Genomic DNA, 111,224 nt, shown 5'->3' on the forward strand with positions numbered 1-111,224 from the left:
TTCTCGGTGAGCAACGACGGCACCCTGCTCGCCTACTCCACCGACACCGTGGGCGACGAGCGCTACCTGCTGCGCTTCCTCGACCTGCGCACCGGCGAGCAGCTCGGCGACGAGATCCCCGGCACCGCGCCCGGCGCCACCTGGTCGCTGGACGGCACGCACATCTTCTACCAGACCGTGGACGACTCCTGGCGCCCCGACACCGTCTGGCGGCACCGGCTCGGCACCGCCGCCGCGGACGACGTCAAGGTGTTCCACGAGCCGGACGAGCGGTACTGGGTGAGCATCGGCACCACCCGCTCGGAGAAGTACCTGCTGATCTGGGTCGCCTCCAAGATCACCAGCGAGGGCTGGATGCTGGAGTCGGCCGACCCGGAGGGCGAGTTCCGGGTGATCCTGCCGCGCCGCGAGGGTGTCGAGTACGGCGTCGAGCACGCGGTGGTCGCGGGCGAGGACCGGTTCCTGGTCCTGCACAACGACGTGGTCGACGGGGTGAAGGCGGAGAACTTCGTGCTCGCCGAGGCGCCGGTCAGCGACCCCTCCGCGCTCACCCTGCTCATCGAGCACCGTGACGACGTCCGGCTGGAGGACGTCGACGCCTTCGCCGGCCACCTGGTGCTCGGCTACCGCCGCGAGGCGCTGAGCAGGCTCGCGGTCTGGCCGCTCACCCCCGACGGCTACGGCGAGCGCCGCGAACTCGAGTTCGACCTGCCGCTCTTCGCCGTCGGGCTCGGCGCCAACCCGGAGTGGGAGCAGCCGACGCTGCGCATCGGGCTCACCTCGTTCACCACCCCGACCCAGGTCTTCGACTACGCCCCCGACACCGGCGAGTTGCTGCTGCGCAAGGAGCAGCCGGTGCTCGGCGGGTACGACCCGGCGCGCTACGAGCAGCGCCGGGACTGGGCGGTCGCCGATGACGGAACCCGCATCCCGATCTCGCTGGTCTGGCGCAGGGACGCGGTGCAGCCGGGCACCGCGGCGCCGCTGCTGCTCTACGGCTACGGCTCCTACGAGGCCAGCATCGACCCCGGCTTCTCGGTCTCCCGGCTCTCGCTGCTCGACCGCGGCATGATCTTCGCGGTGGCGCACGTGCGCGGCGGCGGCGAGATGGGCCGGCTCTGGTACGAGAACGGCAAGACGTTGCGCAAGAAGAACACCTTCACCGACTTCGTCGCCGCGGCCCGCCACCTCATCGACACCGGCCGCACCAGCGCGGACCGGCTTGTCGCCGACGGCGGCAGCGCGGGCGGGCTGCTGGTCGGCGCGGTCGCCAACCTCGCGCCCGAACTCTTCGCGGGCATCCTCGCCAACGTGCCCTTCGTCGACCCGCTGACCTCGATCCTGGACCCCTCGCTCCCGCTCACGGTGATCGAGTGGGACGAGTGGGGCAACCCGCTCGCCGACCCCGAGGTCTACGCGTACATGAAGTCCTACTCGCCGTACGAGAACGTCGAGGCCAAGAACTACCCGGCGATCCTCGCCATCACCAGCCTGAACGACACCCGCGTGCTCTACGTGGAGCCGGCCAAGTGGGTCGCGCGGCTGCGCGCGGTCGCGACCGGCGACGCCCCGCTGCTGCTCAAGACCGAGATGAGCGCTGGGCACGGCGGGGTCAGCGGGCGCTACGAGAAGTGGAAGGAAGTCGCCTTCGAGTACGCCTGGGTGCTGGACACCGTCGGGCTGGGCAAGGTGGCGCCGTCATAGCGGAGCGCACCGGTATGTGACCGGTGTTGGTTTCGGCGTCATCCCGGCTGCACGCCGCGGACATGTCGTCCTGTCACCGTTGCGGGTATGACTGCCGAGCTGATCGTCTCCGTATCCGGCATCCGGGACACCACCCGGGACGCCGCGATCGAGTTCGCGGCCGAGATGGACGACCGCGGCGTCCCGCTGTCGCTGCTCGTCGCGCCGCGGCTCAAAGGCGGCTACAAGCTGACCGATGACCCGGCCACGCTGGCCTGGCTGCGCGGGCGGCGCGCCGGTGGCGATGCCATCGTGCTGCACGGCTACGACCAGGCGGCCACCAAGCGCAGGCGGGCCGAGTTCGGGGCGCTGCCCCGGCACGAGGCGCGGCTGCGGCTGATGGCGGCGGATCGGGTGATGGAGCGGGTGGGGCTGCGCACCCGGCTCTTCGCCGCGCCGCGCTGGGACGCCTCGGCGGGCGCCATGGAGGCGCTGCCCGATGTCGGGTTCCGGCTGGCGCTCGGGTTGACCTCGATCATCGACCTGGAGCGCAACAGCGCGCAGCGCACCCGCGTGTACGGCATCGGCGAGGGGTTCCGCACCGAGCCGTGGTGGTGCCGGGCGCTGGTCCTCGGCGCGGCGCGGACCGCCAAGCGCGGCGGGGTCGTGCGGCTCGCCGTCTCCGGCGCGCAGCTGGCCCGCTCCGGGCCGCGGCAGGCCGTGCTCGACGCCGTCGATCTCGCGCTCTACCACGGCGCCACCGGCCAGCCGTACCGCTGGGAGCCGTACTCCGCCGCGACACGCGCAGCCTGACCGACCGGGCGGTCCGTTTCGCGGCCTGTACGGAGACGCGGGGCATGCCGGGATCCCTCGGCGGCGGGGGAGTTGAACCTCGGGTCGGTGTTCGCAGCCGACATCCGGATACCGGACGCAGGTGTCCGGATCGTTCCGCGCTGACGTCCGGCAAATCGCTGGAACGACACCGGCAACCCGGGATCGCCGCGATTTCTATCGTTTCGGTCGGATCGGCCGCCTTCGCTCCGAATTCTATTCGTGGAATTCGGAGGACGCTGAAAAGAATTCCGCAGAATTTTCAGTCGAAAGCGTTTGCTTCCCGTCGATCGGTGTCATTCTGTCAGTGCGGTATCCAATCGCATCAAGACGACAGGAAGGAAAGCGCAATGCTGGAAGCTCTTCTCGAATTGATCACCACTCTGGTCTCGACCCTCAGCGCGAGCACCCCCGAGCTGCCGCTCTGATCCTCTAGCTGCGCCGACCAGCCGCCCCGCATCGGATATCACCGGTGCGGGGCGGCTCCGTCGTGCCGGGCAAGAATTGCGCCCCGCAATTGCGAATGCACGTGCATTTCGCATTTCGGATATTCTGTTGCGTTTTGCGAAGGTGTGCCCCGGAATCAGCCGGGGAACTCCCTGCTGTCCTCGTGCTCGATGAGCGAGAACTCCGTACCCTCCGGCCCCATTTCAGTCAACCTGCCGAAGTAGATCCCCCGCGCCTCCGGCGCGACCACCCCATAGTGGATCGGCACCGCGCTCCGCGGGCGAACCGCGCGCAGATAATCCACCGCCTCGCTGATCCGCATCCACGGCGCCGCCGCCGGGATCGCGAGCACGCCGACCGGGCTCGGCGGCACCCAGAGCGAATCGCCGGGGTGCACCAGCTGTGCGGGCTCCGCGGGGGTGCCGAGCTGGAAGACGGTGTTGTCGATCACCGGCAGCTCCGGGTGGATCACCGCGTGCCTGCCCCCGCCACCCGTCACGGTGACCCCGCCGACGGTGAGCACCTGCCCGGCGTGCACCGCCTCCCACGGCTCCGGCCGCAGCTCGGCGGTCTGTGGATCGGAGAGCAGCCGGGCGCCGGGATTGGCGTCGATCAGCGCGCCGATCCGGTCGCCGTCGATGTGGTCCGGGTGCTGGTGGGTGACGGCGATGGCGTCGAGCCCGGTGATGCCCTCGAACCCGTGCGCGAAGGTGCCCGGGTCGAACAGCACTGTCGTGCCGTGCAGCTCGACGAGGATGCAGGAGTGGCCGAAGTGAGCTATGCGCATGCGGCGATGCTAGCCGCCGGTGACCGGCGTGACCGGCTGTGATCTCGCACCCCCCGGCAGCAGCCCGCGCCCGCCGCCATTACGCTGTGCCGGTAACCCCCCGAACCTTCGCGAGGAGAAAACGCGTGGCACGAGTCGTGGTCGAGGTGATGCCGAAGGCCGAGATCCTGGATCCGCAGGGTCAGGCCATCGTCGGTGCGCTTCCCCGCCTGGGATTCGCCGGTGTGTCCGATGTGCGGCAGGGCAAGCGCTTCGAGCTCGATGTCGAGGACTCGGTGAGCGACGCCGAGCTCGAGCAGATCGCCGAATCGCTGCTCGCCAACACCGTCATCGAGGAGTGGAAGGTCGTCCGGCTGTCATGAGCGCGCGGATCGGGGTGATCACCTTTCCCGGCACGCTCGACGACGTCGACGCGGCCCGCGCGGTGCGGCTCTCCGGCGCCGAGGCGGTGCACCTGTGGCACGCCGACGCCGATCTCAAGCGGGTCGACGCGGTGATCGTGCCCGGCGGCTTCTCCTACGGCGACTACCTGCGGGCAGGTGCCATCGCCCGGTTCGCCCCGGTGATGGGTGAGGTGGTGCGCGCCGCGGGCCAGGGCCTGCCGGTACTCGGCATCTGCAACGGCTTCCAGGTGCTGTGCGAGGCCGGGCTGCTGCCCGGCGCGCTCACCCGCAACGACGGGCTGCACTTCGTCTGCCGCGACGAGTGGCTGACCGTGGAGTCCACCGCGACCGCCTGGACCACCCGGTTCGAGCAGGGCGCGCAGATCCTCGTCCCGCTCAAGTCCGGCGAGGGCCGCTTCCAGGCCTCGGCCGAGGTGCTCGACCAGCTGGAGGGCGAGGGCCGGGTGGTCTTCCGCTACTCCGGCGACAACCCGAACGGCTCGCAGCGCGGCATCGCCGGGATCTCCTCGGCGAACGGCCGGGTGGTCGGGCTGATGCCGCACCCGGAGCACGCCACCGAGGCGCTCACCGGCCCCAGCGACGACGGGCTCGGGCTCTTCCTCTCGGTCCTCGACTCGCTCGTGGCGGCCTGAGCCGCAACGACTTACCCGCACCCGGCCCGGATCGCGCTCCCGCGCGGTCCGGGCCGGTGTCGTTTCCGGTGCTCCGAGGTTCGTGCCGAATCCTCCCGCTGAAAATTGCATTTCGAGTATTGGAAGTCGAATTGAACTGGCACAGCCGACTTTTCGGACACCCGCGCGGTGTCCGGTGACCGGCCGACACCACTCGCTCACGCGAATTTTCCGCGTTCGGTAGTCTTCCCCTCGTTCCAATTCTCGAGGCAGTCAGGACAATTGTGGAAACCATGGTGGGCGGTAATTCCACGCTGCATGGCGCGTTGCGTTCCGCGGAGCGGAGTTGGGTGCGTCACCTGGACGACGCTTTGTACGCGCGACAGCTTTCCCCGGATCAGTGGTCGATGTTGTCGAATCTCTCCGTCGACGGCCGGACCACGATGAGCGAATTGGCGGCGAAGTCGCAGTTGCCGCCATCATCGGCGACTCGGCACGCCGATGCGCTGGCCGAACGCGGGTTGATCTTCCGCGTCGCGGCGGAGGACGACCGGCGGCGCATCCTGATCGGGCTCAGCAAGCTGGGCGCCGAGCTGGTCGCGGCGGTGCGCGCCGAGGAGTATCGGGCCGAGCAGCAACTCCGTTCCCGGATCGGGGCGCGGCGATATGCGGAACTGCTCCGATTGCTGGATCTGGTGGCGCAGACCGTCGGTTGATTCATCCGATGAAATTCGCGCGGCATTTCCGCCGGTAATTGTGGCGGGTGTGTGCGAATGGTGCGGATGTGATTCCACATCGTCAATAGGACTTGACGGTCCCGCACCTGGGCCGGAGTGGCGGCCGCGCGCTGCCTAGGATCGCGGGCATGCCCGTCGTCAGCACCACCGCCACCGCCACCGGCCTGTGCGCCTTCATCGACGCCTCGCCCTCCCCGTTCCACGTCTGCCACACCGTGCGCCGGGAACTTGAGGGATGCGGCTTCCGCGCGCTGCGCGAGGCCGAGCCGTGGCAGGCGGGCGAGCCGGGCCGGTACTACGTGATCCGGGGCGGCTCGCTGGTGGCCTGGAGCACCGAGGCGATCGCGCCCGGCGTCGGGTTCCGGGTGGTCGGCGCGCATACCGACAGCCCCAACCTGCGCGTCAAGCAGCACCCCGACCTGCTCTCGGCAGGCTGGCAGCTGGTCGGGCTCGAGCCGTACGGCGGGGCGTGGCTGAACTCCTGGCTCGACCGCGACCTCGGTATCTCCGGCAGGCTCACGCTGCGGGATCCCGACGGTGGCGGGGTGCGCGAGCAGCTGGTGCGGATCGACGAGCCCATCCTGCGGGTGCCGCAGCTCGCCATCCACCTCTCCGAGGAGCGGCGCGGGGTCACGCTCGACCCGCAGCGGCACGTCAACGGGGTCTGGGGCGTCGGCACCGAGCCCGCCTCGTTCCTCCGGTACGTGGCCGAGCAGGCCGGGGTGGTCGCAGGCGACGTGCTCGGCTGGGAGCTGATGACCCACGACCTCGCGCCGAGCACCCTGGTCGGCCGCGACCGCGACCTGGTGAGCGCGCCCCGGCTGGACAACCAGGCCACCTGCTACGCCGGGCTGGCCGCCTTCCTGGCCGCGCTGGCCGAGCCGGGCGCGGCGCTGCCGGTGCTCGCGCTCTTCGACCACGAGGAGGTCGGCAGCCAGTCCGAGCGCGGAGCGCAGTCGGACCTGCTCCCCGCGGTGCTGGAGCGGATCGTGCTCGCCGCGGGCGGCGGCCGCGCGGAGTACCTGGCGGCGCTGGCCGGCTCGCTGGTCGCCTCCGGCGACATGGCGCACGCCACGCACCCCAACTACCCGGACCGGCACGAGCCCGCGCACCGGATCGCGGTGAACGGCGGCCCGGTGCTCAAGGTCAACCAGAACCTGCGCTACGCCACCGACGCCGTCGGCACCGGCGCGTTCGCGCTGGCCTGTGCCGAGGCCGGGGTGGTACTGCAGCGCTACGTGCACCGCGCCGACCTGCCCTGCGGCTCCACCATCGGCCCGATCACCGCGGCCCGCACCGGCATCGGCACCGTCGACGTCGGCGCGCCGCAGCTCGCCATGCACTCGGCGCGCGAGTTCATGGGCGCGGCCGACGTGCCCGCCTACGCGGCCGCGCTCGCGGCCTTCCTCACCCCGGCCGCCCGACCCGCGACCACCCCGGCGACCAGCACCAGGAAGGTCACCCAGACGTAGCTGCTGCCGATGATCTGCTGCCACCAGGCCCACTCCAGCTCGCGATCCTCGGCGTGCGGAAGCAGCCACTGCGGGCCGATCAGGAAGAGCAGCGCGAGCGCGCCGGTGCCGACGAGCAGCGGCCGGGAGCGGTTGCCATCGGCGATGGCGACGCCGAGCAGCAGCAGTGCGGGGGCGGCCCAGACCCAGTGGTGCGACCAGGAGACCGGCGAGACCAGCAGCAGCGCGGCGGCGTTCACCAGCAGCGCGGAGACCGGGCGATCCGCGGCGAGCAGCCGGTGCATCCAGAGCGCGGCCAGCGCCACCGCGACCGCGCCGAGCCCGAGCCAGAGCGCGGTGGCGGCGCCGTCGGAGACGCCGAGCCGGAAGGCGAGCCCCTTCAGTGACTGGTTGCCCGCGAAGTAGGGCGGGCCGATCCGATCCGTGTTGGCCAGCGTCTCCGACCAGTACTGCACCGAGTCCGTCGGGAAGAACAGGAAGCCGACGCCGACCGCGGCGGCCGCCGAGACCACGAGCGTGCCCGCCGCCTTCCAGTCCCGGCGGAGCAGGAAGTAGAGCAGGTAGCCGGCCGGGATGAGCTTCACCGAGACCGCGATGCCGATCAGCATGCCGCGCGGCCAGAAGGTCTTCGGCGCCAGGCAGTCCAGCGCGACCGCGGCCATCAGCACCAGGTTGATCTGGCCGAAGCCGAAGGTCTGGCGCACCGGCTCCAGCATCTGGGCCAGCGCGACCGCGGCGATCACCGCGGTCAGCACGGTGACCCGGTCCAGCTCCGGCCGCAGCCGGATCAGCACCAGCCACAGGGTGATCGCGAGGCTGGCGATCGAGGTGACCAGCACCACGATCTCGGCGACCCCGAGCGGAACCAGCGCCAGCGGGGCGAAGAGCAGCGCGGCCAGCGGGGGATAGGTGAAGGGCAGCGCGATGTCGCCGATCGGCGGCATCGGGCCGTACAGCTCGCCGCCGTCCAGCCAGACCCGCGGGCCGTTGCGGTAGACCTGCAGGTCGATGTAGTGGTCCCACCAGTGCAGCAGCAGCGAGACGGTCGCCGATACCGCGAACAGGCCGATCGCGAGGAGCAGCAACCGTCGCTGCCGCCGTGCCGAATCGGCAACCCCCGATCGTTCGTTCACGCGGCACAGGGTAGCGGGTGCCGTCCCCCCGCCGGCCCACGGCTAAACTCGCAGGCGATTTCCCGCATCGCGAAAACCGGCCCGAAAGGACCCTGGTACTCCCGTGACTTCGCAGGTCGACACCGTCAGCGCAGCCGCAGCAACCCCGGACACCGCGCAGCCCTACACCGAACTCGGGCTCAAGGACGACGAGTACGCCCGCATCAGGGAGATCCTCGGCAGGCGCCCCACCGACGCCGAGCTGGCGATGTACTCGGTGATGTGGAGCGAGCACTGCTCGTACAAGTCCTCCAAGGTGCACCTGCGCTACTTCGGCCAGACCACCACCGACGAGATGCGCGCCTCCATGCTGGCAGGCATCGGCGAGAACGCGGGCGTTGTCGACATCGGCGACGGCTGGGCGGTCACCTTCAAGGTGGAGAGCCACAACCACCCCTCCTACGTGGAGCCCTACCAGGGCGCGGCCACCGGCGTCGGCGGCATCGTGCGCGACATCATGGCCATGGGCGCGCGCCCGATCGCGGTGATGGACCAGCTGCGCTTCGGCGCCGCCGACGCCGCCGACACCAGGCGCGTGGTGGACGGCGTCGTCCGCGGGGTCGGCGGCTACGGCAACTCGCTCGGGCTGCCGAATGTCGGCGGCGAGACCGTCTTCGACGCCTCGTACCAGGGCAATCCGCTGGTGAATGCGCTCTGCGCTGGCGTCATGCGGGTGGAGGACCTGCACCTCGCCTTCGCCTCCGGCGCCGGTAACAAGATCATTCTGTTCGGTGCGCGCACCGGGCTGGACGGCATCGGCGGCGTCTCGGTGCTCGCCTCGGACACCTTCTCCGGCGACGAGTCCGGCGGGGGTCGCAAGAAGCTGCCGAGCGTCCAGGTGGGCGATCCGTTCACCGAGAAGGTGCTCATCGAGTGCTGCCTGGAGCTGTACTCGGCGAAGCTGGTGGTCGGCATCCAGGATCTCGGCGGCGCCGGGCTGGCCTGCGCCACCTCCGAACTCGCAGCGGCAGGCGACGGCGGCATGCGGGTCGAGCTGGACCGGGTGCCGCTGCGCGCGGCCGACATGACCCCGGCCGAGGTGCTCTCCAGCGAGTCCCAGGAGCGCATGTGCGCGGTGGTGACCCCGGAGAACGTGGACGCCTTCCTCGACGTCTGCCGCAAGTGGGATGTGCTGGCCACGGTGATCGGTGAGGTGACCGAGGGCGAGCGGCTCATCGTCACGTGGCACGGGGAGACCGTGGTCGACGTCCCGCCGCGCACCGTCGCGCACGACGGCCCGGTCTACGAGCGCCCGGTGCGCCGCCCGGATTACCAGGACGCGCTGATCGCCGACAGCACCGACCGGCTGGCCCGGCCGGGAACCCCCGACGAGCTGCGCGCCACCCTGCTGGCCATGCTGGCCAGCCCGCAGCTGTGCAGCCGCAGGTGGATCACCGAGCAGTACGACCGTTACGTGCGCGGCAACACCGTGCTCGCCGAGCACGCGGACGCGGGCGTCATCCGGATCGACGAGAACAGCGGCCGCGGCATCGCGCTCGCCACCGACGCCTCCGGCCGCTACACCAAGCTGGACCCGTACACCGGCGCGCAGCTGGCGCTGGCCGAGGCGTTCCGCAATGTTGCCGTCACCGGCGCCACTCCCAAGGCCGTCACCAACTGCCTGAACTTCGGTTCGCCCGAGGATCCCGGCGTCATGTGGCAGTTCCAGCAGGCGGTGCGCGGGCTCGCGGACGGCTGTGTGGCGCTCGGCATTCCGGTGACCGGCGGCAATGTCAGCTTCTACAACCAGACCGGGCAGGACGCCATCCTGCCGACCCCGGTGGTCGGCGTGCTCGGCGTCATCGACGACGTGCGCCGCCGCATCCCCACCGGCCTCGGCACCGAGCCGGGCGAGACGCTGATCCTGCTCGGCGATACCCGCGACGAGTTCGGCGGCTCGATCTGGTCGCAGGTGGCGCACGACCACCTCGGCGGCGTTCCCCCGCAGGTCGACTTCGCCCGCGAGCAGCTGCTGGCCGAGGTGCTCACCGCGGGCTCGCGGGACGGCATGATCAGCGCCGCGCACGACCTCTCCGAGGGCGGGCTGATCCAGACCGTCGTGGAGGCCGCGCTGGCGGGCGAGACCGGCTGCCGGGTGCTGCTGCCGGAGGGCGCCGACCCGTTCGTCACGCTCTTCTCCGAGTCCGCCGGCCGGGTGCTTGTCGCCGTGCCGCGCTCCGAGGAGACCAGGTTCAGCAAGATGTGCGAGGCCCGCGGGCTGCCCGCGGTGCGCATCGGCGTGGTCGACCAGGGCTCCGACTCGGTGGAGGTGCAGGGTCAGTTCACGGTGCCGCTCACCGAGCTGCGGGCCGCCTTCGAGGGCACCCTGCCCAAGCTCTTCGGCGCCATCGGCTGATCAGGCGGCCTTGAACGGGTCGTGCTCGGCGATCAGCTTCTCCAGCCGCGCCTCGTCCACCCGGACCCGCAGCGAATCCGATTCCTGCCGGTCACGGACCACCTTGGCGAGGGTGAAGGAGCTGGTCACCAGGAACAGCACGGACATCGCGAGAAAGCCGCGCTGCCACACGTCCAGCGGTAGGTAGAGGATGCCGACGCCCGCCCCGATCAAGCTGACGCCGAACGCGATCGAGGCCTGCGCCACGTAGGCCGCGGTCGTCTTCGACTGTGCGTTGGGAGTGCTCATGGACATCGAGTCTCCGACGCGGGCGGGCGCGGCGCCTGCGTGTGATTACTCGAGCGCCCCCGAGTAGTTGCCTGGCCCGCCGGTCCGGGGTGTGCACGGGCAGGCGCCGGAGCGCCGTGCCGCGCCGGGTGTGCCGGGCTGCCGCGAGCCGCCGCCGGGGGATGTCCGGACTGCCAGCCATACTGTTCCGGTGACGTCCGCCCAGCCCCCCGCCGCGTCGGCCCGCTGAGGCGCGTCGTGCCCGCACCCTCCCCGACGCTCACCAGGCTGCGCAGGCGGCTGCTGATCGTGGTGCGGCACATCGAGATCATCATCGATCTCAACTACGCCGGGCTGGTGGTGGCGACACTGTTCTTCGCGCTCTCGGTGACGCCGTCGCTGGTGCCGCGCGACTGGCTGTTCCAGGGGCTCGTCTCCGGGATCAACGCCGCGCTCGGGTACGGCGTCGGGTGCGTGCTGGAGTGGCTGTTCCGGCTGTGGGTGTGGCCGCGGGTGCGCGGGCGGGTGCCGGAGCCGCCGACCTGGGTGCGGTACGCGGTGAAGTCGGCGGTGCTCGTCACGGCGGCGCTCGGCGCGGGTTTCATGCTGGTGCAGTCGGCGCGGTGGCAGCGCGAGATCAGCGCGCTGATGGGCATGGAGGGCACGCCGACCCCGGCCTATCTGCGCACCGGGCTGCTCAGCGTCGCCGTCGGGGTGGCAGTGGTCGCCGTCTACCGGACGGTGCGCGCCTTCGTGACCGTGCTGGCCAGGGAGCTGAACCGCTGGGTCCGGGTGCCGCGCGAGCTCGCTCCGGCGGTCGGGCTGCTCGTCCTGGTGATCGCGGTGGTCACCGTGTTCAACGGCGTCGCGAGCCGGGCCTTCTTCGCGGTGGCGAACCAGGCGTTCAAGGTGCGCAACGACGACACCTCGGCCCATGCCTTCCAGCCGGTGCTGCCGGAGCGCTCGGGCAGCCCCGATTCGCTCGCCGAGTGGGACACGCTCGGCTTCGAGGGGCGCTGGTTCGTCTCGCACGGGCCGAGCCGGAGCCGGATCGCCGCCGTCACCGGGCGGCAGGCGGCGGAGCCGATCCGCGCCTACGTCGGGCTGGAGTCGCGCGACGGCGACCGCACCCAGGCCGAGCTGGCCGTCGCCGAGCTGGAGCGCACCGGCGCCTTCGACCGCAGGGTGCTCGTACTCATGACGACGACCGGCACCGGCTGGGTGAACTCGATGGCGGCCGGTGCCATCGAGTACATGTACGGCGGTGACAGCGCCATCGTCGCCACCCAGTACTCCTACCTGCCCAGCGTGCTCTCCTTCCTGGCCGACCGGAGCAAGGCGGCCGATGCGGGGCGCGAGCTGTTCGACGCGGTGTACGAGCGCTGGTCGGCGCTGCCGCCGCAGGCGCGGCCCAAGCTGCTGGTCTACGGCGAGAGCCTGGGGTCGCAGGGGTCGGAGGAGGCGTTCGACGGGCTGGCCGATCTGCGCGCGCAGGTGGACGGGGCGCTCTGGGTCGGGCCGCCGAACTCGAACCGGCTGTGGAAGCAGTTCGTCACCCGGCGCGATCCCGGGTCGCGGGAGGTGCAGCCGGTGTACGCGGACGGGCTCGTCGTCCGGTTCGCCGCCGAGCGGGCCGACCTGGCCAGGCCGGATGCGGAGTGGCGGACGCCGCGGATCGCGTACCTGCAACATGCCTCCGACCCGATCGTCTGGTGGTCGACGGACCTGATCTTCTCGCAGCCGGACTGGCTCTCCGAGCCGCGCGGCTCGGACGTCTCGTCGCAGATGCGCTGGTACCCCTTCGTCACCTTCTGGCAGGTCGCCGCGGATCTCACCAATGCGCAGGGGGTCAGCGACGGGCACGGCCACCGCTACGGTGACCTGGTGATCGACGGCTGGGCCGCCGTCGCCGCCCCGCCGGAGTGGAGCGCGGAGCTGGCCGAGAACGTCCGGATCCAGCTGGAGGCGGCCGAGGATTTCGAGCGGGCCACCAAGTGACGGGTTCGCGCGGAAGCACCGCGGGCGGGAGCGGTCCGCGGTGAGCGCGGCGCGGACCCTGCTCGCGGCAGCGACGCCGTTGCTGTGGCACAACGCGGTGCTGCCGCGGCTCGCGCTCGGTATCCGCGGGCGGACGGCCGCGAATGTCGCCTTCGCGACGGGTTACGCGCGGGTGTTCGCGGGGCGGCCGCGCTGGGGTGCGCGGGCCGGATGGCGCCTCGGGCTCGGCGCGGGCGGCGCCGTGCTCGCGGGCTACGGCGCGGCACTGGCCCTTCCACCCGCCCGGCGGGCACTGGCCGCGGCGCCTGACCGGTCACCCGGCGTCTCCGTCGCCGAGTGGATCGGCGTGCACATCCCGCTCGGCACCGTCTACACCGAGGAGCTGATCTTCCGCGGCACCCTCGACGACATCGCGGGCACCCCGCTCACCGCCCTCACCTTCGGCCTCTGGCACATCCGCCCGGCCCGCGCCGCGGGCGATGAGATCCTGCCGACCGTCGCCGCCACCACCGCGGCCGGACTCGTCTTCGGCGCGCTGCGCGGGCGGAGCGGCAGCGCGACCGCCCCCGCCCTGCTGCACTACGCCCTGAACGCGGGCGGCGCCCTGACCCCCCGGCTGGCCCGCTCGCGCGCGTTCTCCGCGCGCGGCACCGGCGCCGGGACCGTCGGCGACAGCCCGAGCTCCATCCCGCAGGCGTTCTCCGCGCGCGGCACCGGCGCCGGGTAACCTCGCGACGTGCCAGGACGCTCCACCGTCGACCCGAACGAACTCCGCGCCGCCACCGCCGCGGTGCGCGAGTGGCTGCTCGACGAGAGCATCCCGACCCCGCCCCGCGCCCAGCTCGGCGCCGCCGTCCGCGCCACCGCCCGCACGCTGGCCCAGGCAGCCCCCGGCCATTCGGTCGAGGTGCGGGTGCCGCCCTACGCCGCGGTGCAGTGCGTCGACGGCCCGCGGCACACCCGCGGCACCCCGCCGAACGTGGTCGAGACCGACCCGCGCACCTGGCTCCTGCTCGCCACCGGCCTGCTGACCTTCACGGCGGCCACGGAGAACGGCGCCGTCACCGCTTCCGGCAGCCGGGCGGCCGAGGTGGCGCACTGGCTGCCGGTCACCCGGCTGTAGCGGATTCCCGGTTCAGCACGTTCTTCCGGTGCAGCCCCCTGTGGTCGTAGAACCGGGTCACCACCGCGCCGAAGACCAGCCCGATGGCGAGCCCGAGGATGGTCATCCAGACCCCCCGGGTGAGCCCGGCCGGCCCGCTCGCGTCGAAGTACAGGATCGAGCGGATGGCGAGGAACACCTGGTGCATCGGCTCGAAGGTGGCCAGCCAGGCGAAGTACGGCGGCGTCGCCTCGATCGGCACCGTCCCGCCGGAGGAGGGCAGCCCGAGCACGACGAAGAGGATCAGGTTGGCGAGCAGCCCGGCCGAGCCGATCGCCGCCAGCATGGAGATGCCGGTGATGCCGACCGCCGCGATGGCGAGCCAGCTGTAGAGGAAGAGCGCGAGCCCGTGGCTCAGCGGCAGGTCGAGCAGGTGCGAGGTGAGCAGGAAGACCCCGGAGACGATGGCCGCGGCGACCGCCATCACGCCCCACTTGAGCAGCACGGTCCGGAACCGGGTGATCGGGGTCGGCGGATAGTGCACATACCAGGGCCCGTACTCGGTGGGCACGAAGCCGAGCTGGGCATCGACCATGGTGTGGATGACCATCGCGCCGACCACACCGGCGAGCAGCAGCAGCAGCGCGTAGAAGAAGGCGGTCAGCCCCTGGCCGGTGCCGTTCGGCAGCGGGTGGTACTGCTGCACCAGCACGTCGATCGGCTCGCGCAGCACCACCCGCGCGGCGCCGCTCAGCTCGGTCGCGGGCGCCCCCGGCGGGCTCGCCGCCAGCTGCGTGTTCACCTGGTCGGTCAGCTGCCGCCCGACCTGCTCGTTCACCCTGGCCAGCATCTCGTCGGCGATCCGGAGCACCACCTGGGTGCTGTAGGCGCCCGCGCGCGGGTTGGTCTCGACGGTCACGATGGGCCGCTGGATGTCGCCGGGCACCACGCTGCCGATGCCGAGGATGCCGAGCGACTTGCTGAAGTCGCTGGGGATGACGACGGCGCCGTAGACCTGCCCGGTCTGCAGCAGCCGTTCGGCCTCGCTGATCCCGACGACGTGCAGCTCGACCTTGTCGGTGGGGATCGCGGCGACGATGCCGTCGGTCACCTGCCTGCCGAAGTTCACCTGCTGCTGCCCGCCGCCGGTGTCGAGCACGTCGCCGAGGTCCTGGTTCACCAGGGCGATCGGGAAGTCGTGCAGGTTCTCCTCCGGGTCGGCGACGTAACCGAGGTACATCACGCCGAGCAGGGCCGTGAGCAACGTGAGTACCACCACAGGCGCGCCGGTCATCCTGGCCCAGCCGAGCAGGCTCCGCGGCGTGCTGCCCTCGGCCGCCGGAACCTGGACCGAATCGGCCGAATCGCCTGATCCGGCGGGGTCTTCCGGCTCACCTGGCTGGTCGGGCGTGGTCACCGCAGCACGGTATCAGGTGGAACCGGCGGTTCCGCGGTCATCGTGACCCGGAACGCTCCGCGCCGCCCGCCGCCGCCGGACCCCGGAGCGGCTGGCCGTAGACTGGCGGTCGCCCCCAGCCCGCCCGAACAGGGAGCGAACGGTGACCAACGCCGACTTTCCGGTCGACAGCGATCTATCCACCCCTAACCCGGTCGCGCCGCCGGCCGCCGCCCATGATCAGGACGAGAACGAGCCGCGCGAGGAGTGCGGCGTTTTCGGAGTCTGGGCGCCGAGCGAAGATGTCGCGAAGCTGAGCTACTACGGCCTCTACGCCCTGCAGCACCGCGGGCAGGAGGCGGCGGGAATCGCCGTCTCGGACGGTCAGCAGATCCTGGTCTTCAAGGATCTCGGCCTGGTCAGCCAGGTTTTCGACGAGCAGACGCTGGCGGCCATGCCGGGCCACGTCGCCATCGGGCACTGCCGGTACTCCACCACCGGCTCCACCACCTGGGAGAACGCGCAGCCGATCTTCCGCACCACCGCCGTCGGCTCCGGGCTCGCGCTCGGGCACAACGGCAACCTGGTCAATACCGCCGAGCTGAACGAGCGCGCCAGGGAGCAGGGGCTGCTCGGCCGCCGCCCGGCAGGCGACAGCAAGCCCGCTCCGATCGCCGCCACCTCCGACTCGGACGTGATGACGGCGCTGCTCGCGCACGCCGCCGCCGACTCCAGCATCGAGCAGGCCGCCATGGAGCTGCTGCCGACGCTGCGCGGCGCCTTCTGCCTGACCTTCATGGACGAGCACACGCTCTACGCCGCCCGCGACCCGCACGGCGTGCGCCCGCTGGTGCTCGGCAGGCTGGAGCGCGGCTGGGTGGTCGCCAGCGAGACCGCCGCGCTGGACATCGTCGGCGCTGCCTTCGTCCGCGAGATCGAGCCGGGCGAGCTGCTCGCCATCGACGCCGACGGCGTGCGCTCCATGCGCTTCGCCGCGCCGGAGCCGAAGGGCTGCGTCTTCGAGTACGTCTACCTGGCCAGGCCGGACTCCACCATCGCCGGCCGCTCGGTGCACTCCACCCGGGTCGACATCGGCCGCAGGCTGGCCAAGGAGCACCCGGTCGAGGCCGACTTGGTGATCCCGGTGCCGGAGTCGGGCACCCCGGCCGCGGTCGGCTACGCGCAGGGCTCGGGGGTGCCGTACGGCCAGGGGCTGATGAAGAACGCCTACGTCGGCCGCACCTTCATCCAGCCGAGCCAGACCATCCGCCAGCTCGGCATCCGGCTCAAGCTGAACCCGCTGCGCGAGGTGATCAGGGGCAAGCGGCTGATCGTGGTGGACGACTCCATCGTCCGCGGCAACACCCAGCGCGCGCTGATCCGCATGCTGCGCGAGTCGGGCGCGCTGGAGATCCACGTGCGGATCGCCTCGCCGCCGGTCAAGTGGCCGTGCTTCTACGGCATCGACTTCGCCTCTCGGGCCGAGCTCATCGCCAACGGCGCGGGGCTGCCGGACGGCGCCGACGGCTCCACCGACCCGGGCTCCGAGGTCTTCCGCGACATGGTCGAGGGGGTGCGCCGCTCGATCGGCGCCGACACCCTCGGCTACATCTCGCTGGACGGCATGATCGCCGCCACCGAGCAGCCGCGCAGCCGGCTCTGCAGCGCCTGTTTCGACGGCGACTACCCGATCCCGCTGCCGCACGAGGCCGCCATCGGCAAGAACCTGCTCGAGGGCATGCTGAGCGGAAGGCCGGAGGCCGCGCTGCTCCGGGAGAACGCGAACGCGAGCGCGCTGAGCAGGCCCTGACCGACCGGCCGTGCGGTCGGGGGTGACGAACCGGGGTGCGATACCGCTGCGTGTCCGTTATTCCGCTCCGGTAGCGTGAGCTGGCATCTATCCGCCGATTCGGTTTGGAGCTCTTCCCGAAAATGACTGAACAGACCCCCAGTGGTAACGGTGCTTCCTACGCCGCGGCCGGTGTGGACATCGAAGCCGGTGACCGCGCCGTCGAATTGTTCGGGCCATTGGCGAAGAAGGCGAGCCGCCCCGAGGTGCAGGGCGGCCTCGGTGGCTTCGCCGGGTTGTTCGCGCTGAAGGGCGGTTACCGGGAGCCGCTGCTCGCCGCCTCCACCGACGGCGTCGGCACCAAGCTGGCGGTCGCGCAGGCGCTGGACAAGCACGACACGGTCGGGCTGGATCTGGTCGCCATGGTCGTCGACGACCTGGTGGTCTGCGGCGCCGAACCGCTGTTCCTGCAGGATTACATCGCGGTCGGCAAGGTCGTCCCGGAGCGGGTCGCCGAGCTGGTCTCCGGCATCGCCGAGGGCTGCGTGAAGGCGGGCTGTGCGCTGCTCGGCGGCGAGACCGCCGAGCACCCCGGGTTGATGGACCCGGACGACTACGATCTCTCCGCGACCGGCGTCGGCGTGGTCGAGGCGGACGCCGTGCTCGGCCCGGAGCGGGTGCGCTCCGGCGACGTGGTGATCGCCATGGGCGCCTCCGGGCTGCACTCCAACGGCTACAGCCTAGCTCGCAAGGTGCTGCTCGAGATCGACCGGATGAGCCTCACCGGGCACGTCGAGGAGTTCGGCCGGACGCTCGGCGAGGAGTTGCTGGAGCCGACCCGGATCTACGCCAAGGACTGCCTCGCGCTGGTCGCCGAGACCGATGTGCGCACCTTCGCGCACGTCACCGGCGGCGGGCTGGCCGCCAACCTGGGCCGTGTGCTGCCGCAGGGCATGGTCGCCGAGCTGGATCGCGGCACCTGGAGCCCGGCGCCGGTCTTCAAGATGATCGCGCAGCGCGGCCGGGTCGAGCGGATCGAGATGGAGAAGACGTTCAACATGGGCGTCGGCATGGTCGCGGTGGTCGCCCCCGAGGACGTCGACCGCGCGCTGGCCGTGCTCACCGCGCGGCACATCGATTGCTGGACACTGGGTTCGGTCAGCCACAGCAAGGATGCCGACGCGCCGCGGGCGGTGCTGGTCGGCGAGCACCCGCGCTTCTAGATCCTGGCCGAATCGGTCCGAGCCGCATCGGTCGCAGAAATGGCGAGGCCCGCATCGTGAGATGCGGGCCATCGGCGCGAGCCACCGCAAGCTCGCTGTGACTGTGTCCGAACGCGGTCGAGGGGGAGGACCGTCGGCCTCCCCCTTCGCATACGTACGGTCAGCGGCGCCAGTCGTCGTAGTCGTCGTCGTCGCTGTTCCAGCGGGACGGGGACTCGTCGGCGTCGTGCCCATCGGGCAGCACGCCACCACCGTTGGGTCGGTGGTAGTGCAGATCGGTGCCGTTCGAGAGCTCTCGCTGAAGGCTCGTGAAGTCGGTTGACGGCGAGCTGTACTTCAGCTCGCGCGCGACCTTGGTCTGCTTTGCCTTAGCCCGGCCACGGCCCATGGCTGAACCCCCTCGCGTCAATGCGGGGCGGCCTGGGGTGTGTTGGCGGCCCCGTTCGAATTAATACTCTTCCTGACAGACACTTTAGCGTGTGTCAGGCCGCCGCGCTCCCACGAGTGGGCGAAGATTCCGGCGCCGCCCGCCGTTTGCCCCGCCGTCGCCGCGGGCGCGGAAGGCTACAGCACGCCGGGGACGGCGCGGATGACGCCGACCCTCGCACCGCCGCCGAGGATCGGCGGGGCTGCCAGTTCCGCGAGCCGGTCGGTCCACGGCACGCCCAGACGACGCAGAATCGCCAGCGTCAGCGGTATCCGCGCGCGCTCGGCGCCGTCATCGACCTTGTAGGCGAAGGCCCGCCCGTCCGGGAGCGCGCCCGCGTGCACGCCGTCCGCGCCGATCTTGCAGACCAGGCCGGGGGTCTCCGACATCAGGAGCAGGTCGGGGGCATCGGTGCCGGAAATCACTCGCGGATGGGCGCGAATCGCCTGCGCGACACGCCGCTCGGGGGTATGCGGGGCGGCGGTGACCAGGGTGGCGAAGGCGCGGGCCAGGTTCACCAGCGACACCGGGACGATCGGCAGCCCGCAGCCGTCGATGCCGAGGTCGGTCTCCGGCTCGCCGGTGACGTCGGCGATGGTCTCGACGACGGCCTGCTGCAGCGGGTGCGCGGGGTCGAGGTAACCCCTGGTCGGCCAGGCGTTGGCGGCACAGGTGGCGAGCATGGCCGCGTGTTTGCCGGAGCAGTTCATCAGGATCCGGCTCGGCTTCCCGCCCGCGGCGAGCAGCAGGGCCCGCGGCAGCTCGCCGAGCGGGAGGTCGGGCGGGCACTCCAGGTCGTTCTCCGTGCGGCCGTTCCGTTCCAGGAGGCGCCGGACCGCCGCCACCTGATCGGGCTCGCCGTAGTGGGAGGCTATGGCTATGGCCAGCTCCGCGTCGTCGGCCGGGGTGAAGCCGTTGCGGAGCAGGGCGAGGGCCTGCAGTGGTTTGTTGGTCGAGCGCGGGAAGATCGGGCCGTGCACTTCGCCGAGCTCCAACCGGATCTCGCCGTCCGCGCCGAGCAGCACCACCGACCCCCGGTGTACGCACTCGCGGAACCCGGACCGCACGACTTCGACCAGTTCGACACTCACGCGGCGCCCTCCCGCCGGATGAGCGACGGCCCGCCGTGGCCGCGCTCCGCTGACCCGCTCATCCCGCTGCCTCCCGCGCGTGCCGCCTGGTGTGCCGGTCGACCTGCATGCGGATGTCGTCCGAGGCGGTGGGCTCCAGTTCCAGCAGCCGGGTCAGCCGGTCCGGATCCGCGCCGGTGAAGACGTCGCGGACGGTGATGCCGTGCTCGGGGACGTACTCCACCAGCACCTCGTCGCCCGCGCCGACGGTGCCCGCTTCCAGCAGCCGGAAGTAGCACCCGGTGTCGCTGCGCAGCGCGAACCGCTTGACCCACTGCCGCTCGCCGGACCAGTGCTGGAAGGTCGCGCACGGCACCCGCGGCGCGCTCACCTCCAGCAGCGTGGTTCCGATCCGGAGCCGGGCGCCCAGCACCGCGTCCGAGAGCGGGAGCCCGTCGACCCGCAGGTTCTCGCCGAACCAGCCGTGCGGCAGCACCCGGCCCAGCTCCTGCTCCCAGCGGCGCGCGTCATCGTCGGCGTAGGCGTAGACCGCCTGGTTCAGCCCGCCGTGGTGCTCGGTGTTGCAGACGTGATCGCCGGCGAGCCCGAGCGGGCCGACCTCCACCCGCCCCTCGACCGGCCGCTTGTCGATGGCGCTGCGCCCGACCCGGCCGGGCACCTCCAGCTCCGCGTGCACCACGCAGACCGCGAGCACGCGGCCGGTGTCACCGCTGCGCATCAGCGCCCGCGCAGCCGGTCGACGGCGAGCCTGCCCGCCTGCGGACGGTCGTCCGTCGGCACCGAGTCGGGGTCGATCGCGGCCGCCGAGGTGCCTGCCACCAGCGCGGTGCCGGCCGGGACGGCCCGCTTCACCAGGGCGAGCGCGATCGGGCCGAGCTCGAAGTGGTCGACGACGGTGCCGAGCCTGCCCACCGCGCGGCCGTCGGCGGTGATGTCGGTGCCGGGCTCCGGGCGCTCGTCGGCGGAGCCGTCCAGGTGCAGCAGCACCAGGTTGCGCGGCGGCTTGCCCAGGTTGTGCACCCGGGCGACGGTCTCCTGGCCGCGGTAGCAGCCCTTGTCCAGGTGCACCGCGCCCGCATCGCCGCGATCGCCGATCCAGCGCGCCTCGTGCGGGATCGTGCGGTCGTCGGTGTCCAGGCCGAGCCGGGGGCGCAGCGACTCGACGCGCAACGCCTCGAAGGCCCACATGCCCGCCGGGGTGGCGCCCGCCGCGGTCAGCGCGGACCACCACTCGGTGAGCTTCGCGCGCGGGATCACCAGGTCGTAGGAGTGCTCGCCCGGCCACGGCATGCGGCGCAGGAAGCCGCCGCCCGGCAGCGGGACCGCGCGGTACACGGCGGGCAGCTCGGCGATGCCGAGCGCGCCGGTGAGCGTCTCCACCTCGGGGCCGAGCAGGGTGAGCACGGCGTGGTCGGCGGCGTCCCTCGGCTTCGCGTCGGCCCAGAAGACCATCTTGGTCAGGAAGCCGATCAGGTCGGGGCCGCGCTCGGCCTCGGTATCGATCCAGACGGTCTCGGCCAGTTCGGTGAGCACGAAGTGGTGCTGCACCCGGCCGTTCAGATCCAGATCCAGGTTCTCCGCCGACTCGCCGTCGGCCAGCCCGGCCACGTGCTGACTGGTGATGGTGTGCAGCCAGGTCAGCCGCTCTGCACCGGTGATGGTGCCGACGGCGCGATGCGAGCGATCCACGATCGCCACCCGCCGCGCCGCGGCGCGCTGCTCCGCGAACGGGTCGCCGTAGTGCCAGGCGACAGCGGCATCCGGCGAACCTGGGACCCCCGCGACAGCTCCGGGAGTACCGAGAAGAGGACTAGGCACAACCAGCACAAAACCACTGTACGTGGAAGTGGGTCGGAGGGTGGATCAGCCCGTCCGCAATACAGGACATGACAAGGAATGTCCTGCTGCTATCACGAAATCATCAAATACGTTGGCGACACGCGCCGATGGAACAATCAACTCGAGCGCACCGTAGGCATTACCTGCCCGAATTGCCTACGCTCCTACCCATGGCGGATCGAGTTCTTGTGACACTCGACGGCGCGGTCCACGATGCGGACGCGCCGTTGTTGTTTGCCGACGACATCGGTGTTCTGCGCGGCGACGGTGTCTTCGAAACGGTGCTGGTGCGGGACGGCAGCCCGTGTGCGATCGAGTTCCACCTGGGCAGGCTGCGCCGCTCCGCCCAGGCGCTCGAACTACCCGAGCTGGAGCTGAGCCGGTGGCGGGCGGCGGCCGAGATCGCGGCCAAGGAATGGGGCAGCGAGGAAGAGGGCGTGCTGCGGCTGGTGCTGACCCGCGGCCGGGAGAGCGAATTCGCCGAGGTGCCCGATTCGGTGACCTCGGGCGAGCTCGCCGCCGCCGTCCCGGCCCCGACCGCGTTCGTCACGGTCAGCCCGGTTCCCGCCCGGGTGGCGAAGGCCCGCGCCGATGGCATCAAGGTGGTGAGCCTGGTCCGCGGCATCTCCATCGATCTGGCCCAGGCCGCGCCCTGGCAGCTGCTCGGCGCCAAGACGCTCTCCTACGCCACCAATATGGCCGCGCTGCGCTTCGCGCACCGGCAGGGCGCCGACGACGTGATCTTTACCAGCACCGAGAACCGGGTGCTGGAGGGGCCGCGCTCGACCATCGTGATCGCGCGGGACAAGACGCTGCTCACCCCGCCCGCCAAGAACGGCGTGCTGCCCGGCGTCACCCAGCGGGCGCTGTTCAACGAGGCCCGCAAGGCAGGCTGGGAGGTCAAGTACGAGCCGCTCTGGACCGCCGACCTCTTCGTCTGCGACAGCATCTGGCTGCTCTCCAGCATCACCCTCGCGGCCAGGGTCGCCCAGCTGGACGGCATCCGGCTGATGGCCGCCGACAACGCCGACGAGATCATCGAGCTGGTCGACCGCGGGGTCGCGCGGGCGGGGGCCATCGGCGACTGGTGAACCCCGGCCCGGTGCCCGGAAAACCGGCGCCGATGGACCCGACCGGCCGCGCTACGTGACGCCGACAGCGATTCGCGTCACGATGATTGGTGCGTGGCGCTTCCGCACGTAGCCTTACTACAGAGTGTCGTAGACAAATCGGCTGGTAGGAGGTCACGGTGAGCGCGCTGGACGTGTCGCGATGGCAGTTCGGGATCACCACCGTCTATCACTTCCTCTTCGTGCCGCTCACCATCGGCCTCGCGCCGCTGGTCGCCGGGATGCAGACGGCGTGGGTGATCACCGGCAAAGAGCACTGGTACCGGCTCACCAAGTTCTTCGGGAAGCTCTTCCTGATCAACTTCGCGCTCGGCGTCGCCACCGGAATCGTGCAGGAATTCCAGTTCGGGATGAACTGGAGCGAGTATTCCCGCTTCGTCGGCGACGTGTTCGGCGCGCCGCTGGCGCTGGAGGGGCTGGTCGCCTTCTTCCTGGAGTCGACATTCCTCGGGCTCTGGATCTTCGGCTGGAGCAGGCTGCCGCGGCTGGTGCACCTGGCCACCATCTGGCTGGTGGCGATCGGCGTGAACGCCTCCGCCTTCTTCATCATCGCGGCCAACTCCTTCATGCAGCACCCGGTGGGCGCCAGGTACAACCCGGAGACCGGCCGCGCCGAGCTCACCAGCATCGTCGAGTTGCTCACCAACAACACCGCGCTGGCGGCCTTCCCGCACGTGGTGGCCGGTTCGTTCCTCACCGCGGGCACCTTCGTCGCCGGGATCGGCGGCTGGTGGATGGTGCGCAACGCGCGCGGCGGCGACCCGGCGAAGCTGGCGGAGGCGCGTGCCATGTGGCGCCCGGTCGCGCGGGCCTCGCTGGTGGTGGTCGCGCTCGCCGGGGTCGCGCTGATCTACACCGGTGACGTACAGGGCAAGCTCATGTTCCAGCAGCAGCCGATGAAGATGGCCTCCGCGGAGTCGCTGTGCCACACCGAAACCGACCCGGACTTCTCCGTGCTCACCGTCGGCACGCACAACAACTGCGACAGCGTGACGCACGTGCTCGAGGTGCCGTTCGTGCTGCCCTGGCTGGCCGAGGGGAGGTTCACCGACGTCACCCTGGACGGCGTCGTCGACCTGCAGCAGTCCTACGTCGACCAGTTCGGCCCCGGCGACTACCGGCCCAACCTCTTCGTCACCTACTGGGCGTTCCGCGCCATGATCGGGCTCGCGGGCGGGTCGGCGCTGCTCTGCGTGGTCGGGCTCTGGCTCACCCGCGGCGGGCGGGTGCCGCACCAGCGCTGGTTCGGCCTGCTCGGCATCGCCGCCATCCCGACGCCGTTCCTGGCCAACAGCGCGGGCTGGGTCTTCACCGAGATGGGCCGCCAGCCCTGGGTGGTCGTGCCGAACCCGACCGGCGACCCCAACCTGCGGCTGACCGTGCAGGAGGGCGTCTCGAACCACCCGGCGAGCACCGTCTGGATCTCGCTCGCGGTGTTCACCCTGCTCTACGGCGCGCTCGCGGTGGTCTGGTTCTACCTCATGCGGCGCTACGCGATGGCCGGGCCGGACCAGCCGCCGCCGCCGGACGAGTCCGCGCCCGATCAGGACGAACCCGTCCGCCAGCTGTCCTTCGCCTACTAGGAGCCGACGATGAATCTGCAGGAGTTCTGGTTCGTCCTGATCGGCGTGCTCTTCACCGGCTACTTCGTACTGGAGGGGTTCGACTTCGGCGTCGGCATGCTCATGCACCCGCTCGGCAGGCGCTCGGATACCAGGCGCCGGGTGGTGCTCAACACCATCGGCCCGGTCTGGGACGGCAACGAGGTCTGGCTGATCACCGCGGGCGGCGCGCTCTTCGCGGCCTTCCCGGAGTGGTACGCCAGCCTGTTCTCCGGGTTCTACTTCGCGCTGCTGCTGGTGCTGGTCGCGCTGATCCTGCGGATCTGCGCGATCGAGTACCGCGGCAAGATCGACGACCAGGTGTGGCGGCGGCGCTGCGATCTCGGCATCGCCTTCGGCTCCTGGGTGCCCGCGCTGGCCTGGGGCTGGGTCTTCGCGAACGTGGTGCGCGGCGTCCCGCTCGACGCCGACAAGCAGCTGGTCGGCTCGTTCCTGGACCTGCTGAGCCCGTACGCGCTGCTCGGCGCGCTCGCCACCGCCGTGCTCTTCGCGCTGCACGGCGCCACCTTCCTGGTGCTCAAGACCGGCGGCGAGGTGCGGGCCGACGCGCAGCGGGTGGTCAGGCTGCTGCTGGTGCCGGCGGCGCTGATCGTCGGCGGCTTCGGGCTCTGGACGCAGCTCGCCTACGGCGCGAGCTGGACCTGGATTCCGCTCGGGCTCGCGGTGCTCGGCCTGGTCGGCAGCGCCGCCGCGACCCTGGTGCAGCGGGACGGGATCGCCTTCACCGGCACCATGCTCGCCGTCGCGGCGGCGACCGCGCTGCTCTTCGGCTCGCTCTTCCCGGACGTACTGCCGTCCACGCTCGACCCGGCGTGGTCGCTCACCGTGCGGAACGCCTCCTCCACGCCGTACACGTTGAAGATCATGAGCTGGGCCGCGGTCGCGGTGACCCCGGTGGTGCTGCTCTACCAGGGGTGGACCTACTGGGTGTTCCGCAAGCGCATCACCGTCGACCAGATCCCGCCGCACATCGGGCTGCCGCGCCGCGCGCCGAGCGCATGAGCGGGTCAGGTCCGCAGGTGGGAGCGGGGCGTAGCGGCGGAGTGCCGCCCCTCGTGCGAAAGGCCGGGGCAGCGTGATGGCGCGGCGTGCGCCGATCGACCCGCGGCTGTGGCGGTATGCGCGGTCGGCTCGGCCGTATCTCGTTCTCACCGTTGTGTTCTCGGCGCTCACCACGGTGGCCGTCGTCGTCACGGCCGTCGCGCTGGCCCGGGTGCTGGCCGGGGTGATCACCGAACCGGCTGCCCGCGGCTTCGGTGCGTGGACGCCGGAGCTGCTCGCGCTCGTCGCCGCGCTCACCGGGCGGGCCGTGATCGCCTGGTGGCAGTCGCGGCTGGCGCACCGGGCCGGGGCGAGCGTGGTCGCCGAGCTGGAGCGGGCCGTGCTCGCCGCGGGCGCCGCGCTGCCGCCGCGCGAACTGGAGCGGCGGCGCACCGAGCTCGCCGTCGTGGTCGGCACCGGGCTCGGCGGGTTGCGCGGGTACCTCACCGGGTACCTGCCCGCGTTGCTGCTCGCCGTGTTCGTCCCGCCCATCGTGCTGGCGGTGATCGCGCTGCACGACCCGGTCTCCGGCGGGATCGTGCTGGTCACGCTGCCGCTCATCCCGATCTTCATGGTGCTCATCGGGCTGCTCACGCAGGGAAGGGCGGCGGCCACCCTCGCCGCCACCACCCGCCTCTCCGACCAGGTGCTCGACCTCTTCGCCGGCATGCCGACGCTGCGCGCGCTGGGCCGGGAGGGCGGCGACCGCAGCATGGCCGGGGTGGTGGCCGAGCTCGGCGAGTCGCTGCGGGTGCGGACCATGCGCACCCTGCGCATCGCCTTCCTCTCCTCGGCGGTGCTGGAGCTGCTCGCCACGCTGAGCGTCGCGCTGGTGGCTGTCTCGATCGGGCTGCGGCTGGTCTTCGGCGAGATGGGGCTGTACGCCGGGCTGGTCGCGCTGATCCTGGCGCCGGAGGTGTACCTGCCGCTGCGAACCGTGGGGGAGCGGTTCCACGCCGCACAGGACGGGATGGCGGCGGCTGATCGCGCCTTCGCGGTGCTCGGCCCGGAGCCGGGGGGTTCCGGCGGTGCGGCCGGTTCTCGCACGGCGGCGGCGGCGACCGTGCGGCGCGCGGAGCGCCCGGCGGCTCCGGCGCTGATCGAGCTGGAGCGGCTCTCCGTCGACGGCCGCTCCGGGGCGGCGCCGTTCGCGCTCTCGGCCGTGCTGCGGCCGGGTGCGGTGACGGTGCTGACCGGGCCCAACGGCTGCGGTAAGTCGACCGCGCTGCAGGTGATCCTCGGCCTCGCCGCACCCGGCTCCGGCCGGGTGACGGTGGACGGCACCGACGTGACCGCGCTCGACCCCGAGCAGTGGTGGGCCCGGCTGGCCTGGCTGCCGCAGCGGCCCGTGCTGGTGCCGGGCACTCTGCGAGAGAACGTGGAGCTGCTCGGCGCGCACCCGGTCGATCTCGACGCCGCCTGTGCCGCAACCGGTTTCGACCAGGTACTGGCCGAGCTTCCGAACGGCTGGGACACCGTCGTCGGCGTCGGCGGCGCCGGGCTCTCGCTCGGTCAGCGCCAGCGGCTCGCGCTGACCCGCGTGCTCTGCGCGGATCGGCCCGTCCTGCTGCTCGACGAGCCCACCGCCCACCTCGACGCCGCGAGCGAGGCCGCGGTCCTCGCCGCCATCCGCGAGCGGGCCGTCGCGGGGGCGACGGTCGTCGTGGTCGGGCACCGGGAGTCGGTGCTCGCAGCGGGCGATACCGTGGTCGAGGTGTCCGCGCGGGTCGCGGAGGTGGCTCCGTGAGTGCGGGTGCTGTCCGGCGGCTCCGCACCGACCTGCGCGACCTGCGCGACCTCCTCGCCTGGAACCCCTGGCGCCTCACCACCGCCATCACCTGGGGCGTGCTCGCCCTCGGCAGCGGCCTCGCCCTCGCCGCGCTCGCGGCCTGGCTCATCGCCAGGGCCTGGCAGATGCCGCCGGTGCTCGACCTCACCGTCGCGGTGGTCGCCGTGCGCGCGCTCGGCATCTCCCGCGGCCTGTGCCGCTATCTGGAGCGCCTCGCCACCCACGATGTCGCGCTGCGCGCGCAGAACACCGCGCGCACCGCCACCTACCGCACCCTGGCGGGCTCGCGGACCTGGCTGCGCCGCCGCGACCGTGCCGACGCCACCGTGCTGCGCCGCGGCGACCTGCTGGTGCGCATCGGCGCCGACATCGACGACCTCGGCGCCGTCGTGGTCCGCGCCGTCGTGCCGTGCGCGGTCGCGCTGGTGCTCTCGGCCGCCGCCGTCCTGCTGCTCGCCCTGCTCGCTCCGCTCGCCGCCCTCGTCCTCGCGGCGGCACTGCTGGTCTCCGCGCTGCTCGCGCCGTGGCTCGCCGCCACCGCGGCCGCCGACGCCGAGCGGGCGGTGCGCGCCGACCGCGCCGAGTTCACCGCCCGCGCCGTCACCGTGCTCGACCACGCGCCGGAACTCCGGGTCGCGGGCCGCCTCCCCGGGGCCATGGCCGCGGCCGCCGCCGCGAGCACCCGCGCCGTCGCCGCCGAGGACCGCGCCGCCTCCCGCAGCGCCTGGGCGGCTGCCGCGCTACCCGCGAGCATCGGCGTCAGCGTGCTCGGCGCCCTGCTCGTCGGGCTGGCGCTCTACGGCCCCACCGGCGGCACCCCCGCCGGGATGAGCCCCATGGCGCTCACCATGCTCGTCCTGGTCCCGCTCTCCGCCTTCGAAGCGGTGGCCGCGCTCCCCGCGGCCGCCCAGGCCCTCACCACCGGCCGCGCCGCGCTGCGCCGCCTCCGCGCGCTGGACCTGCCCGCCGACCCCGCCGACCTGCCCCGCCCCCGCGCGCTCGACCTGCCCGCCGACCCTGCCGCGCTGCGCCGCCCCCGCGCGCTCGACCTGCCCGCCGACCCCGCCGACCTGGGCCTCCCCGAACGCCCCCGCGACGCCAGGCGAATCGCCGTCATCGGCCCCAGCGGCGCGGGCAAGACCACCCTCCTCATGCACTGGGCCGGCCTCTTCGACACCCCCGAACCCGGCACCACCTTCTTCGCCGAGGACGCCCACCTCTTCGGCACCTCGATCCTGGAGAACCTCCGCGTCGCCCGGGGCGACATCACCGAACCCGAGGCCACCGATGCACTCCGCGCGGTCGGCCTCGGCGACTGGCTGACCACCCTCCCCGACGGCCTGCACACCGTCCTCACCGGCGGCGCCGCCGCGGTCTCCGGCGGCCAGCGCCGCCGACTCCTGCTGGCCCGCGCCCTGCTCGCTCCCGCCGAGATCCTGCTCCTCGACGAGCCCACCGAGCACCTCGAGGCCGGGGCGGGCGCAGCCCTGCTCCGCCGCCTGCTCGACCCGGACGACCCCCTTGTGCCCCCCGGCCGCACCGTCGTCGTGGTCACCCACCAGCTGCCGGACACCCACCGCGCGGACCTGGTCCTGCGCCTGTCCGCCCTCGGCGAAAATACGTTGCCGGTTTCCTGAACCGCTACTAGATTCGTCGGTACACGAGGAAGGAGGTGGTTCCCAGAATGCATAGTTCCAGGACACGTGAGGTGGCTGTCAGCTAGCGCCACCGCTGCGGGAATTCCCTACGCGTTGCGCGAGCGAATTCCAGGCAGTCACCCGGCCCCCGAGCCCCCGGCCAGTCCGTCCGGGAGCGGCACCGACCGAGTCGGCACCGCACAGCTCGGGGGTCGTCCCTTTTCAAGCCCGCCGTTAGGCTTGTGTCATGACCGTCGACCCGCTGCCCGACTGGGTGATCCCGCCCCCCGGCGGCTTCACCGTCGAGGACTTCGTGCGGCTCGACGGGTTGCCCCGGCACACCGAGCTCATCGACGGGAGTCTCATCTTCGTGAGCCCGCAGGAGAAGTGGCACAGCCGTGTCGTATCCCGATTCCTGCGGGAGCTCGATCGGCAGGCGCCGCCGCAGTGGCGCGCCGACCGGGAGATGGCGGTCGAGCTCGGCGCCAGGCAGATGCCGGAGCCGGACGTGATCGTCGTGAGCGCGGAGGCGTACGAGCGCGAGGCACCGTCCACCCACTACTTCGCCGCCGACGTCGCGCTCGCCGTGGAAGCGGTCTCACCCGACTCGGAGGAGCGCGATCGCGACACCAAGCCGGTCAAGTACGCCAGGGCGGGCATTCCGCACTACTGGCGCATCGAACGCCGCGGCTCCGACGCCGTCGCCCACCTCTACGAGATCGACCCGGCGACCGACCGCTACAGCCCCGCCGGAATCTTCCACGACCGCCTGCGCAGCTCCGTGCCGTTCCCGATCGATATCGATCTCACCGAGGTGGGCAGGCGAGGCTAGCCGACGTAGCGCTGGAGGCGGGCGGAGAGGCGGGGCTGGAGCGGGCCGTCGGCGACGACGCGCTCCTCGACGTAGGCCAGGTCCCCACCCTCGACGATGCCGTAGAGCCGCTTCGCGCCGCCGACCACGATGCCGGACTGGCTGCGGATCACCACGTCGGTGGCGAGCTCCCAGGACGACTGGGTGAGCGCGTGGCCGTAGAAGAGCTCGACGATGCCGTTGCTGTGCGTGAGCAGCAGCTCGATGACCTCGTCCTTGCCGTCGACGCCGACCCGCCAGAAGCCGGTCTCGCGCAGATCGGGGCCGCCGTAGGAGCCGTCGGTCTCGATGAACCAGGAGCGGGACTCCCAGGCGAGGTACTCCCCGCCGTCGTGCGAGACGACGATCTGCTGCCCGAACCGGTAATCCCCACGGCCCGGCTCGTTGCCCTCGCCCTCCCCGCGCCACACGCCGACCATCGGGAGCAGCGCCAGCATGGCCGGGTTGAGATCGGGGCCGAGGCGCAGGTTCGCGGTGTCGTCGGGCAAGGGGAGATCGGGCAGCGTCGGAATATTCCTGCCGCTGGTCGACTTGGCGCGCTCGACCGCACCGGCAACGGCGTCGTCGCCGCTGAGCCGGGCGCCGGGCGCCGCACCGTTCTCCGTGTCACTCGCTCGCTCGGCCGGATCCGGACCCTCGCTCGCGAGTTCGCTCATGACTCGGTGAACAACCGGTAGAAGACGTACAGGCCGAACCATCCGATCAGGATGGACACGGCCACCAGCAGAAGCTCGAAGAAGAGGACCACGGCCCGAGTCTATCGGCCCGGCCGCGAGCCTGCGCGGACGGCCCCTGACATGCGAACGGCCCCTCGGTTCCGCGGAACCGAGGGGCCGTCCGCACCTGTCACTTCGCGACGATCACGTCCACGTTGTGGATTCCGGCGCCCTCCGGCGCCACCTCGGCGGAGCCGTTGCCCGTCGAGGAGAGGGCGCGCAGCGTCCAGCTGCCCGGCGCCGCGAAGAAGCGGAAGTCGCCGGTGCCGGAGGCGACGACCTCGGCCGTGAAGTCACCGTTGCCGTCGAGCAGCCGCACGAAGGCGCCGCCGACCGGCTGGCCGTCCTCGGCGAGAACCCGGCCGGTGATGACCGTCTCCTTCTCGACGTCGACGCCGGCCGGGATGTCCTGTCCCTGGGTGGGTGCTGAGCACATGGTCGTCACGCTCCCAGCTCGATGGGGGCACCGATGAGCGAGCCGTACTCGGTCCAGCTGCCGTCGTAGTTCTTGACGTTCTGGTGGCCGAGCAGCTCCTGCAGCACGAACCAGGTGTGCGAGGAGCGCTCACCGATCCGGCAGTAGGCGATGGTCTCCTTCTCGCCGTCCAGGCCCGCCTCCTTGTAGAGCTCGGCGAGCTCGGCGTCGGAGCGGAAGGTGCCGTCCTCGTTGGCCGCCTTGCTCCACGGCACGTTGATGGCGCCGGGGATGTGGCCGGGGCGCTGGCTCTGCTCCTGCGGGAGGTGCGCGGGGGCCAGGATCTTGCCGGAGAACTCGTCGGGCGAGCGCACGTCGACCAGGTTCTTGGTGCCGATCGCGGCGATGACCTCGTCGCGGAAGGCGCGGATCGACAGGTCCGGCGCGGCGGCCTTGTACTGGGTGGCCGGGCGGTTCACCGCGTCGGTGGAGAGCGGACGACCGTCCAGCTCCCACTTCTTGCGGCCGCCGTCGATCAGCTTGACGTTGTTGTGGCCGTACAGCTTGAAGTACCAGTACGCGTAGGCCGCGAACCAGTTGTTGTTGCCGCCGTAGAGCACGACCTCGTCGTCGTTGCCGATGCCGCGCGCCGAGAGCAGGTCGGAGAACTGCTCCTGGTTCACGAAGTCGCGCCGGACCGGATCTTGCAGATCCGTCTTCCAGTCCAGCCGGACAGCGCCCGCGATGTGGCCGCCGTCGTAGGCGGAGGTGTCCTCGTCGACCTCGACGAAGACGACGCCGGGGGCGTTGAGGTTCTCTTCGGCCCAGTCCACGGAGACCAGGACATCGGAGCGAGCCATGTGCACTTTCCTTTCGACGAGACGTGCAGGGTCAGTTCGGTGCCGGGGTCCGGCGGAATCGGGCGACCAGGGGGTAGATCCGGCAGCCGAGGCAGATCCCGAACGCGGCGTTCAAGAACGCGGCGAACAGGGCGAAGCCGGTGAAGATCACACCGACGAGGGGGGAGCCGGCCAGAAAACCCAGCAGGCCGACGGCGCTGAAGACCAGGCCGAGCAATTGGGCGAACCGCAGCGGGGGCGTCGGCTCGGTCTCGGTGGGCGGCCCGACCCGCGGCGCCACCACCGCGCGGAAGATCCGGCCGTAGGGGCTGTCCTTCGGGCCGGCCGCAGCGCCGGCGGCGAACACGGCGGCCTGGACCGCCAGCACGATCGCCGCCGCGAGCGGGGAGGAGGCCGCCAGCACGAGGACCAGCACCAGCACGGCGGTGGTGACCCAGGCGGCGAAGCGGGGGCCGCGGACATCGACCACGTCGGCAGAGGTGCGGGTAGGGGTGCGGGTGGGGGTGGTTTCGGAAACCAAGAAAATCTCCTGCGCGTGAGTTTCTGCGGCGGATCGGGTTGGGATCGGGCCCGTTCACCGGGGGATCGGGGGATCTCGCACGCGGTGAACGCAGGTCGGCGTCAGGAACTCTGAGGGGGCCGACCGCTCAGCGGCACAGGCAGCAACAACCCCCGAGCCGACACAGATCGACCGTGCGGCGTCGGGTGAGCATCAGCTCGTGGTCGGATTGCACGGCGTCCAGTTTACCGGGTCCGTCAGGGGATTTGTCGGGAGACCCGGAATTCGTGGGTTTCCGACCAGGTCGGAGTTACTTCACGCGGTGAGCGGAACCAACGCGGAGCGCAGTGCGTCGGCCTTGGGGACCCCGGAGATGCGGAAGCGCTCCCTGCCCTCGGCATCGAAGACGAAGGTGGTCGGCAGCGAGAGCACGTTCAGCTCGCGGGCCAGCGCCGGCTCGGCGTCGATGTCGACCTCGATGTCCTGCGGGGCCTGCGGCGTCGCCGCCAGATCCTCGGTGACGCCTGCCACCACCCGGCGCACCGCCGCGCACGGCCCGCACCACTCGGCGGAGAAGTGCAGCACCGCGGGGCCGCCGCCGGTGACGCCGACCTCGGCGAGCAGCTCGGTGCGGCGGTCGGTCGCGGAGCCGGGGCCGGTCGCGGCCTTGGGGGCGGCGTCGCGCAGCTTGCCCTCGCGCGCCCGCAGCACGAGGCCGACCGCGGCGGCGGCGAGCAGGACCACAACCAGAACGACGATCTCGATCATGACGGCTTTCTCCGGAGACGAACGGGCGGCGGGAGCCGATCAGCGGCGCCCGATGCCGAGCCGATCCAGATCGATCGTCACGTTCTCGCCGCGGCCCTCCACCACGATCTGGCCACCGAGCGCGAACGCCTCGGTCGGCCGTACGCCGAAGGGCAGCTCCTCGGTGTCGATGGTACGGGTGAACCGCTCGAGCACCGCCGGACGTTCCGCCTCCGGGATCACGGCGGTCGGGGTGGCGTCGGCAGGCGTGCCCTTGTACATGCCGGTCGCCACGATCCGCACCTGATCGCCGTCGAGCAGCAGATCGGCCATCACGCTGACCTTCTCGGACTCGCCGTCGCCGAACGGAGCGGCCGTTCCGCCGGTCTGCTCGGGCAGCGTCCCGGTGAGCACGAGGGCACCCGCGGTGGTCATTCCCGACCCGCCGGAGCCGCCGCTGCCGTCCGACTTGTCCGCCGGCCTGGAGTGCACCTGCAGGTCCGGGATGCCGAAGAGCCTGCCGAGCTCGGTCGGCTCGATCCGCATCCTGGTCGAGACCCGCTCGACCGGGATGTTGCGCACCCGGCCGTCGGAGAGGTCGCCGAGCTCCAGGTGCACGCCGGTGAGCGTGGCCTCCAGTGCGATCTCGCCCGGCAGGTCCGGCCGCTTGGCGCTGGCTCTGATGTCCACCGTCTCGAACCGGCCGTCCAGCGCCTGGGCGAAGAACGGGAAGCCGTGGATGGTGACCTCCGGGTCGGCGCTCAGGTCGGCGCCGTCGCGGAGCGTGCGCGACACGCGGTACTCGGTGTAGGCGGCGACCCCGAAGTCGACGACCACCACCAGTCCCGCGAGTACCAGCAGCCCGATGATCAGCTTGCGCATGGCTCGACCCTAGTCGCGGCGGCTCGGTCGGCACCCGCTCCGGGGCCTCCGGGACGTGTGAACCCGGACTATCGGGACCGACGCGCTAATCTTTCTCCCGGAATCACCTGTGATGATGCGACGTGGACCCGGCGATGCGGCCGACCGGTCCGCGCGCCACGAGATGGAGGAGGGCTTGTGGAGCTGCTCCTGCTGACCTCCGACCCCAACCCCGAGTCGGTGCTGCCCTCGCTCGCGTTGCTCGCGCACCACGTGCGCCCGGCGCCGACCGAGGTCTCTTCGCTGCTCGAGGCCGGGACCGCGGATGTCGCCCTGGTGGACGCGCGCACCGATCTGGCGGCGGCGCGCGGGCTGTGCAGGCTGCTCGGCAGCACCGGGTCGTCGGTGCCGGTCGTCGCCGTGCTCACCGAGGGCGGGCTGGTCGCGGTGAACGCCGACTGGGGCCTGGACGACATCCTGCTGCCCGGCACCGGCCCGGCCGAGCTCGACGCCAGGCTCCGGCTGCTGGTCGGCCGCAACGGCGGCGCCGCGAGCCCGGAGAACACCGGCAAGATCACCCTCGGCGAGCTGGTGATCGACGAGGGCACCTACACCGCGCGGCTGCGCGGCCGCCCGCTCGACCTCACCTACAAGGAATTCGAGCTGCTGAAGTACCTGGCCCAGCATGCGGGGCGGGTCTTCACCAGGGCCCAGCTGCTGCAGGAGGTCTGGGGCTACGACTTCTTCGGCGGCACCCGCACCGTCGACGTGCACGTGCGGCGGCTGCGCGCCAAGCTCGGCAGCGACTACGAGTCGCTGATCGGCACCGTGCGCAACGTCGGGTACAAGGCCGTCCGCCCGTCCCGCAGCGCGGCGAAGGGCGAGGCCGCCTTCCCCGAGGACGGCGAGCAGCCCGCCGGGGACGCCCCGCTCGCCCCGGTCAACAACGGCACCGCGCAGTGACCGGCCCCGGCTGGACCGACCGGCTGGACGAGCCGGCCGCCGCCGCCGTGCGCGCGCTGCTCGCCGCGGCCACCGCGGCGGACGACGTCGCGCCGGTCTCCGAGGCTGCCGTGCTCTCGCTGGCCGACCCCGGGGCCGGCGCGCGGCACCTGGTCTCGCTGCACGGCGGCGAAGCGGCGGGGTACGCCAATCTCGTTCCGGCGCACGGTGATCACCCGGCCATGGCCGAGGTCGCGGTCGCCCCGGCCGCGCGCGGCCACGGCATCGGATCCGCCCTGGTCACCCAGGTGCTGGCGGAGGGCGGCGCGGGCGCGCGGGTGTGGGCGCACGGCGACCTGCCCGCCGCGAAGGCGGTGGCCGGACGGCTCGGGCTGCGCACCGCGCGCGAGCTGTGGCAGATGCGCCGTCCGCTGGCTACGCCACAGCTACCCGAGCTGGTCGTTCCGGACGGTATCGTGCTGCGCACCTACCGCGGCCCCGGTGGCGCGGGTGCGGCCGACGACGCCGAACTGCTCCGGGTCAACAACGCCGCGTTCGACTGGCATCCCGAGCAGGGCGGCTGGACCGAGCGCGATATCGCGACGCGGCGCGCGGCCGACTGGTTCGACCCGGCCGGCCTCTTCGTCGCCACCGACGCCGCCGATCCGGAGCGGCTGCTCGGATTCCACTGGACCAAGGTGCACTCCGACGAGAGCCCTCCGGTCGGTGAGGTGTACGTGGTCGGGATCGACCCGGCGGCGCAGGGCAGGGGGCTCGGCAGGCTGCTGACCCTGGCCGGGCTGCACCACCTCCGCGCGCGCGGCCTGGGCGAGGTGCTGCTCTACACCGAGGCGGACAACACCGCCGCCGTCCGCACCTACACCCGGCTCGGCTTCGCGCCCGCGCACGTGGACGTCGCCTACGCCGCTCCGGTCACCTGACGGTCACCATGGCGACGCGCCAGTAAACGGACGGCAATCATACGGGGAGCCCCGGCGCCCGCGCCGGTGTGTTCATTTTCCGTTCACTCAGCCTGGTCCAACTGTCAACCGGGCGACCTTACTTTGTGTACGGGCGGCTCCGTGGCTGCCCTGGTGCGCAAGTTCCCCGCGAACGCCCCGCACCACACCACCCGCTCGGCCGGTGAGGGACCGGGCGTGTCGCACGTGATTCCGGAGGAATAGTGAAGTTCAAGCGCAGCAGCGCCCTTGTCGGTGTGCTGGCCGCAGGTGCCATGGCTCTTTCCGCCTGTGGCAGCGATGACAACACCACGTCCGAGAACACCGGTTCGACGGTCGACGTCGCCTGCGGTGGCAAGGAAGCCCTCAAGGCCAGCGGCTCCTCGGCGCAGAAGAACGCGATGGATCGCTTCGTCGCCGCCTACGAGGCCAACTGCGACGGCTCGACCCTGAACTACACCTCGAGTGGTTCCGGCGCCGGCGTCAACGAGTTCATCGGCGGCCAGACCGACTTCGGCGGCTCCGATTCGCCGCTGAGCGAGAGCAAGGGCGAGGTGGCCAAGGCCGCCGAGCGTTGCGGCGGCGCCCCGGCGTGGAACCTGCCCACCGTCTTCGGCCCGATCGCGGTCAGCTACAACATCGACGGCGTGACCGACCTGGCGCTGGACGGCGCCACCGCCGCCAAGGTCTTCAACGGCACCATCAAGACCTGGGACGCCCCGGAGATCAAGGCGCTGAACCCGGGCGCCACGCTGCCGTCGGCCCCGATCGCGGTCATCTTCCGCTCGGACGAGTCGGGCACCACCGACAACTTCCAGCTCTACCTGGACGCCGCCGCGAACGGCGCATGGGGCAAGGGCACCGGCAAGGCCTTCAACGGCGGCGTCGGCGAGGGTGCCAAGGGCAACGAGGGCGTCACCGCCGCGGTGAAGAACACCAAGAACGCCATCACCTACAACGAGTGGTCGTTCGCCAAGGCGCAGAACCTGTCCATCGCGCGGATCATCACCTCCGCCGGCCCGGAGCCGGTCGAGCTGACCAGCACCTCCGCGGGTAAGGCGATCGACAGCGTGAAGATCAAGGGCCAGGGCAACGACCTGGTGCTCGACGTCTCCTCGTTCTACAAGCCGACCACGGCGGGCGCGTACCCGATCATCCTGCCGACCTACGAGATCGTCTGCTCGAAGTACACCGACGGCGCGACCGCCACCGCGGTCAAGGCGTTCCTGACCTCGGCGGTCAACAACGGGCAGGACGGCCTGGACGCGAGCGGCTACGTGCCGATCCCCGACCAGTTCAAGACCCGCCTGACCACCGCCATCAACGCGATTTCCTGATCGAGTAGGCCATGACCGTGCACCCTGAGGTGTCCGCCGAGGGCTCGTCCACCGCGACGAGCCCGACAGCGGGCGGAGAATCATCGTCCATGACGAAGTCGCCGAGCAACGGGCCCGCTTCGGGCCGGACGACGAAGGTGTCGAGCCAGCGGATCGAGGTCCTGTTCCGGTCGCTGGCGACGGCGGCCGGTGCGACCATCGTGGCCGCTATCGCGCTGATCGCGCTGTTCCTCCTGATCCGCGCGGTGCCATCGGTCATGGCGAACAACGCCAACTTCTTCACCAGCACCGAGTTCAACACCTCGAACGCCGACGATCTGCGCTTCGGCATTCGCGACCTGTTCATGGTCACCGTGCTGAGCTCGATCTTCGCGCTGGTGATCGCGGTGCCGATCGGTATCGGCATCGCGCTGTTCCTCACCCAGTACGCGCCGAAGCAGGTGGCGCGCCCCTTCGCGACGCTGGTCGACCTGCTCGCGGCGGTGCCGTCCATCGTCTTCGGGCTCTGGGGCTTCCTGGTGCTGGCTCCGCAGATCGAGCCGGTGCAGACCTTCCTGAACGACAAGCTCGGGTGGTTCTTCCTCTTCTCGGACGGCAACGTCTCGCTGGCGGGCGGCGGCACGATCTTCACCGCGGGCGTCGTGCTCGCGGTGATGATCCTGCCGATCATCACCTCGGTCGCCCGCGAGGTCTTCAACCTCACCCCGCGGGCGCACATCGAGGCCGCCCAGGCGCTCGGCGCCACCAAGTGGGAGGTCGTGCGGATGACGGTGCTGCCGTACGGCCGCTCCGGCGTGATCGCCGGCTCCATGCTCGGCCTCGGCCGCGCGCTCGGTGAGACCATCGCCGTCCTCGTCGTGCTGCGCACGGCGTCGCAGGCGGGCAACTGGTCGCTGTTCGACGGCGGCTACACCTTCGCCTCCAAGATCGCCTCGGCGGCCTCGGAGTTCAGCGCGCCGCTGCCGACCGGTGCCTACATCGCGGCGGGCTTCGTGCTGTTCGCGCTGACCTTCGTCGTCAACGCGCTGGCGCGGGTCGCGTCCGGCGGAAGGGTGAACGGCTGATGACCACCACACTCGACAAGCCGATCAAGGCGCCCGCCTTCCGGGCGATCAGCACCGGCCGCAAGGTCAAGAACCACGTCGCCACCGTCGTCGTCGCGATCTGCTTCGTGATCGCGCTCATCCCGCTGGTCTGGGTGCTCGGCCTGGTCATCACCAGCGGCGTCGAGGCGGTGCTCAGCTCCGACTGGTGGCTGAACTCGCAGAAGGGCGTGCTGCCCGACCAGAGCCGCGGCGGCGTCTACCACGCGATCTACGGCACCATCGTGCAGACCCTGATCGCCGCCGTGATCGCGGTGCCGCTCGGCATCATGGCCGCGGTGTTCCTGGTCGAGTACGGCCGCGGCTGGCTCGCCAAGACCACCACCTTCATGGTCGACATCCTGGCAGGCGTTCCCTCGATCGTCGCCGCGCTGTTCATCTTCGCGCTGTGGATCGCCACCTTCGGCTTCCCGCAGAGCGCCTTCGCGGTCTCGCTCGCCCTGGTGCTGCTGATGCTGCCGGTGGTGGTGCGCAGCACCGAGGAGATGCTCAAGCTGGTGCCGGACGAGCTGCGCGAGGCCTCCTACGCCCTCGGCATCCCGAAGTGGAAGACGATCGTGCGGATCGTCATCCCCACCGCCCTGCCCGGCATGCTCAGCGGCATGCTGCTCGCGCTCGCCCGGGTCATGGGCGAGACCGCGCCGGTGCTGGTGCTGGTCGGCTACAGCAAGTCGATCAACACCGACGTGTTCGACGGCAACATGGCCTCCCTGCCGCTGCTCATCTACCAGGAGCTGGCGAACCCCGAGCCGGCCGGCCGGCTCCGGGTGTGGGGCGCGGCCCTGACGCTGATCCTGCTGATCGCGCTGCTCTACGCGGCGGCCGCGGTCGTGAACAAGCTGCTCACGCGGAACCGATAGAGGCGGAACGAAACAATGGCCAAGCGTATCGACGTCAAAGACCTGAACATCTTCTACGGCAAGTTCCACGCCGTCGCCGATGTCGCGCTCACGGTGCTGCCGCGCAGCGTCACCGCCTTCATCGGCCCCTCCGGCTGCGGCAAGTCGACCGTGCTCCGCTCGCTGAACCGCATGCACGAGGTCACCCCGAACGCCAGTGTCCAGGGTGCCGTGCTGCTCGACGGCGAGGACATCTACGGCTCCCAGGTGGACCCGGTCGGCGTGCGCCGCACCATCGGCATGGTGTTCCAGCGCCCGAACCCGTTCCCCACCATGTCCATCCGGGACAACGTGGTGGCCGGGCTGAAGCTGCAGGGCGTCCGCGGCAAGAAGGAGCTGGAGGAGGTGGCCGAGCAGTCGCTGCGCGGCGCCAACCTCTGGAACGAGGTCAAGGACCGGCTGGACAAGCCGGGCGGCGGCCTCTCCGGCGGTCAGCAGCAGCGGCTCTGCATCGCCCGCGCCATCGCCGTCTCGCCCGACGTGCTGCTCATGGACGAGCCCTGCTCGGCGCTCGACCCGATCTCCACCCTGGCGATCGAGGACCTGATCACGGAACTCAAGAAGGAGTTCACCATCGTGATCGTCACGCACAACATGCAGCAGGCCGCCCGGGTCAGCGACCAGACCGGCTTCTTCAACCTGGAGGCCCAGGGCAAGCCGGGCAAGCTGATCGAGATCGATGACACCGAGAAGATCTTCTCGAACCCGTCGAAGCGCGCCACCGAGGACTACATCTCCGGCCGCTTCGGCTGATCCGCACCGCGACGACAGAGGCCCGCGCCGCAGGCGCGGGCCTCTCGCGTGTCCGCTGCGGCCCGCCCGGCGCGAACGCCGGCCGAGCGGGGGTGGAGCTACTTCTCGTCGGTGCCCGCGGGGAGCTCGCCGGTGACCAGGAAGACGACGCGGCGGCCGATCTCCACGGCGTGGTCGGCGAAGCGCTCGTAGTAGCGGCCGAGCAGGGTGACGTCGACGGCGGCGGCGACGCCGTGCTTCCAGTCCCGATCCATGAGCAGGGTGAAGAGGTGGCGGTGCAGGTCGTCCATCGCCTCGTCCTCCTCGTTGAGTTCGAGGGCGCGCTCGGGATCGCGGGTCGCGAGCACCTCCTTGGCGCTGGCACCCATGCTGACCGCGATCCGGCCCATCTCGGCGAAGTAGCCGTTCACCGCCTCGGGCAGCGCGTGCCCGGGGTGCCTGCGCCTGGTCACCTTGGCGACGTGCTGGGCGAGCGCGCCCATCCGGTTCACGTCGTTCACGATCTGGATGGCGCTCACCACCTGGCGCAGGTCGCCGGCGACCGGGGCCTGCAGCGCGAGCAGCGCGAAGGCGCGCTCCTCGGCGTCGGTGATCATCTCGGCGATCCGGTCGTCCTGGGAGAGCACCTGCTCGGCCAGCCCGAGGTCGGCCTGCAGCAGCGACTGGGTGGCCCGCTCCATGGCGGCGCCCGCGAGCCCGGCCATCTCGCCGAGGAGATCGGCGAGGTCGGCCATTTGCTCGTTGTAGATGACACGCATGCGCAGAGACTAGTGTCCGCGACTTTCCGCGTCACCAACGACGGGTGAATGGCGGGTGATGCGCCCGGTCCGGGCGCATTCCCGGCAAACCGCTACTTGCAGGTGTCGTCGGCGGCGTTCATGTGCTCGAGGTCGGAGGGGAGCGCGATCGGCGCCGCGCTCGCCGGGGTGCCGAGCGGCACGCTCGGCAACGTGGTCCCGACCGGGGTCGGCGGCACCACCGTGCCTGCGAAGCTCTCGCCGAGCACCAGCTCGATGATGCTGCCCAGCTCGTCGGCGCGCTCCAGGCTGGCACCGGGGATCGAGCTGGCGACCGTCGCCGCCTCCGCCTCGTGCCCGGTGGCGTACCTGACCTTCGTGCTCGGCGAGGTCCCGCCGGAGTAGTTCGAGGTGGTGTAGATGCCGAAGCCCTGCGTGCTCAGCTTGGTGGCGGTGCGCTGCGCGGAGCCCTCCATCCCGGAGGCGTTCGACACCTGCACCGAGACGATGCCGGGATCGACGGCGGTGAGCTCGGTCGTCGGCTCGGCCGGTGCGGGCTCCGCCTCGGTGGTGATCTCCGGCGCCTTCTGCTCGCCGGGCAGCGGCTGGTCGTCGATGACCGCGCGGAACAGCGCCTTGATGTCGGTGTCGCGCGGGATCTCGTTGCCGTAGGAGGTGGTGCCTGCGGTCGGGATGGTCAGGAAGGTGACCGCGCCCGCGCTCATCTTCTGCAGCGAGCGGCCGAGCATGAGCAGATCCTGGCTGCGCACGTCGTCGACGAAGGTGTGGCTGGTGAAGGCGGAGACGAAGCCGTTCATCTTGCCCGGGTCGAGCAGCACCTTGCTGGAGAGCGCGCCGCGCAGCAGCGAGGCGAGGAACTTCTGCTGCCGGTTGATCCGGTCGTAGTCGCTGCGCTCCTCGCCGTAGACATGCCTGGCGCGGACGTAGTTCAGCGCGGTCTGGCCGCTGACGATCTGCTTGCCCGAGGTCTCCAGGATGGTGCCGAGGGTGTCGTCGATGATCGGCTTGGTGCTGCACACCTCGACGCCGCCGACCTGGTCGACCATGGCCTCGAAGCCGGCGAAGTCGATGCCGATGAAGCGGTTGATGCTGAGCCCGCTCATCTTGCGGACCACGTTCACCAGGCAGCGCGGGCCGCCGAGCGCGTAGACCGCGTTCAACTTGTCGCCCATGGCGGAGGGGAAGGTCTCCTGGGTGTAGGTGCCCTTGTCGTTGTCCCAGCCCTGGCACTGCGGGCGGGTGACGTCCAGGTCGCGCGGGAAGGAGACGACGACGACGCGGGAGCGGTTCTTGGGGATGTTGACCAGCATGACGGTGTCGGCGCGGGCGCCCTCGGCGTCCTCCAGGGTGCCCGCTCCGATGTCGCCGTTCACCCCGGCCCTGGTGTCGGTGCCGACGATCAGGAAGTTCTCGTCGCCGAGCTGCAGGTTCGAGTCGAGCACGTCCTCCGGGTTCTCGTCCAGGGCGTTGACCTGGGTGAAGCCGCTGTCGGTCGCGCGCAGGTAGCTCCAGCCGCCACCGGTGGTGAGCAGGGCGATCACCGCGACCGCGGCCACCGACGAGCGCAGCGCGAGGCGGCCCCGCCTGCTCTTGATGCCGGTGGCGCCCGCCTTGCGCGGACCGACCGAGCGCGGCTGCTCCGCGCTGCGCGCCTTCCGGCCGCGCGGGGTATCGCCGGTCTTGCCCGGCTCCGGCCCCGGCTCGACCGGGGGGATCTCCTCGGTGACGTCCTCGGCGGGTTCGTCGGCGACCGGGCCGCGCGGCTGCACCGGGGGCTTGCGGCCCTTCTCCGGACGCGGCCTTGCCGGGCCGGCGGCCGGTGCCTGCCGGTGCACCCGGGTGGAGTCGGCGGCGGGTTCGGGGGCAGGTTTCTCCGCCCGGCCGGGCGCCTGGCGTCCGGCCGGCCGGACGGGTTCCTCGCGGGCGGGCGTGGGGCGCTGCGGGGGCCGTCGGCGGGCTGATTCGTCCGGGCCGGGCGCTTGGCGTCCGGAAGCCGCCTGGCCGCCCGGCCGGGAACTCTCGTCGCGTCCCACCGCCGGGCGTCCCGCCCGAGTGGCCTCCGCGCGTCCCGCCGAACGCCCGGTCGGCCGCGGCCCCTCCGGCGCCTGTCCGGCAGCTCGGGGCGGATCCTCGTGGCTCGGAGCGCGCCGCCCGGGTGCGGGCCGCCCCGGATCGCTCGGCCGCCCCGGAGCCGGTGCGGCGCCGGCGATATCCCCCGCCACCGGCGAGCCACCCCTGCCGCGCGCGGGCGGCGGCTCCCGCCGCGGCGCACCCTGCCCGCTCGGCCTGCGCTGTTCGCCCTGCGAGTCCGGCCGCCGCCGGCGCGCGACCCGCTCACTGTCGACCTTCTGCACGAGGTCGTGCACGGTGAGCGGAGCCGACGCCGACTCGTCGCCGTCCTCCGAGTGCCTGGACCGGCGGGACGAGTGCGCGCCGTCCGCCTCGGGATCACTCCCGGCCGGGTACCGCTCCCATGGGGGGCGGCCCCCCGGACGTGGCGAACGCCCCTGCCGATCGTCAGCCACCTACGAACCTCGCTCTTCCCAAATCCCTGCTGCCGCATCAGGCCGTGTCGACCGGCGTGACCGATGCCGCAATGATAACGATTACGCCACGGCAAGCCACTTCTGCCGCACGCCAGCCATCAACCGCCACTGTGCATGACGTCCGCGGCGTGCGGAACCGCCGGGTCGTCGGGGTCGTCCAGCCAGCCGTGCGGCAGCGCGACCTTGCCCGGTGAACCCTGCCGCCCGCGCGGCCCCTCCGCATCCCGGGGGAAGGGGGCTTCCCGGTCCAGCTGCTCGACCAGCGCGGCGAGTTCGGACAGCCGGGAGACGGTCGCGAAGGCGCGCCGCAGCTCGGAGCCGACCGGGAACCCCATCAGGTACCAGGCCATGTGCTTGCGCAGATCGCGCATGGCCTTGTCCTCGCCGTCGTGGTCGGTGAGCAGCGCGCCGTGCCGGTACAGCACCGCGCCGACCCGGCCCAGGTTCGGCGGCTCCGGCATCGGCTCGCCGCGCAGCGCGGCGGCCAGCTCGGCGAAGAGCCACGGCCTGCCGAGGCAGCCGCGCCCGACCACGACGCCGTCGCAGCCGGTCTCGGCCATCATCCGCACCGCGTCGGCGGCGGAGAAGATGTCGCCGTTGCCGAGCACCGGGATGGTGGTCACGTGCTCCTTGAGCTTCGCGATGGCGGTCCAGTCCGCCTGCCCGGAGTAGCGCTGGGCCGCGGTCCGCGCGTGCAGCGCGACGGCCCGAGCGCCCTCGGCCTCGGCGATCCGGCCCGCGTCCAGGTAGGTGTGGTGCTCGTCGTCGATGCCGATCCGGAACTTCATGGTCACCGGAACGCCGTACGGCTCGGCGGCGCGCACCATGGCCTTGACGATCTCGGCGTAGAGCGAGCGCTTGTAGGGCAGCGCCGCGCCGCCGCCGAGCCTGGTCACCTTGGGCACCGGGCAGCCGAGGTTCATGTCGATGTGGTCGGCCCAGCCCTCGCCCGCCACGATCCGCACCGCCTCGGCCAGCGTCTTCGGGTCGACCCCGTAGAGCTGCATGGACCTGGGGTGCTCGTCGGCGTCGAAGGACATCATGTGCAGCGTCTTCTCGTTCCGCTCCACCACCGCCCGCGCGGTGATCATCTCGCAGACGTAGAGCGAGGTCGCGCTGCCGAACTCGCGGCAGAGCTTGCGGAACGCCAGGTTGGTGATGCCTGCCATCGGGGCCAGCACCACCGGCGGATCGACCGGGTAGGGGCCGATCCGCAGCGCGTTGCCCGTTGCTGCCGCGGTCGCGGCTTCCAGCGTCGTCACGGTTACCAGTGTCGCACCGCCGGGGGGCTGCCCCGCGGTGCCGGGGCATCCGGGGCGGGGAATATCACGAAAAGCGAACGCCGCCGCCCGGACGAATCCGGACGGCGGCGGTGACCCGAGCTCGGCGGCGTCAGCTGCCGGTGGTGGCCAGCTCGCGCTTCTTGGCCTCGCGGGCCAGCATGCGGTCGCGCTGCTCCTCGAACTTGATGACGTCGGCGCCCAGCTTCTCCAGGAACTTCCCGAGCCGCTCGCGCACCTCTTCACCGCGCGGGCTGAAATCGTCGCGCTCGAAGATCTGCCACTTCTTCAGCACCGGGTTGACCACGTCTTCGAGGTGCTGGCGCAGGTCGTAGATGCCGTGCTTGGCCATCAGCACGCCGTTGCGCCGGAAGTTGGGCATCCCCGCGCCCGGCATCTGGAAGTTCTCCAGGATCAGGGTGATCGCGTCCAGCGCCTGATCGGGGGAGAGGTCGAGCGCCGCGCCGCAGAGGTTGCGGTAGAAGATCATGTGCAGGTTCTCGTCGGCGGCGACGCGCTGCAGCATGCGGTCGGCGATCGGGTCGTCGCACACCTTGCCGGTGTTGCGGTGGCTGACCCGGGTGGCCAGCTCCTGGAAGGTCACGTAGGCGACCGAGTGCAGGAAGCCGGCGTCGGCCTCGGTGGGGGAGGCGAAGCCGTTGGTCATGTGGATCATCCGCGCCTCTTCGAGGGCGACGGGATCGACACCGCGGGTGACCACCAGGTAGTCCCGCATCACGATGCCGTGCCGGTTCTCCTCGGCGGTCCAGCGGCCGACCCAGGTGCCCCACGCGCCGTCCTGCGAGAAGTTCTCCGCGATCTCCCGGTGATAGGAGGGGAGATTGTCCTCGGTCAGCAGGTTGGTGATCATGGCCGCCTTGGCGACCTCGTTCAGCTGGGACTGCTCCGGCGCCCAGTCCACCCCGCCCATGGCGGCGAAGTTCCGGCCCTCGTCCCACGGCACGTAGTCGTGGGGGTGCCATTCCTTGGCCATGGAGATGTGCCGGTTGACGTTCTCTTCGGCAACCGGCTCCAACTCTGTCAGAAGCTCGAGTTGAGTCAGATCCCTTGCCATAGTGTCTTGTGCCCTTCTCAGTCGGTGCGTGCGGTCGTTCGGGTCGTTTTCCACGGTAGACCGAAGCCGATGCGGCCATACCTTACGGCACCGTAGGTGTGATGCGAAACGCATCTTCAGGTGCTGTCCGCTACTGTCCGGCCGCCCTGGCCAGGTCTGTGCGCCGCCCTGAACCAGGGGGCGATGACCCCGATTCTAAGGCTCGGGGGCGTTCCGTGGACTATCGTCCGGCCGGCCCAGTCGTTAGCTGGCCGTGGTCCGGGTTACACCGCGAGCGCTGGGCTCTCACCGGATCCGGCCGGCTGCGAGCCGGCGCCGGGAGCGCGGTGAGGTGGCGGTATCCGCTTGGCATCGGCGGATTCCGGTGCCGCCGGTAATCCGGTCGGGCCGCCGAATGGGTCCGCGATCCCGCTACTCGCGGGTAGCTTTTGCTGGCGCGGCGCTCGCCCGGCGGAGCCGGAGAGCTTCTGGCGGGATAAGGCAAATGTATAGAGGCGGCTGTGAATCCTGCTCGTGCCGCCGGGTGGGGGTCGGGTACTGTGTCCAGCCGAGCCCCTTTAGCTCAGTTGGTAGAGCTGGTGACTTTTAATCACTAGGTCGTAGGTTCGAGTCCTACAGGGGGCACCGCGCTCCACCAGGTCCCCCCGGTCGAGGATGGTCGACCGCTCCGCTTCGGTGGCCTCGGCGTGCTTGCCTCGAAATGATGGGTATCACATCTTCTCCGCGGTGGGAATCGCGCCGATATTCGCGGTTCTTCCGTTCGGCGCGCTCGGAACCGACCGCGCGCGAGGGGATTCCGCAGGTGGCGCTCGCCGCGCGGGTAACGCGGCGCCGGGCGGCGCCGATGGGCTCCGGGGATCCGCCGACCCGGCTTCGCCTCCGCTCCGGTTCATGATTATCATCGAAACATGTTGTCCAGCAAAGCCTTTGGATTTGCGGGGGGAGACAGCCGGGCGCACGGGGGCGCCCGGAACGGATCGGGGGCGCCGCCGCGGGGCCGGAAACCGGCCGGGCGGAGCTGTCGGGCCGGTGGCCCGGCGCCCGTTCCGTTCGGTCCGAAATAGCGGTGAGTTCGCCACCTATAACCGATTGCGGATGGTTTGCCGGAATGCGAATTCCGGCGATCGCGACGGCAGGCCCCTCGGTTTGGCACGTGCCGGATGCGGTTTCCGGGTACGGTGACGGCCAGATGAAATTCGGGAGAAACACCGCGCGCGAGCGGATCGTGATTGATTCGGGATGTGCTCGGCCCTCCCGGGCCGCGCCGCGATCGGGGCCCCCGATCGCGGTATCGCTGGAGTCGAACGCCGCAGGAGGAGGCCGATTCGAGACGAAGAACGCCCGGATGCGCACCCCCTGCGGCGCACCCGGGCAGAGGAACTATACCAGCTGGTGTGTTTCGAGTTTCACACCGAGTTTTCGTACCCAAAGTTTGTAATTGGGCGAAAACCCAGGTTGAAGTGTAAACAAGAGTCGTCATTATGCGCTGCCGGTTTCTTCCCAAGGGGGGTTAGCCAGCGGCGGCGAGTAAGCTTCGGAGGCGTTTCGAGCATGGCACGGCAGCAAGAGCGGGCCCGCCGGACACGTGCGGCGATCATCAGGTCCGCCGCCGTTGAATTCGGGAAGAGCGGCTACGCCGCGGCGTCGCTCAATCGGATACTGGAAGGGTCGCGGGCGACCAAGGGGGCGATGTACTTCCATTTCGACTCCAAGGAGGATCTGGCGCGCGCCGTCCTCGACGCGGCGATCGAGCGATATCGCGCGTCCGCCGAACGTTGGCTCACACGAACGGATCTCGGGCCGCTCGACGTTCTGCACGGGATGATCGACGAGATGGCGCTCCGGCTGCAGCACGACATCATCGTGCAGGCCGAGTACCGGCTCATCATCGAGCCCGACTTCTACCGCGACGTGCAGACCGGCGGCAGCCGGATCATCGGCCGCGCCACCAAGACGCTGGCGGTGCGTGCGATGGAGCAGGGGCAGCTGCGCGCGGACGCCGATCCGGACCGGTTCACCCGGACCCTGGCGGCCGCGCTGGCCGGCCAGCGGTACCTGATCGACGTCTTCGGCGGCGGGATCGATCTGCGCTCGCGGTTCCAGGAGGCACTGGAGGTGGTGATCGAGGCCATGGCCACCCAGGAGTGGGCGGAGAAGTTCCACAGCAATGGCTGGCAGGCATCGGCCCGGCTCGAAGAACTCGGATTGGGCGTCTGACCAGCCGGTTTGGGAATCCGGGGCGGTCTGTCATAAGCTATGCGAGCTCCCAGCGGACAACGTTGAAGCCGAGCCGGAGAGATCCGGAACGAGCCCCCTTCGTCTAGCGGCCTAGGACGCCGCCCTTTCAAGGCGGTAGCGCGGGTTCGAATCCCGTAGGGGGTACGGCCTTCGGGTCGTTGGTAGCAGAGCAAGGCCCTGTGGCGCAGTTGGTTAGCGCGCCGCCCTGTCACGGCGGAGGTCGCGGGTTCGAGTCCCGTCAGGGTCGCACACGAGTGCCGGAGAAATCCGGCATTTCGCGTATGGCAGCCGTTTCGCAGTTGCCTGCGGCCAGGTAGCTCAGTTGGTACGAGCGTCCGCCTGAAAAGCGGAAGGTCGCCGGTTCGATCCCGGCCCTGGCCACTCAGTCCCTCTGACCTCACGTAGGTCAGAGGGATTTCGCGTCTCCGGGCTCGGGTCCGTTGCCTTCGTAGTGCTCGCTTCCGGTGACGACACCGATCCACGACGGGTCCTCGCCCTGCCACTCGATCGTGAGCCGGCGGTGGGTGAACACCTCGGCGGTCTCGATGGCGGTGCGCTGAGCGAGGTCGGGGGGCAGTCGAGGGGTGCGGCACCGAGCCGCAGACGAGGCCGCCGGGTTCGATCTCGATCGCCAGCCGCCAGCGGGTGTCTCCCCGGGGCAGTAGCAGGGCTTTCGGTGCCGCGCGGCGTGGGTGCCTCGGCCGGCGGCCGCGTCCCATCGGCTGAGGCTATCGGGGCTCACGGCAGGATGGCGGAGGCTTTTCCCGCGGTGGCGCCGGGGAGCGGCTACCAGGGCGGCGGGGGCGTGGTGCAGGCTCGCGAAGAGGTTTGCGGTGGATCAGGCAGCCCCGTCGTGCGGCGGGCTGCGGTGTGGTGGTCACCGCCGACCGTGCCGAAGCAGATGCCGATGCCTCGAGCTACCGCTTCTTGCCGGGCGGCTCGGAGCAGTGCACCCGCGGGCGGCCCCAGGCGTTCTTGGCGTCCTGGGAGCGCCTGGTGTCCAGGATGGTGAGCCGCGACTTGCCGGTGATGTCCAGGTCGACCACGCGCGCCGGGTCCGGCATCGACATCTCGCCGGCGAATGCCTCCTGATCGTCGAGCTTGACGATGAACCGGCCGACACCGGCAGACGAGGGCGATTCGACGTCCTTGCCGATCGAGACCGTGAATCGGTCGCACTTACCGCTGATCGCCCAGGTGGCACGGTTCATGGGGTCGGACACGCTGGACCCGTAGTAGCCGACGATGCTGCTCGGGAACCTGGCGGTACCGATGCCGACGGTGTCGACGGCGTCGAAGCCGTTGTTCCAGGAAGCCGACTGGTACTCGATCAGGTCGTACCAGCCGTCGGTGGGTGGCGGATCCGTGCGAGTGGTCGACGTCGACGGCGAGCCGGAGGTGGTCGTGGTCGTGGTCGGCCGGGGCGTGCTGGTGACCGCCGGTGGGGTACTCGGGGGCGGTGTGGTGGCCGAAACGGGCGCCGCGATCGCCGGTTGATCGGAACCGGGCAGGAACCGCTCGACGAACGACACCGCGCCGTCCAGATTGCTCAGCACGACCACGGCGACGGCGATGACGCCGAAGACGGCCAGCCACAGCGGCTTCTTCTTGGTGAAATTCACGAACGCTCCAGTAGTCGACGCCAGCGGATGGCGGGGAGGTGGCTGTTGGGTTGCGCTGCGCCGGGATGACGGCTGCGAGATCGGAAGAATACACTCCGGATGACGCTCGCGCGGATCGGAATCCGTTTTCCCGGAACAAGATTGAGAATGGTCGGTATGTTCTTGGGGCGGCGTGTACTCGAGAAAAGGATGGCGCCGTGAGTGTGGACGACAGAGTGTCCGGTGACGATATCGATGAGGGCGACGTGCCCCGGGTGTTCGTCTCCTATGCGCACGACTCGGCGGCGCACAAGGAGCACGTGCTCCGGTTCTGCACCTTCCTGCATGCCGAGCTCGGTGCCGACGTGGCGCTTGACGTGTGGGAAGACACCCAGCGCAACGACTGGACGCTGTGGGCGACCGAGCAGCTGCAGAAGGCCGATTACGTTCTGGTGATCGCTTCGCCCGAGTACAAGCGCCGGGGTGAGGGTTCCGTTTCGCATGATGTGGGGCGAGGCGTTCAGTTTGAAACTCTAATCATTCGGAACGATCTCATGCGGGACATCAACAAGGAGCGGGAGCGCGTGCTTCCCGTGGTCCTGCCCGGTGGATCCAAGGAAGATTTTCCGGTCTACATGGCTCCGTATTCGACGACCTGCTACGAGATTTCAGAGATCAGCGAAAACGGAATGAAGAGATTGCTGGGGGCGTTCTCCGGGATCGCTGAGCATCCCAAACCGCAGCGCGGGACGTGGCGTGGGCCCGAGTACGTGCGGGGTGTGTTCGACCGCTTCGAGGAACGCCCGCGGCCGGGGCGGCTGCTCACCGAGGCGTTGCGACCCGCGACCTGCGGCCGCGATCTGCACTTCGGCGCTGCCGACCTGGGTGGCGAGCACTTCGGGAGCAGCATCGTGCACCACTGCGCCAACTTCTGCGGCGATCCGCGCAGCGCGGTGGATTTCATGCTGGGAAAGCGGTACCGGTCGTTCGAGGCCACGGTCGGCGTCCTGGACGATGCCGTCGATACCAGACAGGTCGGCTATTTCCAGGTCTTCGCGGACGGCGTCGCCGGCAAGCAGCTCCGCGTCGAGTACGGCAGTCCGGAGCAGCTCAGGCACGATGTGTCCGGGGTGCTCCGGCTCCGGCTCGTCGCCTACCGCGACGGCAAGGTCGTATCCCCGATGCTCGCCGGGGTGCAGATCGCCGGCGGTCGGGAAGTGCTGCTACCGGCGCTCGCCTGGGGCAACCCGGCGGTCTCCTGACGGGACGAGTGCCGGCCGCGCGGTGCTGTCGGCGAGCTCAGGACCGCGCGGCTGCCCCACTCGGACGAGCTGCGCGGCGGATTACTCGCGGACCATGCGGGCCGCCGCGTCACGCACCGTCTCGACGATCTGATCCAGGGTGAGCGGGCCGTCCGGCCGGTACCAGCGCCACACGCTGATGATCATGCCGAGCACCAGCCTGCCGAGGATGCGCGGATCGCCGTCGGCGAAGTCGCCCGCTTCGATGCCGCGCTGGATCAGATCGGTCCAGCGCGCCTCGATCTCCTGCACCAGGCCGCGCGAGCGCAGCCGTTCGGCCTCCTCCTTCACCGACTGCCGCGGCGCGGCCAGCAGGTCCAGGTGGTTCTGCAGGATGCGCCGCTGCAGCGCGTCACTGGGCGTGGCGGCCAACGCGGCGCCGACGGCGGCGCGCAGCGCGTCGGCCGGGTCGTCGATGCCGTCGGTGGCGGCGTCGAAGCGCTCGACCGTGTCGGCGAGCTCCAGCCGCATGATGGTGAGCAGGCAGTGCGCCTTGGACTCGAAGTAGTGGTAGAGCGCGGTCTGGCCGATGCCGACCTCGTCCGCGATCGACGCCCACTTGGTGTGGTCGTAGCCGACTCGGCCGAACTGATCGATCGCGGCCGCGAGAATGGTGCTCCGCTTCGATCGCGGGCTTTCGCGGCGCACGTCGGCAGGGATGGTCATCAGCGAGTGCCCCCAACGCTAGGTGATGAGCGAACAGCGTACCGCGCCTGAGGTGAACTCGTGTCAAAAAAGGGGGCTCGACGATATCCGCCGCGGTCCGTGTACGGAGCCCGCTCCGGTGGAATGCTGGAAGCATGGCTGAACGCTGGTACTACTGCTTGAAGCACAATCGGGCCGAGCGCGGGCGGCAGTGCTGGTTCCGGGACCGGATGGGCCCCTACCCGGACCAGGCGACGGCCGAGCGCGCGCTGGAAATCGCAAGGGCGCGAAACGAACAGGCCGACAGGTCCGACCGGAACTGGAGTGAGGGCGGCTGAACCCACCCCGCCGCCCGGCTTCCCCTCGCGCGGATCGAGTACCGTTTCCTCGGAATCAGGCGAACGCTCGCGGGTCCTTCATGCCCGCGGCGCGTGAACAGGTGAGCTGGGAGGGCGACCCTTGAGGGTTACCGTTGTTGTGCCGACCTACGACGAGCGGGATAATCTGCCGGTCGCGGTGGAGCGGCTGACGTCGCTGCCCGTCCCCGACCTGCACATCCTCGTCGTGGACGACAACTCGCCGGACGGCACCGGCGAGGTGGCCGACAAGCTCGCCGCCGAGCTGCCCGCCGTCGTCGGCGTGCTGCACCGCACCGAGAAGGACGGCCTCGGCCGGGCCTACATCGCGGGCATCACCCGCGCCCTCGACGAGGGCGCCGACGTGGTGATCCAGATGGACGCCGACCTCTCGCACCCGGCCGAGGTGATCCCGGCCATGCTGGAGAAGCTGCGCGACACCGACGCGGGCGTCGTCCTCGGCTCCCGCTACGTGCCGGGCGGCTCCACCGCCGAGGAGTGGAAGTGGTACCGCAAGGCGCTCTCCGCCTGGGCCAACTTCTACGTCAACGCCATTTTGCGGCTCGGCGTCAAGGACGCCACCGCGGGCTTCAAGGCGTGGAAGGCCGACACGCTGCGCGCCATCGAGGTCGGCTCGATCCGCAGCAACGGCTACTCGTTCCAGGTCGAGATGAACTACCGCACCGTCAAGCGCGGTTACACCATCGCCGAGGTGCCGATCCGCTTCGAGGAGCGCACCATCGGCGATTCCAAGATGAGCTTCGCGGTGCAGCTGGAGTCGGCGCTCATGCCGTGGAAGCTGCTCTTCAACCGCAAGGTCTGACGCCCGCGCCGGGTGGGCGCGGGCGCCGTACCTCGTGGTCAGGCCGCCTTGCCCTGCTCGGCCAGCTTGCGCCGCAGCCCCTCCAGCCCGATCACGATGGCGGGCACCAGCGTGACGTGCATGAGCGCGAGCGCGATGGTGGACGACAGGTCGAAGTCGGCGGCGATGGTCAGCCCGATGGTGAGGATGGCCAGCACCGACCCGACGATCTCGGCGACCCGCAGGATGCCGGGCCAGCGGTAGGCGAGCAGCACCGCGACGGTCAGCCCGACGAGCATCGGCGCCGCGGTGATGAAGACGATGCCGCTCGCGGGCACCTCGCCCACCTCGCCGTTGTTGGTGGCCTCGAAGTTCACCCCCGCTGCCTTGGCGATGGCCCAGATGATCAGGTTGGCGACGACGGCGGCGACGGTCGGGCCGAGTACCGCGACGGGGCGGCTCAGCGCGGGGACTCGGCTCGGTGTGGTGGAAGTGGTGGTCACGGTGGGGTCTCCCTCCCTCGGGCGCCGGAGCTGCTCCGGCTCTGCCCACTCATACTGAAACCTCAATAATCCTTCAGGTCAAGTCCTTTGTCCCGGCCAGTGCAGCAGGGTGTGCAGGTACTGCCTGCGCACCTGCTCGACCTTCTCGTCGAGCGCGGCCGGATCCCAGCCGGAGACGTCGATCGGCGGCAGGATCGCCACGTCCACGACGCCGGGCCTGGCGACCGCGGCGTTCCGGCGGCAGACCTCGCCCGCATTGCGGATCACGATCGGGATGACCGGGACCCCGGCCTGGATGGCGATGTGGAACGCGCCCTTCTTGAACGGGGCGAGCCGCGGCGTGTACGAGCGGGTGCCCTCCGGCGCGATCGCGATGGAGAGTCCATCGCCCAGCGTCCGCACCACGGGGGCGAGCGAGGCCTTCGCGCTGTCGGTGCTGGTGCGGTCGATGAAGGTGACCCCGACGAAGCGCATGAGCGGGCCGAAGATCGGATTCTTCGTGAGCTCCTGCTTGCCGACGCCGGTGACCCCGCCGTTCAGCACTCGCGGCACGATGAAGACGTCGTACTGGCTCTGGTGGTTGAAGAGGAAGACGGCGGGGCGCGGGGCGCGTGCGTGCTCGGCGCCGGTGACCCGCAGCCGGACCCCGGTCGTGGTGAGCACACCCCTGGTGGCGAAGGCGAGCAACCCGTCCGCCATCTTCCTGCGCTCGCCGGTGTAGCTGCGGGCGAGCACGCCGAGCAGCGCGCCGCCGAGCATGGCGGCGAAGCCGGCCGCGGTGCGCACGGCGTCCAGCAGGGTGGGCGGGCGCCGCGGCTGGAAGGCGGGCGCTGCCCAGCGCCGCTCGGCCGCGACCAGGGCGAGCCGGGAGTCCGGCGCCACCGCGACCGGGCGGCCGGCGAGCTCGAGCAGCGGGAGGTCGGCCAGGCTGTCGGCGTAGGCCCAGCTGTTCCCGAGCTGGATGCCGCGCGCTTCCGCGAAGGCTCGCGCGGCCTCGGCCTTGCCGGTGCGCCACAGCGGCTTGCCGTCGAGGTACCCGGTGAGCGCGCCGCCCTCGACGGCGAGTTCGGTGCAGAGCAGGTGCTCGATACCGAGCTCGTCGGCGACCGGGCGCACCTGGAAGCGGGTGAGCGAGCTGATCAGCACCACCGTGTGCCCGGCCTCGCGGTGCGCCTGCACCAGCAGCCACGCCTCCGGGAAGACCTGCTCGTAGAGCTCGGTGCGGAAGAGGGACCGGCCCGCGGCGGTGAGGTCGTCCTCGGTGCAGCCGGCCAGGGTGTGCTGGGCCGCCTGCAGGAACTGGCCGTACTCGCCGTCGGTGGTGCCGGTCCGGATGCTGTCCCGCAGGGTGTGCGCGGCGTCGTGCGGGCGGCGGCGTCCGGTGAGCTTCTGCAGCGGGCCCGGCCTGCGGAAGCCGTCCACCACGGTGCCGGCGAAGTCGAAGAAGGCACCCACCTGCGGCCCCTGCGGGCCGGTGCGGATCGCCTCCAGCAGCTCGTCCACCGAGCGGGCGGGCTCGGCAGCCGCGACGGAATCGTCCCTGGCTGCCTCGCTCATAGCCCGGCCTCCTGGGCGGGCGGCCCGGCGACGCCCATCGGCGTGGCTCCCATCCGCCGGACAGCCGACCGGTGGCGGTGACGAGAAGCGCTCATCGGCGGTCCAGGGAGGCGCGGTTGGACGGGTCGAGCGCTGCCGCCTGGCCGATCCGCGCGGCCAGGATGCGCAGCCGCGCGGCGAACTCCTCGCGCCGCACCGCCAGGTCGGCCCGCGCCTCCGGTCCGTCGGCCGGGGTGAGCAGCCCGCGATTGTCGGCGAGCTTCAGCGCGGTGCCGAAGAGCTCGGTCGAGACCGACTCCGGGCTGTGCAGCCGCTGCTGCAGCAGCATCTGCCTGCCCACCGCGACGCACTCCGCGACCAGATCCTTGCGATCCACCGCGACACCGGGATCGCGCGCGGCCAGCCGCTCGGCCACCACCAGCTGCGCGTCGAAGAAGGCACGCAGCACCCGGTGCGCCATCATGAAGCCGGACGAGGTGAGCCTGCCGAGCACCTCCCGGCCCCGGGTGCTCCGCGGCCTGCTGCGCCAGTCCGGGTCGACCAGCAGCATCTCCGCGGTGAGCTGGTCGGCGAACTCCTTGCGCTCCGGGAAGAAGAAGTCGAACTTGAGCTGGTCGCGCAGCAGGAACGCCTCGTCCCAGCCCGCGTTCAGCGGGTCCGGTTCCGCGGCGGGCTGCGGGTCGGCGTCCGCGGTGACCGCGGCCAGGATGCCGAGCTCCAGGATGGCGCGGTTGACGAACCAGTGCACCGCGCTGTTGCGGTAGAACGCCGCCTCCAGGTGCGCGCCGCTCTGGATCGAGTACACCGGCTCGAGCCCGCCCCTGAACACCGTGACCACCCTGGCCAGCGAGAGCTGCTCCAGCACGACGGCGAGGCTGGCCTCCTCGCGCAGCGCGCCGAGCTCGCCGCGCGGCAGGTCGCGCTCGACGATGTAGTCCAGCACCGGCGCCAGCAGCGCCCGCACCTCGCCGAGGGTGAGCGCCCGCTCCTGCACGCCGAGCAGCGCCAGCGTGGCCAGCGCGTTCACCGTGATCGGGGTGACGGCGTTGATGCCGACGGCCACCTCGAAGGCGAGCCGCTGCACCGCGCGCCGCTCCCGCTCCTCGCGCTCGGCGCGCGCCGGGTCGTCGGCGGCCGCGCTGCCGTTGGTGCTGTGCAGCGGGATGGTGACCGGCGGGTTGTGCAGCGGGTCGCCGTGCGCGCCGAGCCGGTCCCGCGCCGAGAGCGGCTCGCCGAAGCGCACGTAGACGTGCCCGGCCGAGTGCTGCTGGTTGCGGATGTAGCGGGCCAGCCAGCCGAGCCCCTCGGCCTTCTTCTTGCCGCCGACCTGCTCGGTGGCGATGGCGCCGAGCTCGTTCAGCCGCTCGTAGGTGATCGAGACCGGGACGAGCAGGACGTCCTCCACCCGGTCCGCGCGCACCGCGGCGGCCAGGTAGTTGAGCAGCCCGTACCGCGGCGGCCGGAGCTTGCCGGTGCGGGTGCGGCCGCCCTCGAAGTACCACTCCATGTTGAAGCGCTTGCTGAGCAGGTAGGCGAAGTACTCCTCGACCACCGCCTTGTACACCTCGTCGTCGCCGAAGCTGCGCCGGATGAAGACGGTTCCGGTGCGCCGCGCGATCGGCCCCATCGGCCAGAAGCTCAGGTTGGCGCCGCCGATCACGTGGTTGGGCGGGAAGTCGTTGCGGGCGAGCACGTCGCCGAGCACGAAGGCGTCCACGTAGGAGCGGTGCGATGGCAGGAAGACCAGCGGGTAGCGGCGGTTCAGGTCGCGCAGCCCGGCCAGCCCGGAATCGTCCGAGTCGACCTTCCAGGTCGAGGCGTGCACCGGCCGCATGGCCTGGGTGAACAGGTCGGAGACCAGCCTGCTCTGCGCCGCGACCAGCTCGTGCAGCCCCTTCTCCGCCCGCCGGTACACCTCGCGCGGGTCGGCGTCCTCGGCGTCGGCGATCGCCTCCAGCCTGCGCAGGAAGTCGGGCGAGTCCAGGATCTCCTCGGCCACCAGCTGCGGCACCTTGTACCGGTCGCCGATCACCGAGCGCTCGGCGCGCTCCAGCGCCACCACCGCCGCGCGCACCACCGCGCGGGCGAACGGCTCGGCCTGGCCGGTGCGGTGCAGCGCGGCGGCCTCCGGGTTGTTCAGCCGCAGCTCGCTCAGGTAGGCGGGCTGCCCGGTGAGCACCCGGTGCCGCTCCGGCGAGCGGCCGAGCAGCTTGCGCTGGACCAGCCGGTTCGGCTTGCGCGGGTTGGTGAGCAGCGCGAGGTCGGTGAAGGTCACCCGGCGCACGCCGTCGCGCTCGGGCGGCAGCCAGAGCACCCGCACCGGGACCACGAGCGGGTCGTCCCTGCGCCCGGCCAGCCGGGTGGCGATGGCGCCCGCGTCCAGGTCGATCTGGGTGACCGGCGCCGCGCTGCCCGACTCCGCGGCCAGGCCGCCCGCGGCGATCCACTCGCCGATCAGCTCGCGCTCCACCGCCGACGCCGAATCCACCAGCGCCACCACCGAGACCGGCGCCGGAGCCCCGCGCCCCGGCCGGGTGGCAGGCGCGGTGGTGGCACCGCCGGTGCTGCCGCTGTCCTCGATCATGCCGGTCCCTCCGCGTTGAACGACACTCCTATTCAAGCCCTCGGCGACGATCCGCGCAGGGAAGTCGGGCAGCGAGTCGAATCCGATTCGGGTGATAGGCGTGGGGGAGCGGTGTGCGTTGCAGCACAAGCGCGCATAAAGCCAGGTAATGCTAACCTTACCTCCCGTAGTTAGGTCAGCTTTACCTTTGGAGGATCGTTGTCGACAACGGACGAGCGCGTGCGCGCGGAGCTGGTAACCGATCCGGCGGCAGCGATGTCACGCCTCGCGGGGGCGGACCGCTTCGGCGAGTACGTGATCTACGAGCGCCAGGGTGAATGGGTGTTCGCCGCCGACCCCATGGGGGGGATCGAGCTCGACGTCGACGAACTACGGGTCTCCTGGCAGGGCGAGACGACGGCCGAGGCGTGGTCCGGCCGCCCGGCCGCCGTGCTCGACCAGGCGCTCGGCCGGCTGCCGCTCGGCGGCCGAAACGCCTACGGCTGGATCGGCTTCGAGTTCTGCGCCTGGGCGCTGGACGCCGTCGCGCACGTCCCGGCGCGAACCACGCTCGCGCACCTCATGGTCCCGCGCATCGAGGTGCGGATCGACGACACCGGACACGCCATCAGCGGCGCCACCCCCGACGAGGCCGAGGCGATCCTCGCGCTCATCGCCGAGGACGACGAGGCGCCCGCGGCCACCCCCGCCGAGATCCGGCTCGACCCCACCGGGTACCGCGACCGGGTCGCCGAGGCGGTCGGCGAGATCAACGCCGGGCGGTACCAGAAGGTGATCCTCTCCCGGAAGGTCGACCTGCCTTTCGTGGTCGACGTCCCCGCCACCTACCGGCTCGGCCGCGCCAACAACACCCCCGCGCGCTCCTTCCTGCTCCGCCTCGGGGGATTGGAGGCGGCGGGTTTCAGTCCGGAACTGGTAGTCGCCGTGGACGACGAGCGCGTCGTCACCACCGAGCCGCTGGCGGGCACCCGCGCCTTCGGCCGCGGCGCCGACATCGACGCCGCCACCAAGGCCGAGCTGCTCGCCGATCCCAAGGAGATCGTCGAGCACGCCATCTCCGTGCAGACCTCGTTCGCGGAGATCGCCGCGCTCGCCGAGCCGGGCACCGCCGCCGTCTCCGACTTCATGGCGGTGCGCGAGCGCGGGAGTGTGCAGCACCTGGCCTCCACCGTGCGCGGCACGCTCGCCGACGATCGGACCGCGTGGGACGCGCTCGAGGTGCTGTTTCCCTCGGTCACCGCCTCCGGCATCCCCAAGCGCGAGGGCGTCGACTCCGTCTTCCGGCTCGACCACGATCCGCGCGGGCTGTATTCCGGTGCGGTGGTGACTGTTTCCGGCACCGGCGCTTTGGAGGCGACGCTCGTTCTGCGTGCCGTCTATCAGACGACCGAGGGGGCCTGGTTGCGCGCCGGGGCGGGGATCGTCGGGCAGTCGCGGCCGGAGCGGGAGTTCGAGGAGACCTGCGAGAAGTTGAGCAGTGTCGCGCCGTATGTCGTGAAGGGGTAGGTCTTTTCGCACTTTTCGATGCCCGGTGGCCCTCGGTCGCCGGGCATCGGCCTTTGGCCGGTGGCAGGGCGTCCAGTTCCCCGGAAAGCAGCGAGACCCCCTGATCCACGGGTGTGGGGGGGTCCGCACCGAATGATGCTAGTACTTGTCGATCTTTCGGTGGCGAGCAAGGTCACCGGCGTTTCAGCGGCCATGGCACTGGAGGCTGCCCGTCGATCACCTCGGCGACCAGATCTGCCCAATGGGTGGCGAGGTAGCCGACGTCGAACCACGCGGCGTGCAGTTGCTCCGTGCTGGGCGGTGGCTCGGTCCGCAGCAGCTGCTCGGCGGTGACATGCGCGGCGGCCATGTCGTCGATGACGGTCGCGCACGTGGCGGCGGCGCCGGGCCGGGCGCCGGTGTGCTGGATGATCCATTCCGCGATCCGGTGACGTAGCGCGGTTCGACTGGCTTCGAAGACCGCGGCCCGGTCCGGGTAGAACTCGCGCACTCGGTGTATTGATGCCAGCATCCGGGCCCACTTCAACAGTGCGGTGTCGTGCCGGTGCGGTGGAGTCCGGAACGCCCTGGTGAGTTCGCGCCAGTGCGGCAGATCAGCGGTCATTCCAGCGGGGTGGACAGGCGGGCGAGCGCGGCGGCATAGGGCAGGCACCGCGCCGGGTCGTGGCCGGCGTGCCGGGTGAGCACGCTCGCGGCGTCCCAGCGTTGCAGTGCCGGAGGTGGCTCGGAACACCGGTAGGTGCGCGTCCCCTGGCGCTGGTCGTAGTAGCGCACGCTTTCGGCACCGTCCGGCTGGCTCACCAATGCTCTCCCCTCAGGTTCGCACCCGACGCCGAGACCGCCATCGGGCTGATTCGAGCGTCGCGTGGACGGTGGCGGCGAAACAGTGCCGAGTCGGCTCGAAAGGGGTAGCTTCGGCGCGTATCGGGAGGCGATCAGGGGGACGCGAACGATGGTCGAAGTCGAGTGGAATGCGGATGCCGTGGTCGCTCTGCGCGAGGCGATGCGGCGCAGCAGGGCGGAGTTCGCTCGCACGGTCGGCGTTTCGAAGCGAACCTTGGCGCTCTGGGAGAGCGGCACAACGACGTCGATGCACGCGGCGAGCCGTCGCCTGTTGGACAAGGTGCTCGCCGAGGCCGACGACAGCATCGTGAGCCGGTTCCACTGGAGTCTCCGGCAGCGGACCTCTCCAACGGCACCGAATCCGTCGGCACCCGTCGCCGACCCGGTCGCGGATTCGGCGAATCAGTCCGCCGCCTTGCTGAATTGGGCCGAAGCCAGTAACACCGGGCCGCTGACCATCGCGGGAATGCGTGACGAACTGCGCTCGGTGTCGCGGTCGTATCTGAGGGAGCCGACACAGCCCCTGTTCGATCGCAGCACCGTGGTGCGGGATCGCGCCGCCGAGTTGCTGAGTGGTCGGCAGCACCCGAGCCACACCGCACTGCTCTACGGGGTCGCGGGGTGGGCATTGACCCTGCTCGGCTGGATCACGATCGATCTCGGCAAGCCCGATACCGCCGACAAGCATCTGCGAGCGGCGTGGGCCTTCGCGGACAACGCCGACGACGACAACCTGCGCGCGTGGGTTCGCGCCTCCCAGCACACTTCGTCGTTCTGGCGCGAGGACTACCTGCTGGCCGCCGAGTACGCCCGAGACGGATTGCAGTACGCCACCGATGGCACGGCGGCACTGTTCCTGTCCAGCGCACTCGCGCTCGACCTGGCCTACGCCCGTGACGGGAGGGGTGCGGCCTCCGCGCGGGATCGCGCAGTCGACTTCGGAGCAGCGTCGGCCGAGAATCCGAGCCTGGATGTGCTCGCCGGGCCGTTCGCCTGCTCGGTCGAGCGTGCGGGCGGGCTGTGGGCGGATACGAGCCTCACCCAGGTAGACCCGGCCCGCTCGCTAGAGTTCGCGACCGCGGCCGTGCAGGGGTATGCACGGACTCCGGACGACCGCCGCAACGTCGGCTCCGAGCGCATGGTGCGGTGCCAGGAGATCAAGGCGCACGTGGCGCTCGGGAACCTCGACGTGGCACGAGACCAGCTCGAACACCTCGCCGGGGCAACACCGGCCGAGCACCGGATCGGACCGCTCGCGCAGCGGGTCGAGGAGATAGCGTGGATGGCGCGCGACGTCGCCGGCTCTGATGCGCGTGGTGTCCCGGAAATTGTTGACTGTGCTGTCGAATTTCGTCGGGCACCGCAAGCCGGGACGCTGCCGATGCTGTCGGGCGGGATGGGATGAGCAGGATGGCGATCGAGGAGACCTCGCACGACGAACACGCGGTCACCCGTGACCACTGGTGGTGGCGGCCGGGGTGGTCTATCGGGAAATCGTTCTACACCTGGCACATCACCTTTCGATCAGCGTCACCGGTCCGGGAGCTGAGTGACGTTTTCGCACCGACGCTCTCGGCGGTGCCGACCATGGAGCTCGTGAGCGCCGAAGGGTTGCACATCACCGTGCAGGGCATCGGGTTCACCGACGTAGTGCCGAGGTCCGATGTGGATCGGATCGTCGATGCCACCCGGCGCAACCTTGCCGAGCTGGCTCGATTCACCGTCACCATCGGCCCGCCGATCGTCGACAGCGAGACCATCCAACTCCCGATCGCTGATCCCGAACCGCTCCGAGCGGTCCGCGATCGACTGCAGACCGCCATCGCCGAGGTCTGGGGAGCGGCGAATGTTCCGGACCAGGGCTCTGCCTACCGGCCCCACCTCACGGTCAGCTACTCGACCGGTGTCGCACCGATCGAGGAACTACGCGGGAAACTCGAGGCCGACCAGTTCGACGGCTACACGATCACCGACATGGTCTCGGAGGTGTCACTCATCGAGTTGAACCGGGATCACGGCCGGTACGAGTGGCGTGAGGTCACCTCAGTGGCACTGCAATGAAGGGGAGCGGACCGGCATGGTGCGGATCGGCGTGACCGGTCACATGAACATCACCGACGACACCGCCACCGCGGTCTACACCGCTGTGCGCGCCCTGCTCGCTGAGCACGAGCCCGGCGAGCTGGTCGGCGTCAGCTGCATCGCGCGCGGTGCCGACAGCGTGTTCGCCCGCGCGGTGCTCGACTCCGGTGCACGGCTGGAAGTCGTTCTGCCGTCGCGGAACTACCGCGCCGCGAAGGTGAAGCCGGATCACGCCACCGAGTTCGACGACCTCGCCGGGCGCGCGAGCGCAGTCCGGGTGATGGACTTCGACGATGCGGGCCGGGAAGCGTACGAAGCCGCGAACGAGGCCGTTCTCGGCACTGTGGACCGGTTGGTCGCGGTCTGGGACGGTGACACCGGGCAGGTGGGCGGGACCGGCTCGGTTGTCGCGCTCGCTCGCGAGCGCGGAGTTCCGGTCGACGTGCTCTGGCCCGCGGGCGCCGCCCGCGCTTGATCACCCCTGCTCGCGCAGCACCTTCTTGTCGATCTTCCCGACCGCCGTCACCGGCAGCGTCTCCGCCTGCCGCAGCACATCGGGAAGCTTGTAGGTGGCGAGCCCCCGCCCGGTGAGAAACGTCTTGATCTCGGTGAGCGACGGCATCGCGCCGCTGACCACGAGGACCACGCCGACCTTCTCGCCGAGCACCGCGTCGGCCAGCCCGACGGCGGCGGCGTGCCGGACGCCCGGGTACGCGAGCAGATGCTCCTCGAGCTCGTCGCAGGAGACGTTCTCCCCACCGCGATTGATCACGTCCTTGATCCGCCCGGAGACGATCAGGTGCCCGCTCGGCAGCCGCCGCACCAGGTCACCGCTGCGGTAGAACCCGTCGGGGGTGAAGGCACGGGCGTTGTGCTCGGGGGCGCGGTAGTAGCCGTTGATGGTGTACGGCCCGCGGGTGAGCAGCTCGCCCTCGGACCCCGGCTCGACGTCCACGCCGTTCTCGTCCACGACGCGCAGTTCGTCGGCGGGGGACATGGGCCGCCCCTGGGTGGTGCAGATCAGCTCGGAGGAGTCGTCCAGCCGGGTGTAGTTGATCAGCCCCTCGGCCATGCCGAAGACCTGCTGCAGGGTGCAGCCGAGCGCGGGGGTGACCTCGCGGGCGTTCACGTCGGCGAGCCGGGCGCCGCCGACCTGGAGCAGCCGCAGCGAGCTCAGGTCGGCCTCCTCCCACTCCACCGCGGCGGTCCAGAGCTGGGCGAGCGGCGGTACCAGCGCGGTCACGGTGACCCGGTGCCGCTCGATCACGGCGAAGGCGCTCTCCGGGCTGGGGTCGGTGAGGAAGGTGAAGGCCGCGCCTACCGTGACGGCGCCGAGGATGCCGGGGCAGGCGAGTGGAAAATTGTGCGCGGCGGGCAGTGTCGCCAGGTAGACGTCGTCGGCGGTGAGCCGGGTGATCCCGGCGCTGGCTGCGGCGTTGTAGGCGTAGTCCTCGTGCGTGCGGGCGATCAGCTTGGGCAGGCCGGTGGTGCCGCCGGAGACCAGCATGAGCGCGATATCCGAGGGGTCGACAGCGGGCAACTCACCGGACGGCTCGCGCGGCACAGCGGACAGCGCCGTGAACTCGCCGGGGGAGCCGAGGACCAGTACGTGCCGCAGGGTCGGCACGGCGGGCCGCACCTCGGCGGCGAGCGCGCGGTAGTCGAAATCGCCGAGCTCGTCGGCGATCACGTACGCCACCGCCTCGGCGAGGTTCGCCAGGTGCTCGATCTCGGCGCGGCGGTGCGCGGGCAGCGTGAGCACCGGGATGATGCCCGCCCGCAGCAGCCCGAAGAGCACGGTCGCGAACTCGGGGACGTTCGGCAGCTGCACCACCACCCGGTCGCCGGGGGCGATGCCGAGCGCGAGCAGGCCGTGCGCCATCCGGTCCGCCGCCGCGTCCAGGTCGGCGTAGCTCCACGGGCCGGCGTCGGTCAGCACCGCGGGGGCGGCGGGCGCGCGGCGCGCGGCGTCGGTGAGCAGGTCGCCGATGGCGCGCCCGGCCCAATACCCCGCTGACCGGTACTCGGCGGCGGCCGCCGCCGGGAAGGGGACGTAACCGTCACGATGGGCGGACGTGGATGTCGAAGTCACGATTCCTCACAGCTGACGAGCGGGTATAGGTTAGGCAACCCTATCTCAGGCTGGAGGAACGGCCGGGGCGAACCGTAGACTCGCCCGCATGGGTCGTTGGGACACAGCGCAGATCGCCGACCAGACCGGCCGGACCTTCGTGGTCACCGGTGCCAACAGCGGGCTCGGGGCGGTCGCCGCCCGGGCTCTGACGAAGGCGGGAGCCACCGTCGTCCTGGCCTGCCGGGACGTGACCAAGGGGGAGAAGGTCGCCGCCGACCTGGGTGAGCGCGCGAGCGTGCGCAGACTCGACCTGGCCGATCTCGCCTCCGTGCGCGCCTTCGCCGCGGAGCTGGACACCCCCGTCGACGTGCTGATCAACAACGCCGGGGTGATGGCGGTGCCGCTGCGCCGCACCGCCGACGGCTTCGAAATGCAGATCGGCACCAACCACCTCGGCCACTTCGCGCTCACCGGCCTGCTGCTGCCGCGGATCACCGGCCGGGTGGTCACGGTCTCCAGCGGCGCGCACCGCGCGGGCAAGATCGACTTGGCCGACCTGAACTGGGAGCACCGCTCCTACCAGCGCTGGAGCGCCTACGGCCAGTCCAAGCTGGCGAACCTGCTGTTCAACCGGGAGCTGCAGCGCAGGCTCACCGCGGCGGGCTCGCCGGTGCTCGCCGTCGCCGCGCACCCCGGCTACGCCGCGACCGAACTCCAGTCGCACACCGAGACCTTCCTGGACGGCCTGATGTCGGTCGGCAACCGCATCTTCGCGCAGAGCGCCGAGATGGGCGCGCTGCCCGAGCTCTACGCCGCCACCGCCGCCGACGCGAAGCCGGGCGGCTACTACGGCCCGACCGGCTTCGGCGGCACCCGCGGCTACCCGGGACCGTCGGGCTCGACCGCCGCGGCCAAGGACGATGTGGTCGCCCGGCAGCTCTGGGAGCTCTCGGAGCAGCTCACCGGGGTTCCTGTCCTCTCGGCCTACTGAGCGCGCCGCTACCCCGCGCCGGACTCGGCAGGACTGCCGATCCGGACGCGCAGCGTGCCGTCGGGGTCGGCGAGCGCGTGGTACACCGGCACCGTCAGGTCGCTGCCGGTGCGCTCGGTGCCGGTGCAGAGGTCGTAGGTGTAGCCGTGCAGCGGGCACACGACGACCGCGTCGTCGACGAGCCCGTCCGCGAGCGGCCCGCCGCGGTGCGGGCACACCGCGCCGAGCGCCCGCAGGCTCCCGTCGCGCAGCCGGAACACCGCGACCTGCGCGCCGTCGACGGCGAACGCGCGGCCTTCGCCGATCGGGATGTCGTCGATCCTGCCCACGGTGAATTCGGTCATCGGATCGGCACCTGCGGCAGCTCGACCAGCGGCAGCGAGGTGCGGAACTGCCCCGGTGTGGCCGGGCTCCGGCCGTCCTGCCACGGATCCCGGTAGGCGTCGACGGACTTCTGCATGTTCGCGTCGAGCTGCTCGACGATGCCATCGGCGTCGTCGAGTACCACGGCGCGGATCCGCTCGATCCCGACCCGGGGAACCCACGCGTAGGTGCGCTCCAGCCAGCTCGCGTTCTCGCGGTAGTACTGCAGGAACCGGCCGGTCACGGTCATCACCTCGGCCGCGGAGTCGACGGTGGCGAGCAGGTCGCCCTTGCGCACATGGGCACCGGCCGCGCCGCCGACGTAGATCTCCCACCGGCCGTCGCCGATCGCGACCACCCCGAGATCCTTGCAGAGCGCCTCCGCGCAATTGCGCGGGCACCCGGTGACGGCCAGTTTCATCTTCGCCGGCGCGGCCAGCCCCTGGTAGCGCTCCTCGATCGCGATGCCGAGAGCGGTGGAGTCGCCGAGGCCGTAGCGGCAGAAGTCGGTGCCGACACAGGTTTTCACCGTGCGGAAGCTCTTGCCGTAGGCGTAGCCCGATGGCATGTCGAGGTCGGCCCAGACGGCCGGGAGATCCTCCTTCCGCACGCCGAGCAGGTCGATGCGTTGCCCGCCGGTCAGCTTGATCAGCGGGATCGCGTACTTGTCGGCGACGTCGGCGATCCGCCGGAGTTGCCCGGAATCGGTTACACCGCCCTTCATCTGGGGGACGACCGAGAAGGTGCCGTCGCGTTGGATATTGGCGTGCACGCGATCGTTGATGAAGCGGGCGTCGCGCTCGTCGACGAATTCGGTGCCCCACATCATGTTCAACAGGGAGGCCAGCGCCATCTTCGAGCCCGCGTCCTCCCTGCCGTCCGGGGCGAGTGCGGCGAACACCGATGACACCGAGTGCAGCCGCAGTTCCCGGATCTTCCGCATCAGTTCGGGCTTGTCGTAGGGGACGCCGGGCACGTACCAGGAGGCGGCGGGGTCCTCCTCGACCGCGCCGCCCGCGGCCCATTCGACGATCTGGGCCACCTGCTGCTTGCAGGAGCCGCAGCCCTTGCCCGCCCTGGTCGCGTTCATGACCCCGGCGACGGTCTGCACCCCGCCCGCCACGCAGCCGACCAGGGTGCCCTTGGTCACCCCGTTGCAGTTGCAGACCTGCGCGTCGTCCGCGAGTTCGGCGGCGCCGAGCTCGACATCGGGGGTGCCGAGGTCGAACATCAGCGCCACCCGCTCCTCGGGCAGCGGCAGCCCCCGATCGAAGGCCTGCATGAGGAACGACACCTTGCTGACATCGCCGAGCAGGGTGGCGCCGACCAGCTTGCCGTCCCGGATGATCACCGTCTTGTAGACCCCGTGCCTGGGCTCGGAGTACTGCACGAATTCGTCGTCCTCGTGTTGCGGCGCCTTGAGCCCCATCGCCGCGACGTCGACGCCGGCGACCTTGAGCTTCGTCGCGACTCGCGATCCGTGGTAGGCGGTCTGCTCGCCGTTCCCGGTGAGGTGGGTGGCGAGCACCGCCGCCTGCTCCCACAGCGGCGCGACCAGCCCGTACACCTGGCCGCGGTGCTGCGCGCACTCGCCGACGACATAGACGTCGTCGGCGTCGACGCTGCGCATGTGGTCGTCGACGACGATCGCGCGCTCGGTGGTCAGCCCGGCCCTGCGGGCGAGATCGACGTTGGGGCGGATGCCCGCGGAGATCACGAGCATGTCGCAGTCGAGCACGCCGCCGTCCGCGAACTCGACGCCGCGCAGGCGCCCGTCGTCGCCGATGCGGACGCGGACCGTCGACTTCTCGACGTGTACCCCGATGCCGATCCGTTCCAGGGATCGCCGCAGGATCTTTCCCGCGGTGCTGTCCAGCTGCGCGTCCATCAGCGTCGGCCGGGCGTGCACCACGTCGACGGCGAGCCCGCGGCTCTGCAGGCCGCGGGCGGCCTCGAGGCCGAGCAGCCCGCCGCCGACCACGACCGCCCTCGTCCGCTCGCCCGCGGCGGCGATCATCGCCGCGCAGTCCTCGATGGTGCGGAACCCGAAGACGCCGTCGGCCAGCGTGGTGTCGTCCGCCCAGAGTCCCTCCATCGGCGGGAAGAACGACCGGCTCCCGGTGGCGAGGACGAGTTTGTCGTACCGGATGCGGGTGCCGTCATCGGCCCAGACCAGCCGGGCGAAGGTATCGATCCGCACCACCCGGACCCCGGCGCGCAGGTCGATTCCGTTCGCGCCGTACCAGTCGAGGGGGTTCAGGTAGATCTCGTCGGTGCTGTCGCTCCCGGCCAGCACGTTGGACAGCAGGATCCGGTTGTAGTTGCCGTAGGGCTCGGCCCCGAAAACGGTGATGTCGAACAGGTTCGCACCGTCGCGAGCCAGGATTTCTTCGACCGCGCGGGCGCCCGCCATGCCGTTGCCGACGACGACGAGCCTGGCCTTGGTGGTCGCGGCGGCGCCGTTGCGGGCGGGGGCGGTGTCGTGCTCGAGGACTGTCATCGTCTTCTCCTCCTCGTCCCGGCCGGTCAGACTTCGACCAGGCCGAGATCGACGACGACCGTGCCGGTGCATCCCTCGGGCGCGGCGAGGAAGAGCTCGAGCACGGTATCGCCGAGCAGATCCTCGACCACCCGCAGCGCCACGTGGACGGCGTCCTTCGCGCCGATCGGGAAGTAGCGCATCGCGGCGCCGTCGCGCATGAGTACCACCGCGACCATCTCGTCGCTGGAATTGCCGCCGCGAAAGTACACCGGCTGGGTCGTCGCGCCCGCGGGCACGGTGTAGCGGAGCGCTGCGTCGAGGGGTACGGGCTGTTCGAGCCCCTTCCCGGTGAAGGTGTAGACGCCCTGCAGGAAACGGGGGGTGCTGCCATCGGTCATCGGCTCTGCTCCTTGTCGGGATTCGGCGAGGACGGCTGTGCGCGCTCGACGGCGACCGCGCACACCTTGAACGCCGGCATGCGCGAGTGCGGGTCGAGTACGGGATTGGTGAGCAGGTTGGCGCTGCCCCGGCCGCCCCAGTGGAAGGGAACGAACACCGTGTCGGGGCGGATCGCCCGGTCGATCCTGGCGGCCATCACCGCTTCGCCGCGCCGGGTCCGGAGCAGCACCGGATCGCCGTCGACGACTCCGATCCGGCGGGCGAGCTGCTCGTGCAGTTCCACGTGCGGTGCGGGCTCGGCCGCCGCGAGGGCGCCGACCCGGCGGGTCTGGGTGCCGGACTGGTACTGCTTCAGCAGCCTGCCGGTCGTCAGGTAGTACGGGAATCGGGTGTCCGGCGGCTCCGCCGCGTCGCCCTGTTCGGTGACGCAGAACCGCGCCCGGCGGTCCGGGGTCGGGAAATCCACCGTGAACATCCGGGGGGTGCCCGGATGCCGGACCGATGGGCAGGGCCAGAACACGCCGTCCCCGGCGCGGATCCGGGCGTAGCCGATTCCCGAGTAGTCGGCCTTGCCGCCCTGGCTCGCCCGCCCCAGCTCTTCGAAGACCGTCTCCGGATCGTCGGAGAATCCGGTCTTGCCGAGCCGGAGCGCGACGTCGCTGATCGCCTGGAGATCGGTCCGCACGCCCGGCGGCGGTGCGGTCGCGGCGCTGCGCAGCACGACCCGCCCCTCCAGGTTGGTCATCGTCCCGGTTTCCTCGGCCCACTGCGCGGCGGGCAGCACCACGTCGGCCAGCTCCGCGGTCTCGGACCGGAAGATGTCGGACACCACCAGGAAGTCCAGCCGCCGCAGCTGTTCCGCGACGTGGCCCGCGTTCGGCGCGGAGACCACCACGTTCGATCCGAGCACCCACATCGCCCGCACGCCGCCGGGGGTGGCGATCCGATCCAGCATCTCGTACGCGGAGAGGCCGGGAAGCGGCAGCTCGCCGGGATCGACGTTCCACACCGCGGCCACGTGGGCTCGTGCTGCCGGATCGTCGAGGCGGCGGTAGCCGGGTAGCTGGTCGGCCTTGAGGCCGTGCTCACGTCCACCCTGGCCGTTGCCCTGCCCGGTCACCGTCGCGAACCCCGAGTACGGCCGGCCGGGCAGGCCGAGCGCCAGCGCCAGGTTGATGAACGCCGACACCGTGTCGGTACCGGCCCGATGCTGCTCGGCGCCGCGCGCGGTCAAGATCATCGCGCGCCGCGCGGTGCCGAGTATCCGCACCGCCTCGACGAGAGCGCTCTCCGGGACGCCGGTGATCCGCTCCACCCGGTCCGGCCAGTACAGCCGGACCGCACGCCGGACCGCGTCGAAACCCGTGGTCCGTGCGGCGATGTACGCCTCGTCGATGAGGCCCTGCCGGACCGCTACGTGCAGCATCCCGTTCGCCAGCGCCAGATCGGTCCCCGGAACCGGTTGCAGGTGCAGATCCGCCTTGGCGGCGGTGGCCGTCCGGCGCGGATCGATCACCACGCGCCGCGCGCCGCGCTCGGAGGCGGCGTCGAAGAACTGCATGGCCGGGGGCAGGGTGTCGGCGGGGTTGCTGCCGACCAGCAGGATCGCATCGGTCTCGGCGATGTCGTCCAGGGGAAACGGCATACCCCGGTCGATTCCGAAAGCCCGTGACCCGGCGACCGCCGCGGAGGACATGCAGAAGCGTCCGTTGTAGTCGATCGCCGAACTGCCGAGCGCGACGCGCGCGAATTTGCCCAGCTGGTAGGCCTTCTCGTTGGTGAGCCCGCCGCCGCCGAAGCAGCCGACGGCGTCGCGGCCGTGCCGCCCCTGCGCCGCGCCGAACGCGCTGACCATTCTGCTCAGCGCCTCGTCCCAGGTGCCGGGCCGCAGCGGCAGATCCCGGTGGTCCCGGACCAGGGGCGTGGTCAATCGGTCGGGGTGCGACAGCAGCTCCGCGGAGGTCCAGCCCTTCGCGCAGAGCCCACCGCGGTTCGACGGGAAGTCGGACTGGGGTTCGACCTCGAACTTCCCCTCGCGCTGCCGCAGGACGATTCCGCATTGCAGGGAGCAGTACGGGCAGTGGGTCTCGGTCGTGGACGATTGCGTCATATCTCCACCCTCAGCAGCCGGCGACCGCGCTCGAACGCGCTCCGCGGCTACAGCGACGGTGTGGACCGAGTGCGCGGTCTCCCCACGCTAGCCAGCACGTATTTCCGTGTTGTTGCCGTGACGAGTCGCGGCGACGCACGCCGATGTCACACTCTCCGGGCCGGTGTCGTCCCCCTGGTACAGCCCGCCGGCGAACGGCGGGCGCACCGGAAGGAACCGCCATGAACGCTCGGATCGATCTCTTCGGCAACGCCGTCGCGGGCAGCTTCGTCAAGCGCCTCACCAATGCCTCGCGGGTCTTCGAGGACGCCGTGCCCGCCGCCACCCAGGAGCTGGTGAAGCTGCGCGCCAGCCAGATCAACGGCTGCGGCATGTGCACCGACATGCACTACAAGGACGCGATCGCCGCCGGCGAGGACCCGGTGCGGCTGAACCTGGTCGCCGCCTGGAAGGAGGCGACGCTCTTCACCGAGCCGGAGCGGGCCGCGCTCGCGCTCACCGAGGAGGCCACCCGGATCGCCGACGGCGGCGGTGTGAGCGAGGACACCTGGCAGCAGGTGCGCAAGCACTACGACGACGATCAAGCCGCCGGGCTGATCGCCTGCATCGCCACGATCAATGCCTGGAACAGGATCAATGTGATCGCGGGCACCCCGGCCGGGTCGTACGTGGCCGGCCAGTTCGGCTGACCGAGCTGTTACAGTTTCTTCCATGCAGCGCGATTACTGGTTTAGCAGGCCGGCCCCGGGTGGGCCGGCGTGCGTGGACCGCGCGCGCTGATTCTCCACCCCGAGCCGGTACCGACCGGCTCGACGGGGTTTCGCTTCGTGGGCCGGCCTGAGAAAGGAACCCACGAATGACTACCGCCGCCGATGTCGATGCCCGACATTCCGACCTCGACGACCAGCGCACCCTCGCGGTCAGCCCGCTGCGCTCGCCCGCCGAGGTCCGTCGCGTGCACCAGATCACCGACGAGCTCGCCGACACCGTCCGCCGCGGCCGCAGGGCCACGATCGACGTCCTGAACGGCACCGACGACCGTCTCATGGTGATCGTCGGGCCGTGCTCGGTGCACGACCCGGTCGCCGCGCTGGAGTACGCCCGCAAACTGGCCGCGAAGGCGGCCGAGCTGGACGACCGGCTGCACATCGTCATGCGCGTCTACTTCGAGAAGCCGCGGACCACGCTGGGCTGGAAGGGGCTGATCAACGATCCGCACCTGGACGGTTCGTTCGACGTCAACACCGGGCTCGGCATCGGCCGCAAGGTGCTGGTCGACATCACCGCGCTCGGGCTCCCGGTGGCGTGTGAGTTCCTCGACCCGATCACCCCGCAGTACATCGCGGACCTGGTCTCCTACGGCGCCATCGGCGCCCGCACCGCCGCCAGCCAGGTGCACCGGCAGCTGAGCAGTGCGCTCTCCATGCCGGTCGGCATCAAGAACGGCACCGACGGTGACGTGCAGGTCGCGGTGGACGGGGTGCGGGCCGCCGGGGCGAGCCACGTCTTCCCCGGGACCGATCTGGACGGGCGGGCCGCGCTCATCCGGACCACGGGGAACCCGGACTGCCACGTCATCCTGCGCGGTGGGAGCACCGGGACGAACTACGACGCGGCGTCGGTCGCCGAGGCGTGCATTCGGCTGGAGAAGGCGGGGTTGCCGCAGCGGATCGTCGTGGATGCGAGTCACGGCAACAGCAACAAGGATCACAATCGGCAGGTCGATGTGGTCGGGGATATCGCGCAGCGGCTCTCCGATGGTGAGCCGGGTGTCGTCGGGATGATGCTGGAGAGTTTCCTGGTTGCCGGGCGGCAGGATCTGGCGCTCGGGCATGCGGATCAGCTCACGTACGGGCAGTCCATCACCGATGCGTGCATCGACTGGGAGACCACGGCTGTGCAGCTCGATCGGCTCGCCGCCGCGGTCGCTTCGCGTCGCGAGCGCTGATTTCTCGGGTGCCGGGGTGTATCCGACACCCCGGCCCGGGGAGTCTCGGGACAAGCGGGTAGTTCCCGCGCAAGCCAGCCGCGAGGCGATGCGACAGGCGCTGTAGCGCGGTAGCTACTGTCGCATCGCCTGCGGCGGCTCGACTGGTTTGGCAGAGTGCCAGGAAGTAGGCAGTGTGCCGGAATCGGCGGGGTGCCGGGAATGGGCGGGATGCCGGAGTTGGCGGGGTGCCGGAATCGGCGGGGTGCCGGGAATTGGCGGGGTGCCGGGAATTGGCGGGGTGCCGGAATCGGCGGGGTGCCGAGAATCTGGCAGGGTGCCGGAGATTTGGCCGTGTGCCGGGAATTCGGGGGGCCGGGATTCGGCGGGCTGCCGCGAATTCAGGTTTCCTCGGGCCATCCGTCGGCGGGGCCGGGCGGATCGGTCGCCAAACGTCCGGCCAACCAGCAGTCCCGTCGAACTCCTCGCTGGACAGCCCCCAGCCTCTGTGTCCCCTCGAACCGAAAGCCATTGCGCCGCACCACGGCAGCCGAAGCCCGGTTTCCGGCATACGCCAACCACCCGATTCGAGCCAACCCGAAACCTTCGTCGGCGAAACCGAAATCGCACACCAGCGCGACCGCCCGCGACATGAGCCCACCCCCACGCTCCCCGGCCGCCAACCAGAATCCGATCTCGGCGGCTCCTTCCCCCTTGTCGTGCAACCCGATACTCCCCAGCATCGGCCCACCACCCGCACGCCGGACGGCCCAGACCGGCGACCGCCCCGCCCACCCCTTGCCGACGATCTCGGAGAGGTAGAACTCGGCATCACTCCGCCCGTAGGGGACGGGAATCGTCACCCACTCCGCGATCGCCGGATCCTGGCAGTGCGCGACGATGGTGCCGATATCCCCGACCCGCGGCCGGTCGAGCAGAACGGTGCCGTCCGAGAGATCCATACCGCATGGTGACACGCCCCGAGACAGCGGATCATCCGCTTTTCCGACCTGTCGGCGGGCCGAGTACCCGCGCTCCGTAGAATCGTGCGCGATGGTCGCTGCCTACCTTGCCGAACTCTTCGAGTCCCACCGCCCCCGCCTGCTCGGCATCGGCTACCGGCTCACCGGCAGTACCGGCACCGCCGAGGACGCGCTCCAGGAGTGCCTGCTCCGCCTGAACGGCGTCCACCAGTCCGAGATCGACGATTTCGGCGAGTGGCTCACCGCCACCGTCGCCGACATCTGCGCCGACCACCTCGTCTCCGGCCAGCGCCGCGCGCCCCACCGGCTCCCGGACCCCTTGGTCACCCCGCTGGTCCCGCGTGGCGGGGGCGAGTGGACGGCCATCGCCGGGGACCGGGCGAACCGCCTCGCCACCCTGGTCGCCCTCACCTCGCTGACCCCCGCGCAGCGCCTCGCCGCGGTCCTCCCCGAGCTGCCCGCCGAGCAGATCGCGACCTGGCTCGACCTGGACCCCGCCGCCGCCGAGCGGGCCGCCGCCATCGGCAGGGCCGCGGCCGCGGCACTTCCCGGCCCCGCCGCCGAACCCGACCACGAGGCCGCGGTCCGTCGCCTGCTCACCGCCCTGCGTGCCAGGGCGCGGGCAACGGTGCGCGAGGGCGGCGAATCGGAGTGCGGTGCGGAAGAAGTGGCGAGTCGACTGCATCCCGGCGCCCAGGGAATGACGGCGACGCCGACCGGCCCGGTGGTCATCGACGGCCCCGATCGGGTGGCCGCCCGGCTGCTCACGGTCGCCGCCGAACACGGCATCGGCTGCCCGGACGCCGACCCGGCCGACGGGTACGAATTCGTCTCGGTGAACGGCGAATTGGGGCTGCTGCTGCGCGGCCCCGAGCTGAATCGAGTACTGGCTTTCGCGGTGCGCGACGACGCCGTGTGGCGCGTCTTCGATCTCGCCGCCCCCGCGCCGAGCCACGGCTGGGGCTGACCCGGCCGGGGCGCCGCGCAGCACCCCGGCCGGAACCAGCTACGGCGTCGAGGAGCCCAGGAACCAGTCCGGGGTCGATGAGCCGAATCCACCGCTGCCGGTGGAGGATCCGGTGAACCAGTCACCGGTCGAGGAGCCGAGACCGACGATCAGATCGTGGGCTCCGGATCGGATGAGACCCAGTACTGATCCGGCGACCTCCGACGCGGCCGGTTGCAGTAGCAGGTCGAGGTACGAGGCCATACACGCCCCTTTCGAGATACCACCCGGCGGGTGGCTGTGAGGTAGAACACCGGGAGGCTAGCGCTCGCTCGGACACCGCACAACAGCCCAGCTAGAGGCGGTAGACAAAATGTGAAATATTAGCGTTCGCTATCACTCCGCAACGAAAATGCCCGGGATAGGCTTCCGGGATGACCGCCACCGTCGCCCGCCTCCGCCCCTTCGCGGCCACGATCTTCGCCGAGATGACCGAGCTGGCCGTCCGGCACGACGCGGTCAACCTGGGGCAGGGGTTCCCGGACAGCGACGGTCCGGCGGGGATGCTCGAGGTGGCCCGCGAGGCCATCGCGGGCGGGTTCAACCAGTACCCGCCCGGCCGCGGCGTCCCCGCGCTGCGCCGGGCCATCGCCGCCGAGCGGGCGAGCCGCACCGGCGCCGGGTACGACCCGGAGACCGAGGTGCTCGTCACCGTCGGTGCCACCGAGGCCATCGCCGCCACCCTGCTCGGACTGGTCGAGCCGGGCAGCGAGGTGGTGCTGATCGAGCCGTACTACGACTCCTACGCCGCCGCCGTCGCGTTGGCGGGCGCGCACCGCCGCACCGCGCGGCTGGTGCCCGACGGCGACGGCTTCGCGCTCGATCTGGACAGCCTGCGCCGCGCGATCACCCCGGCCACCCGGATGCTGGTGGTGAACTCGCCGCACAACCCCACCGGCGCCGTGCTGAGCCGCGCCGAGCTGGCCGTGCTCGCCGAGCTCGCCTGCGAACACGACCTGCTCGTGCTCGCCGACGAGGTGTACGAGCACCTGGTCTACGACGGCGGCGAGCACGTCAGCGTGGCCGCGCTGCCCGGGATGGCCGAGCGCACCGTTGTGGTCTCCAGCGCGGCCAAGACCTTCAGCGTCACCGGCTGGAAGATCGGCTGGGCGCTCGGCCCGCGCCCGCTGATCGACGGCGTGCTCGCGGCCAAGCAGTTCCTCACCTTCGTCGGCGGCGGGCCGTTCCAGCCCGCGGTGGCGCACGCGCTCGAGCACGAGCGCGGCTGGGCCGCCGAGCTGAACGCCACCCTCGCCGCTCGCCGGACGCGGCTCGCCGCCGCCCTCGCCGAGACCGGATTCGCCGTGCGGCGCAGTCGGGGAGGCTATTTCGTCTGTGCGGACGTCACCCCGTTCGGCACCGCCGACGGCCTCGCCTTCTGCCGCGAGCTGCCCGCGAAGCTCGGCGTCGCCGCGGTGCCGGTGCGCGTCTTCGCCGACGACGCCGCCGCCTGGAACCACCTCGTCCGGTTCACCTTCTGCAAACGCGACGAGACGCTGGACGAGGGGGTCCGGCGGCTGCGCGCGGGCGTCGGCGCGACTTCTCGATAACACTGACGCTCCCTGTCAGGGTTATCGGGGAGCCTTGCCGCATGACAACGACCAGGTTCTACACCGCCACCAGCCTCGACGGTTACATCGCCGACCCGGACAACAGCCTGGAGTGGCTCTTCGCCGTCCCCGGCGCGAGCACCGCTGAGGAGGACACAGCCGAGCTGGTCGCGAAGACCGGCGCGATGTGCATGGGGGCGACCACCTACGAGTGGATGCTCGCGCACGACGAGCCGGGGCAGTGGGAGCAAGGCTACGGCGAACGCCCGTGCTGGGTCTTCACGCACCGCGACCTGCCCGCGCTCCCCGGCGCGAACCTGCACTTCGTCGCCGACGATGTGCGCGCGGTGCACGCCGCCATGGTGGCGGCGGCCGGGGGACGGGACATCTGGGTGATCGGCGGCGGCGACCTCGCCGGTCAGTTCGCCGATGCCGGGCTGCTGGACGAGGTGGTGGCCGCGGTCGCGCCGGTCACGCTCGGCGGGGGCGCCCCGCTGCTGCCGCGCCGCCTGCTCAGTGACCGGCTCACGCTCACCGAAGTTCGGCAGATCGAGCAGTTCGCCATGCTCACCTACCGGGTGGGCTGACCCGTCAGGCGGGAACCGGCCGGGCCCGGTCGGTGGCGAGCAGCACCGCGATCGCACCGAGCATGGTCCCCATGACGTAGCGCTGCGCCCGCAGCCACAGCGGCCGCCCGGCCAGGAACCCGGCGATCCCGCCCGCGCCGAGCACGATCAGCCCGTTCACCGTCAGCGCGACCGCGATCTGCACCGCGCCGAGGGCCAGGCTCTGTGCCCACACCCCGCCCGCGCCCGGCTCGACGAACTGCGGGATCAGCGCCATGTACATGATCGCGATCTTCGGGTTGAGCAGGTTGGTCAGCAGCCCCATGGCGAACAGCCGGCGCGCCGGGTCGGCGGGCAGGGTGCTCGGCGCGAACACCGACACCCCGCCCGGCCGCACCGCCCGCCACGCCAGCCACAGCAGATACAGCGCCCCCGCCACCTTGATCCCCAGGTACAGCCCCGGGACCACCGCGAACACCGCCGTGATCCCCGCTGTCGCCGCCGCCAGGTACACCCCGAACCCGGCCGCAACCCCGCCCAGCGAGACCAGCCCCGCCGCCCGCCCCTGCGAGACGGTCCGCGACACCAGGTACATCATGTTCGGGCCGGGGGTCAGCACCATTCCGAGTGCCGCCAGCGCCACTCCCACCACCGCCGTCGTCGTCACCATGTCTCGATCGTGGTGCGGTCGTGCGGTGTTGTCGCGGGCCAGTGGGCGACCGCTGGACGGGTCTCACGCAGGTTGCAAGAAGACCTTGGTCGTATTGTCGGGATTCTGTGCACCGAAGAATCGGGACTCCGCGTCGACCACAGCCCCGTCGGCTAGGCCGCGGAAGAGCTCCGTGCTCGGCGTGGGAGCCACCGCCTGCCGTGGCTCGGCGCCGCGCAGGAAGACGTAGTAGGTATCCACGCCGGTGTCCGACCCCACCGGGCTCAATCCCTTCCAGCAGTACTCCGCCGGAAGCCCGATTGCCACGTTCATCGCGGGCAGCGTGGTCACCGAGGTCACCACCGCCATCCGATCCCAGCTGCCCGCTGCCCAACCCGCCGCCGCGGTCAGTTCTCGCAGCGAGTGCGTCCCCGGCATCTTCGCCGCCGCATCGACAGTTCGGCGCAACGCGGCATTCTCGCCCAGTGAGCCGCTCGTCGATTCGAGATCGAACGCGCCCGCTTCGCAGGTCGGCCGCTCGGCTGCGGGCTGGCCGGAGCAGGCCGTCGCCACCGCCGTGATGGCGGCGAGAAGCATGAGGCGTGGTCGCAAGGTCATCCGTTGGTTCCTTCGGGAAGCGGAATACTGAGCCGGGGAGCCTCGCCGGTGCGGTCGAGCGCGACCCGGTCACTCCACTCGATCTGACCGGTGCTGTCGAGCACGATGGCGTCACCGGCTCGGATCCGATCCATGATCAAGCTCTGGAGTTGCTCCGGCGTAGCGTCGGGGTTGTCGATCGCGACCTGCCTTCCGATCGAATTGTTGTAGAGATCCATGGCCTCGCGCGTCGGCGCGGCGGCACCGAGTTCTTCGTGTGCGGTGGCGTAGCGCTGGGTCCAGTCCTCGCCGTAGCGCTGGGTCATCAACGCGTTCCAGTACATGTGCCGGAAGGCGTCGCCGTGACCGTCGGATTGCCCTTTGTCCGGCAAGACTTCGCGCGCCGTCGACTCGGCCTGGGATTTGATGTCGAAGAAGTCGGAGATATCGCGGACCGCGAGCGGCCCGGAGGTACCGAGGCGGGAGGTCAGCATCGCGATCTCGGAGGGTGTCATCAGAATCGGTTGGAAATCCGGGCTCAGGGCTCGGATTCGTTCCAGCACGACGCCGGAGGGCCAGAGCGTCGCCGGCTCGTCCGACGGTGCGGTCTGGAAACGCTGCAGGATGTCCGAGAGTTCCGGATCGCTCGGCATCCGTGTGACGCCTGAGCTGACCTCCGCGGGCAGGTTCTCCAACTCCCGTTTGATCTTCTCGGCGCCCTCCAGATCGATCTGCTGTATCGCGGTGAGCGCCGTCCTGATCCGGCTGGCTAGGTACAGCTCGTAGGCCTCTTTCTCGGTAAGCCCGGGCAGCCCGAACTTCAGGAGGACCTCGGTATTCGACATGCGGGAATCGACCGCGCCGTCGTCCCGGACGAAGAGGTCGAACTCGGACGCCTCCGCCTCCGCCTTCACGGTGCGGAGCGTCTCGACGAAACCGGACATCTCTTCCAGTTGCGTGTAGATCTGCTGCTGGATCTCGGTGAAGACCTGGGCGGTGCGCCGGGCCTGATCGCGGTCCTGCGCGGAGCGGGTACGAACCGCCTCGGCTGTGTCGCCCTTGAAGTAGTCGTACGACGCATCGACCGCCGCGGCCGACTGCTGCGTCTCCTCGTCGAGCTTGTCCGCCGCGTCCGCGAAGGCTCGTGCCATGGCGATGGTCGTGCTCGGATTCCAGGACAGCGCCAGCGGGACCGTGATCGGCGTCGTGTAGCTGCCTCCGCTCATCGCGGCTGCGCCTGCTCCAGCTGGGCCGCGGACGCTTCCTCCTGCCGCATGAAGGCCGCCACCGCCTGTTCGGTCCGATCGGCGAAGTCACGAAGTCGCGTGACGTGGAACTGCACGACTTCGTCGAGTGCCGGTGCGAGCTGGTCGGTGACATCGGCGATTTGCGAGTGCTGCATGGTTTCGACCGCAACCAATCCGCGCGCCAGCGGAGTCACCGTCGCAGTCGCGTCCGCGTGCTGCCTGATCTTCGCGATGAGCGCGCGTGTTTCCTCGACCTTCAAATCGGGATCACCCATGAATGTCCCCCCTCGGGCATCTGCTGGGATGACGATACCGCCCCCGAAGCAACCTGCGGAGTTGCTGGGACAATGGAGAGCAACCGAGGCGAGGAGGGACTGTGACCGACGGTCCGCTGATTGTGCAGAGCGACAAAACGCTGCTGCTCGAGGTCGACCACGAGTCGGCAGGCGCGGCGCGGATGGCGATCGCGCCGTTCGCCGAGCTGGAGCGCGCGCCGGAGCACGTGCACACCTACCGCATCACCCCGCTGGCGCTGTGGAACGCGCGGGCGGCTGGGCACGATGCCGAGCAGGTGGTGGACGCGCTGGTGCGGTTCTCCCGGTACGCGGTGCCGCAGCCGCTGCTGGTGGACATCGTCGACACCATGGCCAGGTACGGGCGGCTGCAGCTGGTGAAGCACCCGGCGCACGGGCTGACGCTGCTGAGCAAGGATCGCGCGGTGCTGGCGGAGGTGCTGCGGCACAAGAAGCTGGCGCCGATGCTCGGCACGCGGATCGATGACGACACCGTGCAGGTGCATCCGTCCGAGCGCGGGCGGATCAAGCAGATGCTGCTGAAGATCGGCTGGCCGGCCGAGGACCTGGCCGGGTACGTGGACGGCGAGGCGCACCCGATCGAGCTGGACACCGCGACCAACGCCTGGCACCTGCGCGACTACCAGGAGATGGCGGCCGACTCGTTCTGGGCGGGCGGCTCCGGCGTCGTGGTACTGCCCTGCGGCGCGGGCAAGACCATGGTCGGCGCCGCGGCGATGGCGAAGGCGAAGGCGACGACGCTGATCCTGGTCACCAATACCGTCGCGGGCAGGCAGTGGCGCCGCGAGCTGCTGGCGCGCACCAGCCTCACCGAGGACGAGATCGGCGAGTACTCCGGCGAGCGCAAGGAGATCCGCCCGGTCACCATCGCGACCTACCAGGTGATCACCCGGCGCACCAAGGGCGAGTACCGGCACCTCGAGCTCTTCGACAGCAGGGACTGGGGGCTGGTGATCTACGACGAGGTGCACCTGCTGCCCGCGCCGGTGTTCCGGATGACGGCCGATCTGCAGTCCCGCCGCAGGCTCGGGCTGACCGCGACGCTGGTCCGCGAGGACGGCCGCGAGGGCGACGTCTTCTCGCTGATCGGCCCGAAGCGCTACGACGCGCCGTGGAAGGACATCGAGGCACAGGGCTGGATCGCGCCCGCCGACTGCGTCGAGGTGCGGGTGACGCTCACCGACGCCGAGCGGATGGCCTACGCCGTCGCCGAGCCGGAGGAGCGCTACAAGCTCTGCTCGACCGCGCACACCAAGGTCGCGGTGGTGCGCTCGATCCTGGCTCGGCACGCCGAATCCCAGTGCCTGGTGATCGGCGCCTACCTGGACCAGCTCGACGAGCTCGGCGCCGAGCTGAACGCGCCGGTCATCCAGGGCGCGACCAAGGTCAAGGAGCGCGAGGCGCTGTTCGACGCGTTCCGGCGCGGCGAGATCCCGGTGCTCGTGGTGAGCAAGGTCGCGAACTTCTCCGTCGACCTGCCGGAAGCCTCGGTGGCGGTGCAGGTCTCGGGTACCTTCGGGTCGAGGCAGGAGGAGGCACAGCGGCTCGGCAGGCTGCTGCGGCCCAAGAAGGACGGCGGGCAGGCGCACTTCTACTCGGTGGTCGCGCGCGACACGCTCGACGCCGAGTACGCCGCGCACCGCCAGCGTTTCCTGGCCGAACAGGGGTATGCCTACCGCATTACCGACGCGGACGACCTGCTCGGCCCGGCGATCGGCGACCAGAGCCAATAAGTGGAGGCGCGTCCTCCGATAGCTGTGCTAGGAATGACGACGTGCGACGCTTCGAATTCGCGGTGGACCACCGGCACGCGCACGCGGTGAACGAAGTCGCTGCCGAGCTACGCAGGCGGCGCCTGCTCGCCGCGGTCGGCGCCGTGCTCGCCGGTGCGGCGACGGCCTGGCTGGTGTGGCTGAACCACCCCTGGTCCTACCTGCTCGCGGTGGCCTTCGCGCTCGGCTTCGTGGTCGCCGTGTGGGTGGTGCTGTGGACCGGGCGGCTCGGCACCGTCGACCGGCTGTACGAGGGCGAGCTGGTGCCCGCGGTGGTCTCCGCGACGCTCACCACGGGGCTGGTGCTGCTCGCGCTGGTGAACGTCGCCGGGCCGGAGGCACCCGGCCCGCGGTACGCCCTGGTCACCCGCAAGGTGCGGGTGCTGCCGGGGCACCGCACCGCGGAGGGGGAGCGGGTGCCCGCCATCGCGGTCCGCACCGACGGCGCGCCACGCCAGGTGGGGCAGCGCTGGTCGATGGTGAGCGTCATGCCGATCGCCTGGGGCACCGAGGACGCCGCCGTGCTCGAGCGCGCCCGCGATGCCATCGGCGAGGCCGAGTGGCGGCTGCTCACCGACAACCTCGACCTGGCGGCCAAGGTGCGCAGCAGCGCCTTCAAGCGGCTGCTGCTCGATCCGCAGCAGCTGCCGGACGAGCTCGGCGCCTGAGCCGGAGATCGCTCGCCGCTCGCGCGGCCCGACCTGGACTGCCGCCATGACCCCGGCCGCCGCGCCGCGCTGGTTCGCGCGCTGAACCGCGTACGCTCGGCAACATCACGGCGGGTGGAGGAGGGGTATGCGGTCGATGGGCGCGGCACTGCTGGTGGCGATGCTGTGTGTGCTGGTCACGGCGGGGCCGGCGGTCGCACAGCCGGACCCGTTCGCCGGCGCCCCCGGCCTCGGTGACCCGTACTACCCGCTGGACGGCAACGGTGGCTACGACGCGGTGCACTACGAGGTCGAGCTCGGCTACGACCCGCCGAGCCGGGCGCTGGACGGCACCACCACCATCGACGCCACCGCCACCCAGCCGCTGCGCGCCTTCCACCTCGACTACACCGGGCCCCCGGTGCGCATGGTGACGGTGAACGGCCTGCCCGCCGCCTTCCGGAGCCAGGACGAGCAGGAACTGGTGGTCACCCCGCTGCTCCCGCTGCTGCCCGGGCTCCCGTTCCGGGTGATGGTTGACTACGGCGGCCCGATGCCGGACACCGAGGGCGAGGGCTGGACCTACGCGCCCGGCGGCGGCGCCTTCGCCGCGGGCGAGCCGCACTCGGCGCGCACCTGGTACCCGCTCAACGACACCCCGCTGGACAAGGCCACCTTCACCCTGCGCGCCACCGTCCCCGCCGAGTGGCAGGTGATGGGCAACGGCGTGCGCACCAGGGACGAGGTGATCGACGGGCAGCGCCACGTGGACTGGGAGAGCCGGCACCCCACCATCGGCTACCTGACCACCGTCGCCATCGACCGATTCGAGTTCCTGGAGCAGACCGCGTCGGACGGCACCCCGATCCTGAGCGGCTTCGCCCCGGGCGCGCTGCGCCACCGGGAGCTGGAGCAGCGGCTGCCGGAGATCCTCGACTTCTCCGCCGAGCTCTTCGGCCCGTACCCGTTCGAGGCGGTCGGCGGCATCTACCTCGACACCGAGCTGCCCTTCTCGCTGGAGACCCAGACCAGGCCGACCTACGCCGAGTGGGTCGACCTGAACACCGTCGTGCACGAGATCGCGCACCAGTGGTGGGGCGACTCGGTCTCCATCCGCTCCTGGGCCGACATCTGCCTGAACGAGTGCTTCGCCTCCTACACCGCCGACTACCTGTGGCCGGAGCGGGTCGACGGCACCGACGTGGACGCCGAGTACCGCGACACCGTGCAGCGGTTCAGGGACGAGCCGCGTTTCTGGCAGATCCCGCTCGGAAACCCCGGCGCCGGAGACGAATTCACCTCCGTCTACTACCGCGGGCCGCTGTTCCTGCACGCCCTGCGCCGCACCGTCGGCGACGAGGTCTTCTTCGGAGCACTGCGCGACTTCCCCTCCGCCTACGCCGGTGGCAACGCCTCGATGGCGGACTGGCGGACCTTCGTGCAGCGCCGCACGCAGCTCCCGCTGGACGGCTTCTTCGATGCCTGGCTCGGCGGTGAGACCCCGCCGCCGGACGAGTACCTCTTCCCCGGCGGCCTGCGCGGCTGACGCGGGCTATTCGCGCGCTATTCGTACCCCCCGCTGGCATGAGCACCGCAAACGAGTTCTCTTCGCTGATGGGAAGTGGCCGTGTCGTTCGCTGGTGGTCTGCGGAAGATGCTCTGGTATCAGGTGGGCGAGCGCCCCTCGGTGCACCTCGCGCACGAGGATCCGACGCAGGCGGGCAGTACCCCCGCGCTGACTCCGATCGCCGCGCCGCGCCCACCGGCGGGCCCGGCGCAGACCACGGTGACCTGCCGCCGATGCGGCAGGGCGCTCCGGGTGGAGATCGCGGGCGCCGCCGCGGCCCGGCGCCGGGTCGCCGTCTGGCAGGCGCTGATGTGGATTTCCAGCGTGGCACTGGCCGCCTTCGGCGATCGCGCACGAGGTGACCTCGGTGGACGAGGTGCTGTGCGGCGAGCGGGTGATGGCGCCGGGAACCACCTGCGCCGCCGACGCCGCCACCGCCGAGCTGAAGGTCGGAAAGCCCTATCGGGAGGTCGAACTCGAGCAGATCGCCAACCGGGCGAGCCTCTACCACGTCGCGGGTGCGTTCGTGCTGGTATGCGGGCTCGGGACGGCCGGGGTCGGTGGTTACCGGCTGCGGAAGATGGCGGGCTCGACCGTCGCTCCGCCCGCGCCCGTTCCGAGCGGGCCGCGGCGGGGTCAGGACGCGGTCATGCGCATCGGCCTGACCCTGGCCGAGTGCGGCACCGGCGCGGTGGTGCCCGTCACCGTCGACACCGCGGTGGCCCGCACGACCTGCGGCGGCACCGGCGGGGCCTGCGCGCCGTGCGCCGGTGACGGGCGCGTGCGCGCGCGGCGCACAGTGCAGGGCCGGATTCCGCCGGGAATCGCGGCCGGGCAGCGGATCCGGCTGGCCGGGCAGGGCGAGAAGGGGCCGGCGGGCGGCGATTTCGGTGACCTCTACCTGGAGGTGGCCGATGCGTCCGCATCCCGGTTTCACGCGGGACGGCGCCGATCTGCGCACCGGTTCCGGGCTGTCCACGGCGAATGCCGCGCACGGCGGCCCGATCACGGTGTCGACCCTGCTCGACGGGGAGGTGCCCGCGATCATCGCGCCGAATACCGCGCCGCGCATCGTGATCACGCTGGCCGGTCTCGGCATGCCGGTGCTCGGCACGGCGCAGCGCGGCAACCTGTACGTACGCCTGCACACCTACTCCTGAGCGGAGCTGTCCCGCGCCTTCGCCACCCGGCGGCGGGCCCGCTCGGCCTCGGTCTCGGCGGTGCGCAACGTCTCCCGCGCCGCCTTCTCGGCGGTGCGGGCGAAGCGGTGCCGCTCCTCGGCGGCGGCCAGCTCGCGGCGCAGCTCCGCGATGCGGGCGGCGTTGTCGCGCACTGTTTCCGCCGCGGCGGCCGCGGCCTCTTCGGCCGAATTCCGTTCGGATTCCGCGGTGCCGAGTTCCGCCTCGGCTTCGGCGATTCGCCGCTGTGCTGCCCGGTGCCGTTCGGCCGCTGCCTGCTGTTTCCGTGCCTTCCCGGAATCGCGCTGCGGGGCAGACTTTTTCGGGGCCGTTCTGCTCGGGGTGGCGACGACGGCGAGTTCCGGCGCCGCGGGGCCGAAGCCGTCGTAACTCGTGGCACTGGCGAGGGTGCCGAGGCGGACCTTTTCGGCCACCTCCGGATCGGCCAGTGCCGCGGTCAAGGAGTTGCCGACCTCCCGGAGCACCGCCTCGCCGACCGGTCTGCCCCGCTCGGCGGCGAGCTCGGCGGCCCGCCTGGCCAGGGCGTTCACCACCTGCCCGCGCTGCGCGGTGAGCGTGCGCAGCTGCACCCCGGCCAGCTCGCGCTGGGCCGTGCGCAGGGCATCGCCGAGTTCGAGCAGCGCGCTGACCTCATCCGATGCCGAACGCGCCAGCAGATTCACGGCCCACGCGGCCACCGTCGGCCTGCGCAGCGCACCGATCGCGGCCGCCAGCTCCCGATCGCCCGCCGCCTTGGCGGCGGCCACCCGCTCGGCCCTGGCTGCCACGAATTCGCCGGGGGCGAGATCGTACAGCTCGACGGCGACGTCGCTGAGGCTCATACTTCTCGAGCGTAACGACCGGATTCCCCGGCTCGACACGAATCACGAATTGCTCGACTGCTCGATCTGAGCTCTGCGGAAGGTATGCCCTGTGGAAACCCCTTACTCGTCCCTGGCCCTGCTCGGACAGCTTCTCCCGAACATTCTCCGCAGCAGCATGCTCGCGCTCTGGGCCCTGGGCTGACCGCGCCTCCACGTTCGATTTCCGGCCGGAGATGTCGTTAATGCGCGGCTCCGGGCCTGACGATAGTCTCACCGAGTTCGCGAACAGCGCGAACATTCGGTGAGAGAGGTCTATTCCGTGAAGTTCCCTGCGACGAGGCGGTCGGCACGTGTCGTGCTCGCACTCGTGTCGGCGGCCGTGGCCGCGGTTGCCGTTGTCGGCTGTTCGTTCATCGAGGAGGCGGGCAAGTCCGACACCGCCAAGGCGTCGGTCGGCGACTGCATCAACGTGATCGAGGGCTCGGCCGTCGACTCCAAGACGGAGCCGGTCGACTGCTCCTCGGAGAAGGCCGTCTACAAGGTCGTGCAGACCTACGACACCAAGACCGAGTGCGCGACCGACTACACCTCCTACGAGGAGACCCTCGGCGACAGCACCACGGCCTTCCTGTGCCTCGCACCGAACTTCAAGGAGGGCAGCTGCTACGTGGACAGCATGCTCACCGGGTACAAGCACGCGGACTGCACCTCCACCGAGGCCACCTTCAAGGTGGTCAAGCGGATCGACGGCCAGGTCGACGAGCTGCTGTGCGGTGAGGATGCCGACAAGTTCATCACCGTGAACGATCCGAAGGTGACCTTCTGCCTCGGTTCGCCCACGGCGGCCTGATCACTCCAGGAGTGCGACCGACGCGATCCGGTGCAGTGTGAACTGCCGGACCGCGCCGGTCACCGGGTCCAGCGCGTCGAGTTGACCGTTGCCGACCTTCAGGGGTTCGACCACCCGCTGGGTGGCGACGCCAGCGGCGTCGACGTACCCGATATTCACCGAACGCCGCACTCGCGCGGCCAGCTGCAGCAGCGCGAGGGTGGCGGCGGTGCTCGTTCTGGTGCCGTCGGTGCGCACCGAGCGCCCCGACCTGGCCCCGGCCGCGCGTTCCCCGGCCCTGAGCTCCGCCACCAGCTGTTCCAGCTGGTCGGTGCTTGGCGGGGTCGGGCGGTAGGCCTGCCTGCCGTTGCTCCGCGCCGGGATGCGCGCGCCGCGCCGGCGCAGGTCGAGCACCGCGCCCGCGGAATCCTCACCCGCGGGGGCGAAGCCGGCCGCGCGCAACCGCTCCAGCACCTCGCCGAGCGGAGCCTGCGCGATCGCCACCGTCGGGGCGATACCGCGCAGCGCCAGATCGGCCGCCACCGGTGCGGCGAGCACCTGCGCGAGCAGCGCCGGATCGTCGCTGCGCAGGAAGGACTGCGCCATGCCCGCGCGCAGCCTGCCGTGCCTGCGCGCGACATCGTCGATGAGATAGGTGAGCGCCTGCGGCACCGGCGTGCGTGAGTGCGTGCCGAAGAGCGCGTGCAGCTCGGCCGCGGTCAGCCCGGCGTCCAGTGCGCGCCGCACCGACGCCTCGCCGACCCGGTAGACGGTGGCGGCGCCCGCCGACTCCACGTCCGCGGTGAGCGCGATGCGCTGCTCCAGCTCGGGCAGCAGCGGCCCCGGCGCGACCACCGTCAGGTCGGCCTGCACCAGCACGTGATCCACCGGTGCGGGCAGCGCGGCCGCCATCTCCGCCTCGGCGTCACCGTCGGCGCTGCCGTGCAGCAGCGCCCGGCCGGCGGAGGTGAGCGCGGCGCGGCCGACCACGCCGAGCGCGGCGGCCTCCGCCAGCGTGCGGGCCACCGCCTCCGGGCGGTACTGCCTGCGCCGCCGCGGCTCCCGCCAGGCCAGAATCCGGGAGATGTCGGCAGCCGGGATCGCGGTGCCCGGCGGGAACTCGGCGAGCAGCCCGAGGATCGCCCGCCGGTCGCGCACCGCGTGCGGGCTGCGCAGCTCGAGGGCGAGCGCGGGCAGCGGCTTGTCGGCGGCATCGCGACTGCCGATCAGCCACGGCATCCGGTCCAGCTCCAGCCAGGCCCTGGCGAGCCCGGCCCAGCGCCGGGCAGGCGGCGCCTCGCCCCAGCCGTCGGCCTGCGGGGTCGGGGCCCAGAAGTCGTCGGTGGCGTCGAGCTCCGGCGCCGGGTCGGGCAGCCCCTTCTCCAGCAGCTTGGCCGCGGCGAGCACCTCGACCAGCAGCCCGGCCCTCGGCTCGTCCACTCCCGCCTGCTTGCAGACCCGGCGCAGCTCGCGCACCCCCAGCCCGCCCGCCCGCAGCGCGGGGGCAGGCATCGCGCCGAGCGCGGCGAGCACCGCGGCCGCGTGCCGCAGGAACTCGCCCGCCTCGCCCGCTGCGGCGGCATTGGCCTCGGCCGGGGTGTACTCGGTGCGCGTCGGCACCGGCGGGACCAGCACGTGCGGCCGGGTGACGGCCTCGTTGCGGAGCAGCTGCCCGACGGTGAGCGGGATCTCGACGGTCTCGTCGTCCACCCGGTGCAGCAACCCGGCGGCGAGCAGCCGGGGCACGGGGCGGGCCGGGTCGGCGCCGGGGGCGGCGTCCCTGGTCCGCCCGCGCGGGCCGGTGCCTGCGAGCTTCTCCAGCAGGGCGCGCTCCGCCTCGCCGAGCCGGGCCAGCGCCGCGGTGACCTCGGGTTCGGTGAGCTCGTCCGGGATCTCGGTGGCGCTGCCGATCGGCCAGGGCAGCGCCTCGGCGGCGGCCGGGACCAGGTGCAGGTCCTCGCCCTCGTCCCGGACCAGGGCGCGGGCGGTGAGCCGGGCCAGCGCGGCGTCGACGGCGGCCGCGCCGACGCGGTCGCGCAGCCGCTCGCGCAGGGCGGTGCGGGTGAGCGGGGCGTGGTCGCCGGGGGCGCGCTCGGTGCCGTACCTGGCCAGCACCTCGACGATCGCGAACTCGAGGGTGTTCAGCTCCTCGGTGGCGCGCAGCACCGAGGCGCGTTGCTCCACCCGTGCGGCGAGCACCGTCATGGACGCGGGCAGCGGCACGGCCAGATCCGGGCGCAGCTCCAGCAGCCCGACCAGCGCGGCATCATCCCTGGCAGAGAGCCAGCCGGTGAGCGAGTCGATCGTGGACATCCGATTCAGCCTACGGGTGCGGCGATGAGGTGTCCCTACTCCGATGTCACGGAGAATCTGCCAGAATGGGACGCGTGGTGAACAAATCGAAGAAACCGTATGTCGACAACGGCTGGCCCAAGGTCGCCGACGGCGAGCACGCCGTGACCGAACTCGCCGCGGCCCGATCCGGCAACCTTTCGCCGTTCGGTGAGGACACCGAGTTCCCGCTCCCCGTCGACGATCTGCCCTATGTGCACCCGCACACGGTGATCAATCGCTGATCAGGTCCGGCCGCCGGGCACCCGGAAGCCGAACGAGAACGGGCCCCGCATCCGAGGATGCGGGGCCCGTGCACGTTTGCGGCTCAGGAGGGCAGCAAGCCCTTGTTCGCCTCGTAGAAGCCGACGAGCGCCGGGTCGAGCTGGGTGTTCTGCGCCTTCGCGGCGTTGAAGAGATCGAGCGCCTGCTGCGGGATCTGCACGCCCTGCGCCTGCACGACGGCCACCGCGCGGTCGACGGCGGTGAAGATCTCCTGGCTCGGGTCGGCCTGCGCCTGCTGCTGCGGCGCGGCCTGCTGGGCCCAGCCCGGGGACTCCGCCGGGGCCGAACGCTGACTCGGCGCACTGCTCAGCCCCAGCTTGGACGAGCAGGACGGCCAGGCGCCCCAGCCCTGCGAGGCGAGCACCCGCTCGGCCACCACGATCTGCTCTTCGCGCGAGGCATTGTGCGCGGACGCGGCGAACTCGCCGCCACCGTGCGACTTCCAGGTGCTCGGCGAGAACTGCAGCCCACCCTGGAAACCGTTGCCGGTGTTGATGCCCCAGTTGCCGCCCGCCTCACACGTCGCCAGGCGATCCCAGTCGGAATCCGGCGCGGCGCTGGCGTTACCCGCGAGGGCCACGCCCGCGCTGCTGATAACGGCGCCGGTCAGGGCCACCTTGGCAACGGTGCGCCCCGTGGAGGTCGGCTTGCGATGGCGTCCACTCATGTCCGGTGTCTTCCTCTCGTCCGCACCTGTGGGCCGGTGCCAGGCGAACTGCTCGAGTTCGTCGGTCCGATCACCTGCGAACTTCGCCCCTGAGCTTGGGTCGGCTGGTTTCCGTTCCCGCGGGGCGAAGCTCGGTGCGGCGGGTCCGGCACGGCCGGAATGTCTTCCGGCTGTGCGACAAACGGTACGACGGATCCCGGGAAAAATCACTATTTGGTAACCGCCGCGCGTCGGGGGTCTCGAACCCGCATCGCGGCCACGCTCACGCGTCCGCGCAGGTGATCGGCGGTAATAGGGACCCGCTCCCGATCGTCACCGCTTCGTTATCCCGCCGTTATGTGACGAGGATCACAACGCTTGGCGGGTAACGAAAAACGGACCGCCCCGGTTATCGCGCCCGGCGGCCGGAGCGGAGCGCGTAGATCAGCGCGAGCAGGAAGCCGAGCGGCGCCAGCATGGCGATCAGATAGAGCGGCAGCCCCGGCTCCGCGTCGCTGACGATCGGGGTGAGGAAGATCGCGATGATCGCCAGCAGCCCGACGCCGAAGAGCGCGAGCGCGACGTGCAGCAGTCGATCGCCCGGCCGGCGCGGGCTGGAAGGGGAGGTCACGCCGTCGACGGTAGAACTCGGGTGCTGGAGGCACCCGCACCGGGGTAGACTCGGCGCAACGGTCGCGTCCCACGGTTGTGGGGCGCGTATTTTTCGCACCGGGGCGTCCCCCGGTAATTCCGAACATGAACGGGTGAGCACAGTGCCGACCGGCAAGGTGAAGTGGTACGACGTCGAAAAGGGCTTCGGCTTCCTCTCGCAGGACGAGGGTGAGGACGTGTACGTCCGCTCGTCCGCGCTGCCCGACGGTATCGAAGGGCTCAAGCCCGGCCAGCGGGTCGAGTTCGGCATGGCCGCCGGTCGGCGCGGCCCGCAGGCGCTGAGCCTCAAGCTGCTGGAGTCACCGCCATCGGTGCGGCAGGGCCAGGAGCGCGCGGGCCGCGGCGAGCGGCGCGAGCCGGTCGCCCGCAGGCACACCCCGGACGAGCTGCACGGCATGGTCGAGGACATGATCACGCTGCTGGAGGCGACCGTGCAGCCGGACCTGCGCAAGGGCCGCTACCCGGATCGCAAGACCGCGCAGCGGATCTCCGAGGTCGTGCGCGCGGTGGCCCGCGAGCTCGACCACTGAGCCGGCCTCACTCCGCGGGCTGCCCGCCCTCGTCCGGCGCCGTGTTGATCGACCAGGCGGCGTGCGGCACGTAGAACTCCCTTCCGGTCTCGTCCCTGGCCAGGATCGGCAGCTGGATCTCGACCCCGACCAGCCGCAGGTTCGGCTCCGGCCGGGAATCCAGGGTGACCGCGAGCACCTCGTGGCCGAAGTCGTCGTGCGCCACCAGCCGGTCCACCTGTTCGCCGTCCGGGCGCTCGTAGATCAGCTGGGCCAGCCACGGCGCCTCGGCGATCTGCGGTGGCAGCGAGAGCTGCAGCGGGTAGCCGGCGGGCACGGCGAGGTCGACGGTCTCGCCGTAGCGGCAGTTCTCCATCGAGACCGAGCAGTAGAGGAACGGCGCGACGGTCACGGTGCGGCCGTGCGCGTACGCGGTGACCGCCGGATCCTTGCGCGGGGCGTCCCTGATCAGCAGGGCGAGCACCCCCGCGTAGGCGGTGACCGCCACCAGCAGGGCGACGGCGGAGATCGCGACGACGGTACGGGTTCTGGTCGACACCAGCGGGGTTCTCCTCAGCGAGTGGGCTGCGGGCCGGGATCGGCCCTGGTGGCGTGCGGTACTTCCTGCTCGGCGTGGTACGGCCGGTTGCCGCCGAGGCCGGGCAGCAGCGAGTGGCCGCGGTGGCTGAGCACGGTCTGGATCAGCCCGAGCATGAGCACGCCGGACACCACGGCGAAACCCTTCCACCAGTCGGTCGGCAGCAGCACACCGCCCGCCCCGCCGATCACCCAGCTCAGCTGCAGCACCGTCTCCGACCTGCCGAAACCGGAGGCGATGGACTCCGGCGGCAGGTCGTCCTGAATGGCGGCGTCGAGCGAGACCTTGGCCAGCGCGCTGGCGGCCGAGGCGATCAGCGCGGCGATCGCCGCACCGAGCAGGTTGTTCAGCAGGATGGCGAGCACCGCGACCACCGTGCACGCGGTGGCGCAGTAGACGACGATCAGCGCGGGCCTGCCCAGCTGGATCCGGGCGCCGGTGGCATTGCCGGTGAAGTTGCCGATCGCGGCGGCCGCGCCGACCGCGCCGAGCATGGCCGCCTGCCGGACCGGGCTCTCCCCGCTGCCCTTCGCCACGAACGCCACGTAGAAGGTCAGGAAGCCGGTGAGCACCCGGATGCCGCTGTTGCCCCAGAGCCCGGTGACCACCGAGCGGCCGAGCGGCTGCCTGCGCTTGCGCGCGGGGACGGTGGAGGCGGCGTCCGGCGCGAGCACCTCGGTGGTGGCGTCGGCGCCGTGGTAGCCGAGCGTCGCGGGCACCTCGCCCTCGGTGACCTCCACCCAGGACGGGATGCGCAGGCTCAGGTAGACGCCGGCGGCGGCGATCAGCGTGGCGAGCACCAGCGCGCCGTTCGAGCCGAAGATCGCCGCGGTGCCGCCCGCCACCGCGCCTGCCCCGAGCGTCCCGCCGACCAGGCCGAAGACCGTGAGCCGGGAATTGGTGCGGACCAGGTCGATCTCCGGTGGCAGCACCCGGGGCGTCACCGCGCTCTTCAGCACCGCGAACGACTTGCTGCCGATCAGCATGCAGAGCGCGAGCGGATAGAGCCCCCAGGTGTCGAACTCCAGGATGAGCAGCACCGCGATCACCGCGCGGAAGGCGAACGAGGTGGCGAGCGCGAGCCTGCGCCCGCGCTGCAGCCGGTCCAGCAGCGGGCCGATGAGCGGGGCGATCACCGCGAACGGGGCGATCGTGATGAGCAGGTAGAGCGCCACGTTGGTCTTGCTCTCCGCGGTGGCGCTGGCGAAGAACAGGGTGTTGGCCAGCGCGACCGCGATCGCCGCGTCCAGCGCGAAGTTCGCCATGGTGGCGTAGGTGAGCGCGGTCAGCCCGGACTCGTCGGCGCCGTTCGCCTTGGCCGCGCGCTGGAAGGTCGCGATGCCGCGCTCGGTGAGCTGACGGCCGCGCATGGCGGCGACCCGGGTCACGGTGAGTTTGCGCGGGGTCCGCTGCGGCTCGTGGCCGGGTGCTCGCTGCTCCGGCGGCGCGGCGTCGGTCTCGAACGGGATGGTGTTCGGGCGGGTCGCGCCGGGGCGGTCGACCCGCGGGCCGGTGCGCGGGGCGCGCTTGCGGATGAACGGGCGGGTGCGTGGCGCCGCGTCCACCCTGCGCCGCGGGGGCAGCGGGCCGCTCGGCGCCTGCTCGGCGTCGAGCCGGGGCAGCGGCCCGCGGGCGGTGTTCGGCGGGGGGTACCGGTCGAAGCCGGGGTGCCTCGGGTCGGTCTCGTCGTCGCCGTCCCAGCGACCGCGGTTGGCACCGGTGGGTTCGCGGGGAGTGGTCACGCCCTCAATTCTGGCGCATCCGCGCCGGTGGTGTTCACCGGCGGCTTGCTCACCGCTCCTGGACGAACCGGACCTCGAAGATCGACGGCCAGTATTTGCCGGTGATCAGGAAGCGATCGGTGCCAGGCAGGTGCGCGATGCCGTTCAGCACGTCGGCGGTCGCGCGCTGGGCGGCGGAGAGCAGCCCGGACCCGTCGATGGTGGCGAGCACCGCGCCGGAGCCGGGGTCGATGCGCAGGATCTCGTTCGTCGGCCAGTTGTTGGCGTACACCGAACCGTCGGGCGCGCAGTCGAGTTCGTTCAGCCGCGCCTCGTTGTGGCCGGTCAGCGTGGTGCTGCCGATGATGTCGAAGGTGGCCGGGTCGCGCAGGGTCAGGGTGTCGGAGCCGTTGCTCATGACCAGCGTCCCAGCCCTCGCGCAGAGCCCCCAGCCCTCGCCCTCGTAGCGCACCCGGCGGCGCTCGGCCAGGGTGCCGGGGTCGCGCTCGACGGCGACGCCGTCCTGCCAGGTGAGCTGCCACACGGAATCGTGCACGGTGGCGACCCCCTCGCCGAAGAGCGGGGCGGGGAGGTCGGCCCGCGCCAGCTCGGCGCCGGTGCCGAGGTCGGTCGCGCGGACCCAGGACTGCCCCGGTTTGCCGGTGCCCTCGTAGAGCACCGGCCCGGCCACATCGAGGCCCTGGGTGAAGGCGCCGGGGTCGTGCGGGCGGGTGCCGAGGACCTCGATCCGCCAGCGTGGCGTTTCCTCGCCCGCACCCCCACACGCGGCCATGGCGAGCAGAGCGAGCGCGAGCAGGGCAGCCGACGTACGCCGGTTGGGGTTCATGCGGCAAAATGTAGGCCGTGAGCGCAGTTTCTGTTACGGAGGCCGGCGTACGGCCCCTCCTGGCCGACGCCGTCGAGCTGGCTCGACGTGCGCTCGTGGAGCTGGAATCGTCCGGTGTCGGGCAGCACCTCGGCGTGAGTTCCGAGGACGAGGCCGCGGCGACGCACCGCTTCGAGGCCACCCTCCCCGGGTACCGGGGCTGGCAGTGGGCCGTCGTGGTGGCGGCGGCGCCCGGCGACGACCGGGTGACGGTGAGCGAGTCCGCCCTGCTGCCCGGCCCGGACGCGCTCGTCGCGCCGGACTTCGTGCCGTGGGACCAGCGGGTCCGCCCCGGCGACCTCGGGCCGGGTGATCTGCTGCCGGCCACCGAGAACGATCCGCGGCTGGTGCCCGGGTACGTGCTGAACGGCGATCCGGCCGTCGACGAGGTGGCCCGGGACATCGGGCTCGGGCGTCCGAGGGTGCTGAGCCCGGAGGGGCGCGAGGAGGCGGCCGAGCGCTGGTTCGGCGAGTTCGGGCCCGGCGCCGACATGGCCAAGGCGGCGCCGTCGACCTGCGGGCTCTGCGGGTTCTTCCTGCCGCTGGCCGGGGCCATGCGGGCCGCGTTCGGGGTCTGCGGGAATGCCATGGGGGCGGACGGGCGGGTCGTGCACACCGGGTACGGGTGCGGGGCGCACTCGGATATCGAGTTCCCCTCCGGTGGCGGCTCGGCGCGGTACGAGGCGTACGACGATGCCGCGGTCGAGATCGTGGCCATCGCGCCGCCGGTCGCCGCTCCGGTGGCCGAGGGCGAGTCGATCGCGGCCGACGGGTCCGCGGTGGCGCCCGCGCTGACGCCGGACGAGGCGGAACGGGCGGCCGAGCCGGGATCGTGGAGCTGACCGGGGACGACCCGTTCGGCACGGCGGCACTGCGCGCGGCGGTCATCGCGGCCTGGCGGGATTCGCCCACTCGGCTGCGGGAGGACGCCGCCGCGGAGGCCGATCTGGTGGTCGCGGGCTACCGCGACCGGCTGCTCACCGAGCTGGCGCAGAACGCGGCGGACGCCGCCGCCGCGGCAGGCGCCGACGGCGTGCTCACGGTGTGGCTGGACGGCCGCGCCCTGCACGTCGCGAATACCGGTGCGCCGCTCGACATCACCGGGGTCCGCGCGCTGACCGCGCTGCGGGCGTCGGACAAGGCGGACGAGAGCGTCGGCCGGTTCGGGGTCGGCTTCACCGCGGTGCGCGCGGTCGCCGACGAGATCGAGGTGCGCTCGCGCGCGGGCGGCGTGCGCTTCTCGCTCACCGAGACCCGTGCGGCCACCGCGGCCACCGCCCCCGAGCAGCTCGCCGAGCTGGCCGGGGTGCCCGTGCCGGTGCTGCGCCTGGCCTGGCCGCTCGATACCGCGCCCGCGGCCGGTGACACCGAGGTCGTGCTCACCCTGCGTGCGGATGTCGACCCCGCCGCGTTGCTCGCGGGATTCGCCGGCGAGGCGGCCGAGTTGCTGCTCGAACTGCCCGCGCTCGCTGTGCTGGAGATCGCCGGTGTCAGGTACGCCCGCACCGCGCGACCGGCCGGCCCTGGACTCACCGAGCTCACGATCACCGGCGGCGCCGAGCCCCGGCGCTGGTGGGAGTACCGCACCGCGCGCGGCCGCTGGCTGGTTCCGCTCCGGGACGGCCGCCCGCACCCCGCCGCGCCCGACGTGCTGCGCGCCCCCACCCGCTCCGACGAGGAGCTCTCGCTGCCCGCGCTGCTCATCGCCGACGTCCCCATGCAGCCGGACCGGCGCCGCCTGCTGCCCGGCGTCGCGCTCGCCGAGTACGCCGCGGGGTACGCCGATTTCGCGGCCGCGCTGCCGCCGCGTGACCGGCTGGTGCTGGTGCCCGAGCCCGGGTTCCCGCTCGGCGAGGCGGATGCCGTGCTCCGCGCGGCCGTCGTCCGCGAACTCCGCACGCGCCCGTGGCTGCCGGTGGTCGCCGTGCCCGACGAGTTCGCCGTCCCGGGCGAGGGCTCGGCCTCCGCCTACGCTCCGTCCCCGACGGAGTCGCGGGTCGTCGACCCGTGGGATCTCGCGGAGCCGGAACCGTCCGTCGCGACCGCACCGCCGAGCGGGGCCGCCGAGCCGGCGGCCCCGTGGCCGGGCACCCCGGTCCCCGCCGATTCAGCCGCCGATCGCGCTTGCGCGCAGCTCCCCTCGCGGACCCGCGTCCTTCCCGACCTCACCCCGGAACTCGCCGACCTCCTCGCCGGATTCGCCGGCCCGCTGGTGATCCCGGAACTCTCCGACACCGCCGCCGTGCGCGCCCTCGCCACGCTCGACGTCCCGCTGCTGACCCCGGCGCTGATCGCCGAGCACAGCTCCGGCCTGGAGCGCCCGGCGCGCTGGTGGCACCGGCTCTACGCCGCGCTGGAGCCCTACGTCACCGACCCGCGCACCGCGGAGGAGCTGGGCACGCTCGCGGTCCCGCTCGCCGACGGCAGGCTGGTGACCGGACCGCGCACCGTCGTGCTCGACGAGGAGCTCACCGTCGTCGTCCCGGTGCACTGGTCCCGGCTGGTGCACCCGGAGGCGGCGCACCCGCTGCTCACCCGGCTGGGCGCGCGCCAGGCCGACGCGCTCGACCTGCTCACCGACCCCGCCCTGCGCGCCGAGCTCGACGACGCCCCTGACGACGAGGACCTGGTCGACGCGGTGCTCCGGCTGGCCGAGCTGACCACGGTCCCGCTCCCGCGGTGGATCGGCCTGCTCGAGGTGCCGGACGAGACCGGCGAGGTGCGCCCCGCCGACGAACTCCTGCTCCCCGGCGCCCCCCTGCGCGACGTCCTGGTCGAGGACGCCCCGTTCGGCACGGTGGCCGCCGCGGTGGTCGAGGGGTACGGCGCGACCGCCCTGCGCGCGGTCGGCGTGAGCTGGGACTTCTCCGTCATCACCGAGCCCGACCCGACCGGCCCCGACCACGATCTGGACGACGAGGACATCTGGTGGGACGGGCTCGCGGACGACCCCCCGCTGCTCGCCGCCGTCCGCGACCTGGACCTGGTCGCCGACGACGCCTGGCCCCGCGCGCTCACCCTCCTGCTCGACGGCGAGCGCACCCGCCCGCTGCTCGCCGACCGCGCCGGCTACACCGCCTGGTGGCTGCGTACCAACGCGCGCTGGCGGGGCACCCCGCTCGGCCTGCACCGGCACCCCGCCGACCCCACCTTCGCCGGGCTGCTCCCGGCCTTCGACCCGCCGGAGCTCGCGGGCCGCCTCGACGCCCTGCGCCCGCTGCTCGCCGACCCCGCCACCCTCACCCCGGAACTCGCGAGCGCCCTGCTCGCCGCGCTGGCCGACCCGGAGCGCACCCCGCTGCCCGCCGTGATCGCGCAGACCCACCGCCTGCTCGCCGCCGCGGTGGCCGCGGAGACCATCGACATCGACGACGTCGAGCTGCCCGAGCGAGTGCGCGCGCTCTCCGGCGCGGTGCTGGAGCCCGGCGCGGCGCTCGTGCTCGACCTGCCCTGGTTCGGCTTCGCGCTCCCCGCCGACCGCATCGTGGCAGGCGACCCGGCGCAGGCCGAACCGCTGGCGAACCTGCTCGACCTGCCGCTCGCCTCCGCCGCCGTCACCGCCGATGTGCTCGGCTCCGGCCGCGAATCCGACTGGGCTGCCGAGCCCTTCGCCACCCTGGCGAGCAGCCTCTACGCCCTGCCCGCGCACACCGGCCCGCTGGTGCTGCACGACGGCGAGCTGCGGGTCCGGCTCACCGGCGCGATCGAGGCCGAGGCCGCGGTGCCCTGGTGGTACGACGGCACCACCACGCACCTGCGCGTCCCGGGCTGAGAAGCTCTACTCCGCTTTGCTCGCCACCAGTTCGGCCAGCAGGTCGAGCTGGGTGCGCGCGGCGGCGCTGTCGCCGTCGACCAGCCAGCGCAGCACGAGGCCGTCGATCAGGTTCAGGGTGAAGCGGCTGAGCGAGGTGACCGGGGTGGTCCAGCGGGTGCCGGTGGCCTCGCGGGCGTTCTCCAGCACCGCGCCGACGGTGGCGTCGTTGAAGGTGTACTGCTCGCGGGCGATGATCAGCTTGGCCGGGGTCTGCTCGCCCTCGCGCAGCGCGTAGGTGGTGGTTTCGTAGCTGAGCATCTGCCGCTCCGGCGTCGACTCCACGTTCTGCCACAGCAGCTCGAGCCCGGCCCTGACCAGTTCGCGCAGCGCCCCGGTGCCGGAGCCCGCCCCGTCCCAGATGGCGGCATTGGTGTCGATGGACTCGCGCAGCTCGGTGGAGAGCGCCTTGACCAGCTCGGTCATCAGCGCGTCCTTGTTCTCGAAGCAGTAGTGCACCACCCCGAGCGAGACCCCGGCGGCCTGCGCGACATCCCGCGTCGTCACCCCCGCCACGCCCTTCTTCTCGGCGAGACCGATGGCGGCCTCGATGAGATGGGCCCGTCGTTCTTCGACGCTCAATCGGGAGGACACACCGGCAAGCAAACCTGCCGCGGCGGTCCCAGTCAATTTCACCGCGCCGTCCGCACCCCCTGGACGGTTGTCCAGTTGTATGGTTCCCTCGCAGGACAGCGAAGGGAGACGTGGATGTCGGTGGCACGCAGGACCGTTCTGCACGGTGCGGCGGCGCTGCCCGTCGCCGGGCTGGCGGCGGGGGTGCTCGCCGGGCGGGTCCCGGCACGCGCCGAGCCGGGCGGATACCTGGTCGGCGCGGGCATCTCCGACATCACCGGCCCCGCCGCGGAGTGCGGCATGATGGGCTACTCCCAGCAGGAGCAGCAGACCGCAGGCATCCACCTGCGGCCGCGCGCCCGCGCCTTCGCGCTCGCGCACGGCGGGCGCCGGGTGGTCTTCGCGGTGGCCGAGAACGGCATGATCTTCCAGTCCGTGCACCGCGGCGTGCTGACCGAACTCGCGCGGCGCTTCGGCGACCTGTACACCGAGCAGAACGTCGTGCTCACCTCGACGCACTCGCACGCCACCTGCGGCGGGTCGAGCAACGACTACGCCTACAACCTCTCCGTCCTCGGTTTCCAGCAGCAGGTCTACGACGCCGAGGTGAACGGCATCGTCGAGGCGATCGCCGCCGCGCACGACGACCTCGCGCCGGGCACACTGGAATTCGGCCGCGCCGAGCTGCACGACGCCAGCGTGAACCGCTCCCGCGTCGCCTTCGAGCGCAACCCCGAACCCGACCGGGCCGAGTTCCCGGACGCCATCGACCCGGCGGTCACCGCGCTCGCGCTGGTCCGCGGCGGCAGGCGGATCGGGGTGATCACCTGGTTCGCCACGCACAACACCTCGATGACCAACAGCAACCGGCTGATCAGCTCGGACAACAAGGGCTACGCCGCCTACACCTTCGAGCACGACCGCAACGGCGTGCGCTACCTCGACGGCGCCCCCGATTTCGTCGCCGCCTTCGCGCAGACCAACGCGGGCGACATGTCGCCGAACCTGAACCTGCGCCCCGGTTCCGGCCCCACCGAGGACGAGTTCGACAACACCAGGATCCTCGGCGAGCGGCAGTACGCGGCCGCCGAGCGTGCGCTGGCCGCCGCCGAGCCGTTCGGCGGCACCGTCGACTCGCTGCTCTGCTACATCGATCTGGCCGACACCGCCGTCGACGGCCGCTTCACCCCGGACGGCCTGCCGCACCGCACCGCGCCCGCCGCGGTGGGGGTCTCGCTCTTCGCCGGCAGCGTGGAGGACGGGCCGGGGCTGCCCGGCGGGCCGGTGCCGGAGGGGGTGCGCAATCCGCTCGCCGACGCGCTCGGCGGCGCCGACACCCCGGTCCCGGCCTGGCTGGCCGACGCGCAGGCGCCCAAGCTGATCGCGGCTCCGCTCGGGCTGATGCCGCCGGTGCCGTGGGTGCCGAATGTGCTTCCGGTGCAGGTCGTCCGGCTCGGCGAGCTGTACCTGGCGGCGGCGGGCGCGGAGTTCACCATCGTCTCCGGGCTGCGGGTCAGGCGTACGGTGGCCGCCGCGCTCGGTGTCGACCCGGCGCGGGTGCTGCTGCAGGGCTACGCCAATGCCTACGCGCAGTACGTGGCGACGCCGGAGGAGTACGACGCGCAGCAGTACGAGGGCGGCTCGACGCTCTTCGGCCGCTACACGCTCTGCGCCTACCAGCAGGAATTCGACCGGGTGGCGCGGGCGCTCGCGGCGAGGCAGCCGGTCGGGCGCGGGCCTGCCCCGCGCGACGTCTCGAACCTGCAGCCCAATCTCCAGGTCGGTGCGGGGCCGGACCCGCTGCCCGCCGGACTCGCCTTCGGCGACGTGCTGGTGCAGCCCGCCCCCGGCTACCCGGCCGGGGCCAGGGCCGAGGTGGAGTTCGTCTCCGCGCACCCGAAGCACAATCCGCGCCGCAACGGCACCTTCCTCGAGGTGCAGCGGCTGGCCGCGGACGGCTCCTGGCGCCGGGTGGCCAACGAGGGGGAGTGGGAGGTGCGGTTCCACTGGCGGCGCGGGGGGTCCGGCGAGTCGGTGGCGCGGTTCCTCTGGGACATCCCGGCGGGTACCGGTGGGCGGTTCCGCTTCGTGCACTTCGCCGACGCACTCGCGCCGGACGGAACGATCCGGCCGTTCACCGGCAGGAGCGCCGAATTCGACGTCGGCTGATGAGCTTTCGACGGCCGATCCGCGCTCCGGGCCGACCTGGCCCGCGCCGGTAGCCGCCGGACACGGGCGTGGCGTCCGGCTACAGCCCGGTCTGGGCGCCCTTGTCCCCGCGCCGCGCGCCGCGCAGCTGGATCAGGTAGATCCCGAGCGCGAGCGCGCCGACCAGCAGCCCCATCAGGCAGAGCGGCCGCGCCTCGGCCCACCGCGCACCGCCCGACCACACCACGATCGTCGCGACCAGCCACAGCGCACTGCCGACGGCGAGCACCGGCCTCGGGTCGGTGAACCGCGGCGGGATGGCGGGTACCTGCTGAGTCACGCCTCAACAGTAGCGGTCCGGCGAAACCGGCAGCGGCCCCCGCCGGTCACGTATCGTTCACCACTGTGACAACGCCAACGGATGTCCGCGCCCTGGCCGGCGAGCTCTCGCTGGCGGTGGTCCGGCTGACGCGCCACCTGCGGGGCAGGCGTGCCGACTCGCAGATCTCGCTGACCCAGCTCTCCGCGATCGCCACCCTGCTGCGCGACGGCGCCATGACCCCGGGCGCGCTCGCCGCCAGGGAGCGGGTGCAGCCGCCGTCGATGACCAGGGTGATCGCCTCGCTCACCGAGCTCGGGCTGGTCGAGCGGAAGCCGCACCCCACCGACGGCAGGCAGATCATCGTCTCGCTCTCGCCCGCCGGGCAGGCGCTGCTCGCGGACGAGGCGAGCGCCCGCGAGGCGTGGATGACCGAGCAGCTCTCCGGCCTGGAGAGCGACGAGATCGACGTGCTGAACCGCGCCGTCGGCATCATGAAGAAGATCGTCGCCGAGAGCGACTAGCGGGCCGCCCCGAACGGCTGGTCGCTCTCCACGATGTCCCGGCCGAGCGGGAACAGCGAGAGCGGGATGAGCTTGAGATTGGCCCAGCCGAACGGGATTCCGATGATCGACACGAACAGCGGAATGCTGGTCAGCAGGTGCCCGAGCGCCAGCCACCAGCCCGCGACGAGGAACCAGATCACATTGCCGATCAGCGATCCGGCGCCCGCCCCCGGCTTCTCCACCGTGGTCCGCCCGAACGGCCACAGCACGTAGACCGCGATCCGCAGCGAGGCGACGCCGAACGGAATCGGCACCACCAGGAAGAAGAGCAGGAAGCAGAGCAGCGCCGCGGCCAGGTAGCCGAGTGCCAGCCAGAATCCGCTGAACACGAGCCACAGGATATTGAGCACCAGCTGAATCGGCTTCATGGCACCAGGATGCCAGAATCGGACATCGCGAGTCAGAATCCCCAGCCCAGCACGGCGTCCCGGGGCCAGGCGAAGGCCCGTTCCAGCGCGCGCAGCGCCCCGGGCGCACCCAGCAGCCTGCCCGCCGCCGCGAAGGCGCGGGCCGGATGGGCGCCCAGATAGATCGCGCCCAGTACGTCCAGCCCCATGGACAGCTCCGGCTCGGCCGTCGTCGGCGCGCACTCGGCCACCCCGCCGGAGATCCGCAGCGCGAAGGTGCCGCCCGCGTCCAGGAAGGGATCGTCGACCGCGACAACGGTTTCCAGGTCTGCGTCGTAGCGGCGGGCGGTGAGCGCGGCGGGCACGTCCATGATCCGCAGCCAGAGGGTGTCGTAGCTGCCCACCGTGCGCACCTGCCTCGGGTCGGTGAGCAGGTAGGGGAGCGGGTCGTCGGCCGGGAGCCCCGCGACCAGGTCGTGGCTGAGGTCGCGGCCGCAGAGCGCGCGCCAGAGCGCCGCGTGTGCCTCCGCCGTGAGCGTCCGCATCTCCTTGATCTCGATCGACTGGTCGCCGTGGTGCCGGTAGAGCGCGTAGCCGCCGGGGTGCAGGAAGGCGAAGAGGTCGCCGCCGCCACCGCGCATCCGCACCGGGTCGGCGAAGCGCAGCGCCCAGGCGGCGTCCGGCCGCTGCTGCGCGCCGGGGGTCACCCGGCGCCAGGCCTCGTAGATGCGGCGGAGCTCCGGCTCGGCCTCCGGCACCGACACCTGGCGCACGCCGCCGGGGTCGGGCGCGGTCGGCAGGAATCGGGCGAAGCGGCGGTCGAGCCGGATCCGGTTCTCCCGGGCCGACGGGCCGTAGCCGAAGCGGCCGTAGATGCCGCCCTCGCTGGCGGTGAGCGCGGCCAGCGGGACGCCTTCGGCCGCGATCTGCCGGTGCTGCTCCAGGCACAGGGCGCGGAGCACGCCGCGGCGCCGCTGCGGCGCGGCCACCGCCACCCCCGAGATGCCGATGGCCGGCAGCTCAGCGCCGGGGACGGTGATCGTCATCGGCCCGGAGTGCGTGTGCCCGACCACCCGGCCGTCGGCCTCGGCGACCAGCGCCCGGTCCACCGGGAAGAGCGCCCAGATGTGCTCCAGCTCGGCCGGGTCGAAGCGGGTGCCGAAGGCGGTCTCGATCAGCAGCCGGATCGCGGCCAGGTCGGCCTTCTCCGCCGGGCGGACGCGCGCTGCGGGGTGCGGGGTCATCCCCCGACCCTCGCACGCCGCGCCGGTGCGCGGCATCGGATTTTCGCCCGCCCCGCCGAGCGGGCAGGATGGTGCGGGTGGCCGAAGTGATCGACCTCGCGGACCCCGCCGACCCGAGGCTGGACGACTTCCGCGATCTCAAGGACGCCGACCGCCGCCCGGATCTGCCCGGCCGCAAGGGGCTGGTGATCGCGGAGGGCACCATCGTGGTGCGGCGCATGCTCGGCTCGCGGTTCGCGCCGAGCGCGCTGCTCGGCGTCGCCAGGCGCTTCGAGGAGCTGGCGGGTGACCTGGCCGGGGTCGACGTGCCCTGCTACCGCACCTCGGCCGAGGTGATGGCCGAGGTGGTCGGGTTCCACCTGAACCGCGGGGTGCTCGCGGTGGCGCGCAGGCCCGCCGTGTTCACCATGGCGGAGTTGCTCGACGGCGCGCACACCGTCGCGGTGCTGGAGGGCGTGAACGACCACGAGAACCTCGGCTCCATCTTCCGCAACGCGGCCGGGCTCGGTGCGGACGCGGTGCTCTTCGGCGATCGCTGCGCCGACCCGCTCTATCGGCGCTCGGTCCGGGTCTCCATGGGGCACGCGCTGCGGGTGCCGTTCGCACCGGTCCCCGAGTGGCCGCACGGGCTGGCCGAGCTGCGCCGCCGCGGCTTCCTGACCATCGCGCTCACCCCCGACCCGGCTGCGGCCAACCTCGCCACCGCCATGTCCGGGGAGCGGGTCGCGCTGCTGCTCGGCGCGGAGGGTCCGGGGCTCACGCCGGAGGCGCTGGCGGCCTGCGATGTCAGGGCCCGCATCCCCATGTCGGCCGGGACCGACTCGCTGAACGTCGCGACGGCCGCCGCCATGGCCTTCTACGAGCGGGTGCGGACCCGATGATCGAGCCGCCGCCCTACCGGCACCCGACCCCGTGGGCCGCTGGCGTCGCCGTCGGCGCCCTGGTCGGCGCGCTCACCGCGGTCGCCGTCTTCGCCTTCGGCGCCGCACTCGGCGCCGTGCACCCGCTCCTCGCCGTCGCGGTGAACCTGATCGCCGCCGGCGGCGCCGCGCCCACCGCCTGGCGCTGGCGCCACGCCCCGGTCACCCGCTGGGTGCTCGGCGGTGGCGCGGTCGGCGTCGTCCTCGGCTGGACAGCGCTCCTCATCGCCGCACTCGGCGGTTGACCCCGGTGCCGCACTCGGCGGTCGACCCCGCGCTCCGCTCGGCGGATCGACCGCGCTGCTCGCGTCCGCGCCCGGACTCGCGGCGCCGATTCAGCGGGGGTACTGCCCGCGCAGCCGGTCGAGAAGACCGCGCCCGCGCGGGCGGGCGGAGGCGACGGGCTTCGCGGGCGCCTCCCCGCGCGGGAAGAGCGTGAAACCGCAGACGGTGACGTCGGCCGAGGTCAAAGCACCTCCCGCGGGCGCGGAGCGGTAGTGGAACCCGAGCCACTCGTTGTTGGCGGCGTCGGCGAAGTCCGGCGGGTCGAAGGGGAGCGACTGCGGGTCGGGTAGCTCGCCCGCGCGCCAGCGCACCGGGTGCTCACCGGCCCAGTACGGCCGCTCCCAGACCAGCGGTAGCCCCTCGTCCTCCAGGATGTGCAGCCGGCTGGAGCTGAACGAGCGGCGGAACTCCCCGCGCTCCCAGTGCGCGAAGGCGCCCCAGCCGTGCGCGCTGTCGAACGACACCAGGTAGGTGTGTTCGGAGGCGAGCGGGCGGACCAGCAGCTCGGGCAGCGCGGTCGGCCGGATCAGCGCCGCCTGCGCGGCGCAGAGCACGGTGACCCCGGGCAGGCAGGCGATGAAGACCTCGTTCGCCGCCGGCCCCGCCGACCCGGCCAGCGTGTCGACCAGGTGCGGCACCACGTCGCAATCGGCGTAGAGCAGCCGGGCCAGCGCGAGCGCGGCGGCCCGGTCGGGTTCGTGCCCGGCGCGCAGCACCGCGAGCGGGTCGGTGGCGTCGATGTACCAGAGCGTCGACGCCTTCCCGGACGACGGTGGCTCCAGTGCGGCGGCTCGGCTCGGCTCGGCGACCCTCTTCAGCTCGGACACCCATCGATGGTGGCACGAAACGGACGTCCGAACCCCCGAGCAACTCCGATGCGCGCCGAAAGAGTTCCGCCCTGCGCTGGCGAAACGCGCGTGCGGCCGGGCTCAGTGGCCGGAGCTGCGCACTCCGAGCAACACGTCCTCCCAGGACGGCATGGGCGCCTTGCCGCGCTTGGTCCTGGCCGGCTTGGCGGGCGGCTTCGGCGCCTGCTTGGCCGCGGGCTCCGACTTCTCCTCCGGCGCAACCGGTTCCGCCGGCTCCCCGGTGACCTCCGGCTCCGCGACGGGCGCGGTGGCGGCCGGTGCCTGGCGGCGGGCGGGCGGCCTGCGCCGGGCCGGCTGCTGCGGCGCCTCGGCGGCCGGAGCCGCCTCGACCTCGGCGGGCTCCGGGGCGGGCGCCTCGGCTGTGATCTCGGCCTCGTCGACCCGGGCGGCGGGCCGCTGCTCCGGCTCCAGCTGCTCGACCGGCTCCTCGACCTCGGCGCGCTGCTCGAAGAACTCGGTGTCCCGCGCGGTGGCGGCGGGCTCCCGCTGCGCCGGTTCGTGCCGCGGCTCGGGGGCGGGCTCCGGCTCGGGCTCGCTGGGCAGGATGGAGGCGAGGCCGCGCAGCGCGCGGCCGAAGTCCGGATCGATGAGGTCGGAGGCCGGGTCGTCCAGCGGGGAGACCGAGCCGCCGTGCGCATCCGGCTGATACCGCCAATGCGCCGCGATCTCGGAGCGGCCGTTCTGCCACTGCAGCTGGGCGACCCAGAAGCCCTTCTCGTCCTTCCAGGCATCCCAGACGGCATGGTCGAGGGTGTGCCCGCGGGCGGTGAAGGCGGCGGTGACGATATCGATGAGGTTCTCGACGGCGGGGCCGTCGGCGCGCACCGGGTGCGCCTTCTGCGCGAGCTCGGCGGCCCGTGCCCGCTCCAGCAGCACCGGATAGGCGAAGCGATCGACCTTGCTCGCGGGCATGCCGGATTCGAGAGTGACCTGTTCGACGGAGGCACCGGCGCGGATACGGGCCTGGATATCGCGAGGACGCATGGAAGCTTCCATTTCGATCTCGATCTGGCCGAATCGTGCAAGGTCGCCGCGCGCAGCCGCCCGGAGTTTGTCGTCCGCGGGCAGCCGGAATTTCTGACCGGACTCGGTGTCGACGCAGACGATGTGGGTGGAGTCGGGCGTCACCCCGATCACTCGAAGTTCACGCACCGGTTACCTCCTCACCGCGTCGACTCGCGACACCGCCCACTTTCCGAAACAGTAGTGCACTCCCGGTGTTCTCGAGGACAGACACGCGGGGCGGAAACCTGGACGAAGATTCCCGCCCCCCGATAATCTGCTCAGTTCGCCGCACTCAGCCGAGCTGTTGAACAACCCAGTCGATGCTCTTCGTGAGCTGGGTGACGTCCTCCGGATCGATGGCGGGGAACATGCCGACGCGCAGCTGGTTGCGGCCGAGCTTGCGGTACGGCTCGGTGTCGACGATGCCATTGGCGCGCAGAATTTTCGCGACCTGCGCGGCGTCCACCGATTCGGCGAAATCGACGGTGCCGACCACCTGCGAGCGGTGCGCGGGATCGGTGACGAACGGGGTCGCGAATTCACTCGACTCGGCCCAGGAGTAGAGCCGCGAGGAGGAGTCGAGGGTGCGCTTGACGGCCCAGTCCAGGCCGCCGTTGCTGTTCAGCCATTCGATCTGATCGGCGAAGAGCAGCAGCGTGCCGACCGCGGGGGTGTTGTAGGTCTGGTCCTTGACGCTGTTGTCGATCGCGATCGGCAGCGAGAGGAATTCGGGGGTCCAGCGGCCGCTCTCCTTGATCTCGGAGACCCGCTGCAGCGCGGCCGGGCTCATCAGCGCGACCCAGAGCCCGCCGTCCGCGGCGAAGCACTTCTGCGGGGCGAAGTAGTAGACGTCGGCGTCCGCGGTGTTCACCGGGAGGCCGCCCGCGCCCGAGGTGGCGTCGATGGCGACCAGCGCGTGCTCGGAGCCCGCCGGGCGGCTGACCGGGATGGCGACACCGGTCGAGGTCTCGTTGTGCGCCCAGCCGATCAGGTCGGCCTCGGGGTCGGCGGTGGGCTCCGGCGCGCTGCCCGGCTCCGACTTCACCACGATCGGGTCGCCGATGAACGGGTTGCCCTTGGCGACCGCCGCGAATTTGCTGGAGAACTCGCCGTTGCTCAGGTGCAGCGAGCGCTCGCGGATCAGGCCGAAGGCGGCGGCGTCCCAGAAGGCGGTGGTGCCGCCGTTGCCGAGCACCACCTCGTACCCCTCCGGCAGGGCGAAGAGCTCGCGCAGGCCGGAGCGCACCCTGGCCACCACGTTCTTGACCGGCTGCTGCCGGTGCGAGGTTCCGAATACCGAACCGCCGACCTCGACCAGGTTGCGCAGCTGCTCGGGCCGCACCTTGGACGGACCGCATCCGAAGCGACCGTCGGCGGGTTTGAGATCGTCGGGAATAGTCGGGAACGCAGAGGTCATGGGCAACAGGGTAGACGGTGGTACCGCTGTGTCCGGAACCACACTCCGGCTAATCTGACCGCCATGACAGCGTGGTCGGCGAATTCGGGGTGGCGGGTGCGCGGGCGGCGTACGGGGGCGTTCGGGCTACCGGTGGGGCCGCTCCCGGAGGCGGCCCGCACCGAGCTGCGCCACCGCGGCGTGCGCGGCACCGCGACGGTGCTCGGGGTGCGGCCGCGGCGCGGCGAACCCGGCCACGTGTTCTGGGTGCGGGTGGCGATCGAGGGGGAGCAGAGCTACGAGGTGCGGATTCGCCAGTGGGTGTCCGACACCGACCTGCACTGGATGAGCCCGGGCGACGTGGTCGGCTGCCGGGTCGACCCCGGCGACCGGGAGCGGCTGGTGCTCTTCGTCCCCGACCCCGCCGAATCCGGGCGGGTCGGGCAGGCCAGGATCCTCTCCGACGGCCGCCGCGCCGAGGCGACGGTGCTCTCCGCGACCCCGGTCGCCGCCGACTACGCGGGCCGGGACGACCCGGTGCTCCGGCTCGATCTGGAGCTCATCGCCTGGGACGAGCCGAAGCCGTGGTGCGTCCGGCTGGTGACGCCGGTGCCGCTGGCCGCGATCGGCGCGGTCGACCTCGGGGCCCGGCTCCAGGTCGGCTTCTTCGAGGTCGACCGCGGCGCATCGGTCGCGGTGGACTGGGCGGCCTCGCTCGACGAGGGGTGAGGCCGCCGGCGGCTCAGCGGTGCTGGATGGTGCTCCAGCCGGGGACGTCGGCGGGCTGCCTCGGGTCGGGGCCGGTGTAGATGGCGGCCGGGCGCACCAGCTTGCCCAGCTGCTTCTGCTCCAGCACGTGCGCGCACCAGCCCGCGGTCCGGCCGCAGGTGAACATGGCCGGCATCATGTGCGCGGGCACCTCGGCGAAGTCCAGGATGACCGCGGCCCAGAATTCGACGTTGGTCTCGATGGCGCGGTCCGGGCGGCGCTCGCGCAGCTCGGCGAGCGCGGCCTGCTCCAGCGCGGCCGCCACCTCGTAGCGCGGGGCGGCGAGCCGCTGCGCGGTGGCGCGCAGCACGCGGGCGCGCGGGTCCTCGGCCCGGTACACCCGGTGGCCGAAGCCCATCAGCTTCTCCTTGCGGTCCAGGATGCCCTTGACCAGCGCCCGCGCGTCGCCGCTCCGCTCGACCTCCTCGATCATCGGGAGGACGCGGGCCGGAGCGCCGCCGTGCAGCGGCCCGGACATGGCGCCGATCGCGCCGGACAGCGCGGCGGCCACGTCGGCGCCGGTGGAGGCGATCACCCTGGCGGTGAAGGTGGAGGCGTTCATGCCGTGTTCGGCGGCGGAGACCCAGTAGGCGTCGATCGCCTCCGTGTGCTTCGGGTCCGGGTCGCCCTTCCAGCGGGTCATGAACCGCTCGGTGACGGTGGTGCACTGGTCGATCAGCTTCTGCGGCACCGCGGGCTGGTAGATCCCGCGCGCGGACTGCGCGACGTAGGAGAGCGCCATCACCGAGGCGCGCGCCAGGTTGTCCCGCGCGGTCTCGTCCTCGATGTCGAGCAGCGGCTGGTAGCCCCAGATCGGGGCGAGCATGGCCAGCCCCGCCTGCACGTCGACCCGGACGTCACCGGTGTGCACCGGGAGCGGGAACGGCTCGGCGGGCGGCAACCCGCGCCCGAACTCCCCGTCGACCAGCAGTGCCCACACGTCACCGAAGGTCACCCGGCCACCGACCAGGTCCTCGATGTCGACGCCGCGGTAGCGCAGCGCGCCGCCGTCCTTGTCCGGTTCCGCGATGTCGGTGGTGAAGGCGACGACGCCCTCGAGGCCACTCACGAAGTCGCTGGGTACCGCGGGGCTGGTAGTCATGGTGTGACTCTCCTTGCACTTCGGGTCGCAGGCCGGCGACGGGTGACGCGCCGAGCACAGACGGATCAGCAGCACCTTAGCCCCCGGCTACCGCGGAGTAACGTCTGACCCATGTCCGACCAGCAGAATGTCGACGAACTCGCCGCCATGCGAGTCGAATACGCCGCCTCCCAGGCCGACGGTGCCGGTGACCTGGACGAGACCTGGGTCGCCGACGGCTGGGCCCCGCTGCTCCGGCGCTGGATCGACGAGGCCCGCGCGGCCGGCGCGGTCGACCCCAACGCCATGGTGCTCGCCACCGTGCGCGCGGTGGACGGCACGCCGCGCCCGGTCGCCCGCACCGTGCTGTGCAAGGGGCTCTCCCCGGCGGGGATCGACTTCTATACCAACTACGAATCGGCGAAGGGCACGCAGCTCGCCGCGGTGCCGTTCGCCGCGGCGACCTTCCTCTGGCAGCCGGTGTCGCGGCAGGTGCACCTGCGCGGCCCGGTCGAGCGGGTGGCGCCGGAGGTCACCGATGCGTACTGGCGGTCCCGGCCGCGCGATTCCCGGCTCGGCGCCTGGGCCTCGGCGCAGTCGGAGCCGATCGCGTCGCGCGCCGAGCTGGATGCCAGGCTCGCCGAGGTCACCGCCCGCTTCGCCGACACCGAGGACGTCCCGCTCCCGCCGTTCTGGGGTGGCTTCCGGCTGCGCCCGGACGAGGTCGAGTTCTGGCAGGGCAGGCGGGGCAGGCTGCACAATCGGATCGTGGTCCGGCTCGGCGCGGAGCCGCAGGTCGCCCGGCTGCAACCGTAATCGTCCTACCTTTAAGCTCTGCTCGGTGAGACTGCTCGCCGACACCACTCCGCTGCGCACTCCGGCCTACCGGCGGCTCTGGAGTTCGAACGTGGTCACCGTGATCGGCGCGCAGCTCTCTGTCGTCGCCGTTCCGCAGCAGATCTTCGAGATCACCGGCAGCTCCGGCTACGTCGGGCTGGCCGGGCTCTTCGGGCTGGTCCCGCTGGTGGTGTTCGGGCTGTGGGGCGGTGCGCTGGCCGACGTCATGGATCGGCGGCTGCTGCTGCTGATCACCACCGCCGGTACCGGGCTGACCGCGCTCGCCTTCTGGGCGCAGGCCGCCGCCGGGCTTGGCAACGTCTGGGTGGTGCTGCTGCTCTTCGCGGTGCAGCAGGCCTTCTTCGCGGTCAACCAGCCGACCCGCAACGCCGCCATCTCCCGGCTGCTCCCGCCCGAGCAGATGGCCGCGGCCAGCTCGCTGAACATGACCGTCATGCAGACCGGCGCCATCGCGGGGCCGGTGCTGGCAGGCATGTTCATCCCGGTGGTCGGGCTCGCCACGCTCTATCTGATCGACGCCGTCGCGCTGCTCGCCACGCTCTGGGCGGTCTGGCGGCTGCCCGCCATCCCGCCGACCGGGGCGGTGCGCAGCGCCGGATTCCGCACGGTGCTCGAGGGTTTCGGCTACCTGGCGGGGCAGAAGGTGCTGCTCGCCTCGTTCGTCGTCGACATCATCGCCATGGTGTTCGGCATGCCGCGCGCGCTCTTCCCGCAGATCGCGCACGAGACCTTCGGCGATCCGGCCTCCGGCGGGGTCGCGCTCGGGCTGCTCTTCGCCGCGCTCTCCGCGGGCGCGGTGCTCGGCGGGGTCTTCTCCGGCTGGATACCGCGGATCCAGCGGCAGGGGCTCGCGGTGATCGTCTGCATCCTGCTGTGGGGCGTCGCCATGCTCGGCTTCGGGCTCGCCGTCGGGTTCGCCGGGCACGTGTTCGGGCTCGGCGTCTGGCTCTGGATCGCGCTCGGCTTCCTCGCCTTCGGCGGCGCGGTCGACATGGTCTCCGCCGCACTGCGCACCGCGATGTTGCTGACGGTGGCCACCGATGAGATGCGCGGGCGGCTGCAGGGGGTGTTCATCGTGGTCGTGGCCGGTGGGCCGCGGATCGGTGACGTTGCCCACGGTTTCGCCGCGGCCTCCCTGGGTACCGCTGTTGCGGCAGCGGGCGGCGGTGTTCTCGTCGTCCTCGCGACAGTGCTCGCCGCGGTCGCCTTCCCCGCCTTCCTCCGCTATCGGATCACCCGGTCCGCGCAGGTACCCGCCACGGGCTGAGCCGGAAACCCTCACGTGACGATCCGCGGATTGTGAGGTCGGGTGCCCGGGCACCCTCGTGCGCCGTTGTCGGCGGAGTGCGACTAGCGTCTAGGTGATCGCACCGACGTGCCGAGGCGCACTCCGATGCCGACGGTCCTAGCCTGAGAGGGATCCTGCCGTGCCCGTTGAGAACAACTCCAAGGTCGACAACGACGCCAAGCCGGTACTCGAGTACCCCGGCGGTCACTTCCCCATGACGGTCACCCCGGCCGCCGAGGGCAACGACGGCATCGATCTGGGAAAGCTGCTGGCCAGCACCGGGTATGTCACCTACGACCCCGGTTTCATGAACACCGCGCCGACCAAGTCGGCGATCACCTACATCGACGGCGCGGAGGGCATTCTGCGCTACCGCGGGTACCCGATCGAGCAGCTGGCCGAGACCTCGAACTTCATCGAGGTCAGCTACCTGCTCATCTACGGTGAGCTGCCGACGCAGGCCCAGCTGGACGACTTCACCGACAAGATCCGCAGGCACACCCTGCTGCACGAGGATCTCAAGCGCTTCTTCG

Annotated in this window: 105 protein-coding genes, 4 tRNA genes and 1 pseudogene (2 of these 110 running past the window's edge); 60 read left to right on the forward strand and 50 right to left on the reverse strand. The window is 71.5% G+C overall.

All coding sequences use genetic code 11. The features are described 5' to 3' along the window. On the forward strand, positions 1-1,704 hold the 3' portion of the coding sequence (locus tag ACFO0B_RS20255; RefSeq protein ID WP_378614088.1) for a S9 family peptidase. Its footprint begins 453 nt before the window's first position; only the last 1,704 of its 2,157 coding nucleotides appear in the window; its start codon lies off the left edge, out of view; its stop codon occupies positions 1,702-1,704. Between the two features lie 87 nt (positions 1,705-1,791). Further along, positions 1,792-2,496: a DUF2334 domain-containing protein gene (locus ACFO0B_RS20260; protein ID WP_378614089.1), complete on the forward strand. Its 705-nt coding sequence runs from the start codon at positions 1,792-1,794 to the stop codon at positions 2,494-2,496. A 601-nt stretch (positions 2,497-3,097) separates the two neighbouring features. Here the strand turns inward: ACFO0B_RS20260 and ACFO0B_RS20265 are convergent. Beyond that, positions 3,098-3,748, reverse strand: coding sequence for an MBL fold metallo-hydrolase (locus ACFO0B_RS20265; RefSeq protein ID WP_378614090.1), 651 nt, complete (start codon positions 3,746-3,748; stop codon positions 3,098-3,100). A gap of 125 nt (positions 3,749-3,873) precedes the next feature. On the opposite strand from ACFO0B_RS20265, the gene purS reads away from it, so the two are divergent. The 4 genes from purS (at position 3,874) to ACFO0B_RS20285 (ending at position 6,972) form a co-directional block, all read left to right on the forward strand. Beyond that, positions 3,874-4,110, forward strand: a complete 237-nt coding sequence (gene purS, locus ACFO0B_RS20270) for a phosphoribosylformylglycinamidine synthase subunit PurS (protein WP_233015803.1) — start codon at positions 3,874-3,876, stop codon at positions 4,108-4,110. Then, entirely contained in the window at positions 4,107-4,784 is a 678-nt protein-coding gene (gene purQ, locus ACFO0B_RS20275) for a phosphoribosylformylglycinamidine synthase subunit PurQ (protein ID WP_378614091.1), read from the forward strand. Before purS ends, purQ begins: the two co-directional genes overlap by 4 nt. 272 nt (positions 4,785-5,056) lie before the next feature. Beyond that, the gene (locus ACFO0B_RS20280) at positions 5,057-5,479 is read left to right on the forward strand and encodes a MarR family winged helix-turn-helix transcriptional regulator (RefSeq protein WP_233021127.1); all 423 of its coding nucleotides are present in this window, start codon (positions 5,057-5,059) and stop codon (positions 5,477-5,479) included. 149 nt (positions 5,480-5,628) lie between these two features. Beyond that, positions 5,629-6,972 carry a M18 family aminopeptidase gene (locus tag ACFO0B_RS20285; protein ID WP_378614092.1) on the forward strand — a complete coding sequence of 448 codons (1,344 nt, stop codon included), beginning with the start codon at positions 5,629-5,631 and terminating at the stop codon, positions 6,970-6,972. Here the strand turns inward: ACFO0B_RS20285 and ACFO0B_RS20290 are convergent. Continuing rightward, positions 6,882-8,105: a glycosyltransferase 87 family protein gene (locus ACFO0B_RS20290; RefSeq protein WP_378614093.1), complete on the reverse strand. Its 1,224-nt coding sequence runs from the start codon at positions 8,103-8,105 to the stop codon at positions 6,882-6,884. The genes ACFO0B_RS20285 and ACFO0B_RS20290 overlap by 91 nt on opposite strands. A 103-nt stretch (positions 8,106-8,208) precedes the next feature. On the opposite strand from ACFO0B_RS20290, the gene purL reads away from it, so the two are divergent. Then, a complete protein-coding gene (purL, locus tag ACFO0B_RS20295; RefSeq protein WP_378614094.1) occupies positions 8,209-10,500 on the forward strand; it encodes a phosphoribosylformylglycinamidine synthase subunit PurL in 2,292 nt (763 codons plus the stop codon). On the opposite strand, the gene ACFO0B_RS20300 is transcribed toward purL, so the two are convergent. Beyond that, complete coding sequence (locus ACFO0B_RS20300) at positions 10,501-10,788, reverse strand: YiaA/YiaB family inner membrane protein (RefSeq protein WP_378614095.1); 288 nt, start codon at positions 10,786-10,788, stop codon at positions 10,501-10,503. 237 nt (positions 10,789-11,025) lie between these two features. On the opposite strand from ACFO0B_RS20300, the gene ACFO0B_RS20305 reads away from it, so the two are divergent. The 3 genes from ACFO0B_RS20305 to ACFO0B_RS20315 are packed head-to-tail and all read left to right on the forward strand — an operon-like array spanning position 11,026 to position 13,888. Beyond that, complete coding sequence (locus tag ACFO0B_RS20305) at positions 11,026-12,765, forward strand: alpha/beta hydrolase (RefSeq protein ID WP_378614096.1); 1,740 nt, start codon at positions 11,026-11,028, stop codon at positions 12,763-12,765. A 40-nt stretch (positions 12,766-12,805) separates the two neighbouring features. Further along, a complete protein-coding gene (locus tag ACFO0B_RS20310) occupies positions 12,806-13,492 on the forward strand; it encodes a CPBP family intramembrane glutamic endopeptidase (RefSeq protein WP_378614097.1) in 687 nt (228 codons plus the stop codon). A gap of 9 nt (positions 13,493-13,501) precedes the next feature. Beyond that, positions 13,502-13,888 carry a sterol carrier family protein gene (locus tag ACFO0B_RS20315; RefSeq protein ID WP_378614098.1) on the forward strand — a complete coding sequence of 129 codons (387 nt, stop codon included), beginning with the start codon at positions 13,502-13,504 and terminating at the stop codon, positions 13,886-13,888. Here the strand turns inward: ACFO0B_RS20315 and ACFO0B_RS20320 are convergent. Next, positions 13,875-15,284: a YhgE/Pip domain-containing protein gene (locus ACFO0B_RS20320; RefSeq protein ID WP_449289798.1), complete on the reverse strand. Its 1,410-nt coding sequence runs from the start codon at positions 15,282-15,284 to the stop codon at positions 13,875-13,877. The two genes, ACFO0B_RS20315 and ACFO0B_RS20320, sit on opposite strands and share 14 nt — an antisense overlap. A 142-nt stretch (positions 15,285-15,426) precedes the next feature. Between ACFO0B_RS20320 and purF the strand changes: the two genes are divergently transcribed. Both purF and purM read left to right on the forward strand, forming a co-directional pair. Continuing rightward, positions 15,427-17,073 carry an amidophosphoribosyltransferase gene (gene purF, locus ACFO0B_RS20325; protein WP_378614099.1) on the forward strand — a complete coding sequence of 549 codons (1,647 nt, stop codon included), beginning with the start codon at positions 15,427-15,429 and terminating at the stop codon, positions 17,071-17,073. Between the two features lie 122 nt (positions 17,074-17,195). Next, on the forward strand, positions 17,196-18,275 hold the full coding sequence (gene purM / locus ACFO0B_RS20330) for a phosphoribosylformylglycinamidine cyclo-ligase (protein WP_378614100.1): 1,080 nt from the start codon (positions 17,196-17,198) through the stop codon (positions 18,273-18,275). A 160-nt stretch (positions 18,276-18,435) separates the two neighbouring features. Here the strand turns inward: purM and ACFO0B_RS20335 are convergent, their stop codons facing one another. The 4 genes from ACFO0B_RS20335 to ygfZ all read right to left on the reverse strand — a co-directional run bounded on the left by ACFO0B_RS20335 (position 18,436) and on the right by ygfZ (position 21,620). Further along, positions 18,436-18,663: a DUF3073 domain-containing protein gene (locus ACFO0B_RS20335; protein WP_378614101.1), complete on the reverse strand. Its 228-nt coding sequence runs from the start codon at positions 18,661-18,663 to the stop codon at positions 18,436-18,438. Between the two features lie 176 nt (positions 18,664-18,839). Further along, positions 18,840-19,793 (reverse strand): asparaginase, encoded by a 954-nt coding sequence (locus ACFO0B_RS20340; RefSeq protein WP_378614102.1) that lies wholly within the window; start codon positions 19,791-19,793, stop codon positions 18,840-18,842. Positions 19,794-19,851: 58 nt separating this feature from the next. Then, positions 19,852-20,511: an MOSC domain-containing protein gene (locus ACFO0B_RS20345; protein ID WP_378614103.1), complete on the reverse strand. Its 660-nt coding sequence runs from the start codon at positions 20,509-20,511 to the stop codon at positions 19,852-19,854. Next, positions 20,511-21,620 carry a CAF17-like 4Fe-4S cluster assembly/insertion protein YgfZ gene (gene ygfZ, locus ACFO0B_RS20350; RefSeq protein WP_378614104.1) on the reverse strand — a complete coding sequence of 370 codons (1,110 nt, stop codon included), beginning with the start codon at positions 21,618-21,620 and terminating at the stop codon, positions 20,511-20,513. The genes ACFO0B_RS20345 and ygfZ overlap by 1 nt, the downstream gene beginning before the upstream one ends. Before the next feature lie 182 nt (positions 21,621-21,802). Between ygfZ and ACFO0B_RS20355 the strand changes: the two genes are divergently transcribed. From ACFO0B_RS20355 to ACFO0B_RS20380, 6 genes are all read left to right on the forward strand, one after another. After that, positions 21,803-22,723: an aminodeoxychorismate lyase gene (locus ACFO0B_RS20355; RefSeq protein WP_378614105.1), complete on the forward strand. Its 921-nt coding sequence runs from the start codon at positions 21,803-21,805 to the stop codon at positions 22,721-22,723. A gap of 158 nt (positions 22,724-22,881) precedes the next feature. Further along, positions 22,882-24,345, forward strand: coding sequence for a cytochrome ubiquinol oxidase subunit I (locus ACFO0B_RS20360; RefSeq protein WP_378614106.1), 1,464 nt, complete (start codon positions 22,882-22,884; stop codon positions 24,343-24,345). A 9-nt stretch (positions 24,346-24,354) separates the two neighbouring features. Next, complete coding sequence (gene cydB, locus ACFO0B_RS20365) at positions 24,355-25,386, forward strand: cytochrome d ubiquinol oxidase subunit II (RefSeq protein WP_378614107.1); 1,032 nt, start codon at positions 24,355-24,357, stop codon at positions 25,384-25,386. A gap of 76 nt (positions 25,387-25,462) precedes the next feature. Further along, complete coding sequence (gene cydD, locus ACFO0B_RS20370; protein WP_378614108.1) at positions 25,463-27,172, forward strand: thiol reductant ABC exporter subunit CydD; 1,710 nt, start codon at positions 25,463-25,465, stop codon at positions 27,170-27,172. After that, positions 27,169-28,851 (forward strand): thiol reductant ABC exporter subunit CydC, encoded by a 1,683-nt coding sequence (cydC, locus tag ACFO0B_RS20375; RefSeq protein WP_378614109.1) that lies wholly within the window; start codon positions 27,169-27,171, stop codon positions 28,849-28,851. The genes cydD and cydC overlap by 4 nt, the downstream gene beginning before the upstream one ends. Before the next feature lie 247 nt (positions 28,852-29,098). Then, positions 29,099-29,683, forward strand: a complete 585-nt coding sequence (locus tag ACFO0B_RS20380; RefSeq protein ID WP_378614110.1) for a Uma2 family endonuclease — start codon at positions 29,099-29,101, stop codon at positions 29,681-29,683. Here ACFO0B_RS20380 and ACFO0B_RS20385 read toward each other — a convergent pair. From ACFO0B_RS20385 to ACFO0B_RS20410, 6 genes are all read right to left on the reverse strand, one after another. After that, a complete protein-coding gene (locus tag ACFO0B_RS20385) occupies positions 29,680-30,378 on the reverse strand; it encodes an FABP family protein (protein WP_378614111.1) in 699 nt (232 codons plus the stop codon). The two genes, ACFO0B_RS20380 and ACFO0B_RS20385, sit on opposite strands and share 4 nt — an antisense overlap. 190 nt (positions 30,379-30,568) lie before the next feature. Continuing rightward, positions 30,569-30,874, reverse strand: a complete 306-nt coding sequence (locus tag ACFO0B_RS20390; protein ID WP_378614112.1) for a DUF1416 domain-containing protein — start codon at positions 30,872-30,874, stop codon at positions 30,569-30,571. 5 nt (positions 30,875-30,879) lie between these two features. Beyond that, the gene (locus ACFO0B_RS20395; protein WP_378614113.1) at positions 30,880-31,713 is read right to left on the reverse strand and encodes a sulfurtransferase; all 834 of its coding nucleotides are present in this window, start codon (positions 31,711-31,713) and stop codon (positions 30,880-30,882) included. Between the two features lie 31 nt (positions 31,714-31,744). Next, positions 31,745-32,233, reverse strand: a complete 489-nt coding sequence (locus ACFO0B_RS20400; RefSeq protein ID WP_378614114.1) for a DUF4395 domain-containing protein — start codon at positions 32,231-32,233, stop codon at positions 31,745-31,747. Between the two features lie 294 nt (positions 32,234-32,527). Further along, positions 32,528-32,980 (reverse strand): thioredoxin family protein, encoded by a 453-nt coding sequence (locus tag ACFO0B_RS20405; RefSeq protein WP_378614115.1) that lies wholly within the window; start codon positions 32,978-32,980, stop codon positions 32,528-32,530. A gap of 39 nt (positions 32,981-33,019) precedes the next feature. Then, entirely contained in the window at positions 33,020-33,841 is an 822-nt protein-coding gene (locus ACFO0B_RS20410; RefSeq protein WP_378614116.1) for an LmeA family phospholipid-binding protein, read from the reverse strand. Between the two features lie 177 nt (positions 33,842-34,018). On the opposite strand from ACFO0B_RS20410, the gene ACFO0B_RS20415 reads away from it, so the two are divergent. From ACFO0B_RS20415 to pstB, 6 genes are all read left to right on the forward strand, one after another. Further along, positions 34,019-34,783: a winged helix-turn-helix transcriptional regulator gene (locus ACFO0B_RS20415; protein WP_378614117.1), complete on the forward strand. Its 765-nt coding sequence runs from the start codon at positions 34,019-34,021 to the stop codon at positions 34,781-34,783. Then, positions 34,780-35,703: a mycothiol synthase gene (mshD, locus tag ACFO0B_RS20420; RefSeq protein ID WP_378614118.1), complete on the forward strand. Its 924-nt coding sequence runs from the start codon at positions 34,780-34,782 to the stop codon at positions 35,701-35,703. The genes ACFO0B_RS20415 and mshD overlap by 4 nt, the downstream gene beginning before the upstream one ends. Before the next feature lie 242 nt (positions 35,704-35,945). Further along, complete coding sequence (pstS, locus tag ACFO0B_RS20425; RefSeq protein ID WP_378614119.1) at positions 35,946-37,058, forward strand: phosphate ABC transporter substrate-binding protein PstS; 1,113 nt, start codon at positions 35,946-35,948, stop codon at positions 37,056-37,058. 89 nt (positions 37,059-37,147) lie between these two features. Further along, positions 37,148-38,122: a phosphate ABC transporter permease subunit PstC gene (gene pstC / locus ACFO0B_RS20430; protein ID WP_378614120.1), complete on the forward strand. Its 975-nt coding sequence runs from the start codon at positions 37,148-37,150 to the stop codon at positions 38,120-38,122. Next, entirely contained in the window at positions 38,122-39,021 is a 900-nt protein-coding gene (gene pstA / locus ACFO0B_RS20435; RefSeq protein ID WP_378614121.1) for a phosphate ABC transporter permease PstA, read from the forward strand. The genes pstC and pstA overlap by 1 nt, the downstream gene beginning before the upstream one ends. 15 nt (positions 39,022-39,036) lie before the next feature. Continuing rightward, complete coding sequence (gene pstB, locus ACFO0B_RS20440) at positions 39,037-39,813, forward strand: phosphate ABC transporter ATP-binding protein PstB (RefSeq protein WP_378614122.1); 777 nt, start codon at positions 39,037-39,039, stop codon at positions 39,811-39,813. Between the two features lie 98 nt (positions 39,814-39,911). On the opposite strand, the gene phoU is transcribed toward pstB, so the two are convergent. The 4 genes from phoU to ACFO0B_RS20460 all read right to left on the reverse strand — a co-directional run bounded on the left by phoU (position 39,912) and on the right by ACFO0B_RS20460 (position 45,472). Beyond that, positions 39,912-40,571, reverse strand: a complete 660-nt coding sequence (gene phoU / locus ACFO0B_RS20445) for a phosphate signaling complex protein PhoU (RefSeq protein ID WP_378614123.1) — start codon at positions 40,569-40,571, stop codon at positions 39,912-39,914. Between the two features lie 92 nt (positions 40,572-40,663). Then, positions 40,664-42,406 (reverse strand): LCP family protein, encoded by a 1,743-nt coding sequence (locus tag ACFO0B_RS20450; RefSeq protein WP_449289799.1) that lies wholly within the window; start codon positions 42,404-42,406, stop codon positions 40,664-40,666. 809 nt (positions 42,407-43,215) lie between these two features. After that, complete coding sequence (dusB, locus tag ACFO0B_RS20455; protein WP_378614125.1) at positions 43,216-44,379, reverse strand: tRNA dihydrouridine synthase DusB; 1,164 nt, start codon at positions 44,377-44,379, stop codon at positions 43,216-43,218. 130 nt (positions 44,380-44,509) lie between these two features. Next, positions 44,510-45,472, reverse strand: coding sequence for an acyl-ACP desaturase (locus tag ACFO0B_RS20460; RefSeq protein WP_378614126.1), 963 nt, complete (start codon positions 45,470-45,472; stop codon positions 44,510-44,512). A 551-nt stretch (positions 45,473-46,023) separates the two neighbouring features. Between ACFO0B_RS20460 and ACFO0B_RS20465 the strand changes: the two genes are divergently transcribed. From ACFO0B_RS20465 to ACFO0B_RS20485, 5 genes are all read left to right on the forward strand, one after another. Beyond that, positions 46,024-46,096 (forward strand) — tRNA-Lys (locus ACFO0B_RS20465). Positions 46,097-47,023: 927 nt separating this feature from the next. Beyond that, entirely contained in the window at positions 47,024-47,689 is a 666-nt protein-coding gene (locus ACFO0B_RS20470; RefSeq protein ID WP_378614127.1) for a TetR family transcriptional regulator, read from the forward strand. 92 nt (positions 47,690-47,781) lie between these two features. Further along, a tRNA-Glu gene (locus ACFO0B_RS20475) sits at positions 47,782-47,854 on the forward strand. 29 nt (positions 47,855-47,883) lie between these two features. Then, positions 47,884-47,957, forward strand: a tRNA-Asp gene (locus ACFO0B_RS20480). A gap of 60 nt (positions 47,958-48,017) precedes the next feature. Continuing rightward, positions 48,018-48,091, forward strand: a tRNA-Phe gene (locus ACFO0B_RS20485). A gap of 536 nt (positions 48,092-48,627) precedes the next feature. Here the strand turns inward: ACFO0B_RS20485 and ACFO0B_RS20490 are convergent. Continuing rightward, on the reverse strand, positions 48,628-49,332 hold the full coding sequence (locus ACFO0B_RS20490; protein ID WP_378614128.1) for an NPCBM/NEW2 domain-containing protein: 705 nt from the start codon (positions 49,330-49,332) through the stop codon (positions 48,628-48,630). Positions 49,333-49,529: 197 nt separating this feature from the next. Here ACFO0B_RS20490 and ACFO0B_RS20495 point away from each other — a divergent pair, with 197 nt between their 5' ends. Beyond that, positions 49,530-50,573, forward strand: coding sequence for an SEFIR domain-containing protein (locus tag ACFO0B_RS20495; protein WP_378614129.1), 1,044 nt, complete (start codon positions 49,530-49,532; stop codon positions 50,571-50,573). Positions 50,574-50,654: 81 nt separating this feature from the next. On the opposite strand, the gene ACFO0B_RS20500 is transcribed toward ACFO0B_RS20495, so the two are convergent. Next, positions 50,655-51,278 (reverse strand): TetR/AcrR family transcriptional regulator, encoded by a 624-nt coding sequence (locus ACFO0B_RS20500; RefSeq protein WP_378614130.1) that lies wholly within the window; start codon positions 51,276-51,278, stop codon positions 50,655-50,657. A 134-nt stretch (positions 51,279-51,412) separates the two neighbouring features. Between ACFO0B_RS20500 and ACFO0B_RS20505 the strand changes: the two genes are divergently transcribed. Beyond that, positions 51,413-51,595: a hypothetical protein gene (locus ACFO0B_RS20505; protein ID WP_233015838.1), complete on the forward strand. Its 183-nt coding sequence runs from the start codon at positions 51,413-51,415 to the stop codon at positions 51,593-51,595. A 121-nt stretch (positions 51,596-51,716) separates the two neighbouring features. Then, entirely contained in the window at positions 51,717-52,436 is a 720-nt protein-coding gene (locus tag ACFO0B_RS20510; protein WP_378614131.1) for a polyprenol monophosphomannose synthase, read from the forward strand. Between the two features lie 38 nt (positions 52,437-52,474). On the opposite strand, the gene ACFO0B_RS20515 is transcribed toward ACFO0B_RS20510, so the two are convergent. The 3 genes from ACFO0B_RS20515 to ACFO0B_RS20525 form a co-directional block, all read right to left on the reverse strand. Then, a complete protein-coding gene (locus tag ACFO0B_RS20515) occupies positions 52,475-52,918 on the reverse strand; it encodes a DUF6069 family protein (protein ID WP_378614132.1) in 444 nt (147 codons plus the stop codon). Between the two features lie 78 nt (positions 52,919-52,996). Next, positions 52,997-54,475 (reverse strand): HAD-IB family hydrolase, encoded by a 1,479-nt coding sequence (locus ACFO0B_RS20520; protein ID WP_378614133.1) that lies wholly within the window; start codon positions 54,473-54,475, stop codon positions 52,997-52,999. Between the two features lie 91 nt (positions 54,476-54,566). Then, on the reverse strand, positions 54,567-57,059 hold the full coding sequence (locus ACFO0B_RS20525) for a glycerol-3-phosphate 1-O-acyltransferase (RefSeq protein ID WP_378614134.1): 2,493 nt from the start codon (positions 57,057-57,059) through the stop codon (positions 54,567-54,569). Between the two features lie 198 nt (positions 57,060-57,257). On the opposite strand from ACFO0B_RS20525, the gene ACFO0B_RS20530 reads away from it, so the two are divergent. Then, the gene (locus tag ACFO0B_RS20530) at positions 57,258-58,565 is read left to right on the forward strand and encodes a salicylate synthase (RefSeq protein WP_378614135.1); all 1,308 of its coding nucleotides are present in this window, start codon (positions 57,258-57,260) and stop codon (positions 58,563-58,565) included. 172 nt (positions 58,566-58,737) lie between these two features. Here the strand turns inward: ACFO0B_RS20530 and ACFO0B_RS20535 are convergent, their stop codons facing one another. Further along, positions 58,738-59,169, reverse strand: coding sequence for a hypothetical protein (locus ACFO0B_RS20535; RefSeq protein ID WP_378614136.1), 432 nt, complete (start codon positions 59,167-59,169; stop codon positions 58,738-58,740). Continuing rightward, the gene (locus ACFO0B_RS20540; protein WP_378614137.1) at positions 59,166-59,366 is read right to left on the reverse strand and encodes a hypothetical protein; all 201 of its coding nucleotides are present in this window, start codon (positions 59,364-59,366) and stop codon (positions 59,166-59,168) included. The genes ACFO0B_RS20535 and ACFO0B_RS20540 overlap by 4 nt, the downstream gene beginning before the upstream one ends. 151 nt (positions 59,367-59,517) lie before the next feature. Between ACFO0B_RS20540 and ACFO0B_RS20545 the strand changes: the two genes are divergently transcribed. From ACFO0B_RS20545 to ACFO0B_RS20555, 3 genes are read left to right on the forward strand one after another with little or no spacing between them, the layout of a single operon-like run. Beyond that, positions 59,518-60,813: a helix-turn-helix domain-containing protein gene (locus tag ACFO0B_RS20545; protein ID WP_378614138.1), complete on the forward strand. Its 1,296-nt coding sequence runs from the start codon at positions 59,518-59,520 to the stop codon at positions 60,811-60,813. 5 nt (positions 60,814-60,818) lie between these two features. Continuing rightward, positions 60,819-61,469 carry a 2'-5' RNA ligase family protein gene (locus tag ACFO0B_RS20550; protein WP_378614139.1) on the forward strand — a complete coding sequence of 217 codons (651 nt, stop codon included), beginning with the start codon at positions 60,819-60,821 and terminating at the stop codon, positions 61,467-61,469. A gap of 31 nt (positions 61,470-61,500) precedes the next feature. Next, complete coding sequence (locus tag ACFO0B_RS20555; RefSeq protein ID WP_378614140.1) at positions 61,501-61,965, forward strand: hypothetical protein; 465 nt, start codon at positions 61,501-61,503, stop codon at positions 61,963-61,965. Here the strand turns inward: ACFO0B_RS20555 and ACFO0B_RS20560 are convergent, their stop codons facing one another. Next, positions 61,966-63,582 carry a (2,3-dihydroxybenzoyl)adenylate synthase gene (locus ACFO0B_RS20560; protein WP_378614141.1) on the reverse strand — a complete coding sequence of 539 codons (1,617 nt, stop codon included), beginning with the start codon at positions 63,580-63,582 and terminating at the stop codon, positions 61,966-61,968. Positions 63,583-63,670: 88 nt separating this feature from the next. Between ACFO0B_RS20560 and ACFO0B_RS20565 the strand changes: the two genes are divergently transcribed. Continuing rightward, entirely contained in the window at positions 63,671-64,555 is an 885-nt protein-coding gene (locus tag ACFO0B_RS20565; RefSeq protein ID WP_378614142.1) for an oxidoreductase, read from the forward strand. An 8-nt stretch (positions 64,556-64,563) separates the two neighbouring features. On the opposite strand, the gene ACFO0B_RS20570 is transcribed toward ACFO0B_RS20565, so the two are convergent. From ACFO0B_RS20570 to ACFO0B_RS20585, 4 genes are all read right to left on the reverse strand, one after another. Then, positions 64,564-64,899, reverse strand: a complete 336-nt coding sequence (locus ACFO0B_RS20570) for a Rieske (2Fe-2S) protein (protein ID WP_378614143.1) — start codon at positions 64,897-64,899, stop codon at positions 64,564-64,566. Next, positions 64,896-67,331, reverse strand: coding sequence for a nitrite reductase large subunit NirB (gene nirB, locus ACFO0B_RS20575; RefSeq protein WP_378614569.1), 2,436 nt, complete (start codon positions 67,329-67,331; stop codon positions 64,896-64,898). Before nirB ends, ACFO0B_RS20570 begins: the two co-directional genes overlap by 4 nt. Before the next feature lie 113 nt (positions 67,332-67,444). After that, entirely contained in the window at positions 67,445-67,798 is a 354-nt protein-coding gene (locus tag ACFO0B_RS20580) for a molybdopterin oxidoreductase (protein WP_378614144.1), read from the reverse strand. Beyond that, entirely contained in the window at positions 67,795-69,909 is a 2,115-nt protein-coding gene (locus tag ACFO0B_RS20585; RefSeq protein ID WP_378614145.1) for a molybdopterin oxidoreductase family protein, read from the reverse strand. Before ACFO0B_RS20585 ends, ACFO0B_RS20580 begins: the two co-directional genes overlap by 4 nt. 221 nt (positions 69,910-70,130) lie before the next feature. On the opposite strand from ACFO0B_RS20585, the gene ACFO0B_RS20590 reads away from it, so the two are divergent. Continuing rightward, positions 70,131-70,598, forward strand: coding sequence for a carboxymuconolactone decarboxylase family protein (locus tag ACFO0B_RS20590; protein WP_378614146.1), 468 nt, complete (start codon positions 70,131-70,133; stop codon positions 70,596-70,598). A gap of 167 nt (positions 70,599-70,765) precedes the next feature. Continuing rightward, entirely contained in the window at positions 70,766-71,857 is a 1,092-nt protein-coding gene (locus tag ACFO0B_RS20595) for a 3-deoxy-7-phosphoheptulonate synthase (RefSeq protein WP_378614147.1), read from the forward strand. A 380-nt stretch (positions 71,858-72,237) separates the two neighbouring features. Here ACFO0B_RS20595 and ACFO0B_RS20600 read toward each other — a convergent pair whose 3' ends face one another. Continuing rightward, positions 72,238-72,798, reverse strand: coding sequence for a GNAT family N-acetyltransferase (locus ACFO0B_RS20600; protein ID WP_378614148.1), 561 nt, complete (start codon positions 72,796-72,798; stop codon positions 72,238-72,240). A 91-nt stretch (positions 72,799-72,889) separates the two neighbouring features. On the opposite strand from ACFO0B_RS20600, the gene ACFO0B_RS20605 reads away from it, so the two are divergent. The 3 genes from ACFO0B_RS20605 to ACFO0B_RS20615 all read left to right on the forward strand — a co-directional run bounded on the left by ACFO0B_RS20605 (position 72,890) and on the right by ACFO0B_RS20615 (position 75,962). After that, positions 72,890-73,786 (forward strand): sigma factor, encoded by an 897-nt coding sequence (locus tag ACFO0B_RS20605; RefSeq protein ID WP_378614149.1) that lies wholly within the window; start codon positions 72,890-72,892, stop codon positions 73,784-73,786. Positions 73,787-74,199: 413 nt separating this feature from the next. Continuing rightward, on the forward strand, positions 74,200-75,375 hold the full coding sequence (locus ACFO0B_RS20610; protein WP_378614150.1) for a pyridoxal phosphate-dependent aminotransferase: 1,176 nt from the start codon (positions 74,200-74,202) through the stop codon (positions 75,373-75,375). 41 nt (positions 75,376-75,416) lie between these two features. Further along, positions 75,417-75,962, forward strand: a complete 546-nt coding sequence (locus ACFO0B_RS20615; protein ID WP_378614151.1) for a dihydrofolate reductase family protein — start codon at positions 75,417-75,419, stop codon at positions 75,960-75,962. 4 nt (positions 75,963-75,966) lie between these two features. Here the strand turns inward: ACFO0B_RS20615 and ACFO0B_RS20620 are convergent, their stop codons facing one another. From ACFO0B_RS20620 to ACFO0B_RS20635, 4 genes are all read right to left on the reverse strand, one after another. Then, positions 75,967-76,611, reverse strand: coding sequence for a LysE family translocator (locus ACFO0B_RS20620; RefSeq protein ID WP_378614152.1), 645 nt, complete (start codon positions 76,609-76,611; stop codon positions 75,967-75,969). A 63-nt stretch (positions 76,612-76,674) separates the two neighbouring features. Beyond that, positions 76,675-77,187, reverse strand: a complete 513-nt coding sequence (locus tag ACFO0B_RS20625) for a hypothetical protein (RefSeq protein WP_378614153.1) — start codon at positions 77,185-77,187, stop codon at positions 76,675-76,677. A 17-nt stretch (positions 77,188-77,204) separates the two neighbouring features. Next, positions 77,205-78,338: a DUF6973 domain-containing protein gene (locus tag ACFO0B_RS20630; RefSeq protein ID WP_378614154.1), complete on the reverse strand. Its 1,134-nt coding sequence runs from the start codon at positions 78,336-78,338 to the stop codon at positions 77,205-77,207. Between the two features lie 71 nt (positions 78,339-78,409). Then, positions 78,410-78,709: a hypothetical protein gene (locus ACFO0B_RS20635; RefSeq protein ID WP_378614155.1), complete on the reverse strand. Its 300-nt coding sequence runs from the start codon at positions 78,707-78,709 to the stop codon at positions 78,410-78,412. 101 nt (positions 78,710-78,810) lie between these two features. Between ACFO0B_RS20635 and ACFO0B_RS20640 the strand changes: the two genes are divergently transcribed. From ACFO0B_RS20640 to ACFO0B_RS20660, 5 genes and pseudogenes are all read left to right on the forward strand, one after another. Further along, positions 78,811-80,481 (forward strand): DNA repair helicase XPB, encoded by a 1,671-nt coding sequence (locus tag ACFO0B_RS20640; RefSeq protein WP_378614156.1) that lies wholly within the window; start codon positions 78,811-78,813, stop codon positions 80,479-80,481. A 41-nt stretch (positions 80,482-80,522) separates the two neighbouring features. After that, complete coding sequence (locus ACFO0B_RS20645) at positions 80,523-81,188, forward strand: DUF3239 domain-containing protein (RefSeq protein WP_378614157.1); 666 nt, start codon at positions 80,523-80,525, stop codon at positions 81,186-81,188. A 127-nt stretch (positions 81,189-81,315) separates the two neighbouring features. Beyond that, complete coding sequence (locus tag ACFO0B_RS20650; RefSeq protein ID WP_378614158.1) at positions 81,316-82,713, forward strand: M1 family metallopeptidase; 1,398 nt, start codon at positions 81,316-81,318, stop codon at positions 82,711-82,713. Positions 82,714-83,383: 670 nt separating this feature from the next. Continuing rightward, positions 83,384-83,635 (forward strand): annotated as a pseudogene (locus ACFO0B_RS20655) (DnaJ C-terminal domain-containing protein); the annotation flags it as partial. A gap of 13 nt (positions 83,636-83,648) precedes the next feature. After that, the gene (locus ACFO0B_RS20660) at positions 83,649-83,894 is read left to right on the forward strand and encodes a DnaJ C-terminal domain-containing protein (protein WP_378614159.1); all 246 of its coding nucleotides are present in this window, start codon (positions 83,649-83,651) and stop codon (positions 83,892-83,894) included. Here the strand turns inward: ACFO0B_RS20660 and ACFO0B_RS20665 are convergent. Next, positions 83,885-84,754 (reverse strand): hypothetical protein, encoded by an 870-nt coding sequence (locus tag ACFO0B_RS20665; RefSeq protein ID WP_378614160.1) that lies wholly within the window; start codon positions 84,752-84,754, stop codon positions 83,885-83,887. The genes ACFO0B_RS20660 and ACFO0B_RS20665 overlap by 10 nt on opposite strands. Before the next feature lie 337 nt (positions 84,755-85,091). Between ACFO0B_RS20665 and ACFO0B_RS20670 the strand changes: the two genes are divergently transcribed. Then, a complete protein-coding gene (locus ACFO0B_RS20670; protein ID WP_378614161.1) occupies positions 85,092-85,586 on the forward strand; it encodes an LppU/SCO3897 family protein in 495 nt (164 codons plus the stop codon). On the opposite strand, the gene ACFO0B_RS20675 is transcribed toward ACFO0B_RS20670, so the two are convergent. Then, complete coding sequence (locus ACFO0B_RS20675; RefSeq protein ID WP_378614162.1) at positions 85,587-87,878, reverse strand: helicase-associated domain-containing protein; 2,292 nt, start codon at positions 87,876-87,878, stop codon at positions 85,587-85,589. A 74-nt stretch (positions 87,879-87,952) separates the two neighbouring features. Between ACFO0B_RS20675 and ACFO0B_RS20680 the strand changes: the two genes are divergently transcribed. After that, complete coding sequence (locus tag ACFO0B_RS20680; protein ID WP_378614163.1) at positions 87,953-88,141, forward strand: hypothetical protein; 189 nt, start codon at positions 87,953-87,955, stop codon at positions 88,139-88,141. A gap of 83 nt (positions 88,142-88,224) precedes the next feature. Here the strand turns inward: ACFO0B_RS20680 and ACFO0B_RS20685 are convergent, their stop codons facing one another. Both ACFO0B_RS20685 and ACFO0B_RS20690 read right to left on the reverse strand, forming a co-directional pair. Continuing rightward, positions 88,225-88,848: a resuscitation-promoting factor Rpf1 domain-containing protein gene (locus ACFO0B_RS20685; RefSeq protein ID WP_378614164.1), complete on the reverse strand. Its 624-nt coding sequence runs from the start codon at positions 88,846-88,848 to the stop codon at positions 88,225-88,227. Between the two features lie 388 nt (positions 88,849-89,236). Then, positions 89,237-89,458, reverse strand: a complete 222-nt coding sequence (locus tag ACFO0B_RS20690; RefSeq protein ID WP_378614165.1) for a hypothetical protein — start codon at positions 89,456-89,458, stop codon at positions 89,237-89,239. A 142-nt stretch (positions 89,459-89,600) separates the two neighbouring features. On the opposite strand from ACFO0B_RS20690, the gene ACFO0B_RS20695 reads away from it, so the two are divergent. Next, positions 89,601-90,029 carry a cold-shock protein gene (locus tag ACFO0B_RS20695; RefSeq protein ID WP_378614570.1) on the forward strand — a complete coding sequence of 143 codons (429 nt, stop codon included), beginning with the start codon at positions 89,601-89,603 and terminating at the stop codon, positions 90,027-90,029. 7 nt (positions 90,030-90,036) lie between these two features. On the opposite strand, the gene ACFO0B_RS20700 is transcribed toward ACFO0B_RS20695, so the two are convergent. The 3 genes from ACFO0B_RS20700 to ACFO0B_RS20710 are packed head-to-tail and all read right to left on the reverse strand — an operon-like array spanning position 90,037 to position 93,174. Then, positions 90,037-90,567, reverse strand: coding sequence for a DUF2771 domain-containing protein (locus ACFO0B_RS20700; protein ID WP_378614166.1), 531 nt, complete (start codon positions 90,565-90,567; stop codon positions 90,037-90,039). A 14-nt stretch (positions 90,568-90,581) separates the two neighbouring features. Beyond that, positions 90,582-92,348 carry an MFS transporter gene (locus ACFO0B_RS20705; RefSeq protein WP_378614168.1) on the reverse strand — a complete coding sequence of 589 codons (1,767 nt, stop codon included), beginning with the start codon at positions 92,346-92,348 and terminating at the stop codon, positions 90,582-90,584. Positions 92,349-92,397: 49 nt separating this feature from the next. Then, positions 92,398-93,174, reverse strand: coding sequence for a glutaminyl-peptide cyclotransferase (locus ACFO0B_RS20710; RefSeq protein WP_378614169.1), 777 nt, complete (start codon positions 93,172-93,174; stop codon positions 92,398-92,400). Between the two features lie 17 nt (positions 93,175-93,191). On the opposite strand from ACFO0B_RS20710, the gene ACFO0B_RS20715 reads away from it, so the two are divergent. Further along, on the forward strand, positions 93,192-94,055 hold the full coding sequence (locus ACFO0B_RS20715; protein ID WP_378614170.1) for a DUF3027 domain-containing protein: 864 nt from the start codon (positions 93,192-93,194) through the stop codon (positions 94,053-94,055). Next, positions 94,052-96,985 (forward strand): sacsin N-terminal ATP-binding-like domain-containing protein, encoded by a 2,934-nt coding sequence (locus ACFO0B_RS20720; RefSeq protein WP_378614571.1) that lies wholly within the window; start codon positions 94,052-94,054, stop codon positions 96,983-96,985. The genes ACFO0B_RS20715 and ACFO0B_RS20720 overlap by 4 nt, the downstream gene beginning before the upstream one ends. A gap of 6 nt (positions 96,986-96,991) precedes the next feature. On the opposite strand, the gene ACFO0B_RS20725 is transcribed toward ACFO0B_RS20720, so the two are convergent. Further along, positions 96,992-97,618, reverse strand: a complete 627-nt coding sequence (locus ACFO0B_RS20725) for a TetR/AcrR family transcriptional regulator (protein WP_378614171.1) — start codon at positions 97,616-97,618, stop codon at positions 96,992-96,994. Between the two features lie 114 nt (positions 97,619-97,732). Between ACFO0B_RS20725 and ACFO0B_RS20730 the strand changes: the two genes are divergently transcribed. Next, positions 97,733-99,766: a neutral/alkaline ceramidase gene (locus tag ACFO0B_RS20730; protein ID WP_378614172.1), complete on the forward strand. Its 2,034-nt coding sequence runs from the start codon at positions 97,733-97,735 to the stop codon at positions 99,764-99,766. 79 nt (positions 99,767-99,845) lie between these two features. On the opposite strand, the gene ACFO0B_RS20735 is transcribed toward ACFO0B_RS20730, so the two are convergent. Next, positions 99,846-100,085, reverse strand: a complete 240-nt coding sequence (locus ACFO0B_RS20735; RefSeq protein WP_378614173.1) for a DUF2530 domain-containing protein — start codon at positions 100,083-100,085, stop codon at positions 99,846-99,848. A gap of 65 nt (positions 100,086-100,150) precedes the next feature. Here ACFO0B_RS20735 and ACFO0B_RS20740 point away from each other — a divergent pair, with 65 nt between their 5' ends. Beyond that, complete coding sequence (locus ACFO0B_RS20740) at positions 100,151-100,588, forward strand: Rv0880 family HTH-type transcriptional regulator (protein WP_378614174.1); 438 nt, start codon at positions 100,151-100,153, stop codon at positions 100,586-100,588. Here the strand turns inward: ACFO0B_RS20740 and ACFO0B_RS20745 are convergent. Both ACFO0B_RS20745 and ACFO0B_RS20750 read right to left on the reverse strand, forming a co-directional pair. After that, on the reverse strand, positions 100,585-100,998 hold the full coding sequence (locus ACFO0B_RS20745; RefSeq protein ID WP_378614175.1) for a YccF domain-containing protein: 414 nt from the start codon (positions 100,996-100,998) through the stop codon (positions 100,585-100,587). The two genes, ACFO0B_RS20740 and ACFO0B_RS20745, sit on opposite strands and share 4 nt — an antisense overlap. A 32-nt stretch (positions 100,999-101,030) precedes the next feature. Continuing rightward, on the reverse strand, positions 101,031-102,221 hold the full coding sequence (locus ACFO0B_RS20750; RefSeq protein ID WP_378614176.1) for a GNAT family N-acetyltransferase: 1,191 nt from the start codon (positions 102,219-102,221) through the stop codon (positions 101,031-101,033). Positions 102,222-102,298: 77 nt separating this feature from the next. On the opposite strand from ACFO0B_RS20750, the gene ACFO0B_RS20755 reads away from it, so the two are divergent. Beyond that, on the forward strand, positions 102,299-103,102 hold the full coding sequence (locus ACFO0B_RS20755; protein ID WP_378614177.1) for a TrmH family RNA methyltransferase: 804 nt from the start codon (positions 102,299-102,301) through the stop codon (positions 103,100-103,102). After that, positions 103,099-103,386, forward strand: coding sequence for a DUF2537 domain-containing protein (locus ACFO0B_RS20760; RefSeq protein ID WP_378614178.1), 288 nt, complete (start codon positions 103,099-103,101; stop codon positions 103,384-103,386). The genes ACFO0B_RS20755 and ACFO0B_RS20760 overlap by 4 nt, the downstream gene beginning before the upstream one ends. Positions 103,387-103,476: 90 nt before the next feature. Here ACFO0B_RS20760 and ACFO0B_RS20765 read toward each other — a convergent pair whose 3' ends face one another. From ACFO0B_RS20765 to serC, 3 genes are all read right to left on the reverse strand, one after another. Continuing rightward, positions 103,477-104,253: a DUF6928 family protein gene (locus ACFO0B_RS20765; RefSeq protein ID WP_378614179.1), complete on the reverse strand. Its 777-nt coding sequence runs from the start codon at positions 104,251-104,253 to the stop codon at positions 103,477-103,479. 102 nt (positions 104,254-104,355) lie between these two features. Continuing rightward, entirely contained in the window at positions 104,356-105,447 is a 1,092-nt protein-coding gene (sepH, locus tag ACFO0B_RS20770; protein ID WP_378614180.1) for a septation protein SepH, read from the reverse strand. Positions 105,448-105,592: 145 nt separating this feature from the next. Continuing rightward, positions 105,593-106,717 (reverse strand): phosphoserine transaminase, encoded by a 1,125-nt coding sequence (gene serC, locus ACFO0B_RS20775; protein WP_378614181.1) that lies wholly within the window; start codon positions 106,715-106,717, stop codon positions 105,593-105,595. Between the two features lie 63 nt (positions 106,718-106,780). On the opposite strand from serC, the gene ACFO0B_RS20780 reads away from it, so the two are divergent. Continuing rightward, entirely contained in the window at positions 106,781-107,425 is a 645-nt protein-coding gene (locus ACFO0B_RS20780) for a hypothetical protein (protein ID WP_378614183.1), read from the forward strand. Between the two features lie 13 nt (positions 107,426-107,438). Here the strand turns inward: ACFO0B_RS20780 and ACFO0B_RS20785 are convergent, their stop codons facing one another. After that, positions 107,439-108,566, reverse strand: a complete 1,128-nt coding sequence (locus tag ACFO0B_RS20785) for a citrate synthase 2 (RefSeq protein WP_378614184.1) — start codon at positions 108,564-108,566, stop codon at positions 107,439-107,441. 111 nt (positions 108,567-108,677) lie between these two features. Between ACFO0B_RS20785 and pdxH the strand changes: the two genes are divergently transcribed. The 3 genes from pdxH to ACFO0B_RS20800 form a co-directional block, all read left to right on the forward strand. Then, positions 108,678-109,361, forward strand: coding sequence for a pyridoxamine 5'-phosphate oxidase (gene pdxH / locus ACFO0B_RS20790; protein ID WP_378614185.1), 684 nt, complete (start codon positions 108,678-108,680; stop codon positions 109,359-109,361). Positions 109,362-109,386: 25 nt separating this feature from the next. Continuing rightward, the gene (locus ACFO0B_RS20795) at positions 109,387-110,670 is read left to right on the forward strand and encodes an MFS transporter (RefSeq protein ID WP_378614186.1); all 1,284 of its coding nucleotides are present in this window, start codon (positions 109,387-109,389) and stop codon (positions 110,668-110,670) included. Positions 110,671-110,830: 160 nt separating this feature from the next. Beyond that, on the forward strand, positions 110,831-111,224 hold the beginning of the coding sequence (locus ACFO0B_RS20800; RefSeq protein ID WP_378614187.1) for a citrate synthase. 920 nt of this gene lie beyond the right edge of the window; 394 of the gene's 1,314 nt are visible here — the first part of the coding sequence; its start codon is at positions 110,831-110,833; its stop codon lies off the right edge, out of view.

It is taken from the genome of Nocardia jiangsuensis (assembly GCF_042650385.1).
GTDB classification, from domain to species: Bacteria; Actinomycetota; Actinomycetes; order Mycobacteriales; family Mycobacteriaceae; genus Nocardia; species Nocardia jiangsuensis.

Excerpts from the sequence above, each read along its gene's own strand:
- cydB (WP_378614107.1), top strand. The coding sequence starts at position 24,355 with ATGAATCTGCAGGAGTTCTGGTTCGTCCTGATCGGCGTGCTCTTCACC.
- ACFO0B_RS20675 (WP_378614162.1), bottom strand. The coding sequence starts at position 87,878 with ATGTCCACGATCGACTCGCTCACCGGCTGGCTCTCTGCCAGGGATGAT.
- ACFO0B_RS20760 (WP_378614178.1), top strand. The coding sequence starts at position 103,099 with ATGATCGAGCCGCCGCCCTACCGGCACCCGACCCCGTGGGCCGCTGGC.
- purQ (WP_378614091.1), top strand. The coding sequence starts at position 4,107 with ATGAGCGCGCGGATCGGGGTGATCACCTTTCCCGGCACGCTCGACGAC.
- ACFO0B_RS20335 (WP_378614101.1), bottom strand. The coding sequence starts at position 18,663 with ATGGGCCGTGGCCGGGCTAAGGCAAAGCAGACCAAGGTCGCGCGCGAG.
- ACFO0B_RS20550 (WP_378614139.1), top strand. The coding sequence starts at position 60,819 with ATGGCGATCGAGGAGACCTCGCACGACGAACACGCGGTCACCCGTGAC.
- ACFO0B_RS20355 (WP_378614105.1), top strand. The coding sequence starts at position 21,803 with ATGGCGGATCGAGTTCTTGTGACACTCGACGGCGCGGTCCACGATGCG.
- ACFO0B_RS20630 (WP_378614154.1), bottom strand. The coding sequence starts at position 78,338 with ATGGCACGAGCCTTCGCGGACGCGGCGGACAAGCTCGACGAGGAGACG.
- ACFO0B_RS20395 (WP_378614113.1), bottom strand. The coding sequence starts at position 31,713 with ATGGCTCGCTCCGATGTCCTGGTCTCCGTGGACTGGGCCGAAGAGAAC.
- ACFO0B_RS20685 (WP_378614164.1), bottom strand. The coding sequence starts at position 88,848 with ATGAGTGGACGCCATCGCAAGCCGACCTCCACGGGGCGCACCGTTGCC.
- serC (WP_378614181.1), bottom strand. The coding sequence starts at position 106,717 with ATGACCTCTGCGTTCCCGACTATTCCCGACGATCTCAAACCCGCCGAC.
- ACFO0B_RS20745 (WP_378614175.1), bottom strand. The coding sequence starts at position 100,998 with ATGAAGCCGATTCAGCTGGTGCTCAATATCCTGTGGCTCGTGTTCAGC.
- ACFO0B_RS20405 (WP_378614115.1), bottom strand. The coding sequence starts at position 32,980 with ATGATCGAGATCGTCGTTCTGGTTGTGGTCCTGCTCGCCGCCGCCGCG.
- ACFO0B_RS20460 (WP_378614126.1), bottom strand. The coding sequence starts at position 45,472 with ATGGCAAGGGATCTGACTCAACTCGAGCTTCTGACAGAGTTGGAGCCG.
- ACFO0B_RS20300 (WP_378614095.1), bottom strand. The coding sequence starts at position 10,788 with ATGAGCACTCCCAACGCACAGTCGAAGACGACCGCGGCCTACGTGGCG.
- ACFO0B_RS20595 (WP_378614147.1), top strand. The coding sequence starts at position 70,766 with ATGACTACCGCCGCCGATGTCGATGCCCGACATTCCGACCTCGACGAC.
- ACFO0B_RS20590 (WP_378614146.1), top strand. The coding sequence starts at position 70,131 with ATGAACGCTCGGATCGATCTCTTCGGCAACGCCGTCGCGGGCAGCTTC.
- pdxH (WP_378614185.1), top strand. The coding sequence starts at position 108,678 with ATGTCCGACCAGCAGAATGTCGACGAACTCGCCGCCATGCGAGTCGAA.
- ACFO0B_RS20615 (WP_378614151.1), top strand. The coding sequence starts at position 75,417 with ATGACAACGACCAGGTTCTACACCGCCACCAGCCTCGACGGTTACATC.
- purM (WP_378614100.1), top strand. The coding sequence starts at position 17,196 with ATGACTGAACAGACCCCCAGTGGTAACGGTGCTTCCTACGCCGCGGCC.
- ACFO0B_RS20750 (WP_378614176.1), bottom strand. The coding sequence starts at position 102,221 with ATGACCCCGCACCCCGCAGCGCGCGTCCGCCCGGCGGAGAAGGCCGAC.
- ACFO0B_RS20730 (WP_378614172.1), top strand. The coding sequence starts at position 97,733 with ATGTCGGTGGCACGCAGGACCGTTCTGCACGGTGCGGCGGCGCTGCCC.
- pstB (WP_378614122.1), top strand. The coding sequence starts at position 39,037 with ATGGCCAAGCGTATCGACGTCAAAGACCTGAACATCTTCTACGGCAAG.
- ACFO0B_RS20585 (WP_378614145.1), bottom strand. The coding sequence starts at position 69,909 with ATGACGCAATCGTCCACGACCGAGACCCACTGCCCGTACTGCTCCCTG.
- cydD (WP_378614108.1), top strand. The coding sequence starts at position 25,463 with ATGGCGCGGCGTGCGCCGATCGACCCGCGGCTGTGGCGGTATGCGCGG.
- ACFO0B_RS20280 (WP_233021127.1), top strand. The coding sequence starts at position 5,057 with ATGGTGGGCGGTAATTCCACGCTGCATGGCGCGTTGCGTTCCGCGGAG.
- ACFO0B_RS20600 (WP_378614148.1), bottom strand. The coding sequence starts at position 72,798 with ATGGATCTCTCGGACGGCACCGTTCTGCTCGACCGGCCGCGGGTCGGG.
- ACFO0B_RS20380 (WP_378614110.1), top strand. The coding sequence starts at position 29,099 with ATGACCGTCGACCCGCTGCCCGACTGGGTGATCCCGCCCCCCGGCGGC.
- ACFO0B_RS20390 (WP_378614112.1), bottom strand. The coding sequence starts at position 30,874 with ATGTGCTCAGCACCCACCCAGGGACAGGACATCCCGGCCGGCGTCGAC.
- ACFO0B_RS20385 (WP_378614111.1), bottom strand. The coding sequence starts at position 30,378 with ATGAGCGAACTCGCGAGCGAGGGTCCGGATCCGGCCGAGCGAGCGAGT.
- ACFO0B_RS20785 (WP_378614184.1), bottom strand. The coding sequence starts at position 108,566 with ATGACTACCAGCCCCGCGGTACCCAGCGACTTCGTGAGTGGCCTCGAG.
- ACFO0B_RS20620 (WP_378614152.1), bottom strand. The coding sequence starts at position 76,611 with ATGGTGACGACGACGGCGGTGGTGGGAGTGGCGCTGGCGGCACTCGGA.
- ACFO0B_RS20580 (WP_378614144.1), bottom strand. The coding sequence starts at position 67,798 with ATGACCGATGGCAGCACCCCCCGTTTCCTGCAGGGCGTCTACACCTTC.
- ACFO0B_RS20525 (WP_378614134.1), bottom strand. The coding sequence starts at position 57,059 with ATGATCGAGGACAGCGGCAGCACCGGCGGTGCCACCACCGCGCCTGCC.
- ACFO0B_RS20535 (WP_378614136.1), bottom strand. The coding sequence starts at position 59,169 with ATGACCGCTGATCTGCCGCACTGGCGCGAACTCACCAGGGCGTTCCGG.
- ACFO0B_RS20260 (WP_378614089.1), top strand. The coding sequence starts at position 1,792 with ATGACTGCCGAGCTGATCGTCTCCGTATCCGGCATCCGGGACACCACC.
- phoU (WP_378614123.1), bottom strand. The coding sequence starts at position 40,571 with ATGCGTGTCATCTACAACGAGCAAATGGCCGACCTCGCCGATCTCCTC.
- ACFO0B_RS20780 (WP_378614183.1), top strand. The coding sequence starts at position 106,781 with ATGACAGCGTGGTCGGCGAATTCGGGGTGGCGGGTGCGCGGGCGGCGT.
- ACFO0B_RS20500 (WP_378614130.1), bottom strand. The coding sequence starts at position 51,278 with ATGACCATCCCTGCCGACGTGCGCCGCGAAAGCCCGCGATCGAAGCGG.
- ACFO0B_RS20570 (WP_378614143.1), bottom strand. The coding sequence starts at position 64,899 with ATGACCGAATTCACCGTGGGCAGGATCGACGACATCCCGATCGGCGAA.
- ACFO0B_RS20660 (WP_378614159.1), top strand. The coding sequence starts at position 83,649 with ATGCGTCCGCATCCCGGTTTCACGCGGGACGGCGCCGATCTGCGCACC.
- ACFO0B_RS20345 (WP_378614103.1), bottom strand. The coding sequence starts at position 20,511 with ATGCGCAGCGGTGACACCGGCCGCGTGCTCGCGGTCTGCGTGGTGCAC.
- ACFO0B_RS20285 (WP_378614092.1), top strand. The coding sequence starts at position 5,629 with ATGCCCGTCGTCAGCACCACCGCCACCGCCACCGGCCTGTGCGCCTTC.
- ACFO0B_RS20610 (WP_378614150.1), top strand. The coding sequence starts at position 74,200 with ATGACCGCCACCGTCGCCCGCCTCCGCCCCTTCGCGGCCACGATCTTC.
- ACFO0B_RS20625 (WP_378614153.1), bottom strand. The coding sequence starts at position 77,187 with ATGCTTCTCGCCGCCATCACGGCGGTGGCGACGGCCTGCTCCGGCCAG.
- ACFO0B_RS20665 (WP_378614160.1), bottom strand. The coding sequence starts at position 84,754 with ATGAGCCTCAGCGACGTCGCCGTCGAGCTGTACGATCTCGCCCCCGGC.
- ACFO0B_RS20470 (WP_378614127.1), top strand. The coding sequence starts at position 47,024 with ATGGCACGGCAGCAAGAGCGGGCCCGCCGGACACGTGCGGCGATCATC.
- pstC (WP_378614120.1), top strand. The coding sequence starts at position 37,148 with ATGACGAAGTCGCCGAGCAACGGGCCCGCTTCGGGCCGGACGACGAAG.
- ACFO0B_RS20710 (WP_378614169.1), bottom strand. The coding sequence starts at position 93,174 with ATGAACCCCAACCGGCGTACGTCGGCTGCCCTGCTCGCGCTCGCTCTG.
- ACFO0B_RS20410 (WP_378614116.1), bottom strand. The coding sequence starts at position 33,841 with ATGCGCAAGCTGATCATCGGGCTGCTGGTACTCGCGGGACTGGTGGTG.
- ACFO0B_RS20265 (WP_378614090.1), bottom strand. The coding sequence starts at position 3,748 with ATGCGCATAGCTCACTTCGGCCACTCCTGCATCCTCGTCGAGCTGCAC.
- ACFO0B_RS20650 (WP_378614158.1), top strand. The coding sequence starts at position 81,316 with ATGCGGTCGATGGGCGCGGCACTGCTGGTGGCGATGCTGTGTGTGCTG.
- ACFO0B_RS20605 (WP_378614149.1), top strand. The coding sequence starts at position 72,890 with ATGGTCGCTGCCTACCTTGCCGAACTCTTCGAGTCCCACCGCCCCCGC.
- nirB (WP_378614569.1), bottom strand. The coding sequence starts at position 67,331 with ATGGCGGGCGCCCGCGCGGTCGAAGAAATCCTGGCTCGCGACGGTGCG.
- ACFO0B_RS20635 (WP_378614155.1), bottom strand. The coding sequence starts at position 78,709 with ATGGGTGATCCCGATTTGAAGGTCGAGGAAACACGCGCGCTCATCGCG.
- ACFO0B_RS20520 (WP_378614133.1), bottom strand. The coding sequence starts at position 54,475 with ATGAGCGAGGCAGCCAGGGACGATTCCGTCGCGGCTGCCGAGCCCGCC.
- ACFO0B_RS20565 (WP_378614142.1), top strand. The coding sequence starts at position 63,671 with ATGGGTCGTTGGGACACAGCGCAGATCGCCGACCAGACCGGCCGGACC.
- ACFO0B_RS20505 (WP_233015838.1), top strand. The coding sequence starts at position 51,413 with ATGGCTGAACGCTGGTACTACTGCTTGAAGCACAATCGGGCCGAGCGC.
- ACFO0B_RS20545 (WP_378614138.1), top strand. The coding sequence starts at position 59,518 with ATGGTCGAAGTCGAGTGGAATGCGGATGCCGTGGTCGCTCTGCGCGAG.
- pstA (WP_378614121.1), top strand. The coding sequence starts at position 38,122 with ATGACCACCACACTCGACAAGCCGATCAAGGCGCCCGCCTTCCGGGCG.